This is a genomic window from Pseudovibrio ascidiaceicola, from assembly GCF_900114245.1.
In the GTDB taxonomy this organism is placed as follows: Bacteria; Pseudomonadota; Alphaproteobacteria; order Rhizobiales; family Stappiaceae; genus Pseudovibrio; species Pseudovibrio ascidiaceicola.
The window spans coordinates 56606-167919 of sequence record NZ_FOSK01000001.1 but is presented as its reverse complement, the minus strand read 5'-3'; the positions used below and the strand labels follow the sequence as shown (position 1 = coordinate 167919).

112 protein-coding genes, 3 tRNA genes and 1 riboswitch (1 of these 116 cut by a window edge) are annotated in these 111314 nt (G+C 51.1%); of the genes, 55 read left to right on the top strand and 60 right to left on the bottom strand.

The genetic code is table 11. The annotated features are described in order from the left end of the window. Together mtgA and rpmF are read left to right on the top strand one after the other, a co-directional pair. Positions 1-327: the 3' end of a monofunctional biosynthetic peptidoglycan transglycosylase gene (gene mtgA / locus BM231_RS00845; RefSeq protein WP_342029949.1), read on the top strand. 330 nt of this gene lie to the left of the window's left edge; the window shows 327 of its 657 coding nt (coding positions 331-657); the start codon falls outside the window, past its left edge; it ends in the stop codon at positions 325-327. Between the two features lie 140 nt (positions 328-467). After that, complete coding sequence (gene rpmF / locus BM231_RS00840) at positions 468-653, top strand: 50S ribosomal protein L32 (RefSeq protein ID WP_057464705.1); 186 nt, start codon at positions 468-470, stop codon at positions 651-653. Between the two features lie 126 nt (positions 654-779). Here the strand turns inward: rpmF and BM231_RS00835 are convergent, their stop codons facing one another. The 3 genes from BM231_RS00835 to BM231_RS00825 form a co-directional block, all read right to left on the bottom strand. Further along, positions 780-1412, bottom strand: a complete 633-nt coding sequence (locus BM231_RS00835) for a LysE family translocator (protein ID WP_093516045.1) — start codon at positions 1410-1412, stop codon at positions 780-782. Positions 1413-1591: 179 nt separating this feature from the next. Further along, complete coding sequence (gene phbB, locus BM231_RS00830; protein ID WP_063294535.1) at positions 1592-2320, bottom strand: acetoacetyl-CoA reductase; 729 nt, start codon at positions 2318-2320, stop codon at positions 1592-1594. Positions 2321-2489: 169 nt separating this feature from the next. Beyond that, complete coding sequence (locus BM231_RS00825; protein WP_093516043.1) at positions 2490-3674, bottom strand: acetyl-CoA C-acetyltransferase; 1185 nt, start codon at positions 3672-3674, stop codon at positions 2490-2492. Between the two features lie 351 nt (positions 3675-4025). On the opposite strand from BM231_RS00825, the gene phaR reads away from it, so the two are divergent. Continuing rightward, positions 4026-4643, top strand: a complete 618-nt coding sequence (gene phaR / locus BM231_RS00820; protein WP_208859967.1) for a polyhydroxyalkanoate synthesis repressor PhaR — start codon at positions 4026-4028, stop codon at positions 4641-4643. Positions 4644-4696: 53 nt separating this feature from the next. Here phaR and BM231_RS00815 read toward each other — a convergent pair whose 3' ends face one another. From BM231_RS00815 to BM231_RS00805, 3 genes are all read right to left on the bottom strand, one after another. After that, positions 4697-5359, bottom strand: a complete 663-nt coding sequence (locus BM231_RS00815) for a methyltransferase family protein (protein ID WP_093516039.1) — start codon at positions 5357-5359, stop codon at positions 4697-4699. A gap of 143 nt (positions 5360-5502) precedes the next feature. Next, positions 5503-6135 carry an HAD family hydrolase gene (locus tag BM231_RS00810; RefSeq protein ID WP_093516037.1) on the bottom strand — a complete coding sequence of 211 codons (633 nt, stop codon included), beginning with the start codon at positions 6133-6135 and terminating at the stop codon, positions 5503-5505. 81 nt (positions 6136-6216) lie between these two features. Beyond that, entirely contained in the window at positions 6217-6648 is a 432-nt protein-coding gene (locus tag BM231_RS00805; RefSeq protein WP_063308930.1) for a GlcG/HbpS family heme-binding protein, read from the bottom strand. A 115-nt stretch (positions 6649-6763) separates the two neighbouring features. Between BM231_RS00805 and ggt the strand changes: the two genes are divergently transcribed. The 3 genes from ggt to BM231_RS00790 all read left to right on the top strand — a co-directional run bounded on the left by ggt (position 6764) and on the right by BM231_RS00790 (position 9256). Beyond that, positions 6764-8362 (top strand): gamma-glutamyltransferase, encoded by a 1599-nt coding sequence (gene ggt / locus BM231_RS00800; protein WP_244527128.1) that lies wholly within the window; start codon positions 6764-6766, stop codon positions 8360-8362. Between the two features lie 71 nt (positions 8363-8433). Further along, on the top strand, positions 8434-8658 hold the full coding sequence (locus tag BM231_RS00795) for a hypothetical protein (RefSeq protein WP_093516035.1): 225 nt from the start codon (positions 8434-8436) through the stop codon (positions 8656-8658). Between the two features lie 271 nt (positions 8659-8929). Then, positions 8930-9256, top strand: coding sequence for a hypothetical protein (locus tag BM231_RS00790; protein ID WP_093516033.1), 327 nt, complete (start codon positions 8930-8932; stop codon positions 9254-9256). Between the two features lie 1071 nt (positions 9257-10327). Here the strand turns inward: BM231_RS00790 and BM231_RS26825 are convergent. From BM231_RS26825 to BM231_RS00770, 4 genes are all read right to left on the bottom strand, one after another. Next, complete coding sequence (locus BM231_RS26825; protein WP_139226326.1) at positions 10328-10633, bottom strand: hypothetical protein; 306 nt, start codon at positions 10631-10633, stop codon at positions 10328-10330. Positions 10634-11066: 433 nt separating this feature from the next. Further along, the gene (locus tag BM231_RS00780; protein WP_093516029.1) at positions 11067-11477 is read right to left on the bottom strand and encodes a hypothetical protein; all 411 of its coding nucleotides are present in this window, start codon (positions 11475-11477) and stop codon (positions 11067-11069) included. A 158-nt stretch (positions 11478-11635) separates the two neighbouring features. Next, positions 11636-12184, bottom strand: coding sequence for a YigZ family protein (locus BM231_RS00775; RefSeq protein ID WP_093516027.1), 549 nt, complete (start codon positions 12182-12184; stop codon positions 11636-11638). Positions 12185-12188: 4 nt separating this feature from the next. Further along, the gene (locus tag BM231_RS00770) at positions 12189-13295 is read right to left on the bottom strand and encodes a 2'-deoxycytidine 5'-triphosphate deaminase (protein WP_093516025.1); all 1107 of its coding nucleotides are present in this window, start codon (positions 13293-13295) and stop codon (positions 12189-12191) included. 123 nt (positions 13296-13418) lie between these two features. Further along, positions 13419-13496: riboswitch (SAM riboswitch) on the top strand. A gap of 67 nt (positions 13497-13563) precedes the next feature. On the opposite strand from BM231_RS00770, the gene BM231_RS00765 reads away from it, so the two are divergent. Next, complete coding sequence (locus BM231_RS00765; protein WP_093516022.1) at positions 13564-14748, top strand: O-succinylhomoserine sulfhydrylase; 1185 nt, start codon at positions 13564-13566, stop codon at positions 14746-14748. 102 nt (positions 14749-14850) lie between these two features. Here the strand turns inward: BM231_RS00765 and BM231_RS00760 are convergent, their stop codons facing one another. The 3 genes from BM231_RS00760 to BM231_RS00750 all read right to left on the bottom strand — a co-directional run bounded on the left by BM231_RS00760 (position 14851) and on the right by BM231_RS00750 (position 17622). Continuing rightward, positions 14851-15288, bottom strand: a complete 438-nt coding sequence (locus BM231_RS00760; RefSeq protein WP_093516020.1) for a hypothetical protein — start codon at positions 15286-15288, stop codon at positions 14851-14853. 141 nt (positions 15289-15429) lie between these two features. Continuing rightward, positions 15430-16323, bottom strand: a complete 894-nt coding sequence (locus BM231_RS00755) for a hypothetical protein (protein ID WP_208859966.1) — start codon at positions 16321-16323, stop codon at positions 15430-15432. An 87-nt stretch (positions 16324-16410) separates the two neighbouring features. Then, positions 16411-17622 (bottom strand): winged helix-turn-helix domain-containing protein, encoded by a 1212-nt coding sequence (locus tag BM231_RS00750; RefSeq protein WP_093516970.1) that lies wholly within the window; start codon positions 17620-17622, stop codon positions 16411-16413. 124 nt (positions 17623-17746) lie between these two features. Between BM231_RS00750 and BM231_RS00745 the strand changes: the two genes are divergently transcribed. Continuing rightward, positions 17747-18280, top strand: a complete 534-nt coding sequence (locus BM231_RS00745; protein WP_208859965.1) for an MAPEG family protein — start codon at positions 17747-17749, stop codon at positions 18278-18280. 3 nt (positions 18281-18283) lie between these two features. Here the strand turns inward: BM231_RS00745 and BM231_RS00740 are convergent, their stop codons facing one another. The 4 genes from BM231_RS00740 to gloB all read right to left on the bottom strand — a co-directional run bounded on the left by BM231_RS00740 (position 18284) and on the right by gloB (position 22298). Beyond that, on the bottom strand, positions 18284-19135 hold the full coding sequence (locus tag BM231_RS00740) for a class I SAM-dependent DNA methyltransferase (protein WP_093516018.1): 852 nt from the start codon (positions 19133-19135) through the stop codon (positions 18284-18286). A 206-nt stretch (positions 19136-19341) separates the two neighbouring features. Beyond that, positions 19342-20586 (bottom strand): argininosuccinate synthase, encoded by a 1245-nt coding sequence (locus BM231_RS00735; protein WP_093516016.1) that lies wholly within the window; start codon positions 20584-20586, stop codon positions 19342-19344. A 495-nt stretch (positions 20587-21081) separates the two neighbouring features. Next, entirely contained in the window at positions 21082-21525 is a 444-nt protein-coding gene (locus tag BM231_RS00730; protein ID WP_093516014.1) for a cupin domain-containing protein, read from the bottom strand. Then, entirely contained in the window at positions 21525-22298 is a 774-nt protein-coding gene (gloB, locus tag BM231_RS00725; protein WP_093516012.1) for a hydroxyacylglutathione hydrolase, read from the bottom strand. Before gloB ends, BM231_RS00730 begins: the two co-directional genes overlap by 1 nt. Positions 22299-22481: 183 nt before the next feature. Between gloB and BM231_RS00720 the strand changes: the two genes are divergently transcribed. Beyond that, on the top strand, positions 22482-23282 hold the full coding sequence (locus tag BM231_RS00720) for a class I SAM-dependent methyltransferase (RefSeq protein WP_063301560.1): 801 nt from the start codon (positions 22482-22484) through the stop codon (positions 23280-23282). Positions 23283-23289: 7 nt separating this feature from the next. On the opposite strand, the gene metW is transcribed toward BM231_RS00720, so the two are convergent. Both metW and metX read right to left on the bottom strand, forming a co-directional pair. Next, a complete protein-coding gene (gene metW / locus BM231_RS00715; RefSeq protein ID WP_063301561.1) occupies positions 23290-23913 on the bottom strand; it encodes a methionine biosynthesis protein MetW in 624 nt (207 codons plus the stop codon). 43 nt (positions 23914-23956) lie between these two features. Then, positions 23957-25105 (bottom strand): homoserine O-acetyltransferase MetX, encoded by a 1149-nt coding sequence (gene metX / locus BM231_RS00710; RefSeq protein WP_208860049.1) that lies wholly within the window; start codon positions 25103-25105, stop codon positions 23957-23959. A gap of 284 nt (positions 25106-25389) precedes the next feature. Between metX and BM231_RS00705 the strand changes: the two genes are divergently transcribed. The 5 genes from BM231_RS00705 (at position 25390) to BM231_RS00685 (ending at position 30688) form a co-directional block, all read left to right on the top strand. Continuing rightward, entirely contained in the window at positions 25390-26238 is an 849-nt protein-coding gene (locus BM231_RS00705; protein ID WP_093516008.1) for a chorismate mutase, read from the top strand. Positions 26239-26270: 32 nt separating this feature from the next. Then, on the top strand, positions 26271-27368 hold the full coding sequence (gene hisC / locus BM231_RS00700; protein ID WP_093516006.1) for a histidinol-phosphate transaminase: 1098 nt from the start codon (positions 26271-26273) through the stop codon (positions 27366-27368). Positions 27369-27386: 18 nt separating this feature from the next. Beyond that, on the top strand, positions 27387-28322 hold the full coding sequence (locus tag BM231_RS00695) for a prephenate/arogenate dehydrogenase family protein (RefSeq protein ID WP_093516004.1): 936 nt from the start codon (positions 27387-27389) through the stop codon (positions 28320-28322). A gap of 199 nt (positions 28323-28521) precedes the next feature. Further along, entirely contained in the window at positions 28522-29130 is a 609-nt protein-coding gene (locus tag BM231_RS00690; RefSeq protein ID WP_208859964.1) for a superoxide dismutase family protein, read from the top strand. 595 nt (positions 29131-29725) lie between these two features. Next, positions 29726-30688, top strand: a complete 963-nt coding sequence (locus tag BM231_RS00685) for a sterol desaturase family protein (protein ID WP_093516002.1) — start codon at positions 29726-29728, stop codon at positions 30686-30688. A 70-nt stretch (positions 30689-30758) separates the two neighbouring features. On the opposite strand, the gene typA is transcribed toward BM231_RS00685, so the two are convergent. Both typA and BM231_RS00675 read right to left on the bottom strand, forming a co-directional pair. Beyond that, a complete protein-coding gene (gene typA, locus BM231_RS00680) occupies positions 30759-32579 on the bottom strand; it encodes a translational GTPase TypA (protein WP_093516968.1) in 1821 nt (606 codons plus the stop codon). A 309-nt stretch (positions 32580-32888) separates the two neighbouring features. After that, positions 32889-33269: a hypothetical protein gene (locus BM231_RS00675; RefSeq protein ID WP_093516000.1), complete on the bottom strand. Its 381-nt coding sequence runs from the start codon at positions 33267-33269 to the stop codon at positions 32889-32891. A 291-nt stretch (positions 33270-33560) separates the two neighbouring features. Between BM231_RS00675 and BM231_RS00670 the strand changes: the two genes are divergently transcribed. The 5 genes from BM231_RS00670 to folK all read left to right on the top strand — a co-directional run bounded on the left by BM231_RS00670 (position 33561) and on the right by folK (position 38293). Beyond that, on the top strand, positions 33561-34388 hold the full coding sequence (locus BM231_RS00670; protein WP_280142321.1) for an AraC family transcriptional regulator: 828 nt from the start codon (positions 33561-33563) through the stop codon (positions 34386-34388). 173 nt (positions 34389-34561) lie between these two features. Next, a complete protein-coding gene (locus BM231_RS00665; RefSeq protein ID WP_093515998.1) occupies positions 34562-35797 on the top strand; it encodes a multidrug effflux MFS transporter in 1236 nt (411 codons plus the stop codon). 133 nt (positions 35798-35930) lie between these two features. Then, positions 35931-36758, top strand: a complete 828-nt coding sequence (gene folP, locus BM231_RS00660; RefSeq protein ID WP_093515996.1) for a dihydropteroate synthase — start codon at positions 35931-35933, stop codon at positions 36756-36758. 342 nt (positions 36759-37100) lie between these two features. Continuing rightward, positions 37101-37736 carry a hypothetical protein gene (locus BM231_RS00655; protein WP_139226325.1) on the top strand — a complete coding sequence of 212 codons (636 nt, stop codon included), beginning with the start codon at positions 37101-37103 and terminating at the stop codon, positions 37734-37736. Between the two features lie 65 nt (positions 37737-37801). Continuing rightward, a complete protein-coding gene (folK, locus tag BM231_RS00650; RefSeq protein WP_093515992.1) occupies positions 37802-38293 on the top strand; it encodes a 2-amino-4-hydroxy-6-hydroxymethyldihydropteridine diphosphokinase in 492 nt (163 codons plus the stop codon). Between the two features lie 15 nt (positions 38294-38308). Here the strand turns inward: folK and BM231_RS00645 are convergent, their stop codons facing one another. Then, complete coding sequence (locus BM231_RS00645; protein ID WP_093515990.1) at positions 38309-38830, bottom strand: cytochrome b; 522 nt, start codon at positions 38828-38830, stop codon at positions 38309-38311. A 94-nt stretch (positions 38831-38924) separates the two neighbouring features. On the opposite strand from BM231_RS00645, the gene BM231_RS00640 reads away from it, so the two are divergent. After that, complete coding sequence (locus BM231_RS00640; protein WP_093515988.1) at positions 38925-39371, top strand: MarR family winged helix-turn-helix transcriptional regulator; 447 nt, start codon at positions 38925-38927, stop codon at positions 39369-39371. 145 nt (positions 39372-39516) lie between these two features. Then, positions 39517-41994, top strand: coding sequence for a heavy metal translocating P-type ATPase (locus tag BM231_RS00635; RefSeq protein WP_208859963.1), 2478 nt, complete (start codon positions 39517-39519; stop codon positions 41992-41994). Positions 41995-42039: 45 nt separating this feature from the next. On the opposite strand, the gene BM231_RS00630 is transcribed toward BM231_RS00635, so the two are convergent. From BM231_RS00630 to BM231_RS00600, 7 genes are all read right to left on the bottom strand, one after another. Continuing rightward, the gene (locus BM231_RS00630; RefSeq protein ID WP_093515985.1) at positions 42040-42351 is read right to left on the bottom strand and encodes a TM2 domain-containing protein; all 312 of its coding nucleotides are present in this window, start codon (positions 42349-42351) and stop codon (positions 42040-42042) included. Positions 42352-42534: 183 nt separating this feature from the next. After that, positions 42535-43080: a translation initiation factor 3 gene (locus BM231_RS00625; RefSeq protein WP_093515984.1), complete on the bottom strand. Its 546-nt coding sequence runs from the start codon at positions 43078-43080 to the stop codon at positions 42535-42537. Between the two features lie 11 nt (positions 43081-43091). Continuing rightward, positions 43092-43592 carry a metal-dependent hydrolase gene (locus BM231_RS00620; RefSeq protein ID WP_093515983.1) on the bottom strand — a complete coding sequence of 167 codons (501 nt, stop codon included), beginning with the start codon at positions 43590-43592 and terminating at the stop codon, positions 43092-43094. A gap of 106 nt (positions 43593-43698) precedes the next feature. Then, positions 43699-44841 (bottom strand): class I SAM-dependent methyltransferase, encoded by a 1143-nt coding sequence (locus tag BM231_RS00615; RefSeq protein WP_208859962.1) that lies wholly within the window; start codon positions 44839-44841, stop codon positions 43699-43701. 113 nt (positions 44842-44954) lie between these two features. Beyond that, the gene (rlmN, locus tag BM231_RS00610; protein ID WP_208859961.1) at positions 44955-46211 is read right to left on the bottom strand and encodes a dual-specificity RNA methyltransferase RlmN; all 1257 of its coding nucleotides are present in this window, start codon (positions 46209-46211) and stop codon (positions 44955-44957) included. Positions 46212-46513: 302 nt separating this feature from the next. Then, entirely contained in the window at positions 46514-46993 is a 480-nt protein-coding gene (locus BM231_RS00605; protein WP_063286442.1) for an invasion associated locus B family protein, read from the bottom strand. Positions 46994-47606: 613 nt separating this feature from the next. Further along, positions 47607-48167 carry an RNA methyltransferase gene (locus BM231_RS00600; protein WP_063308858.1) on the bottom strand — a complete coding sequence of 187 codons (561 nt, stop codon included), beginning with the start codon at positions 48165-48167 and terminating at the stop codon, positions 47607-47609. 170 nt (positions 48168-48337) lie between these two features. Here BM231_RS00600 and BM231_RS00595 point away from each other — a divergent pair, with 170 nt between their 5' ends. Then, positions 48338-49312 carry an NADPH:quinone oxidoreductase family protein gene (locus BM231_RS00595; RefSeq protein ID WP_093515981.1) on the top strand — a complete coding sequence of 325 codons (975 nt, stop codon included), beginning with the start codon at positions 48338-48340 and terminating at the stop codon, positions 49310-49312. A gap of 71 nt (positions 49313-49383) precedes the next feature. On the opposite strand, the gene xth is transcribed toward BM231_RS00595, so the two are convergent. Then, positions 49384-50187 carry an exodeoxyribonuclease III gene (gene xth, locus BM231_RS00590; RefSeq protein ID WP_181952053.1) on the bottom strand — a complete coding sequence of 268 codons (804 nt, stop codon included), beginning with the start codon at positions 50185-50187 and terminating at the stop codon, positions 49384-49386. 240 nt (positions 50188-50427) lie between these two features. Between xth and BM231_RS26820 the strand changes: the two genes are divergently transcribed. Together BM231_RS26820 and BM231_RS00585 are read left to right on the top strand one after the other, a co-directional pair. Then, the gene (locus BM231_RS26820; RefSeq protein ID WP_139226324.1) at positions 50428-50868 is read left to right on the top strand and encodes a hypothetical protein; all 441 of its coding nucleotides are present in this window, start codon (positions 50428-50430) and stop codon (positions 50866-50868) included. Between the two features lie 28 nt (positions 50869-50896). Next, positions 50897-51466, top strand: a complete 570-nt coding sequence (locus tag BM231_RS00585) for an SH3 domain-containing protein (RefSeq protein ID WP_208859959.1) — start codon at positions 50897-50899, stop codon at positions 51464-51466. A 38-nt stretch (positions 51467-51504) separates the two neighbouring features. On the opposite strand, the gene BM231_RS00580 is transcribed toward BM231_RS00585, so the two are convergent. After that, the gene (locus BM231_RS00580; protein WP_093515977.1) at positions 51505-52485 is read right to left on the bottom strand and encodes an MBL fold metallo-hydrolase; all 981 of its coding nucleotides are present in this window, start codon (positions 52483-52485) and stop codon (positions 51505-51507) included. A gap of 106 nt (positions 52486-52591) precedes the next feature. Here BM231_RS00580 and BM231_RS00575 point away from each other — a divergent pair, with 106 nt between their 5' ends. Continuing rightward, positions 52592-53530, top strand: coding sequence for a LysR family transcriptional regulator (locus BM231_RS00575; RefSeq protein ID WP_093515975.1), 939 nt, complete (start codon positions 52592-52594; stop codon positions 53528-53530). 10 nt (positions 53531-53540) lie between these two features. Here BM231_RS00575 and BM231_RS00570 read toward each other — a convergent pair whose 3' ends face one another. Further along, positions 53541-55538 carry a protein meaA gene (locus BM231_RS00570; protein ID WP_063308853.1) on the bottom strand — a complete coding sequence of 666 codons (1998 nt, stop codon included), beginning with the start codon at positions 55536-55538 and terminating at the stop codon, positions 53541-53543. A 299-nt stretch (positions 55539-55837) separates the two neighbouring features. Here BM231_RS00570 and ccrA point away from each other — a divergent pair, with 299 nt between their 5' ends. The 6 genes from ccrA (at position 55838) to BM231_RS00540 (ending at position 63389) form a co-directional block, all read left to right on the top strand. Then, positions 55838-57133: a crotonyl-CoA carboxylase/reductase gene (ccrA, locus tag BM231_RS00565; protein ID WP_063308888.1), complete on the top strand. Its 1296-nt coding sequence runs from the start codon at positions 55838-55840 to the stop codon at positions 57131-57133. Positions 57134-57710: 577 nt separating this feature from the next. After that, positions 57711-58736: an ABC transporter substrate-binding protein gene (locus tag BM231_RS00560; RefSeq protein WP_093515973.1), complete on the top strand. Its 1026-nt coding sequence runs from the start codon at positions 57711-57713 to the stop codon at positions 58734-58736. 108 nt (positions 58737-58844) lie between these two features. Further along, positions 58845-59702, top strand: a complete 858-nt coding sequence (locus tag BM231_RS00555) for an ABC transporter permease (RefSeq protein ID WP_057463568.1) — start codon at positions 58845-58847, stop codon at positions 59700-59702. Positions 59703-59713: 11 nt separating this feature from the next. Next, positions 59714-60979, top strand: a complete 1266-nt coding sequence (locus BM231_RS00550) for a quaternary amine ABC transporter ATP-binding protein (RefSeq protein ID WP_093515966.1) — start codon at positions 59714-59716, stop codon at positions 60977-60979. A 145-nt stretch (positions 60980-61124) separates the two neighbouring features. Further along, on the top strand, positions 61125-61637 hold the full coding sequence (locus BM231_RS00545) for a CAP domain-containing protein (protein ID WP_093515964.1): 513 nt from the start codon (positions 61125-61127) through the stop codon (positions 61635-61637). A 108-nt stretch (positions 61638-61745) separates the two neighbouring features. Then, positions 61746-63389: an AMP-binding protein gene (locus tag BM231_RS00540; protein WP_093515962.1), complete on the top strand. Its 1644-nt coding sequence runs from the start codon at positions 61746-61748 to the stop codon at positions 63387-63389. A gap of 4 nt (positions 63390-63393) precedes the next feature. Here BM231_RS00540 and BM231_RS00535 read toward each other — a convergent pair whose 3' ends face one another. Together BM231_RS00535 and BM231_RS00530 are read right to left on the bottom strand one after the other, a co-directional pair. Further along, on the bottom strand, positions 63394-64521 hold the full coding sequence (locus BM231_RS00535; RefSeq protein WP_093515960.1) for a GNAT family N-acetyltransferase: 1128 nt from the start codon (positions 64519-64521) through the stop codon (positions 63394-63396). Further along, a complete protein-coding gene (locus BM231_RS00530) occupies positions 64508-65929 on the bottom strand; it encodes a lipopolysaccharide biosynthesis protein (protein WP_093515958.1) in 1422 nt (473 codons plus the stop codon). The genes BM231_RS00535 and BM231_RS00530 overlap by 14 nt, the downstream gene beginning before the upstream one ends. 245 nt (positions 65930-66174) lie before the next feature. Between BM231_RS00530 and BM231_RS00525 the strand changes: the two genes are divergently transcribed. Together BM231_RS00525 and BM231_RS00520 are read left to right on the top strand one after the other, a co-directional pair. Continuing rightward, positions 66175-66381 carry a hypothetical protein gene (locus BM231_RS00525; protein WP_208859958.1) on the top strand — a complete coding sequence of 69 codons (207 nt, stop codon included), beginning with the start codon at positions 66175-66177 and terminating at the stop codon, positions 66379-66381. Further along, entirely contained in the window at positions 66371-66730 is a 360-nt protein-coding gene (locus BM231_RS00520; RefSeq protein WP_093515956.1) for a TfoX/Sxy family protein, read from the top strand. Before BM231_RS00525 ends, BM231_RS00520 begins: the two co-directional genes overlap by 11 nt. Positions 66731-67808: 1078 nt before the next feature. Here the strand turns inward: BM231_RS00520 and BM231_RS00510 are convergent. Then, positions 67809-68216 (bottom strand): YchJ family protein, encoded by a 408-nt coding sequence (locus BM231_RS00510; RefSeq protein WP_093515952.1) that lies wholly within the window; start codon positions 68214-68216, stop codon positions 67809-67811. A gap of 168 nt (positions 68217-68384) precedes the next feature. Between BM231_RS00510 and BM231_RS00505 the strand changes: the two genes are divergently transcribed. After that, positions 68385-69503 carry an FAD-dependent oxidoreductase gene (locus BM231_RS00505; RefSeq protein ID WP_342029948.1) on the top strand — a complete coding sequence of 373 codons (1119 nt, stop codon included), beginning with the start codon at positions 68385-68387 and terminating at the stop codon, positions 69501-69503. A gap of 75 nt (positions 69504-69578) precedes the next feature. On the opposite strand, the gene BM231_RS00500 is transcribed toward BM231_RS00505, so the two are convergent. Together BM231_RS00500 and BM231_RS00495 are read right to left on the bottom strand one after the other, a co-directional pair. Next, positions 69579-69653 (bottom strand) — tRNA-Gly (locus BM231_RS00500). Between the two features lie 48 nt (positions 69654-69701). Beyond that, positions 69702-69776, bottom strand: a tRNA-Gly gene (locus tag BM231_RS00495). Positions 69777-70550: 774 nt separating this feature from the next. Between BM231_RS00495 and BM231_RS00490 the strand changes: the two genes are divergently transcribed. From BM231_RS00490 to BM231_RS00470, 5 genes are all read left to right on the top strand, one after another. Continuing rightward, positions 70551-71615: a cytochrome-c peroxidase gene (locus BM231_RS00490; protein WP_063308841.1), complete on the top strand. Its 1065-nt coding sequence runs from the start codon at positions 70551-70553 to the stop codon at positions 71613-71615. Between the two features lie 141 nt (positions 71616-71756). After that, complete coding sequence (locus BM231_RS00485; protein ID WP_093515950.1) at positions 71757-72284, top strand: prolyl-tRNA synthetase associated domain-containing protein; 528 nt, start codon at positions 71757-71759, stop codon at positions 72282-72284. A 120-nt stretch (positions 72285-72404) separates the two neighbouring features. Beyond that, positions 72405-73403: a thioredoxin gene (gene trxA / locus BM231_RS00480; protein WP_093515948.1), complete on the top strand. Its 999-nt coding sequence runs from the start codon at positions 72405-72407 to the stop codon at positions 73401-73403. 43 nt (positions 73404-73446) lie between these two features. Then, positions 73447-74127 (top strand): LON peptidase substrate-binding domain-containing protein, encoded by a 681-nt coding sequence (locus BM231_RS00475; protein WP_093515946.1) that lies wholly within the window; start codon positions 73447-73449, stop codon positions 74125-74127. Positions 74128-74160: 33 nt separating this feature from the next. After that, positions 74161-74352, top strand: a complete 192-nt coding sequence (locus tag BM231_RS00470; protein WP_057463533.1) for a Trm112 family protein — start codon at positions 74161-74163, stop codon at positions 74350-74352. 65 nt (positions 74353-74417) lie between these two features. On the opposite strand, the gene BM231_RS00465 is transcribed toward BM231_RS00470, so the two are convergent. From BM231_RS00465 to BM231_RS00455, 3 genes are all read right to left on the bottom strand, one after another. Continuing rightward, positions 74418-74738 (bottom strand): DUF167 family protein, encoded by a 321-nt coding sequence (locus tag BM231_RS00465; protein WP_093515944.1) that lies wholly within the window; start codon positions 74736-74738, stop codon positions 74418-74420. A 3-nt stretch (positions 74739-74741) separates the two neighbouring features. Beyond that, the gene (locus tag BM231_RS00460; RefSeq protein WP_093515942.1) at positions 74742-75032 is read right to left on the bottom strand and encodes a YggT family protein; all 291 of its coding nucleotides are present in this window, start codon (positions 75030-75032) and stop codon (positions 74742-74744) included. A gap of 245 nt (positions 75033-75277) precedes the next feature. Next, on the bottom strand, positions 75278-76396 hold the full coding sequence (locus tag BM231_RS00455) for an NAD(P)/FAD-dependent oxidoreductase (RefSeq protein ID WP_093515940.1): 1119 nt from the start codon (positions 76394-76396) through the stop codon (positions 75278-75280). Between the two features lie 69 nt (positions 76397-76465). On the opposite strand from BM231_RS00455, the gene mnmC2 reads away from it, so the two are divergent. After that, on the top strand, positions 76466-77167 hold the full coding sequence (mnmC2, locus tag BM231_RS00450) for a tRNA (5-methylaminomethyl-2-thiouridine)(34)-methyltransferase MnmC2 (RefSeq protein ID WP_093515938.1): 702 nt from the start codon (positions 76466-76468) through the stop codon (positions 77165-77167). 4 nt (positions 77168-77171) lie between these two features. Here the strand turns inward: mnmC2 and BM231_RS00445 are convergent, their stop codons facing one another. Beyond that, entirely contained in the window at positions 77172-78587 is a 1416-nt protein-coding gene (locus BM231_RS00445; protein ID WP_063308885.1) for an L-serine ammonia-lyase, read from the bottom strand. A gap of 441 nt (positions 78588-79028) precedes the next feature. Here BM231_RS00445 and BM231_RS00440 point away from each other — a divergent pair, with 441 nt between their 5' ends. Both BM231_RS00440 and BM231_RS00435 read left to right on the top strand, forming a co-directional pair. Then, on the top strand, positions 79029-79811 hold the full coding sequence (locus tag BM231_RS00440; protein WP_063308833.1) for a MipA/OmpV family protein: 783 nt from the start codon (positions 79029-79031) through the stop codon (positions 79809-79811). Between the two features lie 311 nt (positions 79812-80122). Next, positions 80123-80557 carry a L,D-transpeptidase gene (locus BM231_RS00435; protein WP_208859956.1) on the top strand — a complete coding sequence of 145 codons (435 nt, stop codon included), beginning with the start codon at positions 80123-80125 and terminating at the stop codon, positions 80555-80557. Between the two features lie 571 nt (positions 80558-81128). Here BM231_RS00435 and BM231_RS00430 read toward each other — a convergent pair. Next, the gene (locus BM231_RS00430) at positions 81129-82169 is read right to left on the bottom strand and encodes a patatin-like phospholipase family protein (RefSeq protein WP_093515936.1); all 1041 of its coding nucleotides are present in this window, start codon (positions 82167-82169) and stop codon (positions 81129-81131) included. A gap of 53 nt (positions 82170-82222) precedes the next feature. After that, on the bottom strand, positions 82223-83005 hold the full coding sequence (locus BM231_RS00425; protein WP_093515934.1) for a 3-hydroxybutyrate dehydrogenase: 783 nt from the start codon (positions 83003-83005) through the stop codon (positions 82223-82225). A gap of 371 nt (positions 83006-83376) precedes the next feature. Here BM231_RS00425 and ispG point away from each other — a divergent pair, with 371 nt between their 5' ends. Genes ispG through BM231_RS00410 form a run of 3 tightly spaced genes read left to right on the top strand, consistent with a single transcriptional unit; the run spans position 83377 to position 86311 of the window. Next, on the top strand, positions 83377-84654 hold the full coding sequence (ispG, locus tag BM231_RS00420) for a flavodoxin-dependent (E)-4-hydroxy-3-methylbut-2-enyl-diphosphate synthase (protein WP_093515932.1): 1278 nt from the start codon (positions 83377-83379) through the stop codon (positions 84652-84654). Next, complete coding sequence (pdxY, locus tag BM231_RS00415) at positions 84655-85572, top strand: pyridoxal kinase (RefSeq protein ID WP_063308828.1); 918 nt, start codon at positions 84655-84657, stop codon at positions 85570-85572. Further along, a complete protein-coding gene (locus BM231_RS00410) occupies positions 85565-86311 on the top strand; it encodes a DUF429 domain-containing protein (RefSeq protein ID WP_093515930.1) in 747 nt (248 codons plus the stop codon). The genes pdxY and BM231_RS00410 overlap by 8 nt, the downstream gene beginning before the upstream one ends. On the opposite strand, the gene BM231_RS00405 is transcribed toward BM231_RS00410, so the two are convergent. The 4 genes from BM231_RS00405 to BM231_RS00390 form a co-directional block, all read right to left on the bottom strand. After that, positions 86308-87132 carry an FkbM family methyltransferase gene (locus BM231_RS00405; protein ID WP_093515928.1) on the bottom strand — a complete coding sequence of 275 codons (825 nt, stop codon included), beginning with the start codon at positions 87130-87132 and terminating at the stop codon, positions 86308-86310. The two genes, BM231_RS00410 and BM231_RS00405, sit on opposite strands and share 4 nt — an antisense overlap. Positions 87133-87206: 74 nt before the next feature. Then, positions 87207-88376 (bottom strand): L,D-transpeptidase family protein, encoded by a 1170-nt coding sequence (locus BM231_RS00400; RefSeq protein ID WP_093515926.1) that lies wholly within the window; start codon positions 88374-88376, stop codon positions 87207-87209. Between the two features lie 242 nt (positions 88377-88618). Further along, a complete protein-coding gene (locus BM231_RS00395; RefSeq protein WP_093515924.1) occupies positions 88619-89575 on the bottom strand; it encodes an acetyl-CoA carboxylase carboxyltransferase subunit alpha in 957 nt (318 codons plus the stop codon). Between the two features lie 177 nt (positions 89576-89752). After that, positions 89753-90616 (bottom strand): DUF3108 domain-containing protein, encoded by an 864-nt coding sequence (locus BM231_RS00390; RefSeq protein ID WP_167550254.1) that lies wholly within the window; start codon positions 90614-90616, stop codon positions 89753-89755. A gap of 339 nt (positions 90617-90955) precedes the next feature. Here BM231_RS00390 and rpmB point away from each other — a divergent pair, with 339 nt between their 5' ends. After that, complete coding sequence (gene rpmB, locus BM231_RS00385; protein WP_093515922.1) at positions 90956-91243, top strand: 50S ribosomal protein L28; 288 nt, start codon at positions 90956-90958, stop codon at positions 91241-91243. 69 nt (positions 91244-91312) lie between these two features. Further along, positions 91313-91915: a VUT family protein gene (locus BM231_RS00380; RefSeq protein WP_093516953.1), complete on the top strand. Its 603-nt coding sequence runs from the start codon at positions 91313-91315 to the stop codon at positions 91913-91915. 104 nt (positions 91916-92019) lie between these two features. Here the strand turns inward: BM231_RS00380 and BM231_RS00375 are convergent, their stop codons facing one another. From BM231_RS00375 to BM231_RS00360, 4 genes are all read right to left on the bottom strand, one after another. Beyond that, positions 92020-93141, bottom strand: coding sequence for an esterase-like activity of phytase family protein (locus BM231_RS00375; RefSeq protein WP_093515920.1), 1122 nt, complete (start codon positions 93139-93141; stop codon positions 92020-92022). Next, positions 93138-95027 carry a cobaltochelatase subunit CobT gene (cobT, locus tag BM231_RS00370; protein WP_093515918.1) on the bottom strand — a complete coding sequence of 630 codons (1890 nt, stop codon included), beginning with the start codon at positions 95025-95027 and terminating at the stop codon, positions 93138-93140. The genes BM231_RS00375 and cobT overlap by 4 nt, the downstream gene beginning before the upstream one ends. A gap of 10 nt (positions 95028-95037) precedes the next feature. Next, positions 95038-96024 carry a cobaltochelatase subunit CobS gene (gene cobS / locus BM231_RS00365; protein WP_063308821.1) on the bottom strand — a complete coding sequence of 329 codons (987 nt, stop codon included), beginning with the start codon at positions 96022-96024 and terminating at the stop codon, positions 95038-95040. Positions 96025-96109: 85 nt separating this feature from the next. Then, positions 96110-96730 carry a J domain-containing protein gene (locus tag BM231_RS00360; protein ID WP_093515916.1) on the bottom strand — a complete coding sequence of 207 codons (621 nt, stop codon included), beginning with the start codon at positions 96728-96730 and terminating at the stop codon, positions 96110-96112. Between the two features lie 131 nt (positions 96731-96861). Between BM231_RS00360 and BM231_RS00355 the strand changes: the two genes are divergently transcribed. Beyond that, positions 96862-97125: a BolA family protein gene (locus BM231_RS00355; protein ID WP_057463511.1), complete on the top strand. Its 264-nt coding sequence runs from the start codon at positions 96862-96864 to the stop codon at positions 97123-97125. Positions 97126-97307: 182 nt separating this feature from the next. Here BM231_RS00355 and BM231_RS00350 read toward each other — a convergent pair whose 3' ends face one another. Genes BM231_RS00350 through BM231_RS00340 form a run of 3 tightly spaced genes read right to left on the bottom strand, consistent with a single transcriptional unit; the run spans position 97308 to position 100347 of the window. Continuing rightward, positions 97308-98606, bottom strand: coding sequence for an HlyC/CorC family transporter (locus BM231_RS00350; RefSeq protein ID WP_093515914.1), 1299 nt, complete (start codon positions 98604-98606; stop codon positions 97308-97310). Then, complete coding sequence (aroB, locus tag BM231_RS00345) at positions 98603-99727, bottom strand: 3-dehydroquinate synthase (RefSeq protein ID WP_093515912.1); 1125 nt, start codon at positions 99725-99727, stop codon at positions 98603-98605. Before aroB ends, BM231_RS00350 begins: the two co-directional genes overlap by 4 nt. After that, positions 99724-100347 carry a shikimate kinase gene (locus tag BM231_RS00340; protein WP_093516951.1) on the bottom strand — a complete coding sequence of 208 codons (624 nt, stop codon included), beginning with the start codon at positions 100345-100347 and terminating at the stop codon, positions 99724-99726. Before BM231_RS00340 ends, aroB begins: the two co-directional genes overlap by 4 nt. Before the next feature lie 299 nt (positions 100348-100646). On the opposite strand from BM231_RS00340, the gene BM231_RS27030 reads away from it, so the two are divergent. Then, positions 100647-100787 (top strand): hypothetical protein, encoded by a 141-nt coding sequence (locus tag BM231_RS27030; protein WP_167550253.1) that lies wholly within the window; start codon positions 100647-100649, stop codon positions 100785-100787. Positions 100788-100794: 7 nt separating this feature from the next. Beyond that, on the top strand, positions 100795-101718 hold the full coding sequence (locus BM231_RS00335) for a site-specific tyrosine recombinase XerD (RefSeq protein ID WP_093515910.1): 924 nt from the start codon (positions 100795-100797) through the stop codon (positions 101716-101718). 69 nt (positions 101719-101787) lie between these two features. Here the strand turns inward: BM231_RS00335 and BM231_RS00330 are convergent. Next, positions 101788-101872 (bottom strand) — tRNA-Leu (locus BM231_RS00330). Positions 101873-102135: 263 nt separating this feature from the next. Here BM231_RS00330 and BM231_RS00325 point away from each other — a divergent pair. Together BM231_RS00325 and BM231_RS00320 are read left to right on the top strand one after the other, a co-directional pair. After that, the gene (locus BM231_RS00325; RefSeq protein ID WP_093515908.1) at positions 102136-102714 is read left to right on the top strand and encodes a YqaA family protein; all 579 of its coding nucleotides are present in this window, start codon (positions 102136-102138) and stop codon (positions 102712-102714) included. A 113-nt stretch (positions 102715-102827) separates the two neighbouring features. Further along, positions 102828-103355, top strand: a complete 528-nt coding sequence (locus tag BM231_RS00320) for a disulfide bond formation protein B (protein ID WP_093515906.1) — start codon at positions 102828-102830, stop codon at positions 103353-103355. An 86-nt stretch (positions 103356-103441) separates the two neighbouring features. Here the strand turns inward: BM231_RS00320 and ppa are convergent, their stop codons facing one another. Then, complete coding sequence (ppa, locus tag BM231_RS00315) at positions 103442-103978, bottom strand: inorganic diphosphatase (RefSeq protein WP_057463505.1); 537 nt, start codon at positions 103976-103978, stop codon at positions 103442-103444. Between the two features lie 135 nt (positions 103979-104113). Here ppa and BM231_RS00310 point away from each other — a divergent pair, with 135 nt between their 5' ends. From BM231_RS00310 to BM231_RS00300, 3 genes are all read left to right on the top strand, one after another. Then, the gene (locus BM231_RS00310; protein ID WP_093515904.1) at positions 104114-104710 is read left to right on the top strand and encodes a hypothetical protein; all 597 of its coding nucleotides are present in this window, start codon (positions 104114-104116) and stop codon (positions 104708-104710) included. Positions 104711-105181: 471 nt separating this feature from the next. Further along, entirely contained in the window at positions 105182-105586 is a 405-nt protein-coding gene (locus BM231_RS00305; RefSeq protein WP_063294460.1) for a DUF2794 domain-containing protein, read from the top strand. A 99-nt stretch (positions 105587-105685) separates the two neighbouring features. Then, positions 105686-106927, top strand: a complete 1242-nt coding sequence (locus tag BM231_RS00300; protein ID WP_093515902.1) for an MFS transporter — start codon at positions 105686-105688, stop codon at positions 106925-106927. A gap of 95 nt (positions 106928-107022) precedes the next feature. Here BM231_RS00300 and BM231_RS00295 read toward each other — a convergent pair whose 3' ends face one another. The 4 genes from BM231_RS00295 to BM231_RS00280 form a co-directional block, all read right to left on the bottom strand. Then, positions 107023-108135 (bottom strand): cystathionine gamma-lyase, encoded by a 1113-nt coding sequence (locus tag BM231_RS00295; RefSeq protein ID WP_093515900.1) that lies wholly within the window; start codon positions 108133-108135, stop codon positions 107023-107025. Between the two features lie 348 nt (positions 108136-108483). After that, entirely contained in the window at positions 108484-109764 is a 1281-nt protein-coding gene (locus BM231_RS00290; protein ID WP_093515898.1) for an MFS transporter, read from the bottom strand. A 109-nt stretch (positions 109765-109873) separates the two neighbouring features. Continuing rightward, entirely contained in the window at positions 109874-110731 is an 858-nt protein-coding gene (locus BM231_RS00285; RefSeq protein ID WP_093515896.1) for a CPBP family intramembrane glutamic endopeptidase, read from the bottom strand. 171 nt (positions 110732-110902) lie between these two features. Continuing rightward, the gene (locus BM231_RS00280; protein WP_063301604.1) at positions 110903-111271 is read right to left on the bottom strand and encodes a group I truncated hemoglobin; all 369 of its coding nucleotides are present in this window, start codon (positions 111269-111271) and stop codon (positions 110903-110905) included. Between the last annotated feature and the right edge of the window lie 43 nt (positions 111272-111314).

The window sequence follows — 111314 nt, the reverse complement described above, 5'->3', positions numbered from 1 at the left end:
TATCTGCGCAAAGTGCTGGAGGTTCCTCTGGCGATGCTCATTGATACGGTGCTGTCAAAGCGGCGGGTGTTGGAGATTTATTTGAACGTTGCTGAATGGGGTCCGGGGATCTTTGGAGTGGAAGCTGCATCGCGAACTTTCTTTGGGAAAAGTGCTGCAAAACTTTCTGCGACTCAGGCCTCTTTGCTGGCTACAGCGCTCCCAAATCCAATTGCCAGGAACCCTGCAAAACCTAGCTCTGGACATCGCAGGCTTGCCGGTATAAACCGTAGCCGAGCTCAGGTGGCCGGCGAAGTGCTTAACTGTATTTCGGCGCCGGAGAGGTAGTGCGAAATTATTTTCGTATAAGGACTGGCAAATCCTTCTGTTTGCCTGTATAACCCCCGCCAATCTGAGAGATTGTGTATTTCGCACGTTAACGCCGCGCTTGAGTGGCGCGTGCGCATGTGACGAGAGAGAGAGCTACAATGGCTGTTCCTAAGAAAAAAGTATCGCGTATGAAGCGCGGCTTTCGCCGTTCTACTGATGCTCTGGCACAACCAGCTTACGTGGAAGACAAGGATTCCGGCGAACTTCGTCGCCCGCACCATGTTGACCTGAAGAGTGGTATGTACCGGGGTCGTCAGATCCTTCAGGCTAAAGACGACGCTTAAGTCTGAAGCGATCAACGCGAGTTGATTTTGAAAAGGCCGTCCCTCGGGGCGGCTTTTTCTTTTTGTGGTGTTTTGCTTGAACTAAGAAAGGCCGCTCTGTGAAAGGGCGGCCTTTTTTATTTTCTGCTAACGTTGGCTTTCGAACGCTAACCTTGCAGCAAGGCCTGCAAACACAGCACCTAAAAGATAATTTGCCAGAAACTTAAGCTTTCCGTTGCCGCCGAGTGTTCGCATCATATGATTTGCTGCCACAATGACAGTCCCGTTGATGAAGAAGCCGACTGTGTTCAGCACCGTGGCAAGGATCATAATTTGTAATGCGACGTTTCCAGCTTCTGGTTCCACAAACTGAGGAAACAAGGCCAGGATGAAGATGACCATCTTTGGATTGAGCAGATTGGTTAGCAAACCCTGGCGAAACATCTGAATAGATGAGTGCTTCTTACTCTCAACAGTCGTAGTGACCGTTGCTGATTTTGAGGCAAATGCCTTCCAAGCAAGAAACAGCAAATAGGCGGCACCTACAAACCGGACAACATCATAAGCGATAGGAACAGCAAGGAAGAGCTGTGACAGGCCAAATGCTGCGGCGAGCGCATGAAAGTAGGTTCCTGTGGCTATTCCTACGAAGGTGGCTAGCCCTGCGCGTCTTCCCTGAGCTGCACTGCGGGAGGCAATGAGCAGCATGTCCGGGCCAGGAGTTGCAGTAAGGGCAAAGGACGCTGCCGTGAACAGAAGCAGCGTTGAAAGATCTGGCATTGCGTTTCCACCCGAGTTCGTATGCAAACGAGAGGTCATATCGGAATTGATCGCACACATCAAACTAGTTCAACTTTGCGGATGCGTTCCAGCAAAGAAAAACCGCCCCGTAGAGAGGCGGTTTTGGTGATTTGTCGTCATGTAATGTTACAGAGCGGGAGGTTCCCCACCGCTTGATTTTAACCGTTTGCGACGTACTGAGCGCCGTTGATGGTCATGACGGAGCCGGTGACGAAGGCTGCGGCTGTGGAGGCGAGGTAGCAGACCATGCCTGCGATCTCTTCTGCCTTGCCGAGACGACCGACCGGGATTTGACCGATGATGCCTTCCAGAACCTTCTCAGGGACAGCAGCGACCATGTCAGTGTCGATATAGCCGGGGCAGATGCAGTTCACTGTGATGCCCTTGCGCGCTGTTTCCTGCGCCAGTGCTTTTGTGAAGCCGATCACACCTGCTTTTGCTGCGGAGTAGTTGGTCTGGCCGATCTGGCCTTTCTGTCCATTGATGGAAGAAATGTTGATGATGCGGCCAATGCCACGCTCGCGCATGCCGTCCAGAACCGGGCGGCTCATTGTGAACATGGAGTCGAGGTTGGTTTTCATCACGGCGGACCACTGGTCGTAATCCATCTTGTGGAACCAGCCATCGCGGGTGATGCCCGCGTTGTTTACGAGAACTTCGACCGGGCCGAGTTCTTCTGCCACCTGAGCAATGCCTGCTTCACAGGCCTTAGGGTCTGCTACATCCCATTTGTAAACACTGATGCCGGTTTCTGCGCTGAATTTATCAGCCGCTTCCGTGTTGCCTGCATATGTTGCTGCAACTGTGTATCCTGCATCCTTCAATCCTTTGGAAATCGCTGCGCCGATGCCACGCGTTCCTCCGGTTACAATTGCTACCCTGCTCATCGATATACTCCCCGCCTTAGGAATAAAATATTGGAACCCACCGTTACAGGTAATAATAATGACGGAGCAAAGACAACTCCGTCATTAGTTAGGGAATTGACTTGAACTTTACGCAGGGACCATAAAGCTCAATTATTCCAATTAGGTGACATTACTACCAATGTTGAGGTTATTTTCTCTCAACACACAGTGCGATACCCATGCCACCACCAATGCATAGGGTTGCCAAGCCTTTTTTCTTCTCTTCGCGCTTCATTTCATGCAGAAGTGTTACAAGTACACGTGCACCGGACGCGCCGATTGGGTGACCAAGAGCGATTGCGCCGCCGTTGACGTTCAGCTTATCTGAGTCGATTCCCAGTTCCTGACCAACCGCAAGAGCCTGCGCTGCGAACGCTTCGTTTGCTTCGATGAGATCGAGGTCATCGATAGCCCAGCCAGCTTTTTCGAGTGCTTTTTTGGAAGCAGGGATTGGGCCAAGACCCATGTATGCAGGATCAACACCAGCGGTTGCCCATGACTTGATGGTTGCCAGCGGTGTCAGGCCACGCTTTTCAGCTGCATCTGCGCTCATCAAAACAAGAGCTGCTGCACCATCGTTGATGCCGGATGCGTTTGCTGCGGTGACGGTGCCGTCTTTTTTGAATGCCGGGCGCAGTTTCTGCATTGCGGAGATTTCAGCGCCCATGCGGATGAACTCATCATCTTCCACCACGCGCTCATTTCTGCGTTCTTTCACGGTGATTGGAGTGATTTCGTCTTTGAACTTGCCAGCTTTCAGAGCAGCTTCTGCTTTGTTCTGAGAGGAGACAGCGAACTCGTCCTGAGCTTCACGGGTGATCTGGTACTTTTCTGCGATGTTTTCTGCAGTGATACCCATGTGATAGCCTTGGAACGCATCAATCAGACCGTCTTTCAGCATAGTGTCGGTCATGGAGTAATCGCCCATTTTCACGCCGGCACGTAGGCTCTGGCAGTGTGGGGACAGAGTCATGTTTTCCTGACCGCCTGCAACGATGATGTCTGCATCGCCGGACTGGATCTGCTGCATACCCATTGCGACAGCGCGCAGGCCTGAACCACAAACCTGGTTGATGACGATTGCAGTCGAATCATCTGCCATGCCAGCGTTGATTGCTGCCTGACGTGCCGGGTTCTGGCCGAGGCCAGAAGTGAGCACGTGACCGAAGATGACTTCGTTGACGTCGTTTGCTTCCACTTTCGCCTGATCAAGTGCTGACTTGATAACCGCGGTGCCGAGGTCTTGAGCTGGGGTGTTGGCATAGGACCCGTTGAAGGATCCGATTGGGGTACGTGTCGCGCTTACAATTACAACATCATTAGGCGAGGTCATGTGCAATTCTCCAATATTTGTGCAATGCGGGACTTCTTATTCGCACGCAAATCACCAGGGCGGGCAGCCATGCTGGTGCATTGCAGCATAAGAGATCCTTCGAACTCGTAGAATACCTAATGGGCAGACTATTCAATTTGTAGGGGGTAAAGCCAGATGAATTCGATAAATCCAATTAAGACCATAGTAGACCAATGAAACCGCTAGCGTGAAAGGTGGGATTTAGCTTACTCTGCGGCTTACTAGTTAATCTCGTATGTAAAAAATATGGGATCAGGGGGGAGCTGGCCGGAGCAAATTGGGATAGTGTTCCAGATCAGCCATAATAGCGCATTGAGGTACTCAAATCTGATGGCTAAGACAAACGAAGCCACTATCATCAAGAAGTACGCCAACCGGCGGCTCTACAATACTGGAACCAGCACCTATGTGACTCTCGAGGATCTTGCGGTGATGGTGAAGGATGAAGATGACTTCGTCGTCATTGACGCCAAGTCCGGTGATGACATCACCCGGTCTGTTCTGACACAGATTATCTTTGAGCAGGAAAGCAAGGGGCAGAACCTGCTTCCGATTACCTTCCTCCGCCAACTGATCCGGTTTTATGGCGACAGCATGCAAAACCTCGTGCCGAGCTATCTGGAATTCTCCATGTCTTCTCTCACACGAGAGCAAGAGAAGCTGCGCAGCCAGATGAACCAGAATTTTGGCTCCTCAGCCTTTGAGGTTCTGGAAGATCAGGTGAAGCGCAATGCGGATATGTTTGACCGCGCGATGAAGATGTTCCTGCCGTTTGATGGTGCAAATCCTGCGGATATGCCGGGGCAAGCCCAAGCGCCTGAAAAAGAAGCTGCGCCTAAACCTGCAGAAACACAGGCCAGCAGTGGCGATATTTCTGATTTAAAAGAGCAGCTTGCAGAAATGCAAAAGCAGATTGCAGCTCTTGCGGCGGCCAAAAAAGACGCCTGATACATTCATATTACTGCTGAATTACGGAAGCCGGAGGGACGCCTTCGGCTTTTTTAATATATCCATGGGAACAGGCGGCAGGGGACTTTTTGTGCATAGGTTGTGTAGCCTTCGCAATCACTGGCGAGTGTTTTTTCTTCCGTTCTCATCAGTGGCAAGAAGCCGAGGATGATGAGGGGGATTGCGAGGATGGCGAAGAGTTTTGAGCCCAATATCATGGAAAGGCCTGCGATGCAGAACATGAGGCCGAGATACATGGGGTGGCGGACCAGCGCATAAGGCCCGCAGCTCTCGACGCATTGTTGCTCGTTCAGGTCAATTTGAGGTGTTGGTTTAGCAAATGGGCTTTTGCTGAAGGTCCAGACGATGAGAATGACACCGCAAATGAAGAGGAACAGGCCTCTGAGTATGGGTTTCACGTCTCCTGTTTGAGGCAGGATGTGCCAGAGGTGGGCGTCCAGAGCAGCGAACAAGAAGTAAACAAAGATCACCCCAAACAGAATGAGGGTGGCGCGTTTGTCTCCCTTCAGAGCCTTAGTAGGGAACGAGGTGCGCTCTTTGAACAGCCAGGGGTTTATGCGGGCGAGCCATAAGCCTACGCCGATCTGCGCAAAGTAAACCAGCGCGACAATCATCAAGCCGCGTGGCCATGCCAGTGATGAGCTGGCGAAGGCGATGGATGGCAGGATGGCGAGTGCGATGAATATGGTGAGCATCGCTGAGCTTATTGTCAGACGCAGATACAGACTTCCCTCCATCACGGCTTGTGGGTGTTGCAATCGCACAAGTTTACGGAGAGAAATCGTCTTTGAGGCGAACTGATTGCTGGTCTGCTGAATACCCGGTTAGTGGGATATTTCTAATTGGTTGGAACCTGCTCATTGATCAGTCCCAGCGTGCGGATGTAACTGGCGAATGCTGGTTCTGTGGTGAACTGGTAGGCGGTTAAGCCAGCTTCGCGGGCACCTTCCACATTGTCGAGGCGGTCGTCCACGAACAGCGCTTCTTCTGGTTGGAAGCCGTATTTCTCGCAGACTGTCAGGTAGATGTTCGGGTCTGGTTTGCGGGTTCCGAACTCGGCGGAGGCGTGGCCGCGGTCGCCAAAGATTGGCTCAAGTGCCGGGGCGACTTCGTAGAGCGCGTCTTTCAGCATCATGCCGTTGTTGGTGAGCAATGCGACTTCGTGGTTTTGCTTGATTGCTTCCACATGGGACAGCATGTCCGGCCATTCGGTCATCATATCCCGGCGGATTTTGACCCACGTTTCACGTGAAATAGGATGGCCCAGAAGCCGTTGATACTGCGAGAGGTATTCTGCTGCGGTGTGCGGTGTACCTGCTTCGGCTGCGTTTTCTTCTGGTCCTTTAAAGACGATGGCGTCGATTTCTTCGGCAGGTTTGCCGGTCATGTCTGCTAGGACATTCAAACGGTACGGGTGGTCATAATCGTAAAGGACGTTGTCCATATCAAAAATTACAAATCGAATAGGCATTGGAACCAATCTGATGAAGTGAACCATGGTGTGGTGCAGTTGCTGGGCGCAATATAATCCAGCAACTGCGGTAAAGTTGTGTCAGCCTGCGTCAGCTGTGAAACCAGCTGCTTCAATGCCTGCAATGGCTGCAGCTTCGTCGTTTTCGGATGTGTCGCCGGTGATGCCGACAGCGCCGAGAATTTCGCCGTCAGTGTTGCGGACCAGAACGCCGCCCGGTACCGGCACAATGCCACCGCCTGCAACGCCGTTGAGGGCCTGTACGAAGTGAGGGCGGCTTTGAGCGTTGTCGTTGAGCCAGCGGGAACCTGCGCCAACGGCTACGGCGCCATAGGCTTTGCCCATTGCGATTTGTGGGCGCAAAATTGATGAGCCATCCTGGCGTTCGAGCGCTACGAGGTGGCCGCCTGCATCCAGTACAGCGACGGTGAGCGGTTTGAGGCCAAGCTCGCTTCCCTTAGCCTGTGCTGCTGAGATGATTGTCCGGGCGTGATCAAGATTGAATTGCACCATAAGTATTTCCTGATAGGTTTTGCTGAATCACCCTGTTTTAGCAGAGGATGATGATGCGGGGAATTCTTCGTTAGGGGACCGGAGATTCACTGCCAAATACAAAGAGGGATTTTTCGTGTTTAGAGATTTTCATGCTCCGGGTCGCTCCGCTGTTTATGCACCACATGCGATGGCAGCGACATCCCATCCATTGGCTACCAATGCAGCGCTTGAAATTTTGAGAGAGGGTGGTACTGCCGTTGATGCTGCTGTGGCCGCGATGGCTGTTCATTCTGTCGTGGAACCGCATATGACGGGCATTGGTGGTGATTGCTTTGCCATTGTTGCGCAGCCGGATGGTACGTTGTCGGGCATGAATTCTTCTGGGCGTGCTTCTAAAAATGTGAGCGCGGATAAGCTGATAGCAGATGGTTTGCTTGATGTTGCCGTGGATTCAATTCACGCCGTGACCGTTCCGGGAGCCTTGCGCGGGTGGGAGAAACTGCTCAAGGACCATGGACGGTTTTCTTTCGACAAGGTTCTGAAGCGGGCGATTGGCTATGCGCGTGACGGATATTCAGTCTGCCCGCGTGTGGCTGCTGACTGGAAAGATGCTGTTGACTTTCTCAAGCGTGATGAAGGTGCGGCAGAGCTGTTTTTGAAGGATGGTCGTGCGCCTGTTGTTGGCGAAGTGATGCGCAATCTCCCACTGGCTGAGACACTGGAAGCTGTGGCAAAGGGTGGAGCGGATGCGTTCTACAGCGGCCCGATTGCTGAAGAGATTGCAGCCACTGTCCAGTCTAAGGGTGGTTATCTGACTGCGGAGGATCTAGCTGCGCATGAGGCTGTTGATCTGACGCCAGTCACCACAGACTATCGCGGTGTGACGGTTGCTGAGTTGCCGCCAAACGGGCAGGGCATTGTTGCTCTTGTCATGCTGGAGTTGATGAAGCGGTTTGACTGGGCTGATCTTGATCCGACGGGGCCGGAGCGGTTCCATCTGGAATTGGAGATTGCCAAGATTGCTTACTCTGGACGTGATCGTTTTCTTGCAGATCCTGAGTCTATGGAGTTTGACCCGCAGGCGTTTCTTGATAGCGACTACATCGACAGCCTTGCAAAGCTGATCCGCACTGATGGAGTGTTGCCGCGTCAGCCGGAAGAAGTTCTCTCGCCAAAGTCTGATACGGTTTATCTGAGTGTGGTTGATGAGAACGGTCTTGCGATCTCCTTCATCAACTCCATCTATCACGGCTTCGGCTCTGGCATTGCAACGCCGAAATCTGGTGTGCTGCTGCAAAATCGGGGCGCTTGTTTCACGTTGGAAGAAGGTCATCCCAACCAGATTGCTGCTGGAAAACGGCCAATGCACACCATCATTCCGGCGATGGTTCTGAAGGATGGCGTGCCGTATATGAGCTTTGGTGTGATGGGCGGTGGGTATCAGCCATGTGGGCACGCACATGTGCTCTCCAACCATCTGGACTACGGCATGAACATGCAGGAAGCCATTGATTGTCCGCGTATGTTCATTGATGAGAAATCTCTGTCCCTGCAGGCTGAAACCAGTGTTCCGGCAGAGACCGTTGAAGCTCTCAAAGCGCTGGGCCATGAGGTTTCCATTGTCGCGACCCCAATAGGCGGCGGACAGGCCATCATGTTTGACCGAGCCAATGGCGGCGGCCTGATTGGCGGCTCTGATCCACGCAAAGACGGCTGCGCACTGGGTTACTAAGGTGCTGGTGCTTTGCTGACTATGATGGGTATCCAGAGTGACTGGTTGGTTGCTCTGGAACCTCAACCGTCATGCCGGACAAGCGGAGCGCTGATCCGGTATCCAGTGCCAAAGGTGCTGGCGTTGGTGAGGGCAGCTCTGGATTCCGCATCAAGTGCGGGAAGACGAAGGATAGGGCTGGCAAGTGGGGCTCTAGGTCCCGCATCGCGCTACGCTTGTGCGAGATGGCGGTGGTGGGGTCTCACCAGCGTATCCTTGCGGCAACACCTTCCTATCATCCTGCAACTTTTCGTTGACAGGTGGTGCGTTCCATTCCACATTCATATGTGAGGCTTCACAACCTCCGAAAAGCGGTAACCGCTCCCGTCAACTAGCGGATTTTTTGTGCCTTTTTTCTGAGGGCGCAAACCCTTTGCTATGAGCGGGAGGGCGGTGAATACAACACCTCTTTCGAGAGGGAATAAACTCGCCTGTCTTTTCCAGGTTGTGAACCTCCCGCTCGCCAGCGGGCCGTCACAAGCTCATTGTCGTGCGGAACTTCAACAGCCAGAAAAGAAGGCTTTGAATATGGACGACTCTGCATGCGCCTGTGGCGCCACAAATACTCTTCAGAATGAAATTGATGACGTGAACTTTGCTGTTTCTGATCTTCAGAATCTTGCTTACATGCAGCATTTGGTGCTGAGCGAGCGGATGAAGAACAGCAGTGAACGTGACGTTCTCTTCACTTTGCACCATGCATTATCTGACCGCCTAGAGGCACTTGATAAGACCTGCGGAATTTTAACCGATGCGTTGTCCGGCACTTCCTTCCCTAAAGGATTTTCCGGTCACGCGACACGCAGCGTCGCCTCTCCAACACTGGTCAATACCAATAAAGCGTCTCTTGATTAGATCACTGTGAACGGCACTCCAAGGGCTGGCCTCGACCACCCTTGCACAGCCCTTCATGAGTGTCCTGCTGGTCTGCGGCCGGGCGTTTTGTGCCCGCAGGCCAGCATCTTCGTGTGTGTTTTTAGATGCGTTGATGGGTGTGGCTCTGGATCCCGGATCTGCGCGTTGCTTGTCCGGGAGGACGAGGGAGGGTGATTGCGTGAAGAGAAGGTGGTCGGCGTAGTTCTCGGCTGACGGTTTTCATGAGTATGCACAGAGGTGGATGCAGTTCCGAGCTGATGTTTGTTATATGCATGCGGAAAAGCGGGCTTATTCCTCTGCCAACCGATTTCCCCCCCAATTGTCGTCAGCCAGTTGGTTTCTCCCGGTGTCTTCCCGGGCGGAGCGGAGCGTAGACCCGGGACCCATACTCCCGGTGTTAGAGATTGATTGAGCGCTTCAGTGGAAGATTGAGGCAAGGGGGTATGGATCCCGGCTCGGGGGCCGGGAAGACACCGGTGGGTGGACTGTCTCAAAAAACTTATCCCCCCGGCCTCAAACCGTGCCCATACTAAGTGCATGCCTACGTAACGGGCTGCTGGCGGAGCGACCGTCAGTTTGTCGTAGGCTGGGCGGGGCTTCTGGAAGACGTAACGCACCTTTCAGAGGTCCGGTGAACCGAACTTCAAACGTGACCGCATGGTTTGAGGGGAAGGGCCCAGGACTATAGGGTATCACGCGGTGATAGATACAAGAGCACCGGCAGTAAAACCTGCTTTTGCAAATGGATCTGTCAAAGACGGAGGAACTGTTTGGGCATGGAAACGTGTCTGGGTAAGCCACTGTCTTTTCAGGAAACTGACTATCGTGCCTTATAGGCAAAAGAGGCGACGTTGTTCATCCCAAGAAAGCCCGGGCAAGGCGTGTAGCTGATGCCGAAGAAACATTTTTAAATAAGTAGCGCAGGTATTGCCTGCCGCCTTGCTCATCCCGACTTTCGGGAACTCTGGTTCCACACTGCATGAGAGGTCATGTGGTGGTGTTGGTGTTTGAGGAGCTCGTTTTGATAAATGGGATGGTCTACGATGATATCTATGCAGACATGGGCTCTTTGTTTGAAGATGATGAATTTCGAGTAGGTTTTAGGACGTGACGACTGTGCTTGCGCTGTGCGGCGGCCTTTGAAGAGATAGAAGAGCCTCCCCGACTGGCTGCTCTTGCTTCCATTGCAAGGCGCATTTGATGCGCAGATTCTGCGCGCTGTTCCGTTACACGTAAGTGTTGCTTAGATGCTAGTAGTCGTTTGAATAGAACGATTGCGTAGCCAATTGCAGGTAACAAAGCGATAAATGCACCTGCACTTACAGACATAGCGGCGATTGTAAATGACTCTGGCATTACGCGTCCTCCTGTGATGCTATCGTCTCATCCATCCTAGCTTGTGCTTCGAGCTCATGGTCCCTAATGCGTGCCCTCTGATCTTCTCTTGCAAACCACAAAATAAGTTGTCCTAAGCCATGAGAAATAAAAGACAAGGATATTCCTAGAAGTATAGCTGCGAAACTCGATAGGAGATTTGTGGCATCCGACTTTACAATTTCAACGAATGTTGCAACAAATCCTGTTACCAACGCACCTGCGGCTACAATATTAAGATAGTTGACCAAGTACTCTCTGGCTGAGGTGATTTTCTCATCTAAACCGTCATTAGGCAATATAGCTCGCACCTTTGAAAAATATGTGATCAAACAATTTTAAATTGCAATTAAAATTATTACTCCATCAAGTTATCAGTTGGGTTGACGGTGAGATACCTTAAGATCATGGGGGCTCAAGCGTTGTATTCGATGATGCGGCCTTCGCCGATGAGGCGGGGGGCTTTTTCGGTGGTGGTGTAGCTGATGGCGCCTTCTTCGGGTTCTACGCGGCGGCGGTCGCGCAGGTGGGCGGCGTTTTCTTTGATGCCGATGAGGTGGGCGAGGAAAGCGGAGTTGCAGCGGAAGACGTTGATGCGCTTTGGCAGTTCATAGAACTGGGCGTCTTTTTCGTGCTGGGTCTGCGTGGTGGCGACATCCTCAGAGACTTGTAGCTCTTTGCCTGCTTTGCCATAGGTGTTCCGTCTTGAGACAGTCTCTGCGTTTTGCTCTGTGATTTTGGCGTGGCGGCGAGAACCGATATCGCGATAGCGACGATCAGCGTCTGTTCCAGTGTTAATCGCTTTTCCAGTGCGGGTGACACGCATGACTTCACTCCCCCGACTGTCTCAAAATGAGACTGATGCCGTTTCCTGGGATTCACATCGCAAGGCGCGTGCCAAAGCTTAGGTTTTTATTAGGATTTTAATTAGTTGAGTGCAGCGAGATTGCTGAGATAATGGGAAAGGTAAGCTGGTACAGAAGGTTAGAGTTTGTCGACCTGATCTTCAGGACCGCTGACGAGCAGGGTTACGCCGTCCTCTGTGAAGGTGCGTTCGATGATTTCCAGCTGTAGCAGAATGACCTGGCGTTCCAGTTCGGCACTGCTGGAGAAGCTGGCGGAGACACTGCGGGTTTTGATGCGCAGCCATGGCACAAGTTCAGCTTCCCGAATGGCGAGATTGGCCGCGCCGGAGTAGGCCCGTGCCAGACCGCCAGTGCCCAGTTTTGTACCGCCGAAGTAACGGACGATGATGACGCCCACATCGACAAGGTCTGCCCCAATGAGTGTTTTGAGTGTGGGCATGCCGGAGGTGCCTGCGGGCTCGCCATCGTCTTTGCCGCCTTCATCGATGCGTCCCTCGGGGAGCATTCTGCGGAAAGCGGTGACGTGGTGGTTGGCTTTTTTGTGCTCGTCCCGAAGGTCCGCCAGCCGTTGAGCAAAATCTACATGAGGTACCAGAAAGGCAAGAAAGCGTGACTTCTTTTCTTCCAGTATCGCGTTGTATTCCTGCTCAACGGTGAAGAGGGGCATCAGATCATGCTCCTACCGGTTCTTTGCTTTTGAAGTGTTTGGAAAGCTTCAGAGCCTGACCCTGATAGTTGGAGCCAATGCCTTCGCCGTAAAGGGTTTCTGGCACTTCCTCCATGTGTTCGTAAACAAGGCGACCAACTGTCTGGCCGTGTTCTACGATGAAGGGAACGTCGTGAGAGCGGACTTCGAGAACGGCTCTGGACCCTGTGCCACCAACGGTGGAATGGCCGAAGCCGGGGTCGAAGAAGCCTGCGTAGTGGACGCGGAATTCGCCGACGAGCGGGTCGAATGGCACCATCTCAGCGGCGTATTGCGGTGGGACGTGAACGGCTTCCTGCGAGACCAGAATGTAGAACTCGTTGGGATCGAGGATGAGCGTTGCATCGCCGCGGTTGTACAGCGGCTCCCAGAAGTCTTCCGGGTCCTGCGCGTCTTTGCGGTCAACGTCGATCACACCTGTATGGCGCTTGGCACGGTAGCCGATGAGGCTGTCTTTGCCAGAGCCTTTCAGGTCGATAGAAACCTGGACGCCGTTGTTGATGGCGTCTTCATCCTTGCCGCCAGATACCAGCGTGTGCTGGTTGTGCACTTCGGTCAGGTCTTCATCATTGATGATGGTTTCGCCATTGCGGAAGCGGATCTGAGACAGGCGAGAGCCTTCGCGAACCAGCACTGGGAAGGTCTTTGGAGAGATCTCAGCGTAGAGCGGGCCTTTGTAACCAGCTTCAACACGGTCAAACGCGCGGCCCTGGTCTGTGATGACGCGGGTGAACACATCGATGCGGCCCGTGGAGCTTTTGGGATTGGCTGTGGCGGACTGCTCAGTCGGGAGGTTTAGCGCCTCCTGAAGGCGGACAATGTAAACGCAGTTGGTTTCCAGCACGGCGCCTTTGGAGAGGTCGATCTCGTGCAGGATGAGCTTTTCCAGCTTGTCTTCCACTTTTGCGTCAGGGCCGGGCAGAAAGGATGCACGGACACGCCATGCTTTTACGCCGAGGCGCAGGTCAAGACTGGCAGGCTGAATCTGGTCCTCATCCGGCACTCTGTCTGCTTTAATTGCACCGCTGGCAAACATAGCTTCAATCGCTTTTGCCGGAAGAATGCCTGTCATTGTTGGTTCCGCCCCACTCGTACTCAAATCGTTCTGACACTGATTAACGTAAGTTTGATCTCTCGCCAAGTCTGCAACCTACGCTGATTGATTGACCCTACTGTATTTTCGAGGTAAAACCGCTGCCTATTCCGTGGTGATTTGGTCGACCGGCTTGCAACCACGTAAAACAAGTAGCTAAAGGGTCGGGTTCTTGTATAGACCTCGGCCCGCGCCGGGGTTTTTTAATGAAGGGGTAGAGCAATATCTCTTCGGGCAGGAATGAGCGATGACAGACGCAAAGAACTGGAAGCCAGCAACTCGGCTTGTTCATGGAGGCACAACGCGCTCCAGCTTTGGTGAAACATCCGAAGCTATCTTCCTTACACAAGGGTATGTTTACGACAGCTCAGAAGCGGCAGAAGCACGCTTTTTGGGCGAGAATCCGGGCTATATCTACTCCCGGTACGCAAACCCGACTGTAGGAATGTTCGAACAACGAATGTGCGAACTGGAAGGTGCTGAGGCCGCACGCGGCACGGCTTCTGGTATGGCGGCTGTTAATTCTGCGATTATGGCCTGCGTAAAAGCTGGCGATCATGTGATTGCACCAAAGGCGCTGTTCGGTTCCTGCCGATACATCATCGAAAAGCTGCTGCCACGTTACGGTGTGGAGTCCACGCTGATTGATGGCACTGACATTGAGCAATGGAAAGCAGCTGTTCGTCCGAACACCACAGCGGCATTTCTTGAAAGCCCAACCAACCCGACGCTTGAAGTGATCGATATTCCTGCTGTGGCGGATATTATTCACGAAGCTGGTGGACGGCTTATCGTCGACAACGTGTTTGCGACTGCTATCTGGCAGAGCCCGCTGGCACTTGGTGCGGATGTGGTGATCTACTCTGCGACCAAGCATATTGACGGACAGGGGCGATGTCTGGGCGGTATTGTGCTTTCCGATGAGAAATGGATCGTGGAAGAGTTCCATGACCCGTTCAAGCATACCGGACCTGCGATGAGCCCGTTCAACGCTTGGGTTCTGCTGAAGGGGCTGGAGACGTTGTCTCTGCGTGTTGAGCGCCAGACTGCGAATGCTGGGAAGCTGGCAGATTTCCTTGCGGATCACTCTGCAGTGTCTCGCCTGATTTACCCTGGTCGCGCTGATCACCCGCAGGCGGATATTGTGGCTAAGCAGATGCAGGGTGGGTCTACCATGCTGGCGTTTGATCTGGCTGGTGGCAAGGAAGCGGCCTTCAAGTTCTCCAATGCACTGGAGATTGTCAGCCTTTCCAACAACCTTGGTGATGCGAAGAGCCTGATCACGCATCCGGCGACGACGACGCACCAGAGTGTTGCGGAAGATGCGCGTCTGGAACTGGGCATTACAGATAAGACGCTTCGTCTTTCTGTTGGTCTGGAAGATGCAGATGATCTGCTGGAAGACGTCGCGAAGGCGCTGGCAGCGGTTTAAGCGCGTTGCACATTATAACTGGCGTGAGGGCATCCAACTGGGTGCCCTTTGTGCATTGAAACGTAATGCTGAGATTGGTTGCCAGCCTTGGAGTTGCTGCTGTTAGCTGTTGCTGGCTGCCACCACCACATCTCGACGAGCGCTGGACAAGGTGATGACGAACCCGGCGATAACATCCAGAAATGTGATGGTCATGAGCAGCAGGAAGAGCGGGGTAGCGGCTTCTTGCACCGAGAGGAACTCAATCAGGTAGGCCACGAGGATCAGCAAGGACAGACTGTGATCTACCAGTGAGAGTGTGCTGGTTCTGGTGGCTTTGATGATCTCGACGAAGAGCAGCACCAAAGTGCCTGCAAGCAGAAGGGTGGCGACATCCAGAGGAACGAGTAGTCCGGATGGCAGTGGGATCTGGAATACAATGGCAGCCCAAGGAGTGACGTTGTAGCCCTGATCAAGCACCGGCTCTAGATCTTCAAACCACCGAAATGCCACAGCGTTGTAGAGCAAGAACGGAATAAGCGTGAGTGGAATAGTCCTCATGTGGTTGTCCCCGGAAGAGCTGGAAGCGGTATCCTATCGGAAAAGATTAACATTAATGCTGGGGGTCTGTGATGCCCTGAAACCGGGAGGGGTAACGCTTCGAGTGGTTTAATGCCTAGGGCCTTCATTTTTAGTGGAGTTCTAGGGAATACGACGCGTGCGACTGTGAATAGTGAGGGGGCGTCGCACACGTTCCGTCATGCGACGTTCTATATGAGAGAGTTCGTTATAATTATCGACGGCGATGCCGTTCCAATATTTGACAATGGGAAGGCCTATGCGGAGTTGAAAAGCACCAATGGGATAGTTGATGTCGCTGTGATAGCGGATCTGTCCAACAAATGTGGTCTTTAATCCTGGTAGGCCAAACCAGCCTGCATGGGATATTTCAAACCGTCCCTGCGCTCCGCTTATCTCTTCAATGTTGTTGGCAGTTCTATAAAAGCCTCCTGCATAGATTCGGAGGCCGAACCCCAGATCTTCAGTTCCGGGGAGGTCGTAACCGATCTCTCCTGAGAGATTGAGGAGAGGGACGCTTTCGCGTTGGTCTATGCTGCCCGGCTCTGGTTCCAGAATACGGGCTTTGCTTGTCGGGAATTGTGCGTTGAAGCGAGCTTCATAGTTATTTGCCAGAAACTCGATGCCCGTGGTGACTGCAGTTTCGGGGCCGCGTTCATAATCTTCCTTGTAGTTCATGAAGATGTAGGTGCTGCCAATCAGGTTTGGCCGCACAAAGTGACGGAGGCCACCGCCAGCACTTAGGAGATATACAGCGTCAGAGGAGTTGCGAGAGCGGATATCTGCGAAGAACATGCCATGACTGTCCTGAAAAACCGGCGTGATGACTTCGGCGGCTCCAGACGTGTTATTGCGGTCTGTCTCAAACAGGCCGATGAGGCGGGGTTGGTACTTGCCTTGCGGATTGAAAGTGAAGTGGTCGTCTAAATCTAAGAGTGATTGGGCCAGGCTGGCAGAGGTATGCAGCGCCACAAGGCAGAGCAGAAGACGCAACAAAGTTTGCAAAAGCTGGCCCATTTGCTCTCTTGGTGCTGGCGAGAATGCGAAGTTTGCCTGCAGTATTGGAGGTTACTTACGTTTCTGATAGTCCCGCCATCCAATGGGCTATCCTTGCCAAGCTGAGAGGAACTGAAGATCTTCACAGCCAGCAAATTGAGTGCATCGCTCCAGTTCAGCTTCCAATCGTTGTAGGCGACCTTTGCCCATGCGAATGCTAGTCTCGGGCCAGAAGCGTTTCACGGCCAAAGCATTGGAGGTTTTGTCACGTTTCATATCAACGCGGCCAATTAACTTGTCCCCCTCCATTACCGGGAAGACGTAATAACCGTATTGCCGTTTTGGTTCAGGGACGAAGATTTCGATGCGGTAATTGAAATCAAAGAGGAACTCGGCACGCTTGCGGTCTCTTAATGCCGGATCGAATGGACTGAGGATGCGGATCCGCTGGGAAGGAGTATCGAGAGATTTCAGCTCATCTTCAATTTGAGGGCGTGCGAGGCATAATTTGGGCTTCGTGTCGCTGGCAGCCTGAATCTCAATAGGGATCAGTTCCTGATGCTTCTGGGCATGCTCACACCACGCTTTTACATCGGCAAGGTCTAGTTTGTCCCAATAGGCTGCAATTTCGCTGGGCGTAGCGAAACCAAGGCGGTCGATTGCAGAGTTACAGGCCCAATCCACGGTCTCTTGATGACTGGGCTTGGTGGTCAGATGATCAGCAGGGATGACGCGCTCTGTCAGGTCATAGAGTTTCTGGAAGTTCTCGCGCCGGGAGACGGAAATTTGTCCGGTACGCCATAGGTATTCAAGCGCTGTTTTGGATGGGTTCCACTCCCACCATCCGCCTTTGCTACGCTTTTCATCCTTGCCGACATCTGAGGTGCCGGCGGGGCCGTTTTCTTCGATATGCCTTAGAATGAGGTTGAGTTTTTCCTGATACTCGGCACCACGCCAGACCTTCCAGCGAGATTGCAAGCTCTCTGCGCTCTTTTGGAAGCGGTAGTGCCAATAAGGGAAGAACTCGGTTGGAATGATTGAGGCATCATGCGTCCAGTGCTCAAAGAGGCTTCTGTCATTCTCCAGCAGTTTCTTGAGATGTTTGGGGCGGTAACTTTGGCGGCGTGACCATAAGATCATGTGGTGCGCACGCTCTACAGTGTTGATGCTATCAACCTGCACAAAGCCAATGCGGTGAATGAGATTGAGGAGGTCCTCTCCTTTCGAGGAGCCTGTTGGCGCTTCGAGAAGGGCGTGTTTCTGCAGAAACAAGCGACGCGCAGCGGCGTTATCAACTTTTAAAACTAACTGCGCTTCCATAGTCATCAAAGTCTCCTGCTTGGTCAGACGTACCTAGGCTAGGAGAGGCAGCGCCTTGCCGCAAGCAGTCCGCATCAGATAGTTGTGGGTTTGTTCCTATTATGTTCTCTAAATGGAGGTTGCATTGGACTTTGCAGAAAAACAGCGGGGTGTGTTTCAGCGGATGATTGTCGGAGCGTTGGTGACCGCGATTGTGCTTTTGTTTGGTGCGCTTCTCAATCCATTTGGATTTGCCGCGGACTGGAATGCCTCTGAACGGCTTTGGGTGGCAGCGGTTTCATTATTATCACCTGCCTTGCTGCTTATGATTTCCATAGGTCGTCTGGCGATGCGCAGGTTTTATCATGCTGATGACATTGATGGAGGAGGGCTAACCCACGGCAGTGAGGAAGCCAAAATGCTGCAGAGTATTTTGCAAAATACACTTGAGCAGGGGGTGTTGGCAGGGTTCATCTACATTGCTTGGGCTGCGGTTATGCCCGGTAGCACGATGTCTGTGCCTTTGTTAGCAGCACTGCTGTTTGCGCTTGGGCGTATCCTGTTTTTTGCAAGCTATGAGAAGGGTGCACCATGGCGTGGAACCGGCTTTGCGCTGACCTTCTATCCAAGTATTTTAATGCTGGTGGTCGTGCTGATTACGTTGATGGCCGGGTTGTAGTGCTCACTTTGGTATGTGGCGAGCGACTACGAGGTGTCCACGCACCGGATTTTCGCACTCCTGCCGGAGTGTGGTCTGCGTAAAGTCGATGACTGCAAAGTCAAATTGCTTCAAGAGATTGCGGAGGTAGTTTTCTGTGTGTGTGAAGCGGCAGCTGTCACTCATAATGTAGGGTGGAGTATCGGAGGTAGGCTCCATCACAGCTTCAGCGGAGAACAAGAACACGCCATTCTTTTCGATGTTATGGGCGACACCTGCGAAGAGGTCTTCCAATGAACCAAAGTATGGAAAGAGCTCTGATGCGATTATTAAGTCCCATTTCTGAGGATGATCCTGATCGAGAAACTCGTTGATTTCGCATTGTTGGAGATCGTCGTAGATCTCCTTGTCTTTCGCTAACTTGAGCATCTCCTCTGAAATATCGACGCCAGTTTTATAAGGGATCTGATCTTCGAAAAGTTCGGCAGCTAAGCCAGTGCCACAACCTAGATCTAAGAGACGTTTAAAGGGGCCAAGATTGAGAGTGGTGATTTTTTCGTGGATCTTGGTTGGTAGGCTGTATTGGAGGATCTCCAGAAGCTTGATATCAAAAATCTTCGCTTTCTGGTCAAACAGAGCGGAAACATACTCGGCTGGCATGCTGTCCAGTTTTTCTGAGTTCGCGTTTGCTAGCGGTAGATCAAGGGCATCTTCTGAGCTTTCAGAGCCCCCTTGCCCAAGAAGGTTTAGCAAGTGATCGGCAGCTCCGTTGAACTCTCCGGTCTCTTTGAGGTTGAGTACATGATCATAGATCACGAAATGCCGGAGGAAATCTGCAACGGGGTTTGTTTCTTGTTCTTTTTTGTCATTCTTCATCGCTGAGCAGTATCCTCATCTTTGAATACTGACATGATTGAGCCATGAAAAAATTAATGAACAGTAAGCCTCTTTGGGTTGATCGTCTTGAGGTAATCAACAGCAAGTAGGTGTATTTTTGTTGCTAGGTATTGCGCAAAATAAAACCCGCAGTGTTTCCACTGCGGGCTTAGTAACTAGTTTAAAGCTTAGGAGCTTTTACCCTTTCAGGCGTCTGTCAACTCTTTTGCTTTGGTCATCTGGTTCCGCTTTGCCAGTGTACGCAAACGTAGAGCATTGAGGCGGATGAAGCCTGCAGCGTCTTTCTGGTCGTAAGCGCCGTGGTCGTCTTCGAAAGTCACCAGTTCTTCTGAGTAGAGAGAGTAAGGAGACGCACGACCAACAACGATGACGTTGCCTTTGTAGAGCTTCAGCTTAACGGTGCCCGTCACAAGCTCCTGCGACTTATCGATCATCGCCTGAAGCATTTCGCGCTCAGGTGAGAACCAGAAGCCGTTGTAGATCAGCTTTGCGTAGCGCGGCATTAGCTCATCTTTGAGGTGAGCAGCGTCACGGTCCAGTGTGATGGATTCCATCGCACGGTGTGCCGAAAGGAGAATTGTTCCGCCTGGTGTTTCGTAGATGCCGCGGGACTTCATGCCAACGAAGCGGTTTTCTACCAGATCAAGACGGCCAATGCCGTTGTCGCGGCCGTAATCGTTCAGCTTGGCAAACAGGGTTGCCGGAGACATGTGTACGCCATTGATGGAGCACGCATCACCTTTTTCGAAGCCGATTTCGATCTCGGTGACTTCGTCTGGCGCGCTGAGCGGGTCAACGGTGCGCTGGAAGACATACTCTGGTGCTTCTTCATTCGGATCTTCCAAAACTTTACCTTCGGAAGACGAATGAAGCATGTTTGCGTCAACAGAGAACGGTGCTTCGCCGCGCTTGTCCTTTGGTACCGGGATCTGATGCTGTTCTGCGAACTCGATCAGGTCAGTACGGGACTTCAGCGTCCAGTCACGCCAAGGTGCGATCACCTTGATGTCTGGGTTCAATGCGTAGCAAGCCAGCTCGAAGCGTACCTGGTCGTTACCTTTACCGGTCGCGCCATGCGCAACAGCGTCTGCGCCGGTTTGCTCAGCGATCTCGATGAGACGCTTGGAAATGAGCGGACGGGCGATAGAGGTGCCGAGGAGATAAACGCCTTCGTAAACTGCGTTGGCCCGGAACATCGGGAATACGAAATCCCGAATGAATTCCTCACGGAGATCATCAATGTAGATTTCTCGAATACCAAGCAGTTCAGCTTTTCGTCGTGCTGGTTCCAACTCTTCACCCTGACCTAAGTCAGCAGTAAAAGTTACAACTTCGCAGCCGTATTCCGCCTGCAACCACTTTAGAATAATCGAGGTGTCGAGCCCGCCAGAATAGGCAAGCACAACCTTTTTGATGTCGCCTTGGGCCATAGATTAGCTTCCAAATGTGTGTTCGGGCGCATAAAGCGCCTACGCTGGGCAATCTACCGAGCAGAGCGAGCAACGCAAGCGGTGATTGAGGATTGAGTGCTGAGTTATTAATCGGGATAGTTGAGCTACTTACAGGTGTTCCTGATGATGATGTGAATAGAAGCTCTTGTTGGGTTGGGCTGTTGGATATGTAAGGTTTTGATAACGCGAAGATAATGACTGCTACGTTATGCTCTGATGCTACAAAATTTGCACGTTTTGGGTGCGAACAGAGAGTTGCTAAACTGCATGACATCTCAACTGTATCTGCGGAAAAACCATAGAGTTTATGCGCAGAAAACTTTTCCAGTGTCCTGTAGTTAACCAACAAGTCTCTGTATCTACGAAGGTTTCCGGGTAGGTCTTATGCGTCTTTTGTCTAAAATTGCGTGTAAATTTCTTTGAGATTTGATCAAGCTTATTGAGGTTCTTATTGCCCGATTCGATGACTTTGGCTCAAGGATTCCAGTCTGGCGGTGCCAACTCGAAGCCATCGAAGAGAAACCCTGGAGCAACGGTGCAGCCGACTAATGTCCATTCGCCGAGGCTTTGGGCGGATTGCCATGCATGACGAGGTACGATGCCTTGAGGGCGTTGTCCGTTCAGTACATCCATGCCAAGGATGATATCATTTTGGATGCCTTCCTCGGAGCTGATGGAGAGCCGGAGCGGGGCGCCTCCGTAGTAGTGCCACGTCTCAATCGCGTCGATCCGGTGCCAATGAGATTTCTGGTGCTTCTTGAGGAGATAGTAGATAGCTGTTGAATAGCCACGGCCTCTAGGGCCTTCTTCATCCCGGAAGGTTTCGGTGTAATAGCCACCTTCTGGATGCTCTTTCATCTGCAATGCTGCGATGATTTCTTCAGCTGTTGCTGAGGAGCTGATTTGGTCGACTGACATCAGAAGCTGTCCTTGCGGCGGCGGATTTCTGTGAAGACATCAACTGGTTCAGCATTGACCATGTTGAGGTTTTTTTGAACTTCAGGATTGCGAACCCTCAAAAACGGATTGGTTGAAAGCTCTGCTGCCATGGATGTTGGCAGGGTAGGGCGTCCAACTTCGCGAAGCGCCTCGATGCGTTTTGTGCGTTCCTGTAATGCTTGATTGTTTGGATCGATAGTAAGAGCGAATTTGGCGTTGGCCAGCGTGTATTCGTGACCGCAATAGATCCTTGTTTCTGGTGGTAGTGTGTTTGCCAGATGGCTCAGTGAAGCCCACATCATCTCGGGATCGCCTTCGAAAACGCGGCCGCAGCCGAGTGCGAAGAGTGTGTCGCCTGTGTGAGCAATACCTGCTTCTTGGAACCACCAGGAGATATGGTCAAGTGTATGGCCCGGTGTACCTATGGCTTTAACAGCAATAGGGCCAACGAGAATGTCATCTCCGTCCTCTACAAAGCGGTTCATGCCCGTGATGTGTTGGCGGGAGCGTTCTGGCCCGGTTACCTTTGCACCTGTCTTCTCAACGAGTTCGGCCATTCCGCCGATATGGTCCCAGTGATGGTGTGTGATGAGAATGTCGGTCAGGTTCCAACCGGTTTCTTCCAGAACCTGTAAGTAGGGGGCTGCTTCTGGAACATCAATTGCGACTGTACAACCGCTGTCGGGGTGGTGAACGAGAACGCCGAAATTATCTTTCAGACAAACAAACTGCCGAACTTCAACTTCAATCATCAACCAGCTCCCAAGCGTATAGTATATCTTTATGAGATCATGAGAGGACAAGCTGTCAAATTCAACTGCAAACTCACAAAACTCTGGGTGTGGTTGATTTAAGCTTGCAAATCGTCAGGAAGAAGCGTTGCGCCCAGAGCTCTGGCACCCCATGATAAGAGAAGGCAACGCGCGGAGAACCAGTTGTATCTTGATGTTACTCACTTAAAAGAGTTCTACGACCTGCCACTTGGACGGATGCTTCGGGTGCTGGTTGGGAGCCGCGTAAAAATGCTTTGGCCTGAAATGCATGGTCAGAGTTTGCTGGGTATTGGATATGCAGCTCCTTATCTGCGGCCTTATCTGAAAAAGACCAATCGTGTGTTTGCCGGAATGCCTGCCGCGCAAGGCGTGGTGAAGTGGCCGCGTGAAGTTGAAGTGCCGAACAAAGCCTTCCTGATGGAAGATGGTCAGCTGCCGTTCCCAGATTCCTGTATTGACCGCATCTTACTCGTGCATTCGCTGGAGATGGCAGGACAGCCGGGGGCGTTGCTGGATGAAGTCTACCGGGTCTTGTCTCCGGGTGGACGGGTGATTGTGATTGTTCCTAATCGACGTGGGGCGTGGGCACGGTCAGAGGTTTCACCGTTTGGGTATGGTCGTCCTTATTCACGGCCACAGCTCGATAACTTCCTGAGTAATCATCATCTTTCTGTTGTTTCGCGGGAAGAAGCACTGTTTGTGCCGCCGACGAACTCGAGAATGGTTTTGAAGAATGCACGGAGTTTTGAGCGTTTAGGGGCTGTGGCCTGGTCAGCATTTGCGGGGTTGCTGGTCACAGAAGCTGAGAAGCAGGTGTACCGTGGTATTCCGATGAAAGCGAGCCACGTGACGCGTGTGTTGCGGCCAGTCTTTCTGCCTAACGGCAAGACTGCTGGTGCGCAGGCGATGAACGGGCATAGTCGCCAGCAAGAGGGAACTTTCGCCAACGAGGGCGAAAGCTGAGTTCTGATTACTTCCGCTCCAGAAGGAAGACGGCCTGATCGCCGATCAGGTTCCATACCCACCATGGTGCGTTGAACCCAATGCGCTGACCTCTTGCATCCAGAGCCTCTGCCTTAATAACTTTAGCATGGACCTCTTCGGAGAGAGCAACAAAGTCCCGGATCGTGCAGAAGTGAATGTTTGGTGTGTCATACCACTCGTAAGGCAGATAGTCGGTGACTGGCATTCTGCCGTTGAACAGCAACTGCATACGGTTGCGCCAGTGGCCGAAATTAGGGAAGGACACGACGACTTTCTTGCCGATGCGCAGTAACTGCTCAAGAACCTGTTTGGGGTCCATGGTCGCCTGAAGAGTATGGCTTAGAATTGCGTAATCAAAAGCGTCGTCCGGGTAGGCTGCAAGGTCATTGTCTGCATCCCCCTGAACAACTGAGAGCCCGCGGGCAACGGCTTCATTCACGCCTTTTTGAGAGGTGTCGAAGCCACGGCCATCAACGCCGCGAGTGTCGATCAGCAGTTCCAGCAATTCACCAGTGCCGCAACCGATGTCCAGAACGCGCGAGCCCGATGCTACAAAATCGCAGAGAATTCGGTGATCGCCGCGTACATTACTCAAATCATGTTTTTTCATAATGAATCTGCTTTCTGATGAAGCTTACTGCTCAGTGTTACGGTCAATCACCATTTCCCGGTGCGGGAATACCTCTGGCTTTTGCTGCTCCTGTCAGGAAGCCACGCATTGTTTTGAACAGTTCAGGTTCATCAAGAAGGAATGCATCGTGTCCCCGTGAGCTCTCGATCTCAACAAAGGAGACGTTTGCTCCAGCTGCGTTGAGGGCTCGTACAATGTCTTTGCTTTCCGAGGTTGGGAAAAGCCAGTCCGTTGTAAACGACATGACGCAGAAGCGGGTTGTGCTATGCAAAAATGCGTTGGCCAGTTTGCCGCCATGTGTTGCCGCGAGGTCGAAGTAATCCATCGCGCGGGTCACATAGAGATATGAGTTTGCGTCGAAACGATCAACGAACGTCATGCCTTGATGGCGCAGATAGCTCTCGATTTGGAAGTCTGCATCGAAGCCGAAAGTGATGGCTGATCGATCTTGCAGGTTGCGGCCGAACTTGCTGTGCAAGCTTTCATCAGACATGTAGGTGATGTGCGCGGCCATGCGGGCAACAGACAGACCCTTCATAGGGCGTTTGCCTTCTTTGGCATATTGTCCGTGGCACCAGTCTGGATCTGCCATGACAGCCTGACGGCCTACCTCATGGAAGGCAATGTTCTGGCTGGAGTGGCGCGGACCAGCTGCGATTGGGACTGCTGCAAATACTTTCTCTGGATAGGCAGATGCCCATTGCAGCACTTGCATGCCGCCCATGGAGCCGCCGACGACTGCGAAAAGAGTTTCGATACCGAGCGCTTCAACCAGTTTTGCCTGGGAGCGCACCATATCGCCGATTGTGACGACAGGCAGGTCTAACCCGTAAACCTCATTGGTTTCCGGATTGGTGCATGCAGGGCCAGTGGTGCCGAGGCAACCGCCAAGCACATTTGCGCAGATGACGAAATACTTGTCGGTGTCCACTGGTTGCCCAGGACCGACCATCATTGACCACCAACCGGGTTTGCCGGTTACAGGGTTCTCGGAGGCAACATACTGATCGCCAGTGAGGGCGTGGCACACAAGAATGGCGTTGGTTTTGTCTTCGTTCAGCTCGCCATAGGTCTCATAAGCAATCTGCCAGGGGGTGAGTTCCGTGCCTTCATCAAGCCGAAGAGGGTTGTCTGAACCAAATCGCATGAGCTTGCTGGCAGGCATATCCATCTGTTCCGCTGCAACACTGGCTTGTGTTGAGGGCGAGATATTCGGAGTCTTCTCCGGTTTTGCGCTGGCAGTCTCAGTCATGTTTTCTTCCGCGGTGTTGTGAAGGCGAATTGGGTGTTCCTCTAGGGATTGCAAGAGAGTTTTTGCTAGGTGCCAATTGGCAGTGTGTCAACGTTTTCTTTTGCTTTCACCGTCGTTGTTTCCTATGAATTTACATAGGTTCTGTTCAATAATTCGAGTGGGTTAGTGCAATGTCTGGGTCTTCATCAGTTTCGGATTCAAAAATGAGCTTGTCTCAAGTCCGCGATAAACTAGATGAAGTTGATGATAAACTGCATGCCTTGCTTATGGAGCGTGCTGACCTGATTGAGCATATTGTTGCGGCAAAAGCTGAACAAGGTTCTATGCATGCTGTTTTTCGGCCCTCTCGTGAAGCAGATATTATGCGGCGGTTGGTTGAGAACCATCGCGGTGTTCTGCCTATTATGTCATTGGAACATATTTGGCGTGAGATAATCTCTTCGCTAACAAATGCCCAGACAACTTATCGTGTACATCTTGATGGTAGTGCGGATCGACTCGCAATGAGTGAGCTGACACGCTTTTATTTCGGTTACGCAATTGAACAACAGCGTGAGATAGACCCGTCTGCTGTGCTTGCAGCAGTTGATTATTCACAGGTCGATCTTGGTGTGATCGGCTTGGAAGAGCGTGCAGAAACGCCTTGGTGGCGTGGCATGGGTGCCCGGGATGATGGCACCAATGGACCCTCGATTATTGCACGGCTTCCGTTTTTGGTTGTTCAGGACAGACCTGCTGATCTGCCTGCTGTTGTGGTTGCGGCCCAGACTGCTGAAACAGAGAAGCCGGATATTTGTGTTTATGATGTGCGCTGGACGGGAACTATACCGGGCTCATTGATGCACAAAGGTATAGAAGTGTTGAGTTTTTATCGCAGTTTTGAAGGCGTAGATGCGTTATTAGCTGTTCCGGGGAATATATCCGAGCAGGAGCTGGCGACTTTCTTTGAAGCTGCTGAGGCGACGCCGGATAAACTTAGATATGTCGGTGGATACCCCGCGCCGCTTGACCTAGATGATGAATTTGATAGTGAAGCAGACGCAGTTGGTTAAACTGCGTGTTTTTTGAATAAAGGAATGAGTTGATGGAAGAGCAGGTAGTACGCCCTGTCCCTCGTGCTGGTGTGTTGGCAATTGATCCGTATGTACCCGGTAAAGCGAAGGCAAATGGTGGCCATAAACTACATAAGCTCTCTTCCAATGAATCTCCTTTAGGTGCGAGCCCGAAAGCGCTTGAAGCTTACCGCACCATTTCTGAGCTTCAGTTTTACCCTGATGGAAGTGCTGGTGAACTTCGCACAGCAATTGGTGAAGTATACGGCCTGAACCCTGATCATGTTATATGTGGCTGTGGCTCTGATGAAGTGCTGAGCCTGCTGGCCTATGCGTATCTGGGTGAAGGTGATGAGGCTATTTATACCACGCACGGCTTCCTTGTTTATAAGATTGCGATTCATGCAGCTGGTGCGACGCCTGTTATCGCTCCAGAGAAAGATCTTAAGACGGACGTGGATGCCATCTTGGAACGTGTGACCGAGAAAACCAAAATGGTTTTTGTGGCCAATCCGAATAACCCGACTGGCACTTATATTCCGTTTGACGAAGTTAAGCGTTTGCACGCCGGGTTGCCGAAGACCTGTATTCTGGTTCTCGATGCGGCCTACGCTGAGTATGTGCGCCGGAATGATTATCAGTCCGGTATTGAGCTTGTTGCGAACTCCGAAAACGTTGTCATGACACGGACGTTCTCAAAGGCTTACGGTTTGCCAGCGCTGCGTGTTGGCTGGGCGTATGGTCCTGAGCATATCATTGATGCATTGGGCCGTATTCGTGGGCCGTTTAACATGAATGCTGCTGCAATTGCAGCTGGTGCTGCTGCTGTGCGCGATCAGGCGTTTATTGAGCAAGCAGTTAGCCACAATAATGAATGGTTGCCGTGGGTAGTTAACGAACTGACCAAACTAGGTCTTGACGTTACGCCAAGTGTCGGCAATTTCATTCTGATCCATTTCCCTGAGGAACAGGGTAAGCGGGCTGTCGATGCGGATGCCTTCCTGCTGGAACGCGGGTGTGTGCTGAGGCAGGTGAAAGCCTATGGATTTGACAATGCCCTGCGCATGTCAATCGGTAGTGAGGAAGCCAACAGAGATGTTGTGGCTGCTCTCACTGAATTTCTGAAGTAGTTCTAATAGAAGGTCTCCATGTCTGAACCCTTGTTTGGCCGGGTCGCACTGATTGGTATCGGTCTGATCGGCTCCTCTCTTTCGCATGTCATGCGCCGCGAAAAGCTGGCGGGTGAAATTGTTGTATCCACACGCTCAGAAGTTACTCTGAAGCGTGCGGAAGAGTTGAAGCTTGGGGACCGATATTATCTGGACGCAGCAGAAGCCGTTAAAGGGGCAGACCTTGTAATCGTTTGTGTGCCGGTTGGTGCATGTGGAGCCGTGGCGAAAACTATTGGCCCTCATTTAGCTGAGGGTGCGATTGTAACTGACGTGGGTTCTGTGAAGGCCTCCGTTATTTCAGCGATGAAACCGCATATGCCGGACGACGTGCATTTTATTGCAGGCCACCCGGTTGCTGGTACTGAGTATTCTGGCCCTGATGCTGGCTTTGCCTCTCTCTTTGAGAACCGCTGGTGCATTCTTACGCCAGATAGCGACAGTGATGCGGGTGCTACAGAGCGCCTGACTGCCTTCTGGGAAGCGTGTGGCTCTCATGTGGACACCATGGATGCTGAGCACCACGATCTGGTGTTGGCTGTTGTGTCTCATCTTCCGCATATCATCGCCTACAACATCGTGGGTACGGCTGATGATTTGGAGACTGTGACCAAGTCAGAAGTGATCAAGTACTCTGCTTCCGGTTTCCGTGACTTCACACGTCTCGCGTCTTCTGACCCGACCATGTGGCGTGATGTGTGCCTGAACAACAAAGAAGCCATTCTTGAAATGCTGTCTCGCTTTTCTGAGGATCTGTCTGCCTTGCAGCGGGCGATCCGGTGGAGTGATGGTGATGCCTTGTTCAAACTGTTTGCGCGGACCAAAGATATTCGCCATCAGCTTGTTGAAGCTGGTCAGGAATCAGCGGCGCCGAACTTTGGTCGTGAGAACGAAAAAGGCGAGCCAGCAGAGTAAGGTCTTGTTGGTTTTATGAATGTTTAGCCCGGGTCAGATTGGTTCTGATCCGGGTTTTCTTTTGAAGGTGTAACCAAGACTGGTCAACTTATCAGCTGGGTAGGCGGTGTTGGTTTACCGAGGTTTCAAGAGTGATTTTGAGGTGGCCTCTCCGCTGAATATTCTGAGGATGAATAAAGCGCTTTCAGGAGTTTATTGGATGATGAAGCTGAGTGGATTGGCGGCAGTTGTTGCAGCCGGGTTTGCTGTTGCGAGTTTTGCTGCGATGGCTTCTAAAGAAGATCAGGTGCCCGCTGGGCCGACCGCTGTTGCCATTATGAAAGACGTTGATGGCAAGCAGGTCGGCCGTGTCGTGTTGACTGAGACCTTGAGCCAGACCCTCCATATTACAGCGGCATTTGATGGCTTGCCTGCTGGCGTACATGGGTTCCATGTTCATGAAACTGGTCTATGTGAGCCAACCTTTTCGGCTGCTGGAGGTCATTTCGCACCTGAAGGGCATGAGCATGGGATTGAAGTTCCTGATGGACCGCATGCGGGCGATCTTCCAAATCTTCATGTGCCCGAGAATGGAAAGATTGTCGTCGAGTACTTCTCTGAAATCTTAGACCTGGCTCCCGATGACAAGGACAGCCTGATTGGTGGACCGGGCAGGGCGCTGATTGTTCATGCTGATCCAGACGATTATCACAGTCAGCCGACTGGTGATGCCGGAGGGCGGATTGCTTGTGGTGTGATTGTACCGATTAAGCAAAATGCGGATAGTTTCCAGAGCTACCCTGAAGAGCCAGCAAGCGACACCAAGTAGTTTAGCACCGCATGGTTTTCCATGCAGTGTTGGCGCTGAAGGTTCCCGTTAAACGGGTGGAGCAAGGCGAGCAGGCTTTGCCTGCGCTACTTGTTAGGTATGTTTCTTCGGCATTGGCTGCTCGCCTCGCCCGGGCCTTTTCTCATGAACACGCGGGCTCCCTCTCGGACAGACGCGACTGACAGGTTTCCCTGTCATTGACAATTTCTTGTCACCACCGGACGCCCTCCGGAACGACCCCAAACTCCCTACTACCACTGTGGTCTCAATAGGGTATGGCGCTTCACCGGACCTCCCGACACGATACGTTACTTCATGCCGGTAGCCCAACCCCGCCCACGCCGCGGGATGGACGGTCCACCCCGGCCCGAATGCGTGGGCACAGGACTTAGCCTAGGACAAGTGCTGGTGAGGGGGATAAGTTTTTGGGCGTCACTTTGCTGCTGAGGTCTCTGCTTCACTGCTTCACTGGTTGAATGGTGTTCTCATTCCGGGGTTTGATGACATATACAGGAGTGTGTTACCGTTAAGGTAACTTGCCCGTGGGTGTGGGGTACACTTCGGGTTTTGAGTTCGGTTTGGGAGGGCCATCTCAATGGAGTTTTTTGACCCTATATCGTATGCGGTGCCGTTTTTTATCATTCTCATGATTGTAGAAGGTGTGGCTTTAAAGCTGCGTGGGATTGATGGTTATGACGTCAAAGACACGTTTTTCAGTCTGGCGATGGGGATTGGGAGTCTCATTGTAAAGATTGTTTTTGGGGCTGCTGTTTCTTATGCGGCGCATAGCTGGGTTTACAGTCATCGCCTTATTGAAAACGTGCCGCTCAACTGGTGGACCATCTTGATCTGCTTCCTGTTGTATGATCTGGCTTATTATTGGCAGCATCGGTTTGGGCATGAGTACCGCTGGTTCTGGGCTAGCCATGTGAACCACCATTCCTCGCAGCGCTATAATCTCTCGACGGCTCTGCGACAGACGTGGACTGGGACGATTGCACTTACCTTCATTTTCGGCCTGCCGATTGCGTTGGTTGGGTTTCAGCCTGAGATGATTTTCTTCGTGGCAGCCTGGAACTTGCTCTACCAGTTTTGGATTCACACTGAGCTGGTTGATCGTATGGGGCCGTTTGAGTGGATCTTCAATACGCCGAGCCATCATCGCGTTCACCATGCGACGAACCCGCGATATCTGGATTCCAACTATGCGGGAACGCTGATCATCTGGGATCGGATGTTCGGGACGTTCAGCCCTGAAGTTGTTGAGGATCCGCCGCGCTACGGGATTGGCAAGAACCTTGAGACCAACAACCTGCTGATTGTGGCGTTTCATGAGTGGATGGCGATGGTCAGAGATCTGAAGACCGCAAGATCGCTACGGGACGTCTATGGCTATATGTTTCGCACGCCGGGATGGACGCCTGACAACTCACGAATGACCACTAAGACTGCAAAAGCGAATTGGAAACGGAAGCAGGAGCGTTTGAAGACTCAGGAGAAGGCGTTGGCGGAAGCAAATGGAGATCAGGCTACGAAGGCTGTTGAACCAGCTGAGTGAGCTTTGGGTCGCTCAAGAAAAAAGGGAGAGCCAAGGCCCTCCCTTAAATAACTCATCAATGTAAGCGGTCTTAAGACGCTTTGTTTGATGCACGTTCCGCGCGCTTACGGTCATGCGGGCACAGCAGAGCTTTACGCAGACGGATGGATTCTGGGGTGACTTCCACCAGTTCATCTTCAGCGATGTAAGACAGTGCGCCTTCAAGGCTCAGCTTGATTGGGGTGGTCAGCTTAACAGCATCGTCCTTACCGGAAGAACGGATGTTGGTGAGCTGCTTGCCCTTCAGAACGTTCACTTCAAGGTCGTTACCGCGTGTGTGTTCACCAATGATCATGCCCTGGTACACTTTTGTGCCCGGATCAATCATCATTGGGCCACGGTCTTCCAGGTTGAACAATGCGTAAGGAACAGCATCGCCCTGACCGTTGGACAGCAGAACGCCGGTGTTACGACCCATAATTGCGCCTTTGTAAGGTGCATATTCATGGAACACACGGTTGAAGATCGCGGAACCGCGGGTGTCTGACATCAGCTCAGCCTGGTAACCGATAAGGCCACGGGTTGGAGCGTGGAATACCAAACGGGAGCGACCGCCACCGGATGGGCGCATTTCAAGAAGCTCACCTTTGCGTTCGGTGATCTTTTTAACAACAGCACCCTGGAACTCATCATCAACGTCGATGATAACTTCTTCGATTGGCTCAAGACGCTTACCAGCTTCGTCTTCCTGATAAACAACGCGAGGACGACCTACGCAAAGTTCGAAGCCTTCACGGCGCATGTTTTCGATCAGGATTGCGAGAAGCAATTCACCACGACCGGAAACGATGAAGGAATCTGCTTCTGCAGTTTCTTCGATTTTAAGCGCAACGTTACCTTCAGCTTCCTTCATCAGGCGCTCGCGGATAACGCGGGACTGAACTTTGGAGCCTTCCTGACCAGCCAGAGGACCGTCGTTGACGCGGAACATCATGGACAATGTTGGCGGATCAATTGGCTGTGCCTGAATTGGCTCAGTCACCTGAGGAGCAACGATTGTGTCTGCCACGGTTGCTTTGGTCAGACCAGCGATGGAGACGATGTCGCCTGCTTCGCCTTCTTCAATTGCTGAACGCTCAAGACCACGGAACGCGAGAACCTTGGAGATACGACCGGTTTCGATCACACTGCCATCACGTGATAGCGCCTTGATCTGCATGTTCGGGGTTGCAACGCCAGATGCGATGCGACCTGTGAGAATGCGGCCAAGGAACGGATCAGATTCGATTGTTGTTGCGAGGAGGCGGAATTCGCCTTCTTCAGCCTGTGGCTCTGCAACTTTGTCGAGGATCATGTCGAAGAGTGGCGCCATGGATTCCTGAGGACCGGCTGGCTCCAGAGCCATCCATTCCTGTTTAGCGGAACCGTATACGACCGGGAAGTCGAGCTGTTCTTCGTTTGCATCCAAAGATGCGAACAGGTCGAATACTTCGTCCAGTACTTCGTCAGCGCGCTGCTCTGGTTTGTCGATTTTGTTGATCGCAACGATTGGCTTCAGGCCAAGCTTCAGCGCTTTACCAAGTACGAACTTGGTCTGCGGCATTGGGCCTTCAGCTGCGTCTACGAGCAGTACAACGCCGTCTACCATATGCAGAATGCGCTCTACTTCACCGCCGAAGTCAGCGTGACCTGGTGTGTCAACGATGTTGATGCGTGTGTTGTTCCAGACCAAAGAGGTGTTCTTGGCAAGGATGGTGATGCCGCGTTCACGCTCGATGTCATTGGAGTCCATCATGCGTTCTTCGGTGCGCTGGTTTTCGCGGAAGACGCCGGACTGCTTCAACAGGACGTCAATAAGGGTCGTCTTGCCGTGGTCAACGTGGGCGATGATCGCAATATTGCGAAGTTTCATGGTGGCTCCGTCTGGCCATAGGAAGTCGCGGCGTGTGGGAGGATCATGAGGTGCCCGATCCACGCCATTCCTTCAATCTGGTTTTTCTCTAATGAAAGATGCGCTCTTCTATCCTATTTTTGTGTCAATTCAAACCATCTCGCTAAAAAACTGCTAAGTATTTAGTCGAGCTCACTTTTTTACAGTTGAGCCTGGTTTTTTGGATAGACTTTGCCGGAAAAAGAACGCAATTCAGCATCTGTTTAGCTGATAAGTCATCGTTCGGATATCAGAATATGAGGCTTTCGGTGCAAAAGTGTGCCAGATCACTTACTCTTCATTTATGAAGTTGTATTCATCAACTGATAGCAGGCCGGATTTTCTCACCAGTCGGGAGCGCATATCGACTTCAGCAAGGTCGTAGGCGTGCATCCATTGGCATTCATCGGGGCAACGGCCCACGATGTCATAGTTTTTTCCGGCAGGGATGTAGAACTCTTCAAAGGGTTCCAGATTGATAAACTGGCCGTTGATGCCTATAGACATACCAGAGGTGAGTGCGACGAAAATTTCTTCTGCCTCAGCAAACAAATTTCTCCAAATACGGCCCGGTGTGTCGATTTGGTGATGAAATGCATAGCCACGTTCGCGAAAGCTTGCTTGCAGCTCTTGTTTCTGTTGTTCAAGATGAGACAGTTCAGCTAAAAGCAAGCAATGCTCCTTTAATTTAGACCTTAGGCTAACTAATAAATTATGGCTCGGGACCATCCGTAGACAGTCGCTTGACTACAAAAAGGAATATGGCAATCTAATACCATTCAATATCGCAATATTGGGTATTGCAATCCCCAATATTTACACCAACTTATTCGTGGTGGGTGATTAAAAGACAATAGAATACCCCCTGTGCGCGTAATCCCAAAAGTTGTTGGAAAACCAATGCAATTTGCAACCCAACAGTGGTTAGAAGAATGGTTTGCCCCACTCGCTCCGAGCGAGGGCGTGAGTGCAACCAGACATGAATGTGTAGAAGTGATTCGCATGACAACCGCGACTAAGCCTCGCGCTGTTATGTATTCACCAAGCATTCGTATCGTTTTTCAGGGTCTGGTCAGAGGCCATTTGGGTAGTCAGAGTTTCCTCTATTCCCAGCAGAGCTATGCCGCGCTCGTTTCTCCGATCCCGCTTGAGATTGAGATTGTGGAAGCGTCCCGTGAGAAGCCTCTCTACGCGGTCAATTTGGCGATCGATATCAATGTCTTGGCAGAACTGATGCTGCTTATCGAGCAGGAGCCTCTCGAGTTTGAGTATGGCGAAACGCTTGGTCGTCCAGCGCATCTGTCTGAAGAGGCATTGTTTTCTGTCTGTCGCCTGATGCAGACGCTAAATAGCGAAGAACAAACTAAAATTCTCGCTGATGGCTACTATCGCGAGTTCCTGTATCACGTGCTCAAGTCCGAGTACGGTGCGAGTCTGAGGGTGCTGTTCCAAAACAGTGAGAAGTCTCAGGGTATTGCACGAGTTCTTCAAGTGTTGCACGAGGATTTCTCAACAAATCTCAGTGTAGATCAAATGGCCAAGATGGCCTGCATGAGCATTTCTGCTTTTCATGCCGGTTTTAAAGGCGCGACCGGCCTTTCTCCGCTGCAGTACGTTAAGTCGATCCGCTTGCATAAGGCGCGGTCTATGATGCTGAGCCAGAACATGAGCGCCAGTCAGGCTGCTTATCGGGTTGGTTATGCAAGTCCGTCGCAGTTCAGCCGTGAATTCAAGCGGTTCTTCGGCAGCTCTCCAACTCAGGAAGCAGCGAAGTTTCGCGTTTTAGCGTAACGCACGATGCGTTGGATTTGAGATTTTTGACACGTGCTCTCTGAAAGGAGGGCGTGTGTTTTTCGTTGTGCGCTCTACGCAATTTCCCTAGAGTTGCCGCGCATCCGATGATTATCAAGAAAACTGGTGAAGCGCATACGGGAAAGCTCAGTGCCTTGCCTTGGGGTTCGGGAATGACAAAGGCAATGGGTACACAAACAGAGCTTCAGCTTTCGGCTGGGCGCACGGCTGTCATTGGTGCATTGCTGGTTACGATTGGCCCGCTTTCCATGGCGCTTTACACGCCCGCTTTGCCGACATTGGCGGAAGTGTTTGGGACGACAGCTGCTGTCGCTAAGCTGACACTGACGGTGTATTTTGCTGGCTTTACGCTGGCTCAGCTGTTGTGTGGACCTCTTTCTGATGCGTTTGGGCGCCGTCCGATTATTCTCGGGTTCTTCAGCCTATATTTGCTTGGCAGTCTTTTGGCGTGGCTGGCGCCGAACATTGAAATGCTGCTGGTTGGCCGTCTGATACAGGGGATCGGTGCTTCCAGCGGAATTGCTGTGGCACGTGCGATTGTGCGGGATCAGTTCTCTGCTGAGGCTGGTGCGCGGATTATGAACTTGCTGGCTGTGATGCTGGGGATCGGGCCAGCTATTTCTCCTACAATTGGAGCTTTAACGCTCAGCGCGTTCGGGTGGCAGGCGATCTTTATTCTGATGGTGATCTATGCCGGGTTTATCCTACTGCTAACGCTCACTGTTTTGCCGGAAACCAACCCCTACCGAGATGTGAAGCTTATTCGGCCGAGGCAGATGGCGTCTTCTTATTGGACGCTACTAAGGTCCTTTGAGTTTATGCAGCCCTCATTGATCCTCGGATTTACTATTGGCGTAATCTATACGCTCTCAACGGTTCTGCCGTTTGTTTTGATTGAGCGGCTTGGGTTGACGCCTTTGCAGTTCGGCATGGGGATGGTGCTTCAGTCAGGCTCGTTCTTTGCTGGTGGCGTGGCCACTCGGCTGCTTCTACGGCGGCTCAGCACAGAGGCGCTTCTTGGGCCGGCGCTGGTTTTGTGCGGCTTGGGTGGATTGGCGCTGTTTACAGTCACGCAGCTTGAGTATCTGAGCTTTCTAAGCATCATGATCCCTATTGGTGTGTTTGCTTTTGGCGCTTCAATGGCCCTACCGGCGCTCTCTATGCGAGGAATGGAGCCGTTTCCCAAGATTGCAGGTGCTGCTTCTGCTTTAATGGGCTTTATGCAGATGGCAGGTGGATTTCTGGGAAGTCTGGTTACCGCAATTGTTGTGCCAGATCCTGTGACCGCTCTTGGCGTTGTGATGCCTGGAATGGCCTTTCTTGCGCTGTTCCTGTTTGTGTTGCCGGTAAAAAAACGAGACGTGGAAGAACAGTCTGTCAGTCCTTAAAAGCACGCTGATCTGATCGCTATGCAGTAAATATCGGCCATATCTTGTAGCGGGTAGAAAAGGTCTTTTGATTTTTGCTGGAAACAAAGGCAATGGGAGGCTATGAGGGGCCAGAAATTGGGAGGGAACCCTTATGGCAGAGTTTGATCATGGATTGCTGGAAAGCTCTCAGCGTCCGCTCGTCATGGGCATATTGAATGTAACTCCAGACAGCTTTTCTGATGGCGGTCAGTTTGATGCGCCAGCAGTGGCGTTGGCGCACGCGATTGAGATGGTCGCTGAAGGGGCTGACATTATTGATGTTGGCGGTGAGAGCACGCGGCCCGGAGCGACGGTAGTTCAGGAGCAGGACGAGCTGGAGCGTGTTCTGCCAGTTCTTGAGCTGATTAAAGAACTGCCGGTGCTGATTTCCATTGATACCTATAAGGCGAGAGTTGCTGCTGAGGCTTGCAAGGCCGGAGCGCATATCGTGAATGACGTTTGGGGTCTACAGAAAGACCCTGAAATGGCTGGTGCTGTGGCGGATGCTGGTGTGCCGGTGGTTATGATGCATAACCGTACTGAGGTGGATGAGCAGCTGGATATCATGAGTGATATCGACCGCTTTTTTGAAAAATCCCTCAAACTAGCCGCTGATGCAGGCATTCCCAAAGAACATCAGATTCTGGATCCTGGTTTTGGGTTTGGCAAAACCCTGGAGCAGAACTATCAGATCCTGAGCCAGCTCTCGGAGCTTGGGAAATTCGGTCGTCCTGTCCTTGCGGGAGCTTCTCGTAAGCGGATGATTGGATATGTGTTGAATAATGAAGCGCCAGAGCGTATGGCTGGATCGCTTGCAGTACATACGCTGGCTCTGCAAAACGGAGCACAGATCCTGCGAGTGCATGATGTGAAACCGCACGTGGATGCAGTACGGATCTTCCAGGCGATGAAGGAACTAGGCGTGAAAATGGATTCTTGAATACTGCCTTACTTCGAGTGTTTCAATCTCAGTAGAGTTCGCTATTAAGAAAATTCCACTTATAGAAGAGCCGTTTATAGTTCGTCGAAAACACTCTCCAGCATAAAATATAGTCGATGTGTAGTATACATTTAAAAGTGGGTAAAAGTAACCGAATGTTACTTGGTTCGTTTGTGCTTAGCTTCTATACTCCCCTATAATTAAATGGATAATATTAATGGTCAAATCATCTGTAAGTGCAGAGGTGCGTGTTCGTTTACGCAGTTGTGTTTCGTATGGATATGCCTAGCAACTTATTGTCAGCGTAGTAATGATTTGGCCAAAGTAAAGAGGTTGGTCCAAGTGACTAATAAAATTGGCTTAACATTAATACTGGCTCTGTTTTCGTTTGGAGTTGTTTTCTCATTTAAACCAAGCCCAGAGTTATTTTCAGAAATGGGACCCTTTGAATTGGCTCAAGCCCTTCTCATGGTTGCAAGTTTAGTTATTTGGTGGAGGTTAGCAATCGTTAGGAAGAGGGAAACTTCACGAGATGATAACATTCACTACACGATAGCTATTTTTTTTGCGGTGCTGAGTTTTGTTGTGGTTGGGCGAGAAACCTCTTTTCTAAAGGTGTATGGAGCAGGAGAAAATCTTGAACTTGGACTTATGCTGCTAACCACTGTGATTGCAGTTTCGATCTTGGGGGTTCTTTCTTTACAGTGGTTTCGTACACCGCGCAATACTTGGAGGATTTTTCGAGCTTTTATCTCTACGCCTAATTTTTTCTGGGCTATTTCCTCCTTTGTTTTCATTCTCATGGGGGACTTTTTTGAGAAGGAATGGCTCCCAATTCAGTTTAATATTGTTTGGGAAGAAACATTTGAGTTGATGGGATATTTTGCTATTGTGGTGGCAGCTTTGGTTTCTGAGAGGAGCATTGTTCCCCATGAAGTTTATGAGCAAGAAATTGCAATAAATAAGGCTCTCTCTTAGGAGGGCCGTATTTAAAAACTAAAAAAGCGGCCGAATAATTAATAATAACTAGGCAGCAGCCAATAATGACAAAAGAAAAAATTGTTGCAGCTCTAGGTTTGGGCTCAAATCTTGGCGATACGAAAGCGAATATCGACGGTGCAGTAGTCGCATTGAATGCTGTCGACGGAATCTCAGTTTTGCAGAAATCATCTGACTATCGGACCCCGCCGTGGGGGCCTGTGCCACAGGATGATTACCGCAATTGTTGCATTACCGTGGAGACGGTTCTTTCTCCGCGTGCGCTTTTGAATGCAGGCCTTGACGTTGAGAAGCAGTTGGGCCGTGTGCGTGATGTGCGCTGGGGCCCACGGACGATTGATATCGACCTGCTGATCTATGATCATGCAAGCGTTGAAGAAGAGGGACTGCAAGTGCCTCATCCGCGTATGGGCGAGCGTGCCTTTGTACTTATTCCGCTTGCAGAGATCTGGCCGGAGGCACCGCTATTGGACGGGCGAACCGCCGCAGAAGCGTTGGAAACCTGCGGAGAGAAAGAAGGCATCTACAAACTGTAGATGCCTTGTGTTTGATCAGGCCGTTTTCATTCTGGCGACCAGATTATCTTTCAGAACGAGCTGATGATACAGTGCTGCGATGACGTGCAGTGCGAACGATGCAAGCAAGACTGGGGCCGCAAAGCCATGGATTGCAGCTGGCGGGATGGTGATATTTTCTGGCCAGGCTTGCCAGTCCCCTGCCATCGCGAGCTCCATTAGGCCTGCAAAGAGTGACATGCTCATGCCAGAGATGACCAGGGCTAGCGGTGCGAGGTAGAGAAGCAAGTGAACCAGCTTGGATAAGCTGATCATTACGACACCCCATTTAGGGTCTGGCTTTGGCCGAGCGTGCTTGATCAACAGAACTATGCGATAGATCAGGAACAGGCCAGTCAGAGCGCCTAGCCCCGCATGAGCCATGAAGACATTGAGCTTCTCAGGCGAGATTGCGCTTCCTTCGAGAACTTTTCCCAAAATGAAAACAGCAATGATGGTGACGGCGAACAGCCAATGGAGGATGATTGTCGGGCGGCTATATTTTTGTGGTGATGACATTGGGCTTACCTTTGGCGATAGGAATATAGTGATTTTAGTTTACATGTAAATTAGATGTCAATAATATAATCAAGTCTAAATATTCAGGAATCCGATGACTGAGAAGATCTCATACCTGCCTTCGATGGGCCGATTGCTCAACACGTTGTCTGAAGCAGCTTGCAGCATTGCTGAGGACTACTTACGTCCGCATGAGATTTCGCTGGCGCAGTGGGTCGTGCTTTCCGCGCTGTGGCGGCAGGATGGATTGAGCGTTTCGGAGCTGTCGGAGTACTCGAGCAAGAAGGCGGCTGCGCTTTCTCGATTGCTGGATCGCATGGAAAGCAAAGGGTTGGTCAGTCGTAGTGCTGTTGAGGATGACAAACGATCTGTGAAAATACACCTGACGGACAAAGGGCAGGGGTTGTCTCATCTTATTGATATGTACAGGCACGTGAACGGAGTTTTGCTGTCAGATCTATCCGAAGCTGAGAAGGAACAGTTGTTCCCTATGTTGGAGCGTATGCTCAAAAGCGTTCAGGTAAAATCCGGAAAGTTGTGAAATCTGAACCTGATGCTAGCGTTCTCTGTCAAAACAGCAGGTGCCTTCGAAAAGAAAATTCATAGAATTTGCATTTTGCTCTTGAAGCTACAGCGACTAGAGGTCTTATCTTCTCTTGCAATGAAGAAATTGCATGGAGTGGATCATGTCCAACGCGGAAGATCGAGGCCAGAAACTCTCTCCGGATGAGATTGAAGAACACACCAAGAAGAGTTGTTGTTCCAGTAAAGCCGAACAATCTCAGGAAACTGAAGATTCTTGCTGTTCAGGCAATGATGCTGCGCAAGAGAAAGAGACTTCTTGCTGCTCCTCCGACCATGATAGCCCCAAAGAGGATTGCTGCAGTTCTACTGAAGAACATGAACATACGCATGCACACAAGCATGAACATGTACATGCTCACACGGGGTGCGGATGCTCCAGTCAGAGCGAAGCAGCTATTCCTGATGTGACCAACTGGAAAGGCGCTCGTTCTTTCCGGGTTGAAGGCCTGTGTTGTGCAGAAGAAATGAGTATTCTGCGCCGTGTTGTTGGCCCTGTTGTTGGTGATCCTGAATACCTTGCCTTTGATGTCTTGAATGGGAAAATGATTATTTCCCCTGTTGCACGTGATGTGGCGGATGATCTGATCATCAAGGCTGTCAATACCACGGGCATGAAGGCTGCTCTGTTTATTGAACAGGAAGCAGCTGATGCGCGTGCAAAGCAACACAGGCGGTTGGGGTCATTTACGATTGCCAGTGGTTTGTTCTGGGCAACGGCGCTTATTGTGCAAGCGGTTCTGTTCTTTTCCAGCACCAATTCTACAGATGTGTTTAGTGTGTTTGACTCCGTTCCAACGGGTCCTGTTGAAGTGCTTTACATGCTTGCCATTGTGGCTGGCCTTCGATTGGTGGCGCCGAAGGGCTTGTATGCAGCTAAGACATTACGGCCTGATATGAACCTGCTGATGCTGGTTGCGGTTGCTGGTGCTATCGGGATTGGTGAGTGGTTTGAAGGCGCAACGGTTGCCTTCCTGTTTTCTCTCTCGCTCTATCTGGAAAGTTGGAGTGTTGGGCGTGCGCGCAAGGCTGTTGCAGCGCTTATGGATATTGCCCCAACCGTTGTCCGTTTGCTCAATCCAAATGGTACTGAAGAAGAAGTTCCTGCCAACAGTGTGAAGCCTGGCGCGACGTTTATTGTTCGTGGTGGAGACCGTATCCCTCTAGATGGTGTCGTGCGCAAAGGTGTAGGCAGCGTTGATCAGGCTCCTATCACGGGTGAAAGTGTGCCGGTGATGAAAGAGGCTGGTGATGATGTTTACGCTGGTACCATCAACGGTGAAGGGAGTTTTGAAGTAGAAGCGACCAAGGGTGCTGATGACACCATGCTTGCCCGCATCATCCGTATGGTCAGCGAGGCACAGGCCCGGCGTGCAGCTGCAGAGCAATGGGTTGAGAAGTTTGCCCGTGTTTACACACCAGCGGTGATGGTTCTTGCGATTTTGCTCGCTACGGTTCCGCCGCTGCTGTTTGGTGCGGCCTGGATGGACTGGTTTTACCGTGCACTTGTGCTGCTGGTCATCGCCTGCCCATGCGCGCTGGTTATCTCGACGCCGGTCTCAATCGTGGCTGGTTTGACCTCAGCCGCTCGCAATGGTGTGCTGATTAAGGGCGGTGTTTTCCTTGAATTGCCAGCGCGGTTGAAAGCTTTGGCCTTTGACAAGACTGGCACCATTACCAACGGTCTGCCGACTGTGACTGATGTTTATCCGTTGTCTGGCCATAGCGTTGAGGAGCTTCTTACACGTGCCGCTTCATTGGAAGCTCGAAGCTCTCACCCACTTGCTGAGGCTATACTGACACGTGCCAAGGAAGATGGTGCTGAGTATCAACCTGCTGAGAACGTTGAGTTGTTGCCGGGGCGTGGCCTTTCTGGCCAGCGTAATGGCAAGAGCTACTGGCTGGGATCTCGCCGGTTCTTGAATGAAAAGGACTTTGAGATTGGCGAAGCTGATGCGAAGGCGCGTGAGCTTGAAGCCGAAGGGAAGACGGTTGTCGCTGTTGGTACTGACGCGCATGTCTGCGGGTTGATTGCTCTGGCTGATACCGTTCGCGATACAGCGGAAGAGCTGGTGTCTCAGCTACACAAAGCTGGCGTTGAAAAGCTGGTGATGCTGACCGGTGATAATAAGGCGACTGCAGAGCGTGTTGCGTCTTCTGTCGGGATTGATGAGGTGCGTGCTGAGTTGCTACCGGAAGATAAAGTGGCAGCCGTTGAGCAGCTCTCTCATGAGTATGAGACAGTTGCGATGATTGGCGATGGTGTGAATGATGCACCTGCGATGGCACGGGCCAGCTTTGGCGTTGCGATGGGGGCGATTGGCTCTGATGCTGCCATTGAAACCGCTGACATCGCGTTGATGAAAGATGACCTTTCCCGCTTGCCGTGGCTTATTCACCATTCCAAACGGACGCTCCAGATCATTCATCAGAACATCGCATTTGCTTTTATCGTGAAGGGTATTTTGGTGGTGCTGACCGCAATGGGCTTTGCCAGTCTTTGGGCAGCGATTCTGGGTGATGTTGGAGCCACGCTGATTGTGGTGACCAATGCTCTGCGATTGCTGAAGGATAAAGCGTAATAGCCAAAAGAAAAGCCGAGGTGATTTGCCTCGGCTTTTTATCTCTTACTTTATGTAGAGCGCAGTTTCATTTGCGATCTGAATGTTTTTGTTGCGCGCGGCACCCATAATCAGGAACCAGTCGATCAACGTCCAGATGCCGAGTGCACCGAGTGTGATGAGCTTGAGGATTCCAAGGCCGATCTGTCCGGTATAGAAGCGGTCAATGCCGAAGCTGCCAAGGAACAGGCCAAGCACGAGTGCTACAACTGGGTTTTTTTCTCTGCCAGCAAACATCACGTCAAAGTCAGACTGTTTTTCAGCTGGGACGTTATCTCTCAGTGCTTTCAACTGCATAAAGTAATTTGCTTTGTTCATAATTCACCTTTCAATTGCACAGGTGTGCGGGTGCAAATTCTTGATTGAAGAAGTAGCTTTTATATCTTCTGATTTGCAATCTGCAAGCGTTATATCGGGTTCTTCCTATCTGAGAAATTACCTATATATTACAGAGTATTAGCCTCTGGATGAAACTCTCTGTAAGAATGAGAAATGTATTCCCTAACGAGACCCTTTCGGGGAAGAGGGCTTGTCGATCCACCATCCTCCTGAACCTTTGCCAGCAACAATCCAGTAGATGAAACCTGCAATAAATCCGGCGGAGGCGGCGATGGATGAGCCGGGGCGGAAGCCTTCGGATGCGGGTGTTGGGGTTGCAGAACCTGGTGTTGAGTAAGCGATGAAACTGCCAGCCTCGTTGGATGCATAAAATAAGTCAGCCGGAAGAGCGCCGCCAATGCCCCAGAGTACCAGTGCGATAAGACCGCCTGCGGAGACGTGGTAGATAACACCACGCCATTTCATGAGTTCTGCAAAGCCAATTGCGAAACCGCTTGGTATGAGAGAGAGGGCACCAATTGCGCTTGCAGAGATGATGGTACTCCAAGTGATCACCAGCAGCTGAATAATGTCAGCCTCTGGCCCACCGTGAACGCTCAAAGTTCTGAAGAAGCCCCAGGACAGAAACAGACCTGCTGCAATAATTGCGAGTGAGAAACCAAGAGCAATCCGGAGTAATTGTATGAAAAGCTTGGTTCCGTCGATCATTGTGCAGTCCTTTATGATTGTCTTTGGTGTCTCGGAAAACGGCTCACCCAGAATACACCAAGAGCTACTGAGCAAATGAGGATTTCAAATGCAAATGTCCAGTGCAATATGAAGCTCCAAATATAGTTGTCATAGATAGCTGGAATTTTGACCAGTTCAACTTGAAGTTTGGAAAATGGTGCAAGCCAGAACAGGGGAGCTGCAATACTATCAAGGACCATATGTAAAAGGCCGCCAATACCAAGGCCAAGTGGAATGACTCCAACACGGAAGTTCCGATGCAAAAGGATGGCAGACAGAGCAATAAGCACCAGCCATGTTATCGGCCAGTGAGTAAGGTAGTGTCGGTGGTGGGTGCTCTGATTGTCTATGAGATAGAAATAGAGCATGTCAGCGTCAGGCAAGACGCTGCCAATTGAGATCCAAATGACGAGCTGCTTAGATTTTTGATCGAGGTATTTGCTTGCCGCTTTTCCGAGTAGATAGCCAGCGGGTAAATGGGCAATAAACATGATTGAAACCAATAGACTATGAAGTTCTAAGAAGCTTCAATCATGACTGTGGCGAGAGTTTGTGATGATCACAAAAACACGCGTGTTCGCACAAACGATCAGGGTTTCAGCTGTTCTCTGTTCTGGTCAGCAGCATGGCTACGCTGATGAAGTGGAAGTCGTAGAGGTGTGGAGCCTCGCGGATGCGCTCTTCGCCTCGGGCATAGATGCTGTCGAGGAGCTCGCTGAGGTTTGGCGTGCCTGAGAGAGCGGCCTGTAGTGGAGCTTCAGTGAAGGCTCGGTAGAAGTTCACCATTTGCTGGGCGTAGGCTGAGGCGTCGTTGTCTTGCTTGTACTGATCAACAAATGAGACAGGTGTTTCATAGCATTCTGCTTTGTCTATCGTGAACAGGTGAGATAGCGAGCCACCCTCGGGATTTACTGGGGCTGTGAGCTGCTCCAAGTTGCGTATATAGACAGGATGATAGTAGCGCTCGTAAGCATCTTGAGAGATTGAGTGGTTGGCGACGTGATCAAGCAAAGACAGATTGAACAAGTTCACTATCCCGTCTGCGGTTGAGACATGTTCATTTCTACCAACGGTTTGCAGCAGGAGTTTGCCGCCTGGCTCAAGCTCATTTGCCCGTGCCTTCAAAAATGTTTCCAGATCATAGGCAGCCTGTTTCTCGAAGTTTTCTTTATCCTGTGCTGAAACTGAGCCTTTCTCGGTAGCGAGGCTCGGGCCGTTTGGTAGAACGTAGTCGGGTAGACGTTCCAATGGGCGCTCTGAGAGGAACACTGTGGCGTTGAAGGATGTGGCCAGATGGGTGGAGCTGGGAGGCAAAAGCTGGTTGAACATGGAACCACCTACAATACTGCCAAAAACAGTTGGGTCGGTGTAGGGCGGCTGGGCACGGTTGCCGATGGCATTAAGCAGGGTGGAATAATCGTTGCTGGGGAGGTCACTATGGATTGTCTGGATCGAGTTGCTCCCACGTTGTCTGGCAGCTTTAGTGAGCTGCGCCATGATCTGCATTGAGTTTGCACCCTCAGAACATCCGTAGTCTACAAAACGCAGGAGAGAACCATCGTTTGGCATTGGTAGGCTGGCCATGGCTTCATGCAGCCATGGATACACATAGGCAATTGTGGCTTGTTGTGGTGTGGAGTTTTTGTTGTAAAACCCCTTGCCTTTCATGCCAGTGGTTGTGGCGTGCTGTTGAGAGGGATGTGCTTTCTCGGTCATTGCATTGATGTCCAGTTGCTTCATCTGTCCTGAATGGGACGATAGCCGGACTCCGTGCATATGACGTGAATGAGACAAAGAAGGCCGGCGTTTCAGACAAACGCCGGCCTTCTTTTTGCATTCATGCTTTATTTTGCTCAGGCTTCGCCTTGAGCCTGTGCTTTCTCCAGCGCTTCACGCTCAGATTTGCGGAGACGCTCGGATGCTGACTTCAGCTGACCACAGGCTGCAAAGATATCGCGTCCGCGTGGTGTGCGGATTGGCGAAGCATAGCCTGCACGGTTCACAACATCTGCGAACTCTTCGATCTGTTCCCAATCAGAGCACTCATACGGAGAGCCCGGCCATGGGTTAAATGGCAACAGGTTGATCTTTGCCGGGATGCCTTTGAGCAACTGAACCAGTTTCTTTGCATCTTCCAGGCTGTCGTTTACGCCCTTCAGCATCACGTATTCGAAGGTGATGCGTTTTGCGTTGGACAGGCCTGGATAGTCACGACATGCCTGAAGCAGCGTTTCCAGATTGTACTTCTTGTTGATTGGAACCAGCGTGTTACGCAGCTCGTCATTCACAGCATGCAGAGAGATTGCCAGCATGCAGCCGATTTCATCACCTGTTCGTGCGATCTCTGGTGTTACACCAGATGTCGACAGGGTGATGCGGCGCTTGGAGAGGGACAGGCCGTCTCCATCAGAGGCGATCAAAAGCGCTTTCTTGACGTTTTCGAAATTATAGAGCGGTTCGCCCATGCCCATCATCACGATATTGGTGATGCGACGACGGTTGGATGTGGATGCATCCAAGCCACCTTCCGGTGCATCTGCATCCGGGAAGTCGTTGAGGCGATCTTTTGCGAGCATGAGCTGCGCAAGGATCTCTTCAGCTGTCAGGTTGCGAACCATCTTCTGTGTGCCGGTGTGGCAGAACGTGCAGGTAAGGGTACAGCCGACCTGAGAGGAGATGCATAGTGTACCGCGATCTTCTTCCGGAATGTAGACGGTTTCGACTTCAACTGGCTTGCCAGCGCCGCGTGATGGAAAGCGGAACAGCCATTTACGGGTGCCATCAACGGAGATCTGTTCAGTGACGATCTCTGGACGGGCAATGGTAAAGGCAAACTCCAGCTTAGTGCGCAGGTCTTTTGAGACATTGCTCATTTTGCCGAAATCGGAAATGCCCCGGACATAGAGCCAGTGCCACAGCTGGTTGACGCGCATGCGGATCTGGCGCTCAGGGACTCCAACTGCAGCAAGGGCATTGCCTAGTTCTTCACGGTTTAAGCCGATCAGAGATGGCTTTTCTTCCTGCGCAGGAATGGTTGCAGGAGAAGGGTTTGCTGCGCTGGTTGCCGCCGGATCAGCGGATTTGTGCGCGATGTCTAACGATACCGCCATGGTCATTCACCAGTTTTTCTTAGATGCTTGGCTTTAAGCTTATGTTCTTTGCGTATTCAAACCCGAAAAATGTGCCTCACTTTTCGGCAATACGATCTAGCAGGAAAAATAACAGGTTATGTGTACCCGTTGCTCGCCGCTAAAAATGCGAGAGGCGGTCGCCAGCAGCAACCGCCTACGTATTCGGCACGCTTATAGCCGAAATCGCTTAGTTTGAACATCCCAGATCTCAAATTGCGTGGCGGCAAGCTGGCGCAGGCAAGAGAACTCTGTAAATTCAAACAATTTCGGGCATCAGAACCTTATTGGCAGGCGCTGGATGCGTCTCTGACAGCAGCAGTGATGCCGCTCAAAGAGAATTTGTATGAGGTTTGGGTGCCACGTGCGGACTGACCAGAAATAGACATGGAACTGCCTGCTTTCATTGCGTCAACCAAACGCTTTTCTTCCGCAGCGTTCTGAACCCATGCGCCGTCACCTTTGGTGAACATGGTGAACTGCTGACCATCAACATTGGTCGTGACCAAGGAACCTTCTTTAAATGGATAACCCACTATAAAGCTTGGTTCATTGGCAACGCCTTCACTTGGACGGGTAGAAACGAAGAAGAAAACTTCTCCATGGTTTCTATCAGTCGGCAGTGACTGTGTTGGTGCGGAAATGGCATAACACACCTTACCACCGCTCTGGGTGTTAAAGGTGTAAGTTGCCCAATCCTTGTTTTCTTTCAAGAGGGCAGGAGACTGCGCATTTGCAGTCGCGCCCGAGATACCAAGAGCCATAAAGGCAGTTATCAGGATACGTGCTTGCATCTTCTCCAAACCGCGTTGCGTACGACAAAATCTGAGATTCTGTGCGAAAACCCATAAAACTTAATGTTAGGGTTACTTTAAAGATGGTTACAAAAGGGTTGATACCCTGTTTTTACAGAGGCAAAAAATTATTTGCCTTTGAACCGCTCTATGAATGCTGCCATCAGAAATCTGGCGGGAGTGTGGCACGCACAGCCATAATATCAAGCGTAAAGCCACTAATGAATTTCTGTTTTAAGTGATCGAAGACAGTAGATATGCAAGTTAATTTTCGATTGTATTTAACGCGCTAGTAAATAAGGGCTAATCGCCTTTAAAAGCTCAGATTTTCCGGCTTATTTTCAAACTAATTGGCAGCATTTCACCCAGTAAAAAATATGGGCACCTTTCCACATAGTGTGCACAGATTGAGAGAAAATGCGAAGTGTGGAGCCTCAAAGAATTACGAATTTGTAATGTGGTAGAGACCGGGCGTGGGAAAGGGAAACACCTTAAAAATTTATACAAGGCATTTGCTATGGTGAGAAATAAAGGTTGCCGTTTCAGAGTATGTATCAGAAATGGCAACCGTATTTCGAATCACTCATGGGTTGCTATCGAAGCCGGGAACTTTTCGGCCGCTTCGGAAAATCGGGGCTCCGTGAATATGTTCCAGTAACGGATCTTTTGGGGCGCCTGCAGTGAGAGAACGCTCAGCGTACTTTCCGTGTGCCATATAGCGGTCATACAAGACCAGAGCGGCAGCTACACCAACATTCAAGCAGAATTTGGTTGGGATTTTGACGATGTAATCGCAACGATCTTGCATCTCTTGCGAAAGAGAGCCGCGTTCCGGACCGAGGATATAAGCTGCTTGCAACGGATGCCCAAAGCTTGGAAGTTCGATTGCATCGTCGGTGAGCTCAACACCAACCATTTTACAGCCACGTGGGAACTGCATCTCATCAACTGAGTTCCATGCGAAGTAGGGCAGATGGTCCGGGCTCTTGGATGTATCAGCCTTCATCGCTTTACCAAGGCTTTTGATGTGCGCGTCGACTGTAAAAAAGTAACTTGCTCCGAATGCATGACCAGTACGCATCAGCGTGCCAACATTCATGGATTTGGAAAGCCCTTCAGAGCCAATAGCAAAATAACCGCGCATGCCCAGTTTTTCTCGTTGTTAATGTTGTGCGCTTCATACCTCCAACTGTGGTGTTACCGCAAGTGTAGCGGCATGTATGGGCGGTTTAATCGTAAAATGACACCAAAGGCGGCTTTGAGATTTTGTAGTTGCCCGTGTAATTTTGGAGGTCAGAGAGAGGGCCACATTTTATGAAAGCTGTTATCTGCAAAAAACTTGGGGGGCCGGATGATCTGGTCGTTCGAGAGTTGGACGACCCGAGTGTTGGAGCTGGAGAGGTGTTGGTTCGTGTGAAAGCGGCGGCACTCAATTATTTCGATACTCTGATCATTCAAGGAAAGTATCAGTTTAAACCGGAGCTCCCGTTTTCGCCCTCAGGTGAGATGGCAGGCATTGTTGAGGCCGTCGGTGATGGTGTTGCGCGGTTCAAGGTTGGTGATCGGGTGGCCTCCTACGCAAAATGGGGTGCTGCAAGAGAGCTATATGTTGCCCCTGAGCATGAACTGGTGCAGGTGCCGGATGAGGTCTCGCTCAAGCATGCAGCTGGACTTTTGATCACTTACGGGACGGCTATTCACGGCCTTCGCAGCCGGGCGCGGTTACAGGCGGGTGAGACGGTTGCCGTTTTGGGTGCGTCTGGTGGAGCAGGGCAGGCGGCTGTGGAGGTCGCCAAACTGATGGGTGCTCGGGTAATCGCTTGCGCGTCTTCGGAAGATAAGCTTGCTCACGCAAAAGCTTGTGGCGCTGATGTTTTGGTCAACTATTCTGAGGGTGGTCTGAAGCAGAAGCTGAAAGACCTGACGGATGGCAAAGGGCTTGAGGTGGTCTACGACGTCATTGGCGGGGATCATGCTGATGATGCATTAAGAGCAACGGGGTGGCGTGGACGTTATCTGGTTGTTGGATTTGCCTCAGGAACGATCCAAAAGATCCCGGCGAACCTTACTCTGCTGAAAGGCTGTGACGTTCTTGGCGTGTTTTGGGGAGAGGCAGTGGTTCGTGAGCCTGAAGAGCATCACAAAGATTGTGAGCAGCTGTTCCAATGGGTTGCTGATGGGCAGCTGAAACCGCATATCCATGCAGAGTATCCGCTGGAAGACATTGCGTTGGGATTGGAGGAGATCTCAAGCCGCAGAGCCAAAGGGAAAGTGCTGCTTATTCCTTAAAAGGTGCAAATAGAAAAAGCGGGAGATGCTCCCGCTTTTCATCGTTAAATGGTAAATCTGTTTCCGTGGGATCAGGCTTCCAGCACAGCCATGACTGGTGCATGGTCGGATGGTTTTTCCCAACCGCGTGCGTCGCGTATAATCTGGACGTCTTTGGTGTGCTGCGCTGTTTCCGGGGTCATCCAGACATGGTCGAGACGGCGACCTTTGTTGGATGCGGACCAGTCTTTGGCGCGGTAGCTCCACCAAGTGTAAATCTTCTCATCCATCGGCATGTGTTTGCGCATGGTATCAACGTAGTTGCCAGCTTCGCGCACATCTTCGAGGCGTTGGCACTCCAGTGGTGTATGCGAAACGACTTTGATGAGTTGTTTATGCGACCAAACGTCATTTTCGTAAGGTGCGATGTTCAGGTCTCCAACAACGACTGACTGGCCGTCGAAGCCTTTGAACCAGCTTTCCATTTCATCAAGGAACTTGAGCTTGTGAGCGAACTTGTCGTTGACTTCAGGGTCCGGTACGTCGCCGCCTGCTGGGACGTAGAAGTTATGGATGCGAACTTTACCACCGTTAAATGCAACATCGGCGGCGATGTGGCGGGTGTCGCCCATCTCGCAGAATTCTTTGCGCTCTACGTTCTCCAGCGGCACGCGTGAGAGAAGGGCAACACCGTGGTAGCCCTTTTGACCGTGTACCTCTACATGACGATAGCCCAGCTTATTGATTGCAGCCGTTGGGAAGCTTCCATCCGGGCACTTTGTTTCCTGCAGGCACAAAACGTCAGGGGCGTGATCCAGTAACATTTTCTCGACAATAGGAAGGCGGAGGCGGACTGAGTTAATGTTCCACGTTACAATCTTGAGGCGGTTCGTCATGGGGGCGTGTTTACCTGCTTTGGAGAATCATACCTCAAACCTAAGGCTTAGGCGGGGTTCTGGCTAGAAAAACTGATGTGAACGATGAATTTGTTCACGTTATATTCTTCAAAGCAAGACATAAATTGCTTCTAAAACCCGATGTTTTGTCAGCGCACGTTGTTAGCCCCTTGGTGGCACTCTTCTCCTAATTATGCTGGCTGTTGGTTTTGGCCAGCCTGCAATTAGGACTAGGGTCAAATGAAATACGCAATGCTTGTAGGCTGTTGTCTGGCAGCAGGTGTCGTGGCTCAATCTGTGAACGCAAACAGCTTGTCTACGCGTTCCGGGTCCGTTGATTATCCCGGATTCCAGCAGGTTCAGTTCAATGAGCGCAGCAATATTATCCCACCCATCAAGCCTTTAGATCGCCCAGTTGAGCCGGGAGATAGTTTGAGGCCAGGGCAAGCACAGCCTTACTTACCAACGGATCGGGATGCGGATCATTCGCAGTTTAACCCTCCTCCGGGAGCTTATCCTGCAGGATCTGCACGTCCGGGTTCTTTGCCTCCACCACTTCCGGGTCCTTCAGGACCTCTGCCTGCAGCTCCACCGATTACAGGCTTGCCTCCAAGTCCAGGATCACCTGGTTCACCGGGATTTAGTGGGCCATCCTACGGGGGGCCTTCTTATGGCCGGTAATACCTTAGAGAGTCTGGAGGGGAGCATTATGAAAGTTTTGGCTTGGGTGATTGCTGGTCTTGTTCTTCTGGCCGTCCTTATTTACTCTAATGCTGCCTTTGCACAGCGCGGACACGCCGGATACACCACCAATGGCGTAAACATGAGGACAGGGCCTGGAACCAGATATCCTGTCATCACGACAATACCGGCGGGCGGTGTGGTTTTTATCAATTACTGCACCAAGAATGGATCGTGGTGTGACTTGACATTCCGAGGTGCTCCGGGGTGGGTTTCTGCCAGATATATTCGATATGGAGTTGAAGGGCCGCACTATTCCCGCACGCTTCCTTATGTTGCACCGTATGTAGGCTTGCCGTTTATCTATCGACGCTATCCTATTTACCCGCGTTATCCGCATTGGCGCCCATATCCGCGTCCACGGCATGAGATCCCGGCTTACCCATTGCAGCCGTCACGGCCAATTGAGGTGCCTGCTGTGCCATTGAGACCAGCGCAGCCAATCGCACCGCCAATACAGCCATCTATCCCGCTAACGCCAGCTGAGCCGATTGCGCCGCCGTCAATACCAGCAACGCCATTGTCTCCTGCCCGATAGAAGAGAGCTCACGAGATGTCTCGTGAGCTCCTGTTTCTCTACAGCTTATGCTGCCAGCTGACTTCGTGGTATTCGAAGGCGTTTCCGGCTTTGCGAACATGGCCCAGGCCGGGGAAGTCATGGTGGATGCCGACGACTGGTGTTCTATCCGCCGAAACCTGATCCAGTATTCTGCGCCGTGTTTGTCGAGCTACTTCCTGATCTGTGTCGAATGCAATCGTCCAATCTGGATTGGCAAACTGGAGCCCGATGGAGTGTATCGTGTCGCCCCAGATCAGCACTTCTTCATTATTGGAGTGAATGCGGATGCCCATATGTCCGGGTGTGTGACCGGGGAGAAAGACAGCATCCAGCCCCTTGATGAACTCGCCATCTTTGCTGATGAGTGTTTTGCGGTTTTCATAAGGCTTTGAAACGTTCTGAGCGAGATCGACGAAATGCTGGAGGTCTTTGGGGAACTTTGAGCGTGTGCCTTCATCATGCCAGAAGTTGTATTCGACCTCATGAACGATGAACTCCGCGTTTGGGAAGAGCTTTTCGCCCGATTTGGAGATCAGCCCCCCTACGTGATCGATGTGTAGATGCGTGAGCACTACAGCATCTACATCAGAGGCGTCATAGCCAGCTGCTTTCAGGTTTTGATGGAAACGGCCAAGTGTCGGGCCCATTAGATCAGCGGTGCCAGTATCGACCACTACCAACTTGTCGCCCGTATTAATGAGATATCCGTTTACAGAGATAGACATGTCCGCTGTGTTGGGGCTGAGGAAATTTTGCTTTAGAGTCTTCTCAGCTACCTTTTGGTCAAACCCAATGACCAATGACGGATCTAAACCCAAGTGTCCGTCCAGAATTGCTGTAACTTCAATGTCTCCTACCGAGAAGCGATAGATGCCGGGAACCTGTGTTCCGATTTTGGGCGCTGCTGCGAGCGCAATAGATGACATTGCCGGGGCAACTGCACCTGCGCCCGCAATGGACGCGGCTGCGGATATAAAAGATCGGCGTGAAAGTGTCATGAAAGGCTCCTCATTTACAAGCATGAGAGCAATATTGTGGGGTTGATACTGGAAGTGCAGAGGCCCAAGCCTTATCTTGGATATAAGCAGTGCTTATGGAGCAGTTATGGATCTTCTGAATTTGCTGGAGAGTTTTGTTCGTGTCATTGACAACGGGTCGTTGAGTGGTGGTGCGCGTCAACGCCATATCAGTCAGCCCGCTATGAGCCAGCAACTGAACCTGCTTGAAGCGCAGGTCGGGCAAGAGCTTGTTTTCCGAACTAACAAAGGCGTTAAGCCGACAGTTGCCGGAAAGATCGTTTATGAGCATGCTCAAAAGATGCTGCGCCAGAGCGCTCTGATGTTTGAGGAGGTACAGGACCAAGCTGCAGCAGAAAGTGGTTCACTGGTTGTTTCTGTTTCTCAGGCCATGGGCGCTGACATAATCACTCCGCTTATCTTCGATCTTCGTAAGCAATACCCAGACCTTTCAGTCTCAATTAAAATGGATGATGATCTGATTGATGTTGTGCAAACCGGTATCGATTTAGCGATCCGTACAGGCATCACCGGAGATACCTCAGGGGTTTCCAGAAAAATTGCGATTGTTGAAACCTGTTTGGCAGCCAGCCCGGACTATCTTGCAAAGCATGGTATGCCGCAAACTCCCGAGGCGCTGTCTGACCTCAACTACATTCAATACAGATACGAGAAGCTAGTCAGTTCGCTGGATATGTTTCGACATGGGCAAAAGCATGTGGTTGCTTTGAAGTCTGAGTTTGTCGCTGGGCACCCCCAGGTAATGGTGCAGGCCTTGTTGAACTCAGTTGGGTTTACGCGCATGCCGTTGTTTATGATGCGAGATTTTGAGGCAAACGGGCAATTACAACGGCTACTTCCTGACTATCAGTGTGAAGAGAAGCCGGTCTACCTTGTCTACCCTTCGCGCGATGCGGTGACACGTAAAACCGAGATCTTCATTGATGCAATGATTGAACGATTCCGGGATGCTCCGGGCATACGGTTGGTTGGGCAGAAGCCTGTTCAACTTGCCCAACCTGCCTAATTTATAGTCCTTAGACAGTCTCGTTGACCTGCTCATCCACGATGCGGACAATGTCTGACATGATTTCTGTCAGGTGGAAGTCCTTTGGTGTGTAAACGGCTGCAACACCTGCTTTTTTCAGTTCTTCGGCATCCTCTGACGGTATAATGCCGCCAATGATGATCGGGATGTCCTCCAAACCGTTTTCTTTCATTTTGTCGAGCACATCATGGACCAGTGCCAAATGTGAGCCAGACAGGATCGACAGGCCGACGACGTGGACGCCTTCTTCAAGAGCGGCGTTGACGATTTGGGCAGGGGTCAAGCGAATGCCTTCGTAAACAACTTCCATGCCGCAATCACGGGCACGCACTGCGATCTGCTCTGCGCCATTGGAGTGGCCATCCAGCCCCGGTTTGCCAACGAGGAATTTAAGGCGTCGACCCAGCTTCTCTGAAAGCTCGGAGACTTTTTGCTGCACCTCTGCAAGGCTCTCGTTGTCGTCTGGTACCGCTTTGCCGACGCCAGTTGGAGCACGATATTCGCCGAAGACTTCACGCAGGGCAGCGCCCCATTCTCCAGTCGTCGCACCTGCCTGAGCTGCTTTAATGGATGCTTCCATAATGTTGTTGTCAGAAGAAGCTGCTGCGCGGAGCTCCAGTAGAGCGGATTTAACAGCGTTCTCGTCACGTTCAGCTCGCCAGGCCTGAATGCGCTGGATGGCTTCTTCTTCAACATGCTCAGGAACTGTGAGGATGCCGCCGTCTTCATCTGATGCCAGTGGAGATGGTTCAGTTTCAGTCCATTTGTTGACGCCGACGACGATCTGATCGCCAGATTCAATGCCTGCCAGACGCTTGGAGTTGGACTCCACGAGCTTCTGCTTCATATAACTGGACTCAACGGCTGCAACTGCTCCGCCCATTTCTGCGATGCGGGCAAGTTCTTCTCTTGCTTGTTCTTTGAGCGCTTCGACCTTGGTTTCAATCTCTTTGGAGCCATCGAAGATATCTGCATATTCCAACAGGTCCGTTTCATAGGCCATGATTTGCTGCATGCGCAGAGACCATTGCTGATCGAACGGTCGCGGGAGGCCAAGAGCTTCGTTCCATGCTGGTAGCTGAACGGCACGAGCGCGCGCGTTTTTAGAGAGAACAACAGCCAGCATCTCAACGAGAATGCGGTATACGTTGTTTTCTGGTTGCGGTTCTGTCAAGCCGAGTGAGTTGACCTGAACGCCATACCGGAAGCGACGGTAACGCTCTTCTTCAACGCCATAACGATCGCGACAAATTTCATCCCAGAGCTCTGTAAATGCGCGCATTTTGCACATCTCGGTGATGAAGCGCATGCCTGCATTTACGAAGAAGGAAATCCGGCCCACGAGTTTCGGGAAATCGCTTTCGGAAATGACACCAGAAGCGCGGACATTGTCCAGAATTGCGATAGCAGTCGCGAGCGCGAAGGAGAGTTCTTGCACTGGTGTCGCGCCTGCTTCCTGCAGATGGTAGGAACACACGTTCATCGGGTTCCATTTGGGCATGTTGGTGTAGGTCCATGAAATCACGTCGGTTGTGAGACGCATGGATGGTGCTGGTGGGAAGACGTAGGTGCCGCGTGACAAGTACTCCTTGATTAGATCATTCTGTGTGGTGCCAGCCAGCAGCGAGCGGTCTGCGCCTTGCTCATCAGCAGCAGCCACATAGAGCGCAAGCAGCCATGGGGCTGTTGCGTTGATCGTCATAGAGGTGTTCATGCGCTCCAGCGGGATCTCGTTGAAGAGCGTGCGCATGTCTCCCAGATGAGAGATGGGTACTCCAACCTTGCCAACCTCACCGCGCGAGAGCGGATGGTCCGGGTCGTATCCCGTTTGGGTTGGGAGATCGAACGCGACAGAAAGGCCCGTCTGACCCTTTGCGAGGTTCGTGCGGTAGAGCCGGTTGCTGTCTGCAGCGTTGGAATGTCCTGCATATGTGCGGAACATCCACGGACGGTCTTTCGTTGCGCCTTTAGGTGAACCGGTACTCATAGTCTATTGCCTCCCTGATCCTCCCAGCATTTTATAAGGGACAAGATCTCAATTCTGCCTACACCTTTGCATAGGTTTTAGTGGTTGGTGCAATGCAACATTAGAAGAAGTATTCTTCGCAAGTTAAGCAATAGTTGTATATATTTTATGAGTTCTTTGTAATGATAATTCTCAAATAGCCGATATTGACAGGTTGTATTGTTTTGCGTTGCAGCAAATAGTGGATTGGAAGCGTTAGCAGAGGACTTGCTTTCACTCTCATGAGGGAAGGGCGCAACGCAAACTTGGAGGAGAATATCATGAGTTCCGTTGCACGGGTTGTCGAAGCTGGGTCAGAGGGAGGCCCTGAGTTCAAGGACCTATATGAGATTGGTGAGATTCCACCGCTGGGACATGTTCCAAAGAACATGTGGGCGTGGACCATTCGCCAAGAGCGCCATGGTTCCCCTGATACAGCGATGGTCAAAGAAGTGGTGCCAACGTGGGAGTTGGACAGCCATGAAGTGCTCATTCTGGTTATGGCAGCAGGCGTGAACTACAACGGCGTTTGGGCTGCCCTTGGCGAGCCGATTTCCGTTTTTAAGGTTCATAAACAGCCCTATCATATCGCTGGCTCTGACGCCTCAGGTATCGTTTGGGCGGTTGGTTCTAAAGTTACTCGCTGGAAGGTTGGCGACGAAGTTGTCGTGCACTGTAACCAGGATGACGGGGATGATGAGGAGTGTAACGGCGGTGATCCGATGTTCTCTAACTCCCAGCGGATCTGGGGTTATGAGACACCTGATGGGTCATTTGCGCAGTTCGCTCGTGTTCAGTCACAGCAGCTGATGGCTCGTCCCAAACATCTGACTTGGGAAGAGAGTGCTTGCTACACGCTTACTTTGGCGACTGCGTTCCGTATGCTGTTTGGTCATGCACCGCATGATTTGAAGCCGGGGCAGAACGTTCTGGTTTGGGGGGCTTCTGGTGGCCTTGGCGTGTTTGGGGTTCAGCTGATTGCGGCTGCCGGTGCGAATGCTATTGGTGTTATTTCAGACGAGAGCAAGCGTGAATACGTGATGTCGCTTGGGGCAAAGGCCGTTATCAATCGAAAAGACTTCGATTGCTGGGGCCAGCTGCCGAAAGTGAACTCGCCTGAGTATGATAACTGGACCAAGGAAGCGCGTAAGTTCGGTAAGGCAATCTGGAACATTACCGGTAAGGGTAATGACGTTGATATGGTGTTTGAGCACCCTGGTGAAGCAACGTTCCCGGTGTCAACACTGGTTGCCAAACGCGGTGGTATGGTTGTGTTTTGTGCGGGTACCTCCGGCTTCAACCTGACCATGGATGCTCGCTACGTATGGATGCGTCAGAAGCGTATTCAGGGCTCGCATTTTGCGCATTTGAAGCAGGCGAGTGAGGCGAATAAGTTCGTGATTGATCGCCGTATCGACCCTTGTATGAGTGAAGTGTTCTCATGGGATCAGATTCCGCAGGCTCATATGAAGATGTGGAAGAACCAACATGCCCCAGGAAACATGGCGGTTTTGGTGTGTGCACCAAAGACCGGTTTGCGCTCGCTTGAGGATGTTATTGAGGCTACCGAAAATTAATTAGGCTCACTAAAGGAAGTTGGTGCATTTCTGCGGCCAACTTCCCATTTTCCTTAAGTTTCTCACGCATAATTTTTTATTGAACGGCGATTCAATATTATCAAATGAGCGCAGATTTTCTCTGCGCTTTTCTTTTTGTAATCTACGTGATTATTCGACATTATTTGGCGTAGTTTTTTTATTTCAATTTACTGTGAAATTACCTGAATTTTCCGTGGGGATTACCTGTAAAAGAAAGTTTAAAATAGTTGTTTTGCTTCAGTAAATTTTTTTTCTCTTATTTTGCGTTTTAAATGGTGGTACTAGGGAGTTGTGAAAGTTTTATAACTTCATATTCAATGTATTCATTAAGTATATCTTTTTATATTTATTTTCCAAAAATATCTTGAGCAGATGTCTAAGTTGACAGAAAATTGAATATATCTATTTTTAATGGTGCAGTTGATGTGCTCAACATAGTGTGTCCTGCAATTGCTGAGTTTTTGACTTAGCATTACGGCCAGAACGACAAGCTGTCCTTGGCGGCTTTTCTCTCTGACCGAACAAAAAAGTATGTTTTGGTTGTTTGGAGGCATCCGTGTTGAATTTTAAATCTGCTCTCGCTGCGTGCGTAGTTGCATTACCTTTTGCTGTGTCTACGGCAGAAGCTGCAGATCCTGTTTGTGAAATTGACCGTCCTATCGTGTTTGCCGGTCTGGATTGGGACTCCAATGCTTTTCACAATTCTGTAGCTCAGTTCATCGCAGAAAAAGGGTACGGTTGTGAAACGGATGTTATTCCGGGCTCCACTATTCCGCTTCTGAACGGTATGGCACGTGGCGATATTGATGTGACCATGGAAATCTGGCCAGACAACGTGACTGAAGCTCTTGCTGAAGGCAAAGCGAAGAACCAGTTTGTTGATCTTGGTGTGAACTTCCCTGATGCGACCCAGGCTTGGTTTATTCCAAAATACCTGGTTGAAGGTGATGATGCGCCTGCAAAAGGTCTGAAGTCGGTTTCCGATCTGCCAAAGTACAAAGACGTGTTTTCTGATCCAGAAGAGCCAGAAAAAGGTCGTTTCTACAACTGTATCGCTGGTTGGGGCTGTGAGGTCATCAACTCTAAGAAGCTCAATGCGTATGGCTTGCTTGATAGCTTTGTGAACTTCCGTCCTGGTACAGGTGCTGCGCTGTCTGCTGCGATTGAATCTAACATTCGTCGTAAGAAGCCAATCGTGTTCTACTACTGGGGCCCGACTTGGGTGATGGGTAAGGTCGCTGATGATCTGATTCAGCTGGAAGAGCCTGCCTACAACAAGGAAGCTTGGGACAAGCTGTCTGAAGAGACTGATCCATCCAAAGTGACCGAGGCTGTTGCATACCCACTGTCCGCGACGCACGTGTACGTCAACACAGAGTTCCACACAACTGCGCCTAAACTGGTTGAGTTCCTGACTGCTTACGAAACCACCAGTAACGACGTTTCCAAGGCTCTTGCTTACATGCAGGACACTGGCGGAACCACCGATGACGCTGCTGCTGAATTCCTGAAAAACAACGAAGAAATCTGGACCGGCTGGGTTCCAGCTGATGTCGCTGAGCGTGTGAAATCTGCTCTGTAATATCAAAGACAGCTGACTGTTTTTGAAAATTAGCGAATGAAAAGCGATCACGGGACTTGTTTCCGTGATCCTTGCTAAGAAGAATAAGAGGATCACATGGCTTTCGACGTGTTTCCCAACTTTGGGAAACCTATCCGGACTTCCACAAACGATCTGGTTGATTTTCTCGTCGTGAATTACGGCGATGGATTTGAGGCCTTTTCCAACTCCATCCTATTTTTGCTGGTGCGGTTAGAGCGACTTCTCCGTGGCGCTGATCCTATCGTGATCTTGATCTGCATCGGCCTGATTACCTTTGCTGCGAGTCGTCGTTGGGGGCTTAGCCTGGTGATGGTAGGTGCAATGTGGTTCATCGGTACACTGGGACTTTGGGAAAAGTCCATGCAAACAGTGGCGATCTTGCTTGTTGCTGTGCTGATCTCCGTTGTGATTGGTGTGCCGCTTGGTGTTATCTCTGCTCGTTCAAACCGTTTCAGAGCTTTGCTCAACCCGGTATTGGACTTGATGCAGACCATTCCAAGCTTTGTTTATCTTATTCCTGCGGCCATGCTGTTTGGTCTGGGTAAGGTGCCAGCTATTTTGGCAACTGTGATTTATGCTGCACCACCGCTTATTCGTCTGACGGATCTTGGTATCCGTTACGTGGATGAAGAGGTTGTTGAGGCGAGCCGGGCCTTTGGCGCAACGCGCTGGCAGATCCTTAAGGGCGTTCAAATCCCACTTGCGCTGCCTTCCATCATGCAGGGTATTAACCAGACTATGATGATGGCGTTGGCTATGGTGGTGATTGCGTCCATGATTGGTGCACGCGGCGTGGGTGAAACCGTTCTGCTTGGGTTGCAACGTAATGATGCAGGACAAGGTTTGCTCGGTGGTTTAGCGATTGTTGTTCTTGCTGTTGTGTTTGACCGTATCACACAATCAGCCGGACAACGGATGCAGGCGCATCGCAAGGTAACAGGGTGAGGCGCTAACACATGGCATTGATCGAAGTACAAAACATTACCAAGATTTTTGGCAAGACGCCTGATAAGGAACTTGCCAAGGTCAAAAATGGTATGGGCAAGGATCAGCTGCTTGCTGAGACTGACCATACTCTTGGCCTGCATGATGTCTCTCTTAGCATCGAGAAGGGCGAGATCTTCGTGATCATGGGCCTTTCCGGTTCTGGTAAGTCCACGCTTATTCGTCACTTCAACCGCTTGATTGACCCAACAGACGGGCACATTTTGGTTGATGGTGAGGATGTTATGGCTCTTTCCGATAAAGAGCTGGAAGACTTCCGCCGTCATCGTATGTCGATGGTGTTTCAACGCTTTGGCCTGATGCCGCATCGGACAGTGCTGCAGAACGTTGCTTACGGTCTTGAAGTGCAGGGCATTGCAAAAGCAGACCGCGAAACCACTGCTCGTGAGTGGATTGAGACGGTTGGACTTGGTGGTTTTGAGCACCAGTACCCGAGCCAGCTTTCTGGCGGCATGCAGCAGCGTGTGGGTCTTGCCCGTGCGCTTGCAACAGATGCTGACATTCTGCTGATGGATGAAGCGTTTTCTGCACTTGATCCGTTGATCCGCTCTCAGATGCAGGATCAATTGGTGGAGTTGCAGGAGAAGCTGCATAAGACCATCGTGTTTATCACGCATGATCTGGATGAAGCTTTGCGCATTGGTGACAAAATTGCGATCCTTAAGGACGGTGTTCTGTCACAAGTCGGTACACCGCCAGAAATCCTGCTTGAACCAGCTGATGATTATGTGCGGGCGTTTGTGCGTGACGTGAACCGTGCTCGCGTGTTGACCGTTGATACCGTTATGCAGCCACCTGCTGTGCGTATTACCCATGACAACATGGAAAAAGCGCTGGCTGATATGCGTCGTCATGACGAAGATTTCGGTTATGTGGTTGAAGACAAAGAATTCCGCGGCATCGTTACACAAGAGGGCCTTGCTGAGGAAGTTGCTAAACCAGGTGATAGTCCATCCCTTTATGCTTTTGCTGATGACAGCAATGCGGTGGAGCTGGAAAGCACTCTGGAAGAAGCTCTCCCAACAACATTGGAAGCGGATTATCCGGTTCCAGTTGTTTGTGAGGACGGAAGGCTTATGGGCGTATTGAGCCCTGAAGAGATGGGCAGTGTGCTGACACCTCCAGAAGAGCAAACCGATGCCGATGCTGAAGGTGCTGAGGAAAAGGCTGAGAAGGCTGAGACAGCCAAGCCTCATGCTTTGAAAGAAGCATCCTAGCGTTTCATCTAAGAAGTTTGAAAGGCCGGCTTCGCCCGGCCTTTTTTTATTCACTTATACGTGTGCTTTTAGTTTGAGCTTGGTTTGCCTCATTTAGTCGGTAGTGTGTCCATAAGATTCGAAATTTGCCGAAAAGTGATTTTGTATGAAGACGTTTCGTGGTGGGAGTGTTGCTCTGGTTCTTGCTGTTGGACTGATGCTCACTGGTTGTGTCAGCACCGAGGAAACGCCAAGCTACTATCAGAACTTAGAGAGCCATTCTGCTCAGATTGATGCGAGTGTTGTGGCTTCAATGATCTCCAGCTATCGCTCTCAAACAAATTTGTCGCCGGTTACGGTGGATCCAGCTTTGATGCGTGTTGCTCAGGCACAGGCGGATGGAATGGCTCGTGCAGAGGATGTCAATGCCGCGCGCAAAGGCGATCTCAAGCTTGCCGTCCTGATGAAGGGCGTCGGGCAGGGCGATATTCATGCAGTAGGCAACCTCAGTGCTGGTTATCGCCGGTGGGCAGAGGCCTTTTCGGGATGGCGTGACTCGCCGAAGCATAATGCGGTGATGCTGGATGCAAACGGAACGCGCATTGGAATTGCAACAGCTTATGCTCCTCGGTCAAAATATAAGGTTTTCTGGAGTCTTGTCGTGGCTGGACCGCGCTAACCCAGTTTCCTTTTGGGGCTAAAAGAGCGACCAAAGGCCAGTATCTCGTTGTGCGCTGCAGCGATAAACTCTCTTCACTAACGAATTTGGGTTTAGGGGACTTTTGGTGTGCTGCCACCACTGACTTCATACGAGGAATTGCGAGCTGAGTTTCGCTGGAATATTCCTAGGCGCTACAACATTTCTCATGATGCTTGTGATCGTTGGGCGGATGTTGAGCCTAAGCGCACGGCTTTGCTGCATGTGTTGTCTTCCGGCGGTATTGAAGCGTGGAGCTATGGTCAGCTCAAAGGAAACTCCTGCCAGCTTGCAAACTCGCTGCAGTCTCTGGGTGTCGCTCCACGTGATCGTGTGGCCTTGCTGCTACCGCAAGCACCTGAAACTGCCATCTCTCATCTTGCAATTTGTCGGCTGGGAGCTGTCGCCGTTCCATTAGCTGCTTTGTTCGGCCCAGATGCACTGCGGTATCGGCTGGAGAACGCTGGCGCGAAAGTGGTGATTACCAATCAGGCAGGACTTGAGAAACTTTCTGCAATTCGTGAGCAGCTCCCGCTTCTTGAGCATGTCATTTGTGTCGATGGTGCTGGGGATAGAGCTGTTGGTTTCTGGAACTTGCTTGAACAAGGCTCTGACAGCTTTGAGAGCTATGCGACTAGCCCTGATGATCCAGCTTTGATGATTTACACCTCAGGCACAACAGGACAGCCTAAAGGCGCGCTGCTGGCGCACCGCGTGTTGCTTGGGCATTTGCCGGGTATACAAATGGCACATGAGATGCTGCCGCAGGCTGGAGATGCATTCTGGACACCTGCTGACTGGGCTTGGGCGGGAGGTTTACTGAATGCATTGCTGCCTTCGCTGAAGTTCGGGGTACCGGTGGTAACTGCCCGGATCGACAAGTTTGATCCGGAAGGCGCGTTTGACTTGATGGCTCGACATGGCGTTCGTAACGCGTTCATTCCGCCTACCGCACTCAAGATGATGCGAAGTGTTGACCATCGTAAGTATTCTGAAAAACTCCAGCTACGTTCTGTTTGCTCAGCGGGAGAAGCATTGGGACGTGAAGCATTTGCTTGGTGTCATGAAGCGCTCGGTGTTGCGCCAAACGAGATGTACGGACAGACTGAGTGTAATCTCGTGCTGGGGTCTGGGGCGGGGATAGGAGTTTCACGTGCGGGCGCAATTGGTAAAGCTGTGCCGGGACACGATGTTGCTGTTATCCGTCCAGATGGATCTGTTTGCGAATCAGAAGAGCAAGGCGAGATTGCAGTTCGGCGTGGTACGCCTGTTATGTTCCTGGGGTATTGGCGGAAACCTGAGGCCGATCAGAGCAAGTTCCTTGGTGGTTGGATGCTGACAGGTGATCAGGGTGTTGTTGATATGGATGGATATGTCCACTTCGTTGGCCGCAATGATGATGTCATTACTTCAGCTGGTTATCGCATTGGGCCGACTGAGATTGAGGATTGCTTGATCAAACATGAGGCGGTTGGACTGGCTGCTGTGGTCGGTAAGCCAGATCCGATACGGACGGAGATTGTGAAGGCTTATGTTGTTCTGAAAGATGGTTTTGAACCAAGTGAAGGCTTGGTTGATGACATTCGCCAATATGTGCGAGTGGGGCTTTCTGCTCATGAATATCCGCGGGAGATTGAGTTTGTCTCTGAAATGCCTTTGACGACCAGCGGAAAGGTTATTCGCCGGATTTTACGGAACAGAGCGCAGGAAGAGGCAGAGCTGGTTGAAGGCTAGGCTGTTATTTTCGACCAAGCAGTTTCTTAATTTTGCTCTTTAACGCCAACTTTGCACGAGCTCCTGCTTGTGCCTCCCACATTGCAAAGCGGGCTATTGGGCCTTTGCTAATAAATAGCGTGGCATATGGAAACCTTGAGGTCCACGCCTTGTTTGCCATCTGATTATCCGGTGTGGAGAGGGAGTCTGCCCCTGAGAACGCGGGATCTCTGAGAAGTTTTTGAGTGCTGAAATAGATGAGCAGTTGTCCTGGTGAGAACTTTGCGAAGCTCTCATCGAAGGTTGTTTTCCAGCCAAATATGCGGCCTTGCTCACGCAGTAGGATGTTGGCTGCAATCAGCTTATCGTCGAGTCGCAACTGTCCAATACGGATGTTATCTGCTTCGCCTGACTTTGATACCAGCTCACGTGTGAAGGCGGCATCAGGTGCTCTGGAAAGGAGCGCGGTGCCTTGTTTGCCTTTCCAGCCAGCTGCCTCGAGCTTTAGGAAATCTTCGAGTCCTGCTTGAATGTCATCTGAGGTTTCCAGCATGGTGAAGGAAAGCGATCCTTCCTTCTCTAACCGGCGCTGGTTTTTAAAGGCACCTTTCCATGAGGACCGTTTTTTGAGGGCGTCAAAGTCGGCGCGACCTTCTCTGCCAGATAGCTGGAAGGCGCGATCTTCTTCTGAGGAAACCTGATACTTCCATCCGTGTGCTGAAAGTACGCTTTCCAGGCACTTATAGACGGGGCCGCCGGTTCCATGGAAAGGGAGGATTAGTGTTTTGGTCCAGCTCAAGTTGCAGGCAGTTTCCAGCAGTTTGCTGAGTGTCGCTGGCGTCGCTTCCTCAGAAAGTAGCAGGGTGCCGAGAGGCCCATAATCACCAGCTAATGTGCTTGGTAGTTTGAAGAGGAGGCCACGCCTTACCATTACGACGGGCATAACCGCGAGCGCTTTTGTGCCGGAAGGATCAAGTGCCAGTAACAGTTTGATTGAACCATTTGCTTTGTGTGCGTTGAATGCATTCACGAAGCTGCTGGAGAAGAACGGGTTGGGCTCCAGTGCATGCTGAGAGAGTTGCTGCCACAGGTGCTCAGCTGCCTTATCTTTGCCGGGTGTCAGCAGCTTTATCGTGGTGCTATCCTGCTTCATTGACTGGAGTTTCCCGTCTCTTCAATGGCAAAATGAATGTGTGCAACCCAAGGCGTTTGTTGGCAACGCGATAAAGAATGCATGCTTCAAAAAATATGACCAATGTGGTTGCCAGGGCGGCTCCATACAGGCCCAGTGTTGGAATAAGTGCTGTGTTGAGAATAAGGTTCACCACAAAGACACTGGCATAGATCTTGGCGCAGGTGTTTTGGTGTCCTGATAGGGTCAGTAATGCGTCAACCGGGCCAACGGATGCGCGTGCCAATACACCAACGACAAGGATGTAGAGGATTGGTGTGCCTTGAGCAAAGTCCTCTCCAAACAACGAGAGCAGGAATGGTCCAACGGCCATGACAAAGCCGGCCATGAGCAGTGTTGGCCAGAAGGTCATTTTAGCAGCGCTAGTTACGAAGTCCTTGAGGCCATCTCGGTCGCCAGAGTGGTAAAGACGGGCCATGCGCGGTGCGCTTGCGGCGCGTACCGCGTAATAAACAAAATGCATCAGTGCGAGGGTGCGTGATGCTGCGAAATAAATTCCGACTTGATCTGGCGGGAGCCAAAGGCCGATCAAGATGACATCAGAGCTGGTGATGAGCTGGAAGAAACCATCAACTGCCAACATGGGAACCGATACAAGCAGCCATGACTTTATTTGCAGTTTACGTGGAGCAGCGTGGCGGACTTTGTTCAGCGAGACTTCCATCATAATTGTCTGAAAGAAGGTGATCGTCCAGACGGCTGCGATGGTGACGATGCAAGCTGTGACGGCTGTTGGCGGATAGCCCAGCATCAGCGCAATCAACATGAATGCGAGCACTAGAAGAGGACGGCCTATAAAATCTGGCAGCATTGCCTTGAGCTGCCAGTCTTGCGCACGGGCAATGCCTTCCAACATACCGGTGTAGGTGTGCATGGGCAGGCAGATTGCGATGAGATAAAGCGGCAGGATGTATGCATTGCCAATGAAATCAGAGAAAGTCCAGGCAATGGCTACGCCAATTACTGCAATGGTTGTTGAGCTAAGCAATACAAGGAAACGGGCGCTGAAGAGCAATCCATTGAGGAGCTCATATTGCTTCTTCTCCAGATACTCTGGAATGAAACGCAGAAGGGAAACAGAAAACCCAAGCCCTGAGAAAACGCTCAGTATGATGACGACCGTCCAGACAACAATGAAGATGCCGTATTCAGAGGCGCCCATCCAGCGGGCTAAAAAGACCTGCATGATATAGGCGAGTGCTGCGCTTCCGATGCGTACTGCAAAAACAATTAGCGCAGAGCGCTGTGCTCCTCCAGCTTCGCCTTTGCTGAAGAGAATGTTGAATAGTTTTTCCAAAATCGGCAGCAGTTTTGCATGGGTGCTGTAGGGCAAAAGCACTGCTGACCATTTGAGGAGGAGTTCTTGCACGCGATACGCCTTAATTATTTCTGGTCAATTATTACTAGTATGAAAATTAATATTTTCGGAATGCTGTTTTGTGGTGTTGTCGTGTTGATTGGTCCCTGAGTTAAAACAGAGGCTTAGCCGGATCTTGAAGTTTTTGAAATTCTTGTTTTGATACTCTCGCAGTTTTTGATGCTTGACTCCTGTGCGATTTGACGGAATCAATGTAAGAACATATAGAGAACAAAGTGAAATTTACCGAGAGTGATATGAACGCGAAAACATCGCGAATTGCAGAGCTGCGCGACCGCCTCGCAGTGCTAGAGGGACGCCTCCCTTCAGCCGTGCAGCTTGCGCCGGTCCCTGCATCCGCCCAAACTGAGCAGGGACCGGCTCCTCTTGGTGAGGTGCTGACTGTCTTAGTCTGTAAAATGGCTAAGACAATCACGCTGGAAGGGGTTTCAAGTGGCTTATGATGAGGAACTTAGTGATCGGCTTCGTGAGGAGTTGGAAGGCATTATGGGGATTTCTGAGAAGCGGATGATGGGTGGCCTGTGCTTTTTTCTGGATGGGAACATGCTGGCCGGGGCGCACCGTATTAAGAGTGAGGAGGCACGCTTTATGTTTCGGGTTGGAAAAGGCAATGAGGCTGAAGCGCTCGGTCGAGATGGTGCCGAGATTGTTGAGCTTGGTGGTCGCCGTATGGGGGGATTGGTGTTTGTAGCTGCTGAGATGTGTGATCAGGCGGCGCTTCGAGAATGGATTTCGCTCAGTATGAGTTTTGTCGCTGGACTGCCAGCCAAACAATTGAAAGGAAAAGGCTGACGCGGGTTGCTCTTAATCTGATCGCATTTAATGTCAGCGCCTTCATATGAGCATTACTGCTTTATCGTTTGTTGTTCTTATAGACGTGGATCTTTGCAGATTTGAGCGTCGCCCTTTAGTACTTTTTTTATTTCGTTGAAGGCTCGTTTCATGGTTGTGCCCTTGACCCAACCGACGACCAATAACCGTAACCCGGGGTTCTTAGGGTGTTTCCCAGCGATGACTTTAACGGCCCAGTATCTCCGTCCTCCAAAGCCTGGTTCAACGAGTTTGTAGGCACGGAACTGCAAGTACTGTATTTCCGAAAGATCTTTCTTAGAAAAATTTTGTAATATTGTTGTGCAATATTGGTTGGGTTTGCTGATTAATACTAAAGATCCATCATTTAGGTGAAGCTCTTTAGTAGATTCATAAATTTCACACCCAGACCCTACAGTATTAGGTGTGTTCTGTATTAATGATCGCCACTTCATAAACTCCATTCTGTTTGCGTGAACTACGTTCATTTAGTTGTTTCCTAGTAGATTCTCATATTTGTGTGACATACACATATGTATAGATACTTTGAAATAGTTTTTTTTCTAATTTTAATAAGTTTGGATGTAACGAAGCTTGTCTGAACCTTGTCGGTATTCTGCTAAGCCGTTACGCAAAGGGCCTTTTCCACGCGGAATGTGACTGCTAATGACTCAACCTAAAGATGTGGGAAACTTGTACTGACGTACTGGGAACGTCGCGGAAATATAGGGAAACGACGTTTTCTTTTGTTGGCATCTTATGCTGCTATCAAGCGCCAAATATATTGGTAAGCCTCAGTTTAGGTTCTATCATTGGTATGATGAGCTGCGATGAGTATATGCGCAGTCGATAGATGATAAGTCAGAGATCTTAGTTTTCGAGACTTTCATAGAGGAAATTGCAGACTTGGGTGGGCCTTGTCGTTTGCTAGTAGGGCTGAGCTTAAGCGTTGTCTGCATCACAATATGATAGTTAGCGATGGAGACGCAGCGGAACTGAGCGCAGCGTTTGCAGCGGGTCTACGTTTTCGATCAGTATTTTCTCGATCAGGTTGTGAGGGTTAAAGGCGGGCGCCTTCTTCCATAGGCTCAACGTAGTACCAGCGACCTTTGCGTTTTTTGAAAAGGCTCAGTTCTCTCTGTTCCCCGACTTGGCCAAGGGCAAGGTATTTGGCACAGAAGAGAACACTGCCTTTTGCGTCGCCTGCCTGGCCCTTATCGGTGTCCAGAATCTCAAGCCCTATCCATTGAGTTTGGGCAGCATATTCTGTGACCTCAATTGAGTTGAAAGTTTTTTGGTAGCGGGGCCACAATGTGTCTTTCAGGTAATCAATGCTTTTTGTGGCATAAGCGCTGTAACGTGAGCGCATGAGCTGCTCTGCAGTTTCGGGTAGAGCCTTGCCTTCCAGAAAAGGCTGGCAACAGATTTCAAAGTCTTTTCCTGACTTGCAAGGGCAAGGTGTTGTCATCGAATACGATCCTATAGAGCTTGGAGGGCAGCTAAACGACAATTTTGAAGTCAGGTCAAGATGGGCAAACAAGCTCCTCCAAGAGTGATTAAAGTTCGCCTTACTGGTTCAACGCTCCAACAGCGTCTTTTGCATAAGCTTGCAACAACAAGCCCTGTGTACGGTAGGATGGCAATGCAAAGAGGACGCATTCTGATTGTTGGGGCAGGGCCCAGTGGGCTGACTGCCGCAATTGAGCTGAAGCGGCGCGGCTTTACGCCTCGTATCATTGATAAGAACTCGCGCCCTCACGCTCAATCTCGCGCCCTTGCCATTAATCCCCGAACCCTCCAAATCCTGCAGCCATCTGGAGTGACAAACAAACTGTTGCATAAGGGATGGCGGATGAACCATGTCCACTTTCGTGGGCCAAGTGATGAGCTTTTGGAAGTTGATCTCTCAGATTTAGATGGGCCATTTAATTTTATGCTGGCCCTGCCGCAATATGAGACTGAAACTGTTCTTGAACGACATCTGACAGAGCTGGGAGTGCCGGTTGAGCGGGAGTGTGAACTGGTCAAGCTGGAGCAGGAGGATGAGGTCGTCACTGCAGTTATACAAACGAGTAGCGGTGATGAGGAGGTGTTTCACCCACCCATGGTGATTGGTGCAGATGGCGCGCATTCAATTGTTCGCTCACAAATAGGGCTTACCTTTTCCGGTAGTTCGTATCCGCAAGATTGGGGGTTGGCCGATGTGGAGTTGGAGCCGACCCTGACGATGGATGGGCCGACGATGTTTGACAGGTCACCCAACATCTTTGGTGTCATTCCATTTTCTGCGACACGAGCGCGCATTGTTGCCGATCACTCTGATCCACTAGAGACCATGCCGCCGATTTTGAAAGTTATCAAAGTCAATTGGAAGTCGTCTTTCCGGATCTCACACCGATTGGCCAATCTCTATCAGAAAGGGCGGATCTTTTTGGTGGGAGATGCTGCGCATGTGCATTCTCCCTTTGGCGGCAGGGGGATGAACTTAGGGATTGAGGATGCTGCGTGGCTGGCGTGGCAAGTTTCCACCGGGCGTACGCATCAATATATGTTGGATCGACGACCCGTTGCTGCAGAGGTTTTGAAGACGGTTGATGCCGGTACACGGTTTTTAGCGTCAAACAACACAGCGATCCGCCTTTTCAGGCAAAGGTTTCTGCCGGTGCTGGGACGTACTGATTATTTCCAGACTCGATTCATGAATATTATGTCTGCTGAGAACACACCATTTCCCCCTTGGCTTGAAGATGAATAGCTTGCTTAAGGCTTTGATAGAAATGAAGAAGTGCAGATAACAAAAAACCGCCTCGCGGCGGTTGTTTTGTTTTTTTGGAGCGGGCGAGGCGATTCGAACGCCCGACCCTAACCTTGGCAAGGTTATGCTCTACCCCTGAGCTACGCCCGCATATCCAAAAAATTCCAACTTCGCGAAAACTCAGTTTCTTAGAGAAACTGGAGCGGGCGATGAGATTCGAACTCACGACCCTAACCTTGGCAAGGTTATGCTCTACCCCTGAGCTACGCCCGCATCTGTTTCGCTAGAGCCGTTTGTTGCGGCCCCGTCGGTGAGGTGGGAGCTATATGACAAAAGCTCGGGGTGAATGCAACAAGGAATTTGAAATTGATTGTGGGGTTTCTCAGAGATTGTGGACGCAGAAGTTGTCGATCATGCAGAAAAAGATATTATATAACAAATAGATAGGCGATTATGTGAGGCTGTTCTATCGTTGTGGAAATAATTGCACTTGAGTAAAATAACCTATGTTGTTTTGTCCGCGGTAGTGGATGGGACGCATGAAAAAGAAACAGGTTCCCTCATATATCTCAATAAGATCAGGAATTTTTTTAATCACATTCAGAATGGACATTAGCGAGCGTGGCTAAGAACAACATTCAGACGACCTTAGGATCACAATTTGTAATTGGGGGCAGTATGTCGCAGTCGTGTATTAGTATATTCTAAGAGAACGTTTTGAAGGAAAAGTACATGCCCTTGAGAAACATAAGTTGCACGCGGTCAAAGCTCTCAATTTTTTGTCTATATTAGAGTTATTCTAAGTGTAAGGAGAGAGCTTTGCGTATGTCCTGTGATTATAGTTTCCTAGATTTATAGTATTAGTAAGTATTAGCGGAATTCATATTTCAAGTATTTTTTGTATATCTAAATATATTCGATGACAGTTACGCGTTATGACATGGTGAAAATTTTGATATTACCATAGTAAATGTCAAGCGGTTGCATCAATGTGCTTTTGTTTGTAGTGATTCTAAACTCCGTTATCTCGTGATGATGGAGGAATTCATGCGAGCAATAATTAAGACATTGATTGGCGCATCTGTTTTCGGCATGGCTGCTCAGGGAGGGGCTTTTGCTCAGTCTGAGTTGCTGGAAGAGGCGCGCTCTTACTTCAAGCCGATCCCGCACGCTGTACCTAGTGTTAAAGGCAACACGATTACCCGCGAAAAAATTGATCTCGGGCGTCAGCTCTTCTTTGATCCGCGATTATCGCTTTCGGGATTGTTGTCGTGCAACAGCTGCCACAACCTTGGCATGGGTGGGGATGATAATCTGGAGACATCCATTGGCCATGGATGGCAAAAGGGGCCTCGTAACGCACCGACTGTGTTGAATGCCGTATTCAACCTTGCCCAGTTTTGGGATGGTCGTGCTGAAGACCTGAAAGAGCAGGCCAAAGGCCCAGTGCAAGCTGGTGTTGAAATGGCGAGTACACCTGAGCGGGTTGAAGCTGTTCTGAACAGTATGCCTGGATATACCGAGCAGTTTTCAAGAGCATTCCCAGGTGAGGAGTTACCAGCGAACTTTGACAATATGGCGAAGGCAATTGAAGCGTATGAGGCTACTTTGATTACGCCTGCTTCCAAGTTTGATCTGTTTCTTGAGGGCAATGAAAACGCTCTCAATGCGCAGGAAAAGCAGGGACTGCAGGTGTTTATGGACACCGGGTGTGCCGCTTGTCATGGCGGTGTGAACATTGGTGGTGAAGGCTACTATCCATTCGGTGTGGTTGAAAAACCAGGTGCAGATGTTCTTCCAGTCAACGACAAAGGTCGCTTTGCTGTCACTCAAACTGCCGAGGAAGAATACGTTTTCCGTGCTTCTCCGCTGCGCAATATCGATTTGACAGCTCCTTACTTCCATTCCGGCAAGGTTTGGGATTTGAAGCAGGCAGTCGCTATTATGGCCAGCTCTCAGCTTGGTGCTGAACTGAGTGAAGAAGATATTGATGCAATTACTATTTTCCTGAAGACCCTTACAGGAGAGCAGCCGAGCGTTGAATATCCGATTCTGCCAGTTCGAACAGATTCAACACCACTCCCTGATCCGTCAGTCATGACGGCTCACTAAGCAAACTATTCGCCCCCGGTTTGCTAGAGGCAGGCGGTTCTTATGGACCGCTTGCCTTTTTCTATAGGTGGCTTAAAACGGTGCAGCATTTATGTGACAAACACTTGGTTTGTCTCAGAGACTTGGGAGAGGTCGTTCTACATGCCAGCAAGCCGTTCGCAACTGATATCTTTTTTGGAAGACTTGAACATACCGGTTTCTACAATCGATCATGAGCCGGTTTTTACGGTTGCTGAATCGGCTGATCTGCATGACCGCATTTCAGGCGGGCACACTAAGAATCTCTTCCTTAAAGACAAAAAAGGAAATCTCTTTTTGGTCGTGGCCCTTCATGATGCTACGATAGATCTGAAGAAAATTTCGAGCATTATTGGCGCATCTGGTCGTGTTTCATTTGGCAAGGCTGATCTGCTTGAAGAGGTGCTGGGTGTTACTCCAGGATCTGTCACGCCATTCTCTTTGATTAATGATCGGGGAGCGCAACGTGTATCCGTGGTGTTTGATGCAGATATGATGGAGCAGGAAGTTTTGAACTTTCATCCGTTACTAAATAATGCTTCCACGGCGATTTCAGCGGAAGGTCTGATGGTGTTTGCCAAGGCATGTGGGCATGATGCCAAAGTGCTTGCGGTTTCTGCTGAGGCGCAGAAAGTCACTGAAGATCTATAAAAACTGGGTGATCGCCAATTGTAATTGGCCTCATCTAAGACCATTTTAGGCAGCAGTTAGAGATTTTGATATGCGGAGCGCTGATATGAGCAGCTCCCAATTCAGTAAAGGGTCAAAATAATGAGTGGATCCGGTTATTCCGTAGGTGGCAGCTTTGGTGGCTCCCTTGGCGGTGGATATGGCGGCGGTTACCAGACCAACACACAGGCTGGTGCGGCATCTCCATCCGCTGCTCCAGCAGTTAATGCTGCTGACTTGATTGTTGATACGACCACTCAGACCTTTGTGCAGGACGTTATTGAGGGCTCCCGTAATCAGGTGGTTCTTGTTGACTTCTGGGCGCCATGGTGTGGTCCTTGTAAGCAGCTTACGCCGACGCTTGAAAAAGTCGTCAAAGAAGCGAATGGTGCTCTCAAGCTGGTGAAGATGAACATCGAAGACTACCCGGAAGTTGCGGGTCAGATGGGTGTTCAGTCGATCCCGGCAGTGTTTGCGTTTAAAGGTGGTCAGCCTGTTGACGGGTTTATGGGTGCGCAGACCGAAGGTGAAATTAAAAAGTTTCTCGATCGGATTGGCGTAAACATTGGTCCAAGTGATCTGGAAGTGATGCTTGAGAAGGCTGATGAGCTTCGTGATGCAGAAGGGTATCCAGAAGCTGCGCAGCTTTACGGTAGCGCGCTTTCTATCGATGCTGGTAACGTGCAGGCGTTGTGTGGGCTTGCTATGTGCTATCTGGCGCTTGGTGAGAAAGACCATGCAAAACAGATGCTCGATATGATCCCGGAAGATGAGCAGGGCTCCCAGCATTTTGCAGCCGCTAAGGCTGCGCTTGAACTCGCCGAGCAATCTGAGGGGCTTGATGACCTTGCAGAGTTGCGTGAGCGCGTAGAAGCGAATGCAGATGATCATCAGGCTCGTTTTGACCTTGCGCTCGCACTGAACGGTAAAGGGGACAAAACTGGTGCCGTTGATGAGCTGATTGAGATTATTCGCCGTGAACGTGAGTGGAATGAAGATGGCGCGCGCAAGCAGTTATTGCAGTTTTTTGAAGCCTGGGGCTTTAAAGATGCAGGTTCTGCTTATGGTCGCCGTAAACTCTCCTCAATTTTATTCTCGTAATCTTGGCCTAATGATAAGAGCGGAGAGCACTTAAGTGGCCTCGATGACTGTTGGAAATGCGACCTACGCAGGTCTGGATGATCTGCCGCAGGTTGTGCCGTTGTTTGTTTTGCCGGGAGCTATCTTGCTCCCGCGCTCCCATATGCCTCTCAATGTATTTGAGCCGCGCTATACGTCGATGATCGACAGTGCTTTGCGTACTGATCGCATGATTGGGGTAATTCAGCCGCAGTTTGAAACAAGTGATGAAGAATTGGCCGGTAGGCCAAAGCTCTGCACTGTTGGCTGCATGGGGCGCATTACAGGGTTTCAGGAAAGTGGCGATGGCCGCTATCTGATTACGTTGTCTGGCGTCTCTCGCTTTGAGCTTCGTGGCGAGCTGGAAGAGCGTGCCCCATTCCGTCGCGGTCATGTTGATGCGACCTGCTTTGCTGGTGATTTGACGACCGGCATCGGGGAAGATGATGTTGATCGAGATCTGTTGCTGTCTACGCTCAAAGAATATTTGAGTGTGAACGACCTTGAAGCGGATTGGGATAGTGTCAATTCTGCCTCGACCGAGGTTTTGGTTAATGCATTGTGCATGATGAGTCCTTATGGACCGAAAGAGAAGCAGGCTCTGTTGGAAACGGAGAATCTGAAAGTGCGCGCGGATACGCTGATTGCGCTGGCTGAAGTTGAGCTGGCACGTGGCAATGGTGGTACTGGCAGCACGCTTCAGTAACGCAGGTAACAACAAAAGATGAATGAGGGCTCTATGAGCGAATTTGAAGCGCCACAGCTGGACCGTCGGCTTTTGGAGCTGTTGGTTTGTCCTGTGACGAAGACGACGCTTGAGTACAATCCTGAGAACCAGGAGCTAGTCTCCCGCGCTGCGAAGCTGGCCTATCCAATTCGGAATGGTATTCCGATTATGTTGGAAGAAGAAGCACGTAAGCTTGAAGACTAAAACGTATCCTTGAGAACTGATTTTGATTTTCTGATCAGGGTACGTGCAGAATTTATCTTTGAAGGCTAGGAGAGGTGATCTTCTAGCCTTTTTTGCAGCTCTTGTGGTTCGCCGTAGACGCGCAGTGTTTTTATGCGGGCGGTGGAGCCTGCAATCACTTCTGCCGATGATTTGGGAACTGAGAGTACTTTCGCAAAAAGGTTTGCAACAGCTTTGTTTGCAGCGCCTTTTTCTGGCACTGCACGAACACGTGCCAATACGAGCGGTCGGCCATCGGACTGCTCGCCTATCTTTTCAACTTGATCCTTCGAGGATCTGGGGGTGAGGCGGACGGTGATTAGAATTCCGTCAGCCTGCAGTTTCCAAGGGCGTTCTTGTTCAGCCACTACTTAAAATACGTAGGGATAAACGTAGAGGCCGATGATGCGCTCAATAAGGAAAATGCCGAGCAGCAAAACAATCGGGGAAAGATCCAGTCCACCCATTGCTGGCAAAAACCGGCGGATAGGGCGTAGGAGTGGTTCAGTCAGATTGTAAAGTGTCTGCCCGATCATTGCGATGAACTGATTGCTTGAGTTCACCACGTTGAACGCATAGAGCCAAGAGAAGATCACGTTCGCAATAATGACCCACGTGTAAAGATTTAGAATGATGAAAACGACATCAAGAATAGCGCGCATGGACTGGTTAAACTCCAAGTTTGCGAAGATGAACTAGCTGAGTTGCTTCCCGGAAGACAGAGCTTGGGAAACAGAGTTATTCCTCATGTAACTTTGAACTGAGGCACCTGCAAGGTCCAGCATGCCTCATTTTTCTATATTTTGAGCTAATTTCCCGAAGGTGTACCTGAAAAAGTACCAATTAGCAGAGGTCGTTTGCCCTGAAACTGAAAGGGCAAACGATTTTGGTTCTCTTCGTGCAGGCTTTATCCAAAATGGAAGGCTGGCTTGAAGCTCTCTGGTAAGTGGATTGCCTGATCCTGTTCAGGGAACATTTCCTGCATGAGGCAGGCTGCTATGCGATGAGAAATAGCATAGGAAATTTTGAAGCCACCAGTTGCCACCCATGTTTTGTCTTTGCCTGGAATGAGGCCGACCAAAGGGTCCCGTTTCTTACATTTTGGTCGGATACCTGCCCAACGGGTGAGGATCGGCGCGCCTTTCAATGAAGGACAAAAGCCGACTGCCTTGAAGAGCATGGTCTGAATATCTGTTTCTATAGGCTCTTTGCTGGTCCACTCCTGCTCAGAGGTGGAGCCGACGGCGACAGTACCGTTGGCATGTGAGACAACATAAATTCCGTTGTCATAGATCACTGGAAGAGGCTTGTCGGCTTTGTATTCAAGCAAAAGGGATTGACCTTTCACACCCATGCCAATGGGTTTGCCTGCAATCTTGCTGAGTGGTTCAAACCCTTCATAACCTGCGGATAAGACAACACGGTCAGCACTCAGGCTCTCGCCATTACCAAGTGCAACGGTCCCTGTAGCTTCGTCAAAGCCTAGGTACTCAGTGTGCTCCATGATGTCGATGCGGGTTTCCAACAGAGCTTTGAGGCCTGCAGACACAAGGCGCGGATTGGCACGTGCTGCCAAGGTGTCCCAAATGATGCCAAGTGGGGCGGCTTCTGGTGTGAGCCAGTCATTGAACGGCGTTTTTTTCACCACATTGAAAGTGAAGCCAGTTTCATCACTTCTCCAGCGTTGCTTGCTTTCTTCAACGCGGGAGAGGGCATGTTCGAGCTTGGGGTCAGTGTAAAGCGGAATCAGACGACCTGCACGGCTATAGCCGACAGAAAGGCCGGTGGCTTCTTCCAGCTCCTCCACGATATCGGAGAGTTCGATCAGCGCATCCAGCTGGAATTGCTTTTTGTCGTTCCATTTACTTGGTACGTGAGGCATCAACGCACCAACAAGGCCAGCGCTGGCGCCTGATGCGATGGTGTTTTTTTCCAGAAGAGCGACTTTCAAGCCTTTTCCGAGTGCGGCTTTGGCGACGCTAAGTCCGAAAATTCCCCCTCCAACAACAACTATATCGTAGGTCATGTTTTTTTATTTCCCAGGTTGGGGTATAAGCCCAGACCGATTTTTACGTTAGAGATTTGGCTTAGACATATGACAGAGCGCCCAAAATTGGAATGGGATGATGCGAATGTGCCTTATGCGTCGCAGTTTGGAGATACTTATTACTCCAAAGCCGGTGGATTAGGCGAAACGCGCTACGTATTTCTGCAGGGTAATCAACTCCCTGAACGCTGGGTGGGTGCACAGTCTTTTACTATTGCTGAACTGGGATTTGGAACCGGGCTTAATTTTCTCGCCACGTTGGAGTTGCTTCTGAGTTTGCCAGAAGCTGAGCGGGCCAAGCTGACTTATGTTTCGTTTGAGTTGTATCCGATGGAAGCGCCGGAGATTGAGAAAGCTCTGTCGCAATGGCCCGAGATCAAAGAGTTTAAAGACAAGCTGCTGGCTGCATGGAAGCCTCAGCCGGGTTGGAATCCAATCACCATTGATGGTGTGCGACTGCTGCTTGGTGTTGGGGATGCTCGTGAGATGCTGCCAACCCTGTCCATACCCGTTGATGCCTGGTTCCTTGATGGCTTTAATCCGGCACGGAACCCAGAGCTGTGGGGGCGGGATCTTATGCTTGCTGTCGGAGAGAAAACCGCTATTGGCGGAACCTTTGGCACCTACACGGCTGCAGGGTGGGTGCGCCGAAACCTGCAAACAGCAGGTTTTGAGGTGGAGCGTATCAAAGGCTATGGCACGAAGCGCCAGATGATGGTGGGGCAGAAGACTGCCCCCACCGAAGCTTGATCAATCAGCATTCTGGCAGGTTGACTGCCAGACCGCCCTTGCTGGTTTCTTTGTATTTATCGTTCATCTCCACCCCAGTCTGGCGCATGGCTTCAACGCAGTTGTCCAGTGGCATGTAGTGAGAGCCATCTCCACGCAGAGCCAGAGAAGCTGCTGAGACTGCCTTGATGGCGCCGAGGCCGTTGCGCTCGATGCATGGCACCTGAACGAGACCACCGACTGGATCACAAGTCATGCCAAGGTGATGCTCCAGAGCGATTTCAGCTGCGTTCTCAATCTGCTCGTTCGTGCCGCCAAGAGCTGCGCAAAGGCCTGCGGCTGCCATTGCAGCGGCGGAGCCAACTTCGCCCTGACAACCAACTTCAGCACCAGAAATAGATGCATTGTGTTTGATTATGCCACCAACAGCTGCTGATGTGAGGAGGAAGGTTTTTATGCCCTCATCGTTACTGCCTGGGCAATGCTCACGGTAATACTTGACGGTTGCCGGGATAACGCCTGCTGCGCCGTTTGTTGGTGCGGTGACGACCTTGCCGCCAGCAGCGTTTTCTTCGTTCACCGCCATTGCGTAGACAGAGAGCCAGTCGTTGGCAACATGAGGCATGCTCATGTTGTTGCCGCGCTCATCTTCCAGCTGTTGTTTGATTGCGGCTGCACGACGCTTAACTGTAAGACCGCCCGGTAGTTCGCCTTCTGTATTTAGACCGCGTTCCATACAGGCGTTCATCACATCCCAGATTTTCCAGAGCTTGGTGTCCAGTTCTTGTGGATCCAGAGAGGTGATCTCGTTGGCGCGCTTCATCTCAGCAATGGTTTTGCCGGATTTTTGTCCCATCTCCAGCATTTCTTGCGCTGTGGCGAATGGGTAAGGCATGCCTTTAATTTCATCGGGGGCTTGATCACCTGATGCTTCAGCAGCTTTCAGGCGATCCAGTTCCTCCTCGGTCAGCACGAACCCGCCGCCGATGGAATAGAATGTTTCCTGAAGATGCAGGCGATCTTGGGCATCGTAAGCTTCGATCACCATACCATTTGCGTGGCCTGGCAGGTTTTTCTCGAAATCGAAGATAACGTCTTTATCGGGATCGAAATCCAACTCTGGCAGGTCAGGAAGATGGAGCTTCTTTTCTGTTGCGATCTGTTTTTCGAGCGCTTCTGCTTCATCCGGGTCCAGAGTTTCTGGCGTGCAGCCTGCAAGTCCGAGAATAACAGCTCTGTCTGTGGCATGGCCTTTGCCTGTCCAGGCGAGTGAGCCATGAAGAGTGCAGCGCAATCTCTTAGGTGCACCTGCGCCGGGCCATATGCGCCGGCCGTCTCTCAATTCATCCAGGAAACGTGCGGCGGCGGTCATCGGTCCCATTGTATGGGACGAAGACGGACCTATACCGATCTTGAAAATTTCAAAGACGCTGAGAAACATGTGTTTGGCACCTTTCAGATGGCTGGGGCGTTGTTTTTGTTTCATTAGGATAGAGAACAGCCACTATCACTGAATTTTCTAGGAATAATCGTCATAGCCTCTGAAACCAAGAGGATTATTTTTCCGGATATTTGAAATTGACGTTGCGTTTGTCCAGATGCCGCAGAATTTATCTGTTCTGATCGGAGGCTTGTTGATTCAAAAAGATTTTTTGAGTGCCGATTTACTGAAAGGATTGAAGAAAACGCTTTGGTTTCACGGGGAATTGATGGACTTGTTTTACTCAGTCAATGTGAATTGAGATGAAAAAACTACCACTTGTTCAGTTTTATGATGCCTATGGGCAACAGTCTGTAGAAAACTCCTGAAACTGCAGGTCTTCAAAGTGACTTAAAGCGTATATCATAGGTGGTAATTACTTTTCCGATCAAGGCTGCACCTATGACCGCCTCTCTTCGTATTCTTGCAGGCTTAGCGCTTGCTTCCGTTTCCAGTCATGCACTGGCAGAAGATAACTTTACGCCAGGTGATTTGACTGACGAGCAAGCCAGTAAGAGGTACGTCGTTGATATTGGCGTGGCTGGTTTTGTGAACCCCAAGTATGACGGCGCGGATGAATACATCATCTATCCGCTACCGTTGATCGCGTTTTCGCGGTTTTACCTGCCGGGCTTCGGTCAGGTGAAAGAAGGAGAGACACAAGGACTCTTCATCTATCCGTCTTTTGGGTTTGTGGGAGAGCGTAATCCTTCCGATTCCTCTTCATTGACAGGGACAACTCGCGTGCCTTGGGCTGGTGAGGTCGGGCTTGGCGGAGGCTTCCGTCATGATTGGTTCCGTGCATTCATTGAGGTGCGCCACGGCTTTAACGGTCACCGCGGCTTTGTCGGGCGTGCCGGAATTGATGTGATCACTGAAGTTACAGACCGCTTGACGTTTGTATTTGGTCCGCGCGTTGATGCTGCTGATGGTTCATACATGAACACTTACTTTAGCGTTGCTGCAGGTACTCCATCCGGCCCATACACCGCAGAAGGCGGTTTCAAGAGCGTTGGCGGTGTTATGCGTGCAAGCTATGCGCTTACAGATCACATTGGGCTGCACCTCCAAGGTGGGTATGACCGTTTGATTGGTGATGCTGCAGATAGTCCGATCACGCAAAATGATAATATGTGGTCTGTCGGTTTTGGTGCGACTTACCGGTTTGCCTGGGATATGTTCTAGGCAACCAGAGTGTTGGATGGATTTGATGAATGAAGCCCGGAAGGATTTCCGGGCTTTTTATTTGCCGCATGCACTGTGAGTCCTAATTGAATGTGTCGTTAATAAAGCGATGTTTGAAGTGAAGCTTTGTGTATATTCATGAACAACAAAGTATGCGTAATGTATTGGTATTGAGAGTTATATTACCTAAGTATTGAGGTATCTCTTCTGATAGATCGTTAATAATACCCTTGGAATATGTCGTTGAAAGACTCCTGATGATGCGCGTGCTAATTCACTTTGAGTATTGCGTTTAGTGAGGGGTCTTCAGTATGCGTACAATAATTACTATATCAGGACTTCTGTTCATCTGTTTGTTGCTTATGGTTCCAGCCAAAGCATCCTCTACTAAAGTGCTGGCTAAGATTGATATTTCCGAACAAAGAATGCGGATCTTCGTGGATGGGAAGGTTCAACATTCGTGGCCTGTTTCGACGGCCCGGCGTGGCTACAGAACGCCAGTGGGTACCTTTAAACCAACGCGGATGCATAGGCGGTATTTCTCTCGCAAGTATAACGGGGCACCTATGCCTTACTCCGTGTTTTTCTATAAGGGTTATGCCATTCATGGAACGGATGTGGTTAAGCGTTTAGGTGCGCCTGCTTCACATGGTTGTGTGCGGCTGCATCCGAAAAACGCCAAGAGACTGTTCAGTTTGATTCAGGCAAATGGCCGATCAAACGCAAAGATTGTAATAGTGAAATAGTGAACACGCTTTACGTGCAGAGCTGAACATGATGTGATATCGGTCAAATAAAGCCCTTTACCCTTGCGAGCGCGTGGGTTCCTTACTAAATCAAGGGCTAAGAGATGTGCTTTAAGGTTTGTGAGCGGAAGAAGCAAGTCGGGTCGCAAACGCCTGCTCCTTCCGCTGTAGCGCTGAATACGCATAACTCAACAATCAGCGTGTCTTTCCTAACGCTAAAATCTTGCCAAAAGGTTGGCACGCTGATTTTTTTGAAAGACTTTTTTAGGGATAAAACGATTTTTTCTGAGAGCTGTGTGTAGCGAGGATGCATTGCCCAAAGAAAAAGAGGGCTTTGAATACACGCTCAAAAACCCTCTTTATATTCTCTAAAGCTGATTACGCAGTACCTTGATATCAGCTGCCTATTTAAAAGCAAAAGCTGTGCCAGTTTTACGATAAATTTTTGGCACAATATCTAGGGTGGCGGCGCTTCTTCTATCCAAAATGCGGGTTAATTTAACAGATTGCTTACCTATGCTGCGTCGCAATTTGCAATGCGGTTTGGGAGTGTTAACTTTTGCGTTCAGGTCTAGTTAAACTCATGATCCAGATTTAGCGTGCTGCGTTTGCCTATGCTGTCGTAATTATCGTGCGCCCACTTTTTTGCAGCTTGACGGCCGATGTCGTGCAAAAGTTCTACAAATTCCCACTGAGCGTTTACCTTGGATGAAGCTCCGAAAGGAGCGAGATCTTTTGTTGCTTCTATTCTGTGCATGTAAACGCGGGTGTATTCGTTCGAATCAAGGCGACCTTCGTCAATAAGCCGTGTCACAAACTCAATAGCGCGAAGCTCGCGTAGCAGGGTTGAGTTGAAGGTAATCTCATTCATGCGCTCAGAGATTTCCTGAGCGGTGTGCGGGAGTTCAACTCTTTCAACTGGATTGACCTGAATAAGCAGTACATCAGTCGAGCCGCCGTGTTGGAATAGAGGGAACAAGGGCGGGTTGCCCATAAAGCCGCCATCCCAATAGGCTTCGTCTCCAATTTCTACCGCTTGGTACATGTGCGGCAAGCAACCAGACGCCATGAGTGAATCAAGGGTTAGCTCTTCTTTTGCGAAAACTTTGATTTTTCCGGTTCGAACATTGGTCGCGGCAACATAGACCTGCATCTGGTCACAACTTCGTACGCGTTCGAAGTTGATTTGCTCAGCAACGAGGTCGCGGAGTGGATTGTAGTTGATTGGATTTAGCTGGTAGGGGGACATGATGCGGGAAAGCAGGTCCCATGCCAGATATGTCGGAGAATTGTCCATGCTCCAATTGCCACAATAGACATCCATTGGGCTGCGTTGGAATGGACTGGTTTCTGCAGCCGCGCTTACAGACTTCCAAAAGCGGGCGAGGGCATCTCTTGCGCCTTGCTGCCCGCCTTCAACGAGGCCATCAGCCATAACAGCTGCGTTCATGGCACCTGCGCTTGTGCCTGAGATGGCGGTGATCTCCCAATCTTCGTTTTCAAGGAGCCAATCCAGAACGCCCCAGGTAAAGGCGCCATGGGCGCCTCCACCTTGTAAGGCCAGATTGATTTTCTTTCGTTCTTTTTTCGCGGTCTTCCGAGTAGTTGCCATATGGACCTCCATGGGTCGCTTGGAAAAGAAAACTCCGGGAAATCATCTGAGCGTTATTGTGCTGTCCAGCCGCCGTCTATTGGCAACAGAGTGCCGGTAATTGAAGCAGCTGTATCCGAGCACAAGAACACAGCAAGGCCAGCGACCTGATCGACAGTTACGAACTCTTTGGTTGGCTGAGCTGCGAGCAGAACTTCTTTTTTCACCTGCTCCTCAGTCATGTTGCGGGCTTTCATGGTATCCGGGATTTGCTTTTCGACGAGCGGTGTCCAAACGTAGCCTGGGCAAATGGCGTTCGCGGTGATGTTGTCCTCTGCGACTTCCAGCGCGACAGTTTTGGTCAAGCCTGCGATGCCGTGTTTTGCGGAAACGTAGGCTGCCTTGAATGGGGAGGCCACCAGCGCGTGAGCGGATGCGGTGTTGATGATGCGGCCCCAGCCTGCTTTGCGCATGTATGGCACGGCAGTACGGATGGTGTGGAATGCGGAAGACAAGTTGATTGCGATGATGGCATCCCATTTGTCGACTGGGAAATGCTCAATGGCTTCAACATGCTGAATGCCTGCATTGTTGACGAGGACATCGACGGAACCGAGGGATTTAACCGCATCATGGATCATTGCGTGAATTTCATCAGGCTTGGTCATGTCGGCTGGTGAGTACACGCATTTTACGCCGAAGTCGGCTTCGATCGCAGAGCGCTCTTTCTCGATGGCATCAGCATCACCAAACCCGTTGATCATGATGTTGGCACCTTGCTCTGCCATTGCGCGGGCATAAGCAAGGCCGATGCCTGATGTGGACCCAGTGATTACAGCGGTTTTTCCTGAGAGCATTTCGTGTCTCCTGCCCAAATGTATTGAAAAAAGTGTTGGTGTGAGCTTGCGCCACTTTTTAATCTGGTTGCATTAGCAAAAAGCATAGTTGTTTAGCGTGCAGTGCAAAAAGGCCAAAACTGACTACTGATCTGTCTTTTGTCCTTAATGGAAGGTTAGTGATGAGTGCATCGCATCAAAAGTTGATGGCTATTTTCAGTAGGCTGATGATGGAGTGGATCTAGCATCATTCTGAGGAGAGGTTTACTGTGAAATCTTGGGGTGCATGATGGCGTCTGGCGATGACATCAAACTGAGTTGAGCTTGCGCTAAAAAGTTGACAGCGCGGGCTGCATGCTGCACTTGCTTGCCTAAAGATTTATCCCAGTGGAATGATCATGACTGACAAGAGCCAAACCTATATTTCTTCCCCGTTTCCGCGCCGTCGTTCTGTGGCTGTAGACGTTGGTGGGGTTATTGTTGGCGGCGAAGCGCCTGTCGTTGTTCAGTCCATGACGAACACCGATACCGCAGACATAGATTCAACGGTTGCGCAGGTTTCTGCTTTGGCGCGTGCCGGGTCTGAGCTGGTTCGTATTACTGTTGATCGCGATGAAGCTGCTGCCGCTGTTCCGCGTATCAAAGAGCGTCTGGACCGGATTGGGGTCACTGTTCCGCTGGTTGGGGACTTCCACTATATCGGACACAAGCTGTTGGCAGATCATCCTGATTGTGCTGAAGCGCTTGATAAGTATCGGATCAATCCGGGGAATGTTGGCTTCAAGACCAAAAAAGACAAACAGTTTGGTCAGATCATCGAAATGGCGATGAAGCACAACAAACCGGTTCGAATTGGTGTGAACTGGGGGTCGCTTGACCAAGAGCTGCTGACGCATTTGATGGATAAAAACCAGGAGGAAGGCTCTCCGCTGACAGCGCAACAAGTGATGCGCGAAGCGATTTGCCAATCTGGTCTGTTGTCTGCTCAACGTGCTGAAGAGTTGGGGCTTGGTCGCGACAAGATCATTTTGTCTGCGAAAGTCTCACAGGTTCAGGATTTGATTGCTGTTTATACGGATCTGGCACAGCGTTGCGATTATGCTCTTCACCTTGGTTTGACTGAAGCTGGCATGGGGACAAAAGGCATTGTGGCGTCTTCTGCTTCCATGGGTATTCTGTTGCAGCAGGGCATTGGCGATACTATTCGTATTTCGTTGACACCTGAGCCGGGTGGAGACCGCACGCGTGAAGTTCAAGTTTCTCAGGAGCTGCTTCAGACGATGGGTTTCCGCAGCTTTGTGCCGATTGTTGCTGCTTGTCCGGGGTGTGGACGCACGACCTCTACAGTCTTTCAGGAGTTGGCTCAGGACATTCAGGCGCATATCCGTGAAAGTATGCCGAAGTGGCGTGAACAATATCCAGGTGTTGAGGAACTCAACGTTGCCGTTATGGGCTGCATCGTGAATGGCCCAGGTGAATCCAAGCATGCTGACATTGGTATCTCTTTGCCTGGTACCGGTGAAACACCTGCTGCACCTGTGTTTGTTGATGGTGCTAAAACTGTTACTCTGCGCGGGCCGAACATCGCTGATGAGTTTAAAGTGATGGTTCTTGATTATATCGAGAAACGTTTTGGTACTGGCGTTTCATCTGAACACGAGATTTCCTAGATGTCGCTTGAGCGGTTTGTCAAAAAAGTAGAACATAAAATCAGAGAAAACGCTCCGAAGGAGAAGCCTTCGGTTTTGGTGATCTCTTCGCAGGTTGTCAGCGGTTGCGTTGGCATGCGTAGTGCTGTTTTTGCACTGGAGCGCATGGGCTTTAATGTCTGGATGCTGCCAACTATTGTTCTGCCATGGCATCCGGGACAAGGTGCTGGTGAACGTATCTCGGCCAGTGAAGAAGCCTTCAAGCATATCGTTGAGCAGATTTGCGCCAGTGATCGGTTGAATACTGTGAAGGGCGTTATCTCTGGCTACATGGCAAATGCGGCTCAGGTTTCTGATGTTGCGAAGATTGTGCAGGAAGTGAAGGCTCGCAATGATGATGCGGTCTATCTGTGCGATCCAGTAATTGGTGATAAAGGTGGCCTTTACGTTGCCGAGCCGATTGCTGAAGCTATTCGTGACCAACTGTTGCCGCTTGCTGACGTGATTACGCCAAACCGTTTTGAGCTCGCATGGCTTAGCGGTTTTGGTACTGAAATGGAAAATGAAGCCGTTGCGGCAGCGCGTACACTGCAAGTGGAGCGGACGATCATTACATCGTCGCCAGCAATCCGACGTAACTCCATCTCCAATTTGTTGGTTGGACCGCGTGGTAGCCTCGCGATTGAGCACGCTGAAGTGCAGGGCGCACCGCATGGCACTGGTGACTTGTTGGCAGCGCTTTATCTGGCTCGCCGTTTGAGTGGACAAAGCGATGAAGAGGCATTGAAGAAAGCAACAGCTTCAACGTTTGAGCTGGTTGCGCGCTCTGTCAAAGTTGGTTCGGATGATTTGCTTTATGCTGAACACCAAGATCCGCTTATCCAGCCGATGGCGCTTGTGAATACCCGCCGGGTGGTTGAGGCACCTGAACGTGCCTGAAGCCGTGGCTGTTGATCCGGTCTGTGTGGCTGGGGTTGACGGTTGCAAAGCAGGTTGGGTTGCTGTTTTTCGCTGGGTTGGCTCAAACCGTGCATCTGAAGTGCAGATCTTTCCTCATTTTGCAGATTTGCTGGCCTCTGAACATGAACCGCGTAAGATTGCGGTTGATATGCCGATTGGATTGCCGCAGAGGATTGGCAGCAATGGTCGTGGACCTGAGAAGGCGGTTCGCCCTCTTTTAGGTATGCGACAGTCAACGGTGTTTTCCATTCCCGCCCGGGCTGCAATCTATTGTGAGGATTATCGCGAGGCTTGTTCTGCTGCGCTGGCGCATTCAACACCACCTAAAAAAGTATCCAAGCAAGCGTTCCATATCTTCCCAAAAATTAGAGAGATTGATCAGCTTATGACGCCTGAGTTGGAAACACGGGTGTATGAAGTTCATCCTGAGGTGGCATTCTGGCGCTTAAACGGGCAGGAGCCTATTGCTATTCCTAAGAAGGTCAAGGGAAGCAGCTATCCTGCGGGCTTGGATGCGCGTAGGGACTTGCTTGTGCAGTTTGGCTTTGTGGCGAACTTTCTGGACCAGAAACCACCCAAAGGTGCTGCTCGGGATGACTTGATGGATGCTGCTGTGAATGCCGTTATCGCGGAGCGACTATTGAATGGCGATGCGGAGCCTTTCCCAACTGACTTTGGGCGAGATGAACGTGGTTTGCGTATGGCGATCTGGGCTTAGGTTTCGTCAGGCTCACGGCTTGCCAGTACATCTAAGCGTGGTTCATGACCAACTCTCTTGAAGCTTTTGAAGCCTTGCTCTTCCAGAAGATTTTTGAGCATGTTTGGATCGGACCATCTGACATCTCTCTCATAGAAAATTGACTGAACTCGAGGAAAGAAGCTTGTCTTGATGAGCTCTTTTATTACGGTCTCTTCGTGCCCTTCGGCATTGAGTTTGACCACGATGTCGATTTCATCAGTGATCATCTCGTCTAACTGCTGGGCAGATATGGTTTGAATCTCTTCTGTTTTTTCGTCTGAATGCACGGTGTTTTGGCTGAGGGATGCGCCGCCGCTATGGGTTTTACTGAGGAAGATCTTAGCTTGGCCTGTGTGATCAGACACTGCTGCTTGCACTGTCTTTATGCGAGATGCGGCAAGGTTAAGCTCGATGTTTTGCTCAAGCAGTTGGAATGTGTTGGCGACGGGCTCGAAAGCTATGACTTGCTGGCAGTTTGTATTTTGAGCGGCAAGCAGGCTGAAGAGGCCTTGATTTGCGCCGATATCCAGCATGATGAAGGGCTTTTCGTAGTCTACAAGATAGCTGGTGAGGAATGTGCCATAGCCACCTTCGCAGCACGTGCGGAATGTGGCATCGAAGACATTGGGGGTGAGTTCAACACCATACCTTGTCAGGATGCCGGAGGAGAGGCCTAGTCGCACGCCCCAAGACATTGGAATGTATTTAATGTAGTAGCCTAGCAGGCCGCGCAGATGGCGCCGTTCGTTGATGTACGCTTTGCTGTGGTACTTTCCAAAGAAGGTTTTTGAGCCTGGCATCTGCCTAACCTGACTTGTTGATCTTCGTTGAGACCAACGTACATAAGTCAGGCTAGGTTTCGATTAACGCAAAGTCACAATTGCGGTTTGATGCGTGGTGCAGGGGCGGCTGGGTATGGATTTACGACCTCTGCAACGACTTTTTTCTCTTCGCCGATACGGCTGTTAGAGAACAGGGATGTGAAGTAGCTGAAAGCGCGTTCTGATTCAGAGGCTTTCTGTGGTGCTGGGGATGGCTCTTCAGCTGCTAGTGCCAGAACTTTTGCTGCTTCTACATTTACAGGTGTTGCGTTTGGTGCCTCTGCTTTTGCAACATCAGTTGTTGAGGTGCCACCAAAGAATGCTGCAATCTTTTCTTTGCGAATTTTACTGTTTTCCATAGCGATCTGGATCTCAGCAGTCTCGCGTGCATCCCGAGTTTGCTTTTCTGCGACTGCCACTGCGATGTGCTCAGGCACTGTGTAGGCAGGGCAAGCACCCCGTGCGTTGAATTTGGTGCCACGTGTATCTGCCTTCGCGTTGAAGACATATTCCTTTTCGCAGACTTCAATGGAAGGAGGGCGTTTGGTGACTTCAAAGTGGTCATAACCACGCTTCAGCATCCGCCAGAATTCATAATGCTCGGAACTGGCGTTCTTCGCCATGTTGTCCGGTGTCATGCGGAATGGGAAGGCCTGGACCTGAAACTTTCTCTGACCACCAAGGAAGCTATCACGGCCAAGAGAGTAGATATCTGCAATCTGTTCGTCCGTCATGGCGTAGCAACCACGAGAAGAGCAGGCGCCATGGACCATCAAGTTTGAGCCGGTGCGATCATGAGCACGGTCAAACTTGTTTGGGAAACCAAGGTTGAATGCGAGATAGTAAGAGGAAAACGGATTCATCAGGCCCGGTGTGACTTCGTAGAAGCCTTCTGGTGCCTGTCGGTCGCCTTCCTTGAGCTTTGGGCCGAGTTTGCCGGACCATTTGCAGATCTCGTAGGTTTCTAGCAAAGCATACTGGCCTGATTTGGTCTGTTTCCAGATCTCTAATTCAGACTCCTGCTTGAACAGACGAACCATGATTGGAGACTTGAGCTCCATGTCCTTGGATTTCATTCTGTTGGAAAGGCTTTTGCTCACAGGTTGCTGGTGCTTCTCAGCGCCAAACTCTGTTCCCTGACAAGCTGCTAGCGTTAAAGCCAGCGCAAGCGCTGCAGCACGCTTTACGTTCTTGCCAGTCTCTCCCTGAAACACTCTAATCATGTGCTTGACCCACCATGCTGGGGCTAGTTTGCCCAAACCCCAATCTCGACTCGATACTAAGACTATCTGGGTTAAGGTTGATCGAATCTTACCACAGATCATTCTCTCTGAGATTGAGGGGTATTCCCCAAGATGCACTTTCCCCCGAGTTTGATTGGATCAAACAAAAAAGGCATTAGATATACTTCTGATGCCTTTTATAAAAAATTTAGTGGATACCCACAATAAATCGTAGGTTCGAATCAGCCGAGTTCACGACCTATGCGTAAGAACTTCTCGCGACGGTGCTTCTTGAGCTCGTCTGCAGACTGACCAGCCATCTTACTCAGAGCGGTTTCAATCGAGTTGCCAGCGCGGTCAATTACGATTTCTTTTGCGCGGTGAGCACCACCGATTGGTTCTTTGATGATTTCATCAATGACGCGGAAGCTGGAAAGGTCTTCTGCGGTGATCTTCATGTTGGTCGCCGCGTCTTGTGCACGGGTGCTGTCGCGCCACAAAATGGATGCGCCTGCTTCCGGAGAGATCACGGAATAGATGGAGTGTTCCATCATTGCTACGTGGTTGGTGGTTGCAATTGCAATCGCACCGCCAGAACCACCTTCACCAATAACGATGGAGATGTTTGGAACACCAAGGCCGAGGCACATGTCAGTTGAGCGTGCGATCGCTTCTGCCTGACCGCGCTCTTCAGCGCCGATCCCTGGGTATGCACCTGCAGTGTCCACAAAAGAGACAACAGGGATGTTGAAACGATCTGCCAGTTCCATGATGCGAACGGCTTTACGGTAACCTTCCGGACGTGCCATGCCGAAGTTATGCTTCAGGCGGCTTTCGGTGTTGTTACCTTTTTCCTGACCAAGAATAGCGACTGACTGTCCACGAAAACGACCAAAGCCTGCAATAATTGCGCAATCCTCGGAGAATTTGCGGTCACCGGCAAGAGGTGTGAAATCTGAGATCAGGGTATTGATGTAGTCCAGTGAATGTGGACGGTCTGGATGGCGAGCCACCAGAGTTTTCTGCCAAGGCGTCAAGCGGGAGTAGATGTCGCTGAGTGCCTGATCTGCTTTTTCCTGAAGACGGGCAATCTCGTCTTCCACATCAACCGCTTCCCCACCTTCAGCCAGGATCTTCAATTCCTGTACTTTACCTTCAAGGTCAGCAACTGGTTTTTCGAATTCGAGGTAACTGCGCATATTGGATATTCACTCGTAACAATCAGCGGGCTTGACCCGCCGACTAAAAGGCGTTGGACCGCGCTATAATTTTGGCGCGACACTGGCGACAGCTGGGTCATCTGTCAAGGCTTTGCATCACAAATGTGGGTGTTTGAACCCCTTCAGACAAGAAGGTTTGGGATTAAAGTGCAAATCCTACCTAGATGCTGTTTTTTTGCGAAGTCCTGACGTTTGCGGCATATTGAGCTCTGCTGCTTCCAAGACAAGTGTGCCTGTGGATGTAGGAATGGAGACCCTATATGGAATGAGAACACCGGTGTTTCCGATCGGTGCGAGCCATGTCTCAATGTTTGCATTCTTAGCCAGATACTGAACAGCCTTTTTTTCTGGGCGGTGTCCAGCAACGGGTTCCCAGCGTGCGGAGCAGACAACTACCGGGCCGGTGTAGCCTTTGCCAGAAACTTCACGGACTTCCTTGAATTTCATATTTATGTTGAAGCGTGCCCAACCATCATAGATTGGCAGCTTGCGATTACATACTGATGGATCAAGCACTTTTGAGCGGGACGGTGCGCGTACAATCGCTGCACTTAACGGGTCCATCGCATTGAGCTTATGCTTGCCTGTGACCTTAACGCGGGTCTTGGAAGGTTTATATTTTGGAGTGACCTGGGTTGTGCGGACATGGCCGGACCCCTGACCGAGATTGACATAGAAGTCTCGGTTGGATGCACGAGAGGCCATGGTGTAAGTGCTTGGCAGAACTTTTGCACCTTTCATCCACCCGGTCGCGTGTGCGCCGCCTTTGCCTGTGGAGAAGAGTGTTCCAATGCCAGCGGGCTCCATGCCCACTTTGGCGGAGTAGGCGTTCTCTCTGAGAATAAGCGAGAAGGAGCCTTTTCCCACAGTGAAGCCTGCATAAGAAATATTGTAGACACCGCCGAGGCGCTCTGTTTTCCCCAATGCAGCTGTGGATAGTGTGCCAAATGAAAGTGCTGCGACGGCTATTACGCTCGATTTGCCAAGAAAATTGCAAACCTTTGAAACTGTTACTCGCACGATACTGTACCTCCGCAGCCGCAGACATTCGCGCCTGACAGCCTGAGAACTCAGGAAACTGAACAAAAAATTCAAACTCATTGAAATATGAAACTACCTAAACATGGTAACACGGTGGTTAAGAGATGTGAGTTTGTTCGAGTTTTGATTGAAAAATGGGCTTCGAACAGGCAAATAGGCAGCAAAGCCTTGACGAATTCTGCTGTACTAATTATAGCAAGCCAACTTTTCCGTACAGGGCCGGAGGTGGTTCCGCGTGGCCGTGGTGTCCGCGACCTGCCGGTTTTAACAGAATGCGCCCAAAAATGAGGGCGCCTACAAATTAAAAGGGTGACCCTCATGGCACGCCGCTGCGAACTTACCGGTAAAGACGTGATGACCGGCAACAACGTGTCTCACGCAAACAACAGAAGCCGTCGTCGCTTCTTGCCAAACCTCTGCAACGTTTCCCTGATGAGCGATACTCTCGGCGAAACCTACAAGCTGCGTATTTCTGCACACGCACTGCGCTCTGTTGAGCACCGTGGTGGTCTGGACGCATTCTTGATGAAAGCTGTAGAAGCTGAGCTTTCTCCAAAAGCACGCCTGCTGCGCACTGAAATCAAGCGTCGCCAGGCAGCTGCTTAATCACATCATTCTTGAAAGGGATTGAGCGTGACTAAGTCGAATACTGCTCGACCACTGGCTCTTGCCATTATGGCAATGACCGCAGTGGTCGTCGCTTCGAACTACCTCGTTCAATTTCCTGTTCAGGGAATGCTCGGGGCTGTTAATCTAGCAGACCTGCTTACTTGGGGTGCTTTCACTTATCCAGTGGCATTCCTCGTAACTGATTTGATTAACCGACAGTTTGGTCCTGCTGCTGCACGCAAGGTTGTGTACGCTGGCTTCGCTGTTGCAGTTGCTCTTTCTATTGTTTTGGCAACACCACGCATTGCAATTGCGTCAGGAAGTGCATTCCTGATTGCCCAGTTGCTGGACGTGACTGTGTTCCATCGTCTTCGTGATGGTCGTTGGTGGAAGGCGCCTGTCGTCTCTTCTACACTCGGCACCATGCTCGATACCGCGCTGTTCTTTAGCCTTGCTTTTGCTGCACAGTTTGCGTTCTTGGGTAATCACGATGCGTTTGCGGTAGAGGTTGCACCGTTGTTCGGTGTGTTTGCTCTGGAAGTTCCTCGTTGGGTTTCCTGGGCGATTGGCGACTTCAGCGTAAAGATCATCGTCGCGATGAGCATGCTTGTTCCATACCGCATCGCTTTGGGAGTAATCGGCGCGGTACCTGCTCCGCAGCGCGGATAAGCTGTTCGTTTGAAGAGAATTTAAAAAGGCATCGGATTTGGTTCCGGTGCCTTTTTTTGTTTTTTGGATTGAATGTGGGTGCAGCTCACAAAGACAGTAGTCGCTTACCTAGGCTTCGGTTTTGGTGCTGGGACGATCTTTGCCTCTTTGGGCGCGCGAACGAATGGCTCTCTGAAAGGTTCGTTATCCGTCAGAATGAAGCGTAGCAGCAAAGTGCGCTGCAGGAATGAGCGGTTGTCATCTGACATGAGGGACAGAACTGTCTCGCCAAAAGCATTCATATGGACGCTCAGAGCTTCCATATTATCAATCTGATAACTGAAATCAGCCGTCAGGAGAGTTTTGCCTGTATGGAGATGGTCTGGCCGCAGGTTGGAGCCATCCAACTGTCTGAGACGCATCCCAAGTCCTTCTGAGAGGTTGAATAAACGCTCCAGGATCAAGAGGTCGCCATTGGGAAGGAAGGCTGCGTCCGTAACATCGTAGTTGCCCTGTTTTCCTATCCAGAATTTCCCCGGGCGCGGGCCTCCGATGATCCATGCTGGTCTGTTGTGCTTGAGAGACTTTCCGCGTTCGGCGATAGTTATGATGGCGCCGGAGAGTGGAGAATTGGGAGGGGCAACGGCAACAGATTCAAGACTCTTGTTCTTTGCCAAGCCTCTGATCTCTTTGGGGATCAGAAGGTGTTTTGCGCGTTCTTCGCCTGTTTTCAGGTTAAGTGGATATGTCATTATCCCACCTTTCCCTTCATGGCTGACGAAAATGCGGGGAGCGTTGGCTGATCCGCCAATGCTTAAGCCTTCTGTGTCGGCTCTGTACGTGCGTTTAAGCTTTCTGCCCTTGCTATCCAGTAGAGTTGCTGTTTCCGCACCCAGCAGCTTGTGAGGCTTTCCTCGGCTGGACTGGGATAGTTCGCCGCGTAGCCAGTGGCCGCGATCTGAGACAGCAATGATGTCAGAGCCATTGTTGAGTGTCAGCAAGCCGGAATAGCCACCGAAGCGACCGTTTGAGCTGCTTAGCTCCAGACCACCGAGAAACATGAGGGGGCCGTATTGCTCTGCTCGGGTGCCAGAGAACTTGAAGCGATTGATTTCCTTGGAGCGAACTTTCATTGGCTGAAAGCCGCTCTGCTGTGCGGTGCTCTCGCTGAAAGGCAAAGAAGCAGCGACTGCGGTTGTTACCGCTGCCGCTGCTCCTGTTAGCAAAATGCGTCGTGTTAATTTCATCGGCGTCCGTGACGTCTACCGCGATCCTGACCGCTGTTTTCATCAAACAAATCAGCAAGCTGATCAGTCATCGCGCCAGCCAGTTCTTCTGCATCCACAATTGTTACCGCACGTTTATAGTAGCGGGTCACGTCATGGCCGATACCAATTGCGATCAGCTCGACCGGCGATCTGTTTTCGATCTCAGCAATCACGCTGCGCAGATGTTTCTCCAGATAATTTCCTGGGTTCACTGAAAGCGTGCAGTCATCTACCGGTGCACCATCGGAGATCATCATCAGAATGCGGCGGCGTTCCGGGCGTGCAAGCAAACGCTTGTGTGCCCAGTCCAGAGCCTCTCCGTCGATGTTTTCCTTCAGCAGGCCTTCGCGCATCATCAGGCCGAGATTGCGTTTGGCGCGGCGCCAAGGGGCATCTGCGGACTTGTAGATGATGTGGCGCAGATCGTTCAAACGTCCCGGGTTAGACGGTTTGCCATCCTTGAGCCATGCTTCGCGGGACTGACCGCCTTTCCACGCTTTGGTGGTAAATCCGAGGATCTCCACCTTCACGCCGCAACGCTCAAGCGTGCGGGCTAGGATGTCGGCACATGTGGCGGCCACTGTAATAGGGCGACCACGCATGGAGCCGGAATTGTCGATCACCAGAGTTACAACAGTATCGCGGAACTCAGTGTCGTTTTCCCATTTGAACGCAAGCGGTTGTAGCGGATCTATGACCACGCGATGGAGGCGGGCACTGTCAATGATGCCTTCTTCCAGATCGAAGTCCCATGACCGGCTTTGTTGTGCCATCAGCTTACGTTGCAGGCGGTTGGCTAGGCGGGATACTGCGCCAGATAGAGAGGCCAACTGCTTATCGAGGAAGCCGCGGAGACGATCCAGTTCTTCCTGATCGCAGAGGTCCTCTGCTGCAATGATCTCGTCGAAAGCCTGTGTGAAGATGTGATAGGCATCGGCAGACGGCTGATTGCTGAAAGGATGGTCCCGGCGTTCCTGTTCGCCCGGCTCTTCAGCCTGATCGGACATATCCTCTTCGGAAATATCCTGCATCTCACTGTCGACGCCTTCGGTTTCGCCGCTTTCCTGCTCTTCGCCGGAAAGCTCCATCTCTTCAGGAGCGCCTTCCTGATCACCCTGATCTTCCTGCATGTCACCAGAGGTATCGGAGCGATCCTCCTGATCCTGCTGGCTTTCGTCGTTGTTCTCGTCGTCGTCCTCTGGTTCTTCTCCCAGCTCGTCAGCCATATCGAGTGAAGTGAGAAGATCACGCATCTGCTTAGCGAATGCGATCTGGTCATCCATGCGGGTGACGAGTTTGTTCAGATCGTGATCAGCTTTTTCTTCAACGAAGGGTCTCCAGAGATCCACCATGCGCTGTGCGCTTTTGGGAATCTCGCGGCCCGTCAGGCGTTCGCGTACCAACAGAGCGATAGCGTCCTGCATCGGAGCTTCGTCTTTGGTGGTGACTTCTGCGAAGTTGGCTTTGAAGTAACGGTCCTCGAGCATGGCGTCGATGTTGTCGCCAGCGCCCGGCATACGGACAGCGCCAAGGGCTTCAACGCGGGCTTGCTCGACCGAATTGAAGATAGCGCGTGCGTTTTCGCCTTGAGGAATGTGCTTGGTGTGAACAGCTGGATCATGACAAACAAGGCGCAGAGCCATAGAGTCGCCCAACCCGCGGGTAACGGCGACTTCTTCCTTTGTCATCGTGCGGGAAGGTTCCGGCAGACGGATGCGTCCGCTGGTCATTCCCGGTTTATCCGGCGAAAAAACAACCTCCAGCTCAGGCTCGCCCGCGATGGCTCTAACTGTAGAGCCCATCGCTTGCTTGAATGGCTGGCTGGCAGGTTTGTTCTTGGCTGAGGAGTTGCTGGTACCTGCCATGTAACTCCCCTTAACTCATGACGATGTTTGCCGCTGATTCAGGAAGATCTTCCCCGAAACAACGCTGGTAGAACTCAGAGACCAGCGCTTGCTCGGTATCGTCACACTTGTTCAAGAAGGTCAGGCGGAATGAGAAGCCGATATCACCAAAGATTTCAGCGTTTTCTGACCATGTGATCACTGTACGTGGGCTCATCACAGTGGAGAGCTCGCCGTTCATGAAAGCGCTTCGGGTCATGTCTGCGACACGAACCATCTTGGAGACGATGGAACGGCCTTCTGCACCACTGTAGTGCGGAGATTTCGCCAAAACGATCTCTACCTCATTGTCATGAGGCAAGTAGTTCAGTGTGGTCACGATAGACCAGCGGTCCATCTGGCCCTGGTTGATCTGTTGTGTACCGTGGTAAAGGCCGGATGTATCACCAAGACCGACGGTGTTCGCGGTTGCGAACAGGCGGAATGCCGGGTGCGGATTGATCACGCGGTTCTGATCGAGGAGGGTCAAACGCCCGGAAACCTCAAGAACACGCTGGATCACGAACATCACGTCTGGACGGCCTGCGTCGTATTCATCGAATACAAGCGCTACGTTGTTTTGAAGAGCCCAAGGAAGAATGCCGTCCTTGAACTCGGTAACGGTGTGACCGTCCTTCACAACAATTGCGTCTTTACCAACAAGGTCGATACGAGAGATGTGGCTGTCGAGGTTTACGCGCACACAAGGCCAGTTCAGGCGGGCTGCGACTTGCTCGATGTGGGTTGATTTACCAGTCCCATGGTAACCGGAGACCATCACACGGCGGTTTTTTGCAAAACCTGCCAGGATTGCGAGAGTTGTTGCGCGATCAAATAGATAGTCTGGATCTACATCTGGAACATGTTCGTTTGGTTCAGCGAAGGCTTGCACTTCCATGTCGCTGTCGATGCCAAATACTTCACGTACAGAGATTGTTTCGGTCGGCAGGGTTTGAGCGGTTTGCATCGTATCTATCATTTTTCCTCCGCGGCCCCACGTCGAAATCGGGGTAATGAAAATCTAAAAAATTCTAAGAGATCCGGGAACTGGTCAAACGTCTGACCTAGCAATAACCGGATTTCTTGAGCACGTTGTAGGCCTGAATAATCTCGCGCAAGCGGTCTTCCGAAGAGCGGTCGCCACCATTGGCATCAGGGTGATGAATCTTTACCAGCTCTTTATAGCGAGTTTTTATCTCGGCGCCACGGGCGGTTACCCGAAGGTTCAATGTTTCAAATGACCTTTTCTCAAGTGCCAGCACCTTACGTTGCGGTTCCTGAGGTTGGCTGCGTGCTCCGGTGGCACCTGCGAAGAAGTTGTGCGGGTCGTTGACGTCTTCGCCACCGATGTTTGTGCGGCTTCCATCGCGGGCATTTGCGGCGTCTGCCTGCGAATTTACGCCCATTTTCCAGGTTGGGCGATGTCCTGTCATACTGTCGCGCTGGTAGCTGCGAACAGAGTCATCGTCCATGCCGGAAAAGTAATTATACGATTTATTGTAGGCCTTTACGTGGTCTACGCAAAAATGAAAGTACTGGCCTTCCCGATCGCGACCTTTCGGTGCTTTATGGGTGCCGGGCTGGTCGCAACCGTCCCATTCGCACTTTGGGCCTTTTGAGCTTGTGGTGCGTTCTTTGCCGGGTTTTACGCGAATGCTGTCGAAAATGGAGGATGCTTGCTTCATTTTTCGGTTTTCAGTTGCCTTGCGATTGGGTTAGCACCTGCCATAAAGCAGGTAGCCGACATAAATAGAAAAAAGTGACCCTGTTAGGCAAGGCCTTGACGACGGTTTCCTACGTGAGAGATATAGAAAACATGAGCACAAGAGACATCATGATCACTAAACTGGAAGCCGCGTTTAAGCCGCAGCTTCTTGAAGTCACCGACGAATCCGAGAGTCACCGCGGTCACGGCGGCTGGCGCGAGGGTGGACAAACCCACTTCCGGATCAAGATCATATCCACAGCCTTTGAGGGTATGTCCCGCGTCGCTATGCATCGTGCAGTAAACGAATGCGTGGCTGAGGAGATCGCCGGAGGCATTCACGCGCTTGCCATTGAAGCCAAATCTCACACGTAATTGGTTCTTACAGTAATTGGTACATTGGCACAGCTAAATCAATGCGGCAAATGGCTAGTACGTTGCAGGTGCACGTGTTTTACCCGTTTGCGTTGTTATGTGCGTTGATTTGAGCGCTTTACGATAATTTTGCGTTCTTTAAGGGACTGCAGAAAAGGAAATGGGCCCGGCTGGGCCCATTTTTATTTGCCGACTTTTTTGGCATCCTGAAGCGGGTTGAGTGCCATCATGCGCAGGCGCGTGATGCGGTTCTTTTCCCGGCTCAGGACGGTAAAGCGGAACCCGTGGAAGGTGAAGATCTGACGTTCCTCGGGGATCATTTTTGCTTCGTGAATAACGAGACCGGCGATGGTGGTTGCTTCGTCGTCTGGCAAATTCCAATCGGTCGCTCTGTTGAGGTCGCGAATCGGTACGGAGCCTTCCACGATCACGGAACCATCTGCTTGTGGCTTGAGGCCGGGCAGTTCGATGTCGTGTTCGTCTGCAATCTCACCGACGATCTCTTCCAGAATGTCTTCCAGCGTGACGAGGCCCATCACTTCGCCGTACTCGTCTACCACGAGAGCGAAGTGGGTTTTGCGCTTCAGGAAGGCGTTGAGCTGGTTCTGGAGGCTGGTGGTGTCCGGTACGAACCAAAGCGGGCTCATGACCTTCTCCAGCTCGAACTTCGCCATATCGCCTTTGAGGTTCGCGATTGCGCGCAGAACATCCTTGGCATGGAGCAGGCCGACCATATTGTCGGGATCATCACGCCATAGCGGAATACGGGTGAACGGGCTGGCCAGTACTTCTTCCACCAATTCTTCTGGTGGCAGGTCGGCGTTGAGCGCGAACAGCTTGGTGCGGTGAACCATCACGTCAGAGACTTCAAGCTCTGCCAGATCCAGCAGGCCACCAATGCGGTCTTTGTCCGCTTTGATCAGGCCGCCTTCTTTGTGCTGAAGGTCCAGTGTGCCGCGCAGCTCTTCGTGTGCTGACAGGACTGCAGTGGAGTCATCAATACGAATGCCGAAGATGCGAAGGACGAGGCGTACAATTACCTCGATGGCCGCAACGATTGGACCAAAGACAATCACCAGGACGCGAACAACAGGTGCAACGCTGAGTGCGAATTTTTCTGCGTTTGCGATCGCCCATGTTTTTGGCAGCACTTCAGAGAAGATCAGGACCAGGAGAGTCATGACCAGTGTTGCGTAGGCGACGCCTGCGTCTCCGAAGAGCTTCAGGAACAAGGATGTTGCGAGTGCTGAGGCCAGAATGTTGACAAGGTTGTTGCCGAGCAGCAGTGCGCCGATGAGACGCTCTCTGAACTCGATCAATCTTGCAACAATAAGCGCTCTTCTATTACCGGATTTGACCAACGCGTGCATACGGGCGCGTGATGCTGCTGTCAGGGCAGTTTCTGACCCGGAAAAAAAGCCCGAAAGGACGAGCAAAATTACAATAGCGACAACGGAAGCCCAAAAAGCGTAGTCCGTCATTTGCCGAGTTTCTCCTCAAGAAACGCGCGGAGGGGTTCCGCGCTTACAGTTTTATCGACATAGGAAGTGCCGATGCCTTTTGTAAGGATAAAAGTGAGCTGACCACGACTTACTTTTTTGTCCTGAGCAATCAGGTCCATAAAAGTGTCGATTGGTGGGAGCTGACCGGGGATCTGATCAATGCGTGTAGGCAGACCGACGGCTTCCAAATGTGTGATGACACGCTTGGCATCTTCTGCCGGGCACAGGCCAAGCTGCTCAGAAAATTCATGGGCCAGTACCATGCCGATGGAAACGCCTTCTCCGTGCACTAATCGTTCAGTCTCATAGGCAACAGCACCTTCCAGCGAATGGCCGAAGGTGTGACCGAGATTGAGCAGTGCGCGGTTGCCGGATTCCAGCTCGTCTGCTGCAACAACAGCTGCTTTGGCGCGACAGGAATGGGCGACTGCGTGTTCTCGTTCGGGCCCACCAGCGAAGATACCTTCCCAATTGGCTTCCAGCCATTCGAAGAAGTCCGGATCATTGATCAGGCCGTATTTGGCAACTTCTGCATAGCCAGCGCGGAAATCGCGGGGGCTGAGCGTGTCCAGAACCGATGTATCTGCCAGCACCAGAGCAGGCTGATGAAATACACCGAGCAGGTTTTTGCCATGGCGGGAGTTGATGCCGGTTTTGCCGCCGACAGAGCTGTCGACCTGTGCGAGCAGGGTGGTTGGGATCTGTACGAACTTCATGCCACGGCGAACGACGCCAGAGACGAAGCCGGAAAGGTCACCGACAACGCCGCCACCCAAGGCAACAACAGCATCGCCGCGCTCGAGGCGCAGGGCGAGGATATCATCGCAGAGGCGCTCGAAGATTTCGAAGCGTTTGGTTTTTTCGCCTGCAGGTACAACAAGTGTGCTGAACTCAACACCTGCGGACTGGAAGCTTTCTTCCAGCGCCTTTAGGTGGAGTTTTTTGACAGTCTCATCTGTGATGATGACCGTTTTGGCGCCTGGGAGGCGGTTGGAGATTTCTTCTCCAGCGCGTTTGATCAGGTTGCGGCCAATGAGGATTGGATAGCTACGGTCGCCCAGATCAACATTGACGACTGTGGCGTTATTCTCTTCTGTCACTTTCCAACCTCGTTATTTTCAGATGCCTCATCAGAGAGAGGCGGTAGTCCTTTTTCCAGAGCGATCAGGATTTCTTCCATAACTGCTTCATGGGTCACATCACGTGACCAGATTGCCATGTCCGCTTCTTCATAGATCGGATAGCGCTCATCCATCAGCTTTTGCATGGTTGCCTCAGGATCCGCAGTTTGCAGCAATGGTCGGGTAGGGCGCTTGCGCACGCGGGTCATGATGACAGACAGCTCAGCCTTCATCCAGATGGAGATGCCCTTTTCCTTGATGCGGGATCGTGTCTCTTCATTGATGAAGGCACCGCCGCCTGTTGCGAGAACTTGTGGTCCTTCGTCCAGGAGACGTGCAATGACACGCTTTTCACCTTGCCGGAAATAGCTTTCACCGTGTTCAGCGAATATCTCTGAGATAGAACGATCTGCTGCTTTTTCAATCTCTGAGTCTGCATCAATAAAATTGAGAGCGAGATATTGGGCCAAACGGCGGCCTACTGTGGATTTGCCACAGCCCATAATGCCAACAAGTACAATTGGCTTATTGCCGAGGCGCTTCAAAATATTTTGCTGTCGTTGACGTTTTTTGTCTGACTTTGTGTCGTTTGCAGTCACGCCACGCCCTCGCCGATTCATCTACTCTTACTTACGCTTTGACATTATCACACTGTGTCCTGTCAAGGTTCTAGAACAAGAGTGTTTGCTAGCATTTAACTGCTAATTTTCTACAGAAACCATTGGTGCGCCTTCACAGGCTTGGAGGATATCGCAAAATACGCGGTACACTGGATGCCTTCGGGTTGAACCTTCACAGTGAAACGGTCTATTTTTGATTGTGAAGTATACTGCTACACCCCACCATCTGCGGGTGATTTAGGGGTATCCAGATTTATACGGGAGCATCCGGTTCTGCCATGCCAACATTGATGCGATTGCTGTCTATCATAGGTTTGATCGTTACTGGCGCTGTGCTGAGCATGTATCTGCTTGTCAGCTACGTTGAGCCGGAGCCACGCGAAATTATCGTCGAAATCCAAAAGGAAGGCTTCGAATAGGCTTTTTATGCGTCGAACTCTTGAGACTGAACGCTTTTTTGAAATGTTAAGCGTTGAGCGCGTCAGTGCGTTCAATACGTTGGAAAGCTACCGAACTGACCTGGAAGATTTTGATAGTTTCCTGAGTACGCAAGGTGTGGATCTGCTGGCTGTGCAGGTCACGGATGTACGTGCATATCTCTCTGACCTTACTGATCGCGGGTTTGCTGCCTCCTCCCAGGCACGGCGTCTTTCTGCTCTTCGGCAGTTCTTTCAGTTTTGTTATGCCGAGGATATTCGCGACGATGACCCGACGCGAACTGTTGCTTCTCCGCGCAAAGCCACCACTCTTCCGGGGGTTTTGAGTGAGGAAGAGGTGGACCGCCTGATCGGCAAGGCAGAACAGCTGGCTACTATCACGCATGATAGTGACGCAAAGCAGATCAGAGCGGCACGTGTCTACACACTGCTGGAAGTGCTTTATGCGACGGGCCTGCGTGTTTCTGAACTTGTGTCCTTACCAGTGTCAGCGGCGATACGTGACAGTCGTCTTATCACCGTGAAGGGGAAGGGTGGTAAGGAGCGGGCTGTTCCGCTGTCTCCCCGTTCACAAAAGGCCATGGTTGAGTATGTGCGGCTGCGTGCGGCGGTTGGCGCCTATGCCGACAGTGTGTGGCTGTTTCCCTCTCACGGAGAGAGCGGACACTTTACGCGTCAGGCGTTTGGGCGAGATTTGAAGGCACTTGCGTTGGAAGCGGATATTGACCGCAACAAGGTTTCTCCGCACGTGCTCCGTCACGCCTTTGCATCGCACCTGTTGCAAAACGGTGCTGATCTGCGTGTGGTGCAGCAGCTGCTGGGGCATGCGGACATCTCAACAACGCAGATTTATACCCACGTGCTGGAAGAGCGCCTGCAGAAGCTGGTGGAAGACCATCACCCGCTGGCGTGAGGTCACAAACAACTCAAGACGCATGTGTAGCGTTGGATGAAAGCGCTTAAATTTTGGGGAAGAGAAGAGTGGTGCCCCCGGCCAGACTCGAACTGGCACTTCCGAAGAAATCGGATTTTGAATCCGACGCGTCTACCAGTTCCGCCACGGGGGCAACGGTTGGTAAGGGCGGAATATATCGAGATGGGGTGCGACGTCAATATTTTGATTCAGCTAACCACAGCATTTGTCAGCCTATACTTATATATATTTACGGGGGAAAAGAGCGGTGAGGTCATATTTCCACCCATAATCCTGTGATTGCTGCTGATGATTGAGGTAGGACTCCAGCGTGGGGCTGCTATTGAATGTTACCGCATTGTGAAATGAACTGTATTCTTCACCTGAATGATCGATTGTTTGGAGCACTGCTGACTTATGCTGCGTCGCCTTTATGACTGGACCCTTTCTCTTGCTGCCGGACCGCGTGCACCCCATGCGCTGAGCGCAGTCGCTTTTGCTGAGAGCTCTGTCTTTCCGCTTCCGCCGGATCTGTTGCTTATTCCTATGTGTGTGAGTAAGCGCCATCGGGCCTGGTTTTATGCTGCGCTTTGCACTGTTGCCTCTGTACTGGGCGGTTTGCTGGGGTATCTTATTGGCGCTGTGTTGTTTGAAGAAGTTGCGAAACCGATCCTCGCGTTTTACGGCTACATGGATAAGTTTGACCAGTTCAAGCAAATCTTTGAGGACTGGGGCTGGTGGTTTGTGTTTATCGCTGGTTTGACGCCCTTTCCGTACAAAGTAATTACTATTGCGAGTGGCGTTTTTGCTCTGAATCTTCCAGTGTTCATCGTGGCGAGCATCGTCTCCCGTGGAATTCGGTTTTTTGCGGTCGCGGGGCTTTTGTACCTGTTTGGACCTGCTATTCGCGATTTCATCGAAAAGCGGCTGGCACTGATGTTTACCGTGTTTGTGGTGCTGTTGGTTGGTGGGTTTGCTCTGATCAAGTTTCTTTAAAGCGGCTGCCGTCTCTTTGAGAATGGGACAGTTGCTTTAATCTGTTTTGTGGCGCGTGTTCTTTGGAGTGCTGGTTTGGAGTCTCGGGGATGCGCAGGAGAGGTTAACTGGAAATGCTAGGACGCTTTTTTGCGCTGCTTCTGAAAGATCCGCTCACCTCTGGTGCTGCGCTGGTGACACTGGGTAGTGCCACAGCGTTGGCGACCGCGTGGGGTTTTGAGCTTATTGGTGGTTTCAAGCCATGCCCGCTGTGTCTCATTCAGCGTAATCCGTACTACGCGGGTCTGGTGCTGGGTATTCTGGCGCTGATCTTTACCCGGACCGAGAAGCTGCGCTGGGTTTCTGTGCTGGCGCTGCTGGGTGCGGCTGGTGGTTTCCTCTATGGCGGCGGTGTTGGCATCTATCAGGCTGGCGCAGAGTGGGAACTCTGGCTTGGCCCGAATGACTGTGCTGCTGGTGGTAGCATGGAGCTGGGAACCGCTTCCAACATGCTGCAGAGCCTTGCGACCACTAAGGTTGTGAGCTGCTCCGTAGCGCAGTTCCGCATCTTCGGTCTGTCGTTTGCTGGTCTGAATGCGATTTATGCGAGTGCGATGGTCTTCATTACGCTCTGCGGTCTGGTGCTGCCCCGCAAGAGCTGAGGTTTCAGCGCTTTGTTTTGATATGAAAAAAGCCCGGGGCTCTACGCAGCTCCGGGCTTTTTCTTGTCAGTCACAAAGAGAGGGGCTTAACCTTCTTCTTTGTTGTAGCGCTCGATGCTTTCTACGATCAGACGCTTAGCTTCGTCAGCACCGTGAATGCCGGTGATCTTTACCCATTTGTTTGGCTCAAGATCTTTGTAGTGCTCGAAGAAGTGCTCAATCTGCTTGATGGTGATTTCAGGCAGGTCTTCGATGTTGTGTACGGATTCGTAACGACGGGTCAGCTTGCTGCTTGGGACAGCAATGATTTTCTCATCCTGACCGGACTCGTCTTCCATGACCAGAACGCCGATCGGACGGCAGCTCATGACGGCGCCTGGAACGATTGGGCGCTGGTTCACAACAACTACGTCGATTGGATCGCCATCACCGCACAGGGTGTGTGGAACGAAGCCGTAGTTGCCTGGGTAACGCATAGGGGTGTAGAGGAAGCGATCGACGTACATTGCGCCGGATTCTTTTTCCATCTCGTATTTGATCGGCTCACCGCCAACTGGAACTTCAATAATGACATTGACGTCCTCAGGTGGGTTCTTACCGACAGGAATACGATCGATACGCATTTATGTATACTCCAATTTCATTTGCTGCCTGTATTACAGGGGCATCGGCGTGTTGCAAGATATATTTCGCAGTCGAGCTTGCGTAATTCGTTCAAGTAATTTCTGACGAATAACTCTGGGATAAGTGGGTGCTTAATGTTGAAGAATTTTCAGTTCCTCATTGTTGCCATGACCGGAATTTTTATGTGCACCACCGCTCTGGCCGAGAGTGTTTATTCCACGCTGGATTTAAACGAGACATGCGAGCTGCAAGACACCCCCGAAAATGCAGTGGGCTCTGCTGTGTGGATGTGTCAGGGGTATAACGGTATCCCCGTTTACGTGGCTGAGGGTGATTTGCGGTTCTTCGTCAGTTATGGCGAGCAGGCGCGAGTTGAACCTGCGGCGACGCAAGGCCTGAGTCCGTGGAACCGACCTGGCTCCACCATTGAGTGGGTGCTGGAAGGTGGTGAACCCGTGGCGACGATTTTGCGTTGGCACACGGACATTCCGGCGGATGTTGCAGGGGATGATAAAGCGGATGCGGATGGATTTTATCGCGGGCAGGTGCTGGTGATTACTCAGCTGGGGCAGGGCAAGACCTGTCACATCGGCTATGTGGATGCGCGTGCTGCCAAGAACGCTAATAAACTGGCGCGGGATGCTGCCGGGCTTTTGGCTGGGATATGGGATTGTACCAGTCAGCCGAAACTACTTGGAGGTGGTGGCCTGTCCCTTGGTCTCACTGATTAAGACCTAACGGTTTCTCGCAGCGATAAGTTGTAGGGGGAAGCGGTTCGGTTCTCCTTCAGCACTGTGACGAGTGGGTCAACGGGGGGTAGGGGTGAGAGTCTTCACCACAGCTCCACAGAACCGAACCTGCTTGGGCAACAACGATAATTTGGCTGGCATTCGTGGCTCCTCAATGACCCAATTGGGGCGAAATAGAGAAACTACTGTGACAATTTTAGCGTGTACTCTGAATTCTGACGGGGTCCTTTGCCGAGCAAGAAAAGGAGGCTCCCTTGCGTTCTTTCAGGCTTTGCCGCAGGATGGACGGATTATGTGGTAAAATGGGGTTGTCGATGGCTTAGAGCATGTCGCGGATTTCCAAATTCACGTTGCGTGCTCAACCAGATTGCCTTGGTGCATCCGCGATGCGAGAGCTGATTTTCTGCTTTCTCCGGGGTGCCCAACTACAGGATCTGAACGCAGGAGGCCTTCATGAGTGAAGGGGATGATATTGCAATAGTGTCTGGGAGCGTTCGCTCTCTTGATGGCGGTTCCAACAGTGCTGCCGTTCATCGAAAACCGAACCTCCCGAAACCGATAGTTGCTTTTCATCGAACGGAACTCGATCAGATCCTCAGGCTTTACGGGCGCATGGTTGCCAGCGGCGAGTGGCGTGATTACGCCATCGGCCATGGAACAGACAAGGCGATCTTTGCCATTTTCCGCCGTGCCAGCGAAATGCCGCTCTACCGTATTGAAAAAGACCCCAAACTTGCCCGCAAACAAGGCGCCTACTGCGTTGTTGGTACTGGGGGTGTGATCCTCAAACGCGGCCACGAGCTTGCCAACGTGCTCAAGGTGCTTGAGAAAAAGAAGCATCTGCGTGTGGTGGAGTGATCTACGGAATACGCTGCCTGTTGCTGTCTATCTCTGGTGAGCGCCTGCTGATTTTCAAAGTGATGTTTTGCTGATGTGAAGAGCGAAAGGCGTGAAGCGATGGGGTGGTCTCGAATTGCGTTGCTTCTCCTTGTCCTCGTGGATGTTATGGGGCAAGGGCTGATTTTTCCGATCGTTAATAGCCTTGTGATGGTGCCCGGTAGTACCTTTGTTCCCCTTGGTGACTCCCTTGCAATCCGGGAGATCGATTTCAGCCTTTTGACCGGAGCGTTCTACATCAGCTGGTTTTTTGGCGGCGCCTACATATCCAAGCTGTCGGACTATATCGGGCGTAAGAAGGCTATTCTTATTTGTCTGTTTGGTGCCTTGTTCGGATATGGGTTGGCAGTGGTTGCTGTGATTTGGTCAAATCTGGCTTTACTGGTGCTTGCGCGTGCAATTACCGGGTTCGCGGCAGGCAATCAGCCAATCGCACAGGCCGCTCTTGTTGATCTTAGCACTACGAGTGCAGAGAGAAACCGGAATATGGGGTATGTGACAGCAGCCATTGCACTTGGCTTGATTATCGGGCCTCTGTTTGCGGGAACGCTCAGTGACCCGTCAATCATGGGCGGTTATGCTTCGCTTGAACTGCCCTTTTATGCAGCACTGATGCTGATCCTGATCAACATTGTTCTGATCATTATTTTCTTTGAGGAAACAAATCAGACACGCCGCAAAATAGATTTTGGCCTGTCAGAGGTCTTTCTCGTTCTTTGGCGGGCACATTCAAGGCCAACAATCCTGAAGCTGTGTGCTGTTTTTCTTTTTATAGAGGTGGGGTTGAGCGCCTTTTACATCTATCTCAACAACTACATGGTGCTGCGTTTTGGGTTCGATACCCTTCAAAACAGCATTCTCATGATCATCTTCGGATCGGTTTTGGCTCTTGTGAGTGCGCTTCTGGTGGGGCCAATATCCCAACGATTTTCGAAGGTGGCGACGATTGTTGTGAGTGTGACTGTGATGGGTGTTGGGCTGCTGGCCTTTACCGTGAACGACGTGGCGTGGCTCTCTTACCTGCTAACAGTGCCAATCGTGGCAGCCTTTGCGCTGACCCTGCCGCTTATGTTTTCTCTGTTTTCTGCTGCTGTTGATGAAAGCGAGCAAGGCTGGATTATGGGGATCACCATTTCGAGCTCAACGGGTGGGCAGTTCCTGCTTGCTATTGCCGGAGCCTCGTTGATGACCGCTAACATTCATGGCGTGTTTATCGCGGGCATCGCCTGCTTTGCCATTGCTTTGGGGCTTATTTTCGTTCTGTGGCGCCAACCGGATATTCGAGCTTTGGATTATGGATAGATGCTGGAATGGATTGTGAGTGAGACGGGGACCGCAATCAGTATGTGGTAGACGAGCAGTCTGAGAAACTGCCCGTCATGGATTGATGTCGTCTCTTATGAAACTTGCTCTAGTGCTTCTGAAAACGCCTGCCAGAGCTCTTCTACCGGCTCACATCCCACGGACAAACGAATAAAGGCGGGATCTACTGCATCACCCCAGCGTGCACGCCGTTCTGCTGAGCTATGAACGCCGCCAAATGAGGTGGCAGGGCGCAAGAGTGCACATGAGTTGATGAACTCTTCAGCTTGGGCTTCTGTTTCAAGTGTCAGGGAGATCAGGAAACCAAATCGTATCTGTTGAGTTTTGGCCAGTGCGTGGGCTGGGTCGGTTTCCAAGCCCGGGAAACGAATGGATTTTACAGCAGGGTGCTTTGCAAACCGCTCTGCAAGCAGTGCTGCAGAATTGCACATCCGATCATAACGCACATCCAGCGTTTCGAGGCCACGATGCAACAGCCATGCTTCTTGTGGGCCGGGAATGGAGCCGGAAAACTTACGCCACTCTTCGACAGCCTTTAAAATCTCAGTATCTCGGCTGGCGACATGACCCATCAGGGCGTCTGAATGACCTGCCATGGATTTTGTGTCTGAAGAGACAACGATATCTATCCCAAAATCTAAAGGGCGCTGACCAAGTGGTGTGAGGGTGGTGTTGTCACAGATTGTGATGCCGCCTGTAGCTCGTACAGCAGACGCAATTGCTTTCATATCCAGTAGATCGAGGCCTGGATTTGAGGGCGTTTCCAGAAACACAACGTTAAACCCGTCAAAGCCGCCTGTGGTAAATTCGGCGGTGTCCCGCTCAACAACTTCAACGCCGAACTTCGCCAGAAACTGGCTGGAGAGGATACGGGTTACATAATACCCATCTGCCGGGACTAATAGTCGATCGCCCGCTTTGAGCGTTGCGAACAGAGCCGCAGAAATCGCCGCCATTCCGGATGGAAAACAAAGGCAAGGCGCTGCTTCGAGATGGGCAAGAGCATGTTCAAGCTGGGTCCATGTTGGATTGTTGGCACGACCGTAATTTGGGAAGTCCTCCGGCAATCCTGGAAGATGGTACATTGAGCTCTGTACCAGAGGTAACGCAATCGGCTCACCCTTAGACAGGTTCTGACCGCGCAAATGCAGGAACTCGCCCATGTTTGGTGAAGTGCGTTGTGTCATGCGGAATCTCCCATTGGATCGTATCAGCGCGCGCTCCGCACCGAGATGTTGTTTATGCTGGCCTTTATGAGGGGGCTCATTGGTCAAGACACTGATGGTAATCTACGCGTTACAGAAATGTCCATCTTCCAATGAAATCGGAGAAAACGTCATTTTGTAAAGCGGAGTATTTTTCTCTTAACTCGTTGTATATTAATCATAAAATGTGGATCTTATGCTTATTCCAACAGGCTCGATCTAGTGAAAAATATGTAGAATCAATATCAGAGCATAATCCCGGAGGATACAGAGCCTTTGGTTGCTTTTTGCAATAGTGGGATTTCTTGCTTAAACACGAGGTGCTGAGGGTTATGCCAAAGCGTTCTGCAGCCGTGTTGTGGCGATCAGTTTGGGCAGACGCCAGATGATTGGGAGGGAGATGAGGACTGCGATGAGGATGTAGTAGACGGGGGCGTAGTCCTTGCCGGTTTGACTTACCAGATATGTGGCGACGATTGGGGTGGTGCCGCCGAAGAGGGCCATGCTCAGATTGTATCCGAGGGCGACAACGCTGCAGCGCAAGTGATCCGGCGCCATTAGGGTGAGGGCTGTGATGGAGAGCGCCCATCCGACTGTGCTTGTTAAGGTGAGGCCGAACTGTCCAAGAAAAACGGATGTGATGTCCTCTTGGAGCATAAGCCACCAGCAGGGGCCCGCGAGGATGAAGGTTGCCAAGGCTCCAGCGAGAAAAGCTGGTCGCAACCCAAACCGATCCGCAGCTAGTCCGCAAACCGGAATAAACAGAGCCATAACAATCAGATTGAGTGTTGTGACATTGAGAGCCGTGGATGAGCCAAAGCCTGGCTCCGCGCTTAAATACGAAACCGCATAGACGTAAATTACAAAGTAAATCACAGCGGTTGGAATGAGCAGCAAAATCATTTGCCCGATCAAACCGGAATGATCTCGCAGGCTTTGCCAAACAGGTGATGAGTTATCTGCCGGGTCTTCGTCCAGTACTGTGTCGGTGATGTTTCGTCTGATGACTGCGCTGAAGATTGCGACCAGCGTGCCGAAACCGAAAGCCAGACGCCATCCCCAATCCGCCATCTGTTCGGCTGAAAGAAGGAGGCTGATTCCGGCTGGAACAGCCGAGCCGACGAGGCAGCCGGAGATCATTGCGCATGCAATCCATGCTCCCGTTAATGCCCGGCGTTCCGGCTCTGCTTGCTCCACCAGGAGGACACCGGAGGCGGTGTATTCTCCGGCGACAGCAATACCCTGAATGATCCTTACCAGAACCAGAAGTATGGCTGCGGCGATCCCAATCTGACCATATGTGGGTAGGAGGGCAATCGCGAGTGAACCTCCACCCATCAACAGGACGGAGATCATCATAGCAGCCTTGCGGCCCACACGATCTCCAATATGACCAAAGATTACACTGCCGATAGGGCGGGCAGCATATCCGACAGCCAGCACGGCGAATGCAGAAAGCAGTGAAGCCACTCTGTTTTCTAACGGGAAAAATTGGGTGGCAATTGTTGCCGTGAGAAAGCTGTAAACGGTGAAGTCATACCATTCCAGAACGTTTCCACTCGTCGCAGCGATGATTGAACGTGGTGTTAGCCTCGTTTGCGATCTGGACATTCAACCACCCTTTGTTCCGAGAGCTCGAGGCCTTCAAGTGCGAGCACCCTACAAAACAATGATTAGCAGCATTCCCTTACGGAAAAGGTATCGTGGGTGGTTGTCCGCCTTACTTCGCCAGCATTGGGTAGGTGAAGAAGAGGATGTGGGTGAGGTTGACGAGGAAGTGGACGCCTATGGCGGCTTCTACACGACCTGATTTCCAGAAGGTGGCTCCGTAGAACAGTCCGGCGACGAAGGCAAAGGCTGCGTAAGGCAAGCCGCCGTCCAGATGGTAGTAGGCGAAGTGCAGAGATGAGAGTACCAGTGCTGCGGTGCCTGCCCAAAAGGTGCGCCCGAGCTTTTCCATGAGCTGGCCCATGATGAACTGGCGAAAGAAGACCTCTTCTGCCACGCAGGTGAACAGCAGGTTTGCGAAGATCCAAACTGGCAAGAATGGCACCAGTTTAGGGTCGAACACCACCAGCCCCGCGGCGTAGGTTGCTCCGATCAGGACTGCCGCTGTTGGAATGAAGAACAGCAGCGTCATGCGAAGGCTGCGGAGCCAATCTTTGGCTGTGCGGATGCGTGGTGCTGCAAAGAGGAACAGCAGGAAGCCCAGAGCGGCCTTATCGAAGTTCAGATAAAGCGAGTATGGCACAGCGTCCGGGCTGGTTTTCGCATCAGACAGAACCTGAAGATTGTGAAAGCCGGGAGCTTCATGCGTCATCACCAGATGCCCTGCCAGCAACAGTAGGCCAACCATCACATAATAGAGCCAGACAGGGTGCTTTTGCTGGAAAAGGACAGCACAGACGACAGCCCAGCTGAGGACGAGCAGGAGGCCGGTGGCATCCAGTACGCCTGCGGTAACTGCAAGGATCAGCGAAAGTGCGAATAAGGTGAGCGGCACCCATCGCTGTGTGATGAGCGGGACGCTTGCGATAGCTAGCCCGAGACTAAGAAAGGCACTCAATGAAAGCGGCATGGTGAAACTTTGTGGGTGTCGCAATGGGCGGAAAAATGAACTGCCTCAAACAGTGCGGTAAAGCTGCCGCCAAGTCAAATGTGTAGGGAGCAGAAAGCATCGCCCGATTGGCATAATGAGGTTTTGCTGCGAGCGATGCTTATAGGAGTCCTCGGAAAATTATCCGGAATATCAGACCAGAATTTCCTCTTTCAGGCTGCTGACGAACCCAACGGTGTCGTTGAACTCTGCTTCTGGCAGGCTGAAGGATTCCAGAGTGGCTTTCAGGTGGGCTAGGAATACGTCCCAATCTGCTTCGGTGATGCCCATGCCAGTGTGTGTGATCACCATATCACGGCCAGTGTAATACAAAGGTCCGCCCGCGCTGTTGGCGAGGTAATCAATCAAGAGCTGCTTTTCTCTGGCGATGCCATCATCACCGCGGTTCTGCCAGAAGCGTCCAAGCAACTCATCGCTCTGTAGGCGTGGGAGGAGATTGTTGACGACAGCAGAAATTGCGTCATAGCCACCGAGGCGTTCGTATAAAGTTTTTTCGCTCATAATTCAGACCTTTTGTCCTTGGGGTTAAAGGGCTGAGGCTAAA

What these genes read in the sequence shown, in the direction of transcription:
- rpmF (WP_057464705.1), top strand. Translation starts at nt 468, where the DNA reads ATGGCTGTTCCTAAGAAAAAAGTATCGCGTATGAAGCGCGGCTTTCGC.
- BM231_RS00835 (WP_093516045.1), bottom strand. Translation starts at nt 1,412, where the DNA reads ATGCCAGATCTTTCAACGCTGCTTCTGTTCACGGCAGCGTCCTTTGCC.
- phbB (WP_063294535.1), bottom strand. Translation starts at nt 2,320, where the DNA reads ATGAGCAGGGTAGCAATTGTAACCGGAGGAACGCGTGGCATCGGCGCA.
- BM231_RS00825 (WP_093516043.1), bottom strand. Translation starts at nt 3,674, where the DNA reads ATGACCTCGCCTAATGATGTTGTAATTGTAAGCGCGACACGTACCCCA.
- phaR (WP_208859967.1), top strand. Translation starts at nt 4,026, where the DNA reads ATGGCTAAGACAAACGAAGCCACTATCATCAAGAAGTACGCCAACCGG.
- BM231_RS00815 (WP_093516039.1), bottom strand. Translation starts at nt 5,359, where the DNA reads ATGCTCACCATATTCATCGCACTCGCCATCCTGCCATCCATCGCCTTC.
- BM231_RS00810 (WP_093516037.1), bottom strand. Translation starts at nt 6,135, where the DNA reads ATGCCTATTCGATTTGTAATTTTTGATATGGACAACGTCCTTTACGAT.
- BM231_RS00805 (WP_063308930.1), bottom strand. Translation starts at nt 6,648, where the DNA reads ATGGTGCAATTCAATCTTGATCACGCCCGGACAATCATCTCAGCAGCA.
- BM231_RS00795 (WP_093516035.1), top strand. Translation starts at nt 8,434, where the DNA reads ATGCCGGACAAGCGGAGCGCTGATCCGGTATCCAGTGCCAAAGGTGCT.
- BM231_RS00790 (WP_093516033.1), top strand. Translation starts at nt 8,930, where the DNA reads ATGGACGACTCTGCATGCGCCTGTGGCGCCACAAATACTCTTCAGAAT.
- BM231_RS26825 (WP_139226326.1), bottom strand. Translation starts at nt 10,633, where the DNA reads ATGCCAGAGTCATTTACAATCGCCGCTATGTCTGTAAGTGCAGGTGCA.
- BM231_RS00780 (WP_093516029.1), bottom strand. Translation starts at nt 11,477, where the DNA reads ATGCGTGTCACCCGCACTGGAAAAGCGATTAACACTGGAACAGACGCT.
- BM231_RS00775 (WP_093516027.1), bottom strand. Translation starts at nt 12,184, where the DNA reads ATGCCCCTCTTCACCGTTGAGCAGGAATACAACGCGATACTGGAAGAA.
- BM231_RS00770 (WP_093516025.1), bottom strand. Translation starts at nt 13,295, where the DNA reads ATGACAGGCATTCTTCCGGCAAAAGCGATTGAAGCTATGTTTGCCAGC.
- BM231_RS00765 (WP_093516022.1), top strand. Translation starts at nt 13,564, where the DNA reads ATGACAGACGCAAAGAACTGGAAGCCAGCAACTCGGCTTGTTCATGGA.
- BM231_RS00760 (WP_093516020.1), bottom strand. Translation starts at nt 15,288, where the DNA reads ATGAGGACTATTCCACTCACGCTTATTCCGTTCTTGCTCTACAACGCT.
- BM231_RS00755 (WP_208859966.1), bottom strand. Translation starts at nt 16,323, where the DNA reads ATGGGCCAGCTTTTGCAAACTTTGTTGCGTCTTCTGCTCTGCCTTGTG.
- BM231_RS00750 (WP_093516970.1), bottom strand. Translation starts at nt 17,622, where the DNA reads ATGGAAGCGCAGTTAGTTTTAAAAGTTGATAACGCCGCTGCGCGTCGC.
- BM231_RS00740 (WP_093516018.1), bottom strand. Translation starts at nt 19,135, where the DNA reads ATGAAGAATGACAAAAAAGAACAAGAAACAAACCCCGTTGCAGATTTC.
- BM231_RS00735 (WP_093516016.1), bottom strand. Translation starts at nt 20,586, where the DNA reads ATGGCCCAAGGCGACATCAAAAAGGTTGTGCTTGCCTATTCTGGCGGG.
- BM231_RS00730 (WP_093516014.1), bottom strand. Translation starts at nt 21,525, where the DNA reads ATGTCAGTCGACCAAATCAGCTCCTCAGCAACAGCTGAAGAAATCATC.
- gloB (WP_093516012.1), bottom strand. Translation starts at nt 22,298, where the DNA reads ATGATTGAAGTTGAAGTTCGGCAGTTTGTTTGTCTGAAAGATAATTTC.
- metW (WP_063301561.1), bottom strand. Translation starts at nt 23,913, where the DNA reads ATGAAAAAACATGATTTGAGTAATGTACGCGGCGATCACCGAATTCTC.
- metX (WP_208860049.1), bottom strand. Translation starts at nt 25,105, where the DNA reads ATGGATATGCCTGCCAGCAAGCTCATGCGATTTGGTTCAGACAACCCT.
- BM231_RS00705 (WP_093516008.1), top strand. Translation starts at nt 25,390, where the DNA reads ATGAGCTTGTCTCAAGTCCGCGATAAACTAGATGAAGTTGATGATAAA.
- hisC (WP_093516006.1), top strand. Translation starts at nt 26,271, where the DNA reads ATGGAAGAGCAGGTAGTACGCCCTGTCCCTCGTGCTGGTGTGTTGGCA.
- BM231_RS00695 (WP_093516004.1), top strand. Translation starts at nt 27,387, where the DNA reads ATGTCTGAACCCTTGTTTGGCCGGGTCGCACTGATTGGTATCGGTCTG.
- BM231_RS00690 (WP_208859964.1), top strand. Translation starts at nt 28,522, where the DNA reads ATGATGAAGCTGAGTGGATTGGCGGCAGTTGTTGCAGCCGGGTTTGCT.
- BM231_RS00685 (WP_093516002.1), top strand. Translation starts at nt 29,726, where the DNA reads ATGGAGTTTTTTGACCCTATATCGTATGCGGTGCCGTTTTTTATCATT.
- typA (WP_093516968.1), bottom strand. Translation starts at nt 32,579, where the DNA reads ATGAAACTTCGCAATATTGCGATCATCGCCCACGTTGACCACGGCAAG.
- BM231_RS00665 (WP_093515998.1), top strand. Translation starts at nt 34,562, where the DNA reads ATGACAAAGGCAATGGGTACACAAACAGAGCTTCAGCTTTCGGCTGGG.
- folP (WP_093515996.1), top strand. Translation starts at nt 35,931, where the DNA reads ATGGCAGAGTTTGATCATGGATTGCTGGAAAGCTCTCAGCGTCCGCTC.
- folK (WP_093515992.1), top strand. Translation starts at nt 37,802, where the DNA reads ATGACAAAAGAAAAAATTGTTGCAGCTCTAGGTTTGGGCTCAAATCTT.
- BM231_RS00645 (WP_093515990.1), bottom strand. Translation starts at nt 38,830, where the DNA reads ATGTCATCACCACAAAAATATAGCCGCCCGACAATCATCCTCCATTGG.
- BM231_RS00640 (WP_093515988.1), top strand. Translation starts at nt 38,925, where the DNA reads ATGACTGAGAAGATCTCATACCTGCCTTCGATGGGCCGATTGCTCAAC.
- BM231_RS00635 (WP_208859963.1), top strand. Translation starts at nt 39,517, where the DNA reads ATGTCCAACGCGGAAGATCGAGGCCAGAAACTCTCTCCGGATGAGATT.
- BM231_RS00630 (WP_093515985.1), bottom strand. Translation starts at nt 42,351, where the DNA reads ATGAACAAAGCAAATTACTTTATGCAGTTGAAAGCACTGAGAGATAAC.
- BM231_RS00625 (WP_093515984.1), bottom strand. Translation starts at nt 43,080, where the DNA reads ATGATCGACGGAACCAAGCTTTTCATACAATTACTCCGGATTGCTCTT.
- BM231_RS00620 (WP_093515983.1), bottom strand. Translation starts at nt 43,592, where the DNA reads ATGTTTATTGCCCATTTACCCGCTGGCTATCTACTCGGAAAAGCGGCA.
- BM231_RS00615 (WP_208859962.1), bottom strand. Translation starts at nt 44,841, where the DNA reads ATGAAGCAACTGGACATCAATGCAATGACCGAGAAAGCACATCCCTCT.
- rlmN (WP_208859961.1), bottom strand. Translation starts at nt 46,211, where the DNA reads ATGGCGGTATCGTTAGACATCGCGCACAAATCCGCTGATCCGGCGGCA.
- BM231_RS00605 (WP_063286442.1), bottom strand. Translation starts at nt 46,993, where the DNA reads ATGGCTCTTGGTATCTCGGGCGCGACTGCAAATGCGCAGTCTCCTGCC.
- BM231_RS00600 (WP_063308858.1), bottom strand. Translation starts at nt 48,167, where the DNA reads ATGCGCGGTTATTTTGCTATTGGCTCTGAAGGGCTTTCCAAATCCATG.
- BM231_RS00595 (WP_093515981.1), top strand. Translation starts at nt 48,338, where the DNA reads ATGAAAGCTGTTATCTGCAAAAAACTTGGGGGGCCGGATGATCTGGTC.
- xth (WP_181952053.1), bottom strand. Translation starts at nt 50,187, where the DNA reads ATGACGAACCGCCTCAAGATTGTAACGTGGAACATTAACTCAGTCCGC.
- BM231_RS26820 (WP_139226324.1), top strand. Translation starts at nt 50,428, where the DNA reads ATGAAATACGCAATGCTTGTAGGCTGTTGTCTGGCAGCAGGTGTCGTG.
- BM231_RS00585 (WP_208859959.1), top strand. Translation starts at nt 50,897, where the DNA reads ATGAAAGTTTTGGCTTGGGTGATTGCTGGTCTTGTTCTTCTGGCCGTC.
- BM231_RS00580 (WP_093515977.1), bottom strand. Translation starts at nt 52,485, where the DNA reads ATGACACTTTCACGCCGATCTTTTATATCCGCAGCCGCGTCCATTGCG.
- BM231_RS00575 (WP_093515975.1), top strand. Translation starts at nt 52,592, where the DNA reads ATGGATCTTCTGAATTTGCTGGAGAGTTTTGTTCGTGTCATTGACAAC.
- BM231_RS00570 (WP_063308853.1), bottom strand. Translation starts at nt 55,538, where the DNA reads ATGAGTACCGGTTCACCTAAAGGCGCAACGAAAGACCGTCCGTGGATG.
- ccrA (WP_063308888.1), top strand. Translation starts at nt 55,838, where the DNA reads ATGAGTTCCGTTGCACGGGTTGTCGAAGCTGGGTCAGAGGGAGGCCCT.
- BM231_RS00550 (WP_093515966.1), top strand. Translation starts at nt 59,714, where the DNA reads ATGGCATTGATCGAAGTACAAAACATTACCAAGATTTTTGGCAAGACG.
- BM231_RS00545 (WP_093515964.1), top strand. Translation starts at nt 61,125, where the DNA reads ATGAAGACGTTTCGTGGTGGGAGTGTTGCTCTGGTTCTTGCTGTTGGA.
- BM231_RS00535 (WP_093515960.1), bottom strand. Translation starts at nt 64,521, where the DNA reads ATGAAGCAGGATAGCACCACGATAAAGCTGCTGACACCCGGCAAAGAT.
- BM231_RS00525 (WP_208859958.1), top strand. Translation starts at nt 66,175, where the DNA reads ATGAACGCGAAAACATCGCGAATTGCAGAGCTGCGCGACCGCCTCGCA.
- BM231_RS00510 (WP_093515952.1), bottom strand. Translation starts at nt 68,216, where the DNA reads ATGACAACACCTTGCCCTTGCAAGTCAGGAAAAGACTTTGAAATCTGT.
- BM231_RS00505 (WP_342029948.1), top strand. Translation starts at nt 68,385, where the DNA reads ATGGCAATGCAAAGAGGACGCATTCTGATTGTTGGGGCAGGGCCCAGT.
- BM231_RS00490 (WP_063308841.1), top strand. Translation starts at nt 70,551, where the DNA reads ATGCGAGCAATAATTAAGACATTGATTGGCGCATCTGTTTTCGGCATG.
- BM231_RS00485 (WP_093515950.1), top strand. Translation starts at nt 71,757, where the DNA reads ATGCCAGCAAGCCGTTCGCAACTGATATCTTTTTTGGAAGACTTGAAC.
- trxA (WP_093515948.1), top strand. Translation starts at nt 72,405, where the DNA reads ATGAGTGGATCCGGTTATTCCGTAGGTGGCAGCTTTGGTGGCTCCCTT.
- BM231_RS00475 (WP_093515946.1), top strand. Translation starts at nt 73,447, where the DNA reads ATGACTGTTGGAAATGCGACCTACGCAGGTCTGGATGATCTGCCGCAG.
- BM231_RS00470 (WP_057463533.1), top strand. Translation starts at nt 74,161, where the DNA reads ATGAGCGAATTTGAAGCGCCACAGCTGGACCGTCGGCTTTTGGAGCTG.
- BM231_RS00460 (WP_093515942.1), bottom strand. Translation starts at nt 75,032, where the DNA reads ATGCGCGCTATTCTTGATGTCGTTTTCATCATTCTAAATCTTTACACG.
- BM231_RS00455 (WP_093515940.1), bottom strand. Translation starts at nt 76,396, where the DNA reads ATGACCTACGATATAGTTGTTGTTGGAGGGGGAATTTTCGGACTTAGC.
- mnmC2 (WP_093515938.1), top strand. Translation starts at nt 76,466, where the DNA reads ATGACAGAGCGCCCAAAATTGGAATGGGATGATGCGAATGTGCCTTAT.
- BM231_RS00445 (WP_063308885.1), bottom strand. Translation starts at nt 78,587, where the DNA reads ATGTTTCTCAGCGTCTTTGAAATTTTCAAGATCGGTATAGGTCCGTCT.
- BM231_RS00440 (WP_063308833.1), top strand. Translation starts at nt 79,029, where the DNA reads ATGACCGCCTCTCTTCGTATTCTTGCAGGCTTAGCGCTTGCTTCCGTT.
- BM231_RS00435 (WP_208859956.1), top strand. Translation starts at nt 80,123, where the DNA reads ATGCGTACAATAATTACTATATCAGGACTTCTGTTCATCTGTTTGTTG.
- BM231_RS00430 (WP_093515936.1), bottom strand. Translation starts at nt 82,169, where the DNA reads ATGGCAACTACTCGGAAGACCGCGAAAAAAGAACGAAAGAAAATCAAT.
- BM231_RS00425 (WP_093515934.1), bottom strand. Translation starts at nt 83,005, where the DNA reads ATGCTCTCAGGAAAAACCGCTGTAATCACTGGGTCCACATCAGGCATC.
- ispG (WP_093515932.1), top strand. Translation starts at nt 83,377, where the DNA reads ATGATCATGACTGACAAGAGCCAAACCTATATTTCTTCCCCGTTTCCG.
- pdxY (WP_063308828.1), top strand. Translation starts at nt 84,655, where the DNA reads ATGTCGCTTGAGCGGTTTGTCAAAAAAGTAGAACATAAAATCAGAGAA.
- BM231_RS00405 (WP_093515928.1), bottom strand. Translation starts at nt 87,132, where the DNA reads ATGCCAGGCTCAAAAACCTTCTTTGGAAAGTACCACAGCAAAGCGTAC.
- BM231_RS00400 (WP_093515926.1), bottom strand. Translation starts at nt 88,376, where the DNA reads ATGATTAGAGTGTTTCAGGGAGAGACTGGCAAGAACGTAAAGCGTGCT.
- BM231_RS00395 (WP_093515924.1), bottom strand. Translation starts at nt 89,575, where the DNA reads ATGCGCAGTTACCTCGAATTCGAAAAACCAGTTGCTGACCTTGAAGGT.
- rpmB (WP_093515922.1), top strand. Translation starts at nt 90,956, where the DNA reads ATGGCACGCCGCTGCGAACTTACCGGTAAAGACGTGATGACCGGCAAC.
- BM231_RS00380 (WP_093516953.1), top strand. Translation starts at nt 91,313, where the DNA reads ATGGCAATGACCGCAGTGGTCGTCGCTTCGAACTACCTCGTTCAATTT.
- BM231_RS00375 (WP_093515920.1), bottom strand. Translation starts at nt 93,141, where the DNA reads ATGAAATTAACACGACGCATTTTGCTAACAGGAGCAGCGGCAGCGGTA.
- cobT (WP_093515918.1), bottom strand. Translation starts at nt 95,027, where the DNA reads ATGGCAGGTACCAGCAACTCCTCAGCCAAGAACAAACCTGCCAGCCAG.
- cobS (WP_063308821.1), bottom strand. Translation starts at nt 96,024, where the DNA reads ATGATAGATACGATGCAAACCGCTCAAACCCTGCCGACCGAAACAATC.
- BM231_RS00360 (WP_093515916.1), bottom strand. Translation starts at nt 96,730, where the DNA reads ATGAAGCAAGCATCCTCCATTTTCGACAGCATTCGCGTAAAACCCGGC.
- BM231_RS00355 (WP_057463511.1), top strand. Translation starts at nt 96,862, where the DNA reads ATGAGCACAAGAGACATCATGATCACTAAACTGGAAGCCGCGTTTAAG.
- BM231_RS00350 (WP_093515914.1), bottom strand. Translation starts at nt 98,606, where the DNA reads ATGACGGACTACGCTTTTTGGGCTTCCGTTGTCGCTATTGTAATTTTG.
- BM231_RS27030 (WP_167550253.1), top strand. Translation starts at nt 100,647, where the DNA reads ATGCCAACATTGATGCGATTGCTGTCTATCATAGGTTTGATCGTTACT.
- BM231_RS00335 (WP_093515910.1), top strand. Translation starts at nt 100,795, where the DNA reads ATGCGTCGAACTCTTGAGACTGAACGCTTTTTTGAAATGTTAAGCGTT.
- BM231_RS00325 (WP_093515908.1), top strand. Translation starts at nt 102,136, where the DNA reads ATGCTGCGTCGCCTTTATGACTGGACCCTTTCTCTTGCTGCCGGACCG.
- BM231_RS00320 (WP_093515906.1), top strand. Translation starts at nt 102,828, where the DNA reads ATGCTAGGACGCTTTTTTGCGCTGCTTCTGAAAGATCCGCTCACCTCT.
- ppa (WP_057463505.1), bottom strand. Translation starts at nt 103,978, where the DNA reads ATGCGTATCGATCGTATTCCTGTCGGTAAGAACCCACCTGAGGACGTC.
- BM231_RS00310 (WP_093515904.1), top strand. Translation starts at nt 104,114, where the DNA reads ATGTTGAAGAATTTTCAGTTCCTCATTGTTGCCATGACCGGAATTTTT.
- BM231_RS00305 (WP_063294460.1), top strand. Translation starts at nt 105,182, where the DNA reads ATGAGTGAAGGGGATGATATTGCAATAGTGTCTGGGAGCGTTCGCTCT.
- BM231_RS00300 (WP_093515902.1), top strand. Translation starts at nt 105,686, where the DNA reads ATGGGGTGGTCTCGAATTGCGTTGCTTCTCCTTGTCCTCGTGGATGTT.
- BM231_RS00295 (WP_093515900.1), bottom strand. Translation starts at nt 108,135, where the DNA reads ATGACACAACGCACTTCACCAAACATGGGCGAGTTCCTGCATTTGCGC.
- BM231_RS00290 (WP_093515898.1), bottom strand. Translation starts at nt 109,764, where the DNA reads ATGTCCAGATCGCAAACGAGGCTAACACCACGTTCAATCATCGCTGCG.
- BM231_RS00285 (WP_093515896.1), bottom strand. Translation starts at nt 110,731, where the DNA reads ATGCCGCTTTCATTGAGTGCCTTTCTTAGTCTCGGGCTAGCTATCGCA.
- BM231_RS00280 (WP_063301604.1), bottom strand. Translation starts at nt 111,271, where the DNA reads ATGAGCGAAAAAACTTTATACGAACGCCTCGGTGGCTATGACGCAATT.